Below are 82,528 nucleotides of genomic sequence, written 5' to 3'. Positions count from 1 at the left end.
AACCTTTTCCCAAACCCTATTCCGAGTTAAAAATGCACAAAGCGAGCAGTATTGAAATCTACTCTTCCTGTTTTCCTAGATATACTTCAATAACACGAGAGTCATTTTGAACTTCCTCAAAATTCCCTTCGCACAGCACCGAACCTTCATGTAAAACTGTTACTTTCTTGGCAATTTGCCGCACAAATTCCATATCATGTTCAATTACTAAAATTGAATGACTTTGTGCTAATGCTAAAAGTAGTTCGCCGATGTTATAGGTTTCTTCATCTGTTAAACCCGCAACTGGTTCATCAACGAGTAATAAGTCTGGTGACTGTGCCACTAACATCCCAATTTCTAAACGTTGTTTTTCCCCGTGGGAAAGTAAAGCTGCTCTAATATCAGCTTTAGGAGTTAAACCAATGGTTTCTAATAATCCTTTAATATTATTCTTTTCAACAGCATTAGAACGTTCAAACAAAGTAGAAAAGACATTTTTCTTCTTGTTAATGGTAATTTCTAGATTTTCACGGGGCGTTAAGTTCAGGTAAATTCGAGGTGTTTGAAACTTACGCCCAATTCCCAATCGCGCAATTCGATATTCAGGTAAAGAACGTAGGTTTCTTCCTTTGAATAAAACTCGCCCAACGGTTGGTTGCACTTTCCCTGTAATCACATCCAGAAACGTTGTCTTTCCCGCTCCATTGGGGCCAATTACTACCCGTAATTCACCCACATCCATGCTAAAGTTAAGCTGATTTAGCGCCCTAAATCCGTCAAAATTAACAGTTACGTTTTCAGTTTCCAATATTTTCGCGTTCATGTTGCACTTCGGGGTCTTCTTCCAAGGTGGGATATGTAACAATTTGTTGACGGCGGTGGAAAAGAGAAATATTCTGACTACGCAACCATCCCACGATACCGTCAGGAAGGACTGTAACGACTATCAAAAATAGTGCGCCTTGGAAAAATAGCCAGATTTCGGCAAATTGTTCGCTTAAAAAAGTGCGGGCATAATTTACTAACAAAGTTCCGACAATCGCCCCAATCAAAGTAGCGCGTCCGCCTACAGCTACCCAAATCACCATTTCAATCGAAAAGGCAATATCCATTGCTCTGGGTGAGACAGAACCACTCTGAATGGTGTAAAATGCTCCTGCTATGCCTGCGATCGCACCGGAAACTGCAAACACCAACACCTTAAAATCTGTAGGGTCGTAGCCAGAAAATCTTACCCGACTTTCATCATCACGAATCGCTATCAACAACCTCCCAAAGCGTCCGCTTGTCAACCAGCGACAAACGCCGTAGGTTGCTGCGAGAAACACTACCGTCAGCGTGTAGAAAATCAATTGCGTCTTGGCATCGCTGACCGTTGCCCCAAAGAAAGTTGTAAAATCTATCAGTCCGTTCGTACCGTTGAAAAATTGTTGTTGACCGTTAAAGAAGTTGAAAAATACAATAGTTCCAGCTTGGGTCAAGATAGAAAAATAAACTCCCTTGAGGCGATTCCGAAATACTAAATATCCTAATATTCCCGCCAATAAGCCTGGAATTAGTACCACAGCAGCTATTGTCAAAGGAAACGAATAAAAAGGTTGCCAAAAGGCGGGAAGTTCCGTAACCCCATAAAGTCCCATGAAATCAGGCAATTCTCCAGTCGGGACTTGGAGTTTTAGGTACATTGCGATCGCATATCCACCCAAACCAAAGAAAATACCATGTCCCAAACTTAGTAAACCAGTATAACCCCAAATCAAATCGATACCCAAAGCCACGATCGCCAGCGACAAAAATCGCCCCAACAAATTCAGGCGAAACTCCGAAAGCAGCAGTGGCATGATAATTATAAGGAAGAGTGCGATCGCAATCACCACCCCCACCTCAATTAAAATTAACCTTCCCCCCTTCTTTATCATTCTCTGTATCCTCTGCATCTCTGCGGTTTAAACATCAACAGTACGTCCCTTCTGCGGAAAAATCCCCCCAGGCTTCCACTGTAAAAACACAATAATCAGCGCAAATACCATTACCTTCGCCATACTCGTCGTGGCAAAAAAAGTAAAGAAATCAGCCAAAGGTTTAACAGGAGTCAACAACAAAGCCAGAGTCCCAGAACCAATTAAAAAATTAGCCGTACCAATACCTAAAGCAGCCAAAATAGTCCCAGCTAAATTGCCCACACCTCCAACGACAACAACCATAAAAGTATCAATAATATAGTTTTGTCCCGTATTTGGTCCTACAGAACCAAGCAAACTAATCGCACATCCCGCCACACCAGCTAAACCAGAACCCAGTGCAAAAGTAATCGCATCAACCTTTTGAGTTGGGATACCCAAACAAGCACTCATACTCCGGTTTTGCGTCACAGCCCGAATTCTTAAACCCCAGCTAGAACGTTGTAAAAATAAGTAAATTCCTGATACACAGATTATTGTTAAAGCAATAATAAATAATCTGGCAAAGGGTAATTGTACACCACCTAAAGACATCCCTGATTGTAACCAAGTAGGCGCAGTTACATCCACATTTTGAGCGCCAAACCAAGGTTGAGTTACTGCTAACTGATAAGTTTGACTCAATAAATTTGCTGTTGTGATTGTCACCCCCAGCGATAATAAAAATATCACCGCCACAATCCAGTTACGAACTCTTCCCAAATCTGTGCGGGAATTTAAAATCCATAAACCTCCAAAAAACAACAGAGAAAATAAGCCTATGCCAATTATCAATACCCAATTGACACTGCGGACAAACTGCTGAAAAATCAAACTTACTCCCCAAGTTGCCAATAGAGTTTCTAACGGGCGTCCATAGAGATAACGAATCACGCCTTTTTCTAGAATTAATCCCACAGCAGCCGTGAAAATAAAAGCAACAATCAAAGCCAAAAATATATAAACTTCAAACCACACTCCGCCCAATTGCTTACATACATTTTGTACAACATAAGTTGTATAAGCACCGAACATCATCAATTCACCATGCGCCATATTAATGACGCCCATCAATCCAAATATAATAGCTAGTCCCAACGCGGCAATCAATAATACAGCGCCAATACTAATGCCATTAAATACAGCTTCTAAAAATCCTGCTAACACTTATTTCTCCATAACAGCTATCAGCTTTTTTAGTCATTAGTCCTTTGTCCTTTGTCCTTTGTCCTTTGTTGCTTGTAACTATTAACCAATGACTAATGACTAATGACTAATGACTAATGACTAATGACTAATGAATTAAACTTTCTTGAACTTACCACCCTTCGCAGGGTCAGTCCAATCACAAGCAAATCCTTTAGTCTCTTTTACAAATTGATTCCAAGGAACTGGCTCAACTGGTGTTGGAGTAGCATAGACAATATTAAACAATCCATCTTGTCTAACTTGACCAATCCGCACAATTTTAGATATGTGATGATTGGCATCCATTGTCACTTTACCTTCAGGCGCATCTAAAGTTTGACCATAAGCCGCCGCCCGCACTTTCTCTAAATCAGTAGTCCCAGCTTTTTGTACTGCTTGCTTCCACAAATAAACTGCAATGTATGCTGCTTCCATTGGGTCATTTGTCACCCGGTTTTCACCGTATTCTTTCTTGAAAGCTGCCACAAACTTCTTATTAGCAGGTGTATCTACTGTTTGAAAATAATTCCAAGCTGCATAGTGACCTAGGAGATACTCTACACCAATTGCTTTAACTTCTTCTTCAGCAATACTTACAGACATGGAGGGATATTTATCTGGTGTCAATCCAGCCCCTTTCAATTGTTTGAAGAAAGCAACGTTGCTATCACCATTCAAAGTGTTATAAATCACGCCGCCATTGGGCAAATTTTGTTTGATTTTAGTGATAATTGGTGTAACTTCTGTGTTACCAAGAGGTAAATAATCTTCACCAACGGTTTTTCCGCCTAAAGCTTCTAATTGAGCTTTAATGATGGTATTAGCTGTACGGGGAAAAACGTAGTCAGAGCCAACTAAGAAGAATTCTTTCCCTTTATTTTTTAACAGCCAATCAACAGATGGTTCAATTTGTTGATTTGGCGCAGCGCCAGTGTAGAAAATGTTTTTAGAACACTCTTGACCTTCATATTGCACAGGATACCAGAGCATGTGATTTTTGCTCTCGAATACTGGCTTGACGTTCTTGCGGCTAGCAGAAGTCCAACAACCAAAAACTACACTTACTTTATCTTGATCGATTAGCTTAGTTGCCTTTTCTCTAAAAGTATCCCAGTTAGAAGCACCATCTTCAGTAATTGCTTCAATTTGTTTACCTAAGACACCACCAGCAGCGTTAATTTCTTTGATTGCTAATTTTTCAGCATCGACAACGCTTTTTTCACTAATAGACATGGTACCACTCAAAGAGTGCAAAATACCTACTTTGATGGTGTCACCCGCAGTAGCCGCCGCTGGTGAAGCAGCAGGAGGCGCGGCTGGACTCTCTGTTGCAGTTGGAGAATTATTCGCGCAAGCTTTCAAAAAAAAGCTGCTTCCAAAAGTTGCAGAACCGTAGATTAAAAACTTGCGTCGGTTAAATTGTCTTCTCATATCTTTTATGAATTTTCCTCTTGATGAATCAGCCAACTCATAGAAAGCTGACAATATCAATCTTTAAAGTGTGATATTAGTGCGATAGTTTACTAGTAAAAAGTGACGAGCGATACAAAAAAGTTTGTTTTTGTAATAAAAAACAAACTTTTTAAGATTAAGCTTTGTTAATTTTCTAAAGATTCCCATATCTATGCAATGCGTTATGGAGGAACAAAACCTTTCTTCTCCACGAATGTCTGAGATTCTAGACAGTTAAAAACTGCTAAGTATCTAGGCATAAATAAATTTAAAGTTTGTAGTAAGGACTTTAGTCCTGATAATCCCTGCTCTGAGCGATAAATCGCTCACTACAAACTAGGAGTTTATTTTATATTTAATACTGATTACGCGAACATGATATTATACCAGCTTTTTATAACTCCAAAGTTTGACTGTACCTCATGTATCAGCATCAATAATATTTATGTCTTTAACTGCGAGGCTTTTAGATTAGCATTTTTGTAATAATTTCATCTTCCTGTCCAGTTGCAAAATTAGCAAAGCGTTCTGCCAAAGGTGGTATAAGTACTAGGGGATTGCTAAACCCAGAAAAAACATGAACGCCTTCAAATCCTGGGATAGCACCAATTAAGGGTAGTTGATTGCTACTAAATGCCACTAGGCAATGATACCAAGTCCCTGGTAAATTCTCCAATGTTGGTAAAATTTGACCAACACTTCTTCGCAACCATTTTTCGCTTACCTCTGAGTTTACCTTGGCATGAGGATCTGCGATCGCACGGCTAATTTGACCAATGCGGATACTACCATCTTGGAACTGAATTGCACCCGCATCTAAAATTGGCGGTACTAAATCATTACCAAGTTCATCCCACGATTCATCAACTTGAGTAGATTCAGCTTCTAGTTGAAACCGTTGCAGATTAGCCGGCATAACTAAGGTGCGTAACCTGATATCAACAGGTGGGGTTTCAATGATTTCTGCATGGGTAAAATACAGCTTGATGGAAACACCAGCAGATTTTAGAAGCTGGCGGCTAAGTCCACCCGCACAAATGACAACATTCGCGCTGTGGAAAGTTGCAGTGGTGGTTTTGACACCATCTTGCAATACTTGCAAAACTTGGGTAATCTGCATTTCACCCCCAGCCCGCAAAAAGGCTTGGATGTAAGCTTGCGCTGTTTTTTCTGGGTGAATATGACCATGTTTGACAGTTAAAGCACCAGATATCGCCTCTCGATTTAGCTGCGGTTCCAACTCACAAGCTTCTTGGACACTGAGTAAACGAGGTGGAATGGCAAAATGATTATATGATACAGCAGTTGCGTCTGGGTCATTAGCGGCTGAAATCGTCAGTAATAAATCTAATTCCCGAAATTGGATATCAGCGTCTAACTCTTGAGATAGGATATGGTAACGTGCGATCGCTTCTTCGCACAATAGCCGAGTTAGTGGCGTATTACCAGACCAATAGGCAAGCCCACCATAACTATAGCGAGTTGCATTCTCTGGTGTGCTGTATTGCTCCAACAAAAGTACAGCAAAACCTGTTTTTACTAATTCGTAAGCGAGTGCAGCACCCGTAATTCCACCACCAACCACAATCCAGTCGTATATTTTCATATTAAATATCTTTCTTAACTACGAATTACGTTAGCGTAGCGGTAGCGAGTCCGCGAGCGTCATTACGAATTACGAATTACCATAACTTGCTTGTAAACGACTTAAAAGATATTCTCCCGCAAGGATAGGGGGATAAATAGGCGATTGTTCTTTCTGACAACTTTCCAGACAAGTAATTTCGGTATCATCATTAGGATGACAGAAAAAAGCGATAGAATAGCGGGACTGCTTCACCCTATCATCACTAGGAATCATCACTCGATGCTTGGTTGAGCAAAACACATGATTTGTCCAGCGTTGCATTAAATCGCCAGTATTGATTACTACAGTATCAGGAATTGCAGGTGCGGCAATCCAATCTCCAGATGTTGTTTGTACTTCCAACCCGCCAATGTCATCTTGGAAAAGTAAAGTAATACTGCCATAATCAGAATGTTCACCAGCACGTACTTGTCCGGGTTTGGATGGTGTTTGCAATGGGGGATAGTGTAATAGTCGCAAGGTATGATTTTGTTGATTATGTCTTGTTGTAAAATAATTTTCTGGCAATTCCAACGCCAATGCATAAGCTTGTAATATCGTGTTAGCTAGTTCTGTGCAACTATCATAAAAAGTGACAATAGAAGTATCTATCCCTACAGCCGCTTGTTTGTTGACATTCAACGCCTCTTTTAAGTCGCCTGGATTATTGGGGTTAAGACGTTCTCTCTCAATCCCAACGTAACCCATGTTACTAAATTCATCACTCCAAGCTTGCTTTTGCTTAACTTCTAAAGGTAAATTGAAGAAAGATTTGCTGTGAGTGAATACTTGATTTATGAGGTTTTTTGATATACCCGAATTTTGCAAGTACATGAAACCAATTTCATGACAAGCTTGATAAATTTGTTTCACAACAGCTTGCCGAGTTGCTGCATTGCCATTGCTGAAGGCAGTTAAATCAATTATTGGAATGATGACCATTGATTATTGAATATATTCTGTTAATAGTTAACAATTTAGTAGGGATTTGGAAAAAACAGGGATTCCGTTAGAATATCGAGAAACTGGATTTTTATGGAATTGATTTTAAAATCATGAATATTCGTTGTGAAACTTTGACAGACTACCTAGCAATAGCTGAGGTGAATACATTAGCCTTTGGACAAGAAAACGAAGCTAAACTTGTAGAAAAAATTCGCCATTCTGACCGCTATATTTCAGAACTTTCATTAGTTGCAGAGGTTGAAAATGTTGTAGTCGGTCATATTTTATTTAGCTATATTGACTTAGTGGATGAACAGACATTACAGGTACTTGGTTTAGCACCTTTGGCAGTTCGCCCACTGTTTCAAAGAAAAGGAATTGGTAGTGCATTAATCAAAGCCGGGTTAGAGATAGCAGAGACAAAGAAAGAAGCTGTAGTAATTGTACTAGGTCATCCCCAATTTTATACTCGTTTTGGCTTTAAAACTTCTGTTGTTTATGGAATCGAGTCTCCCTTTCCAATACCAGAGGAATTCTTCATGGTTAAACCACTGCAAAGTTATCAGGAAAGTTATAAAGGAAAGGTTGTTTATCCATCTACTTTTGATGGAGTCTAAGTCACGCACAGATTCAGAGATGAGAGGTTCTTTTAAAAGTCGTTTACTGTGGGTAAAGACGCGATGAATCGCGTCTCTACAAATGGTCTATTTGTCGCATTCTTTTTTCAGATTGGTATTAGATGAGATGACAACAAATCATCGATTATTCATTAATAATCACTGATGCTGAACTATACCTTTTGCTTCTAAGGCAGCCGCAACCCTTAAAATCAACGCTTCATTATATGGTGATGCTATCAATTGTACACCTAAAGGTAATGCATTTTGGCGATGAATTGGCACTGATAAAACGGGTAAACCAATGAAAGATAATGGTTGAGTAAATAACCCTAAATGAGGACGGACAAGAATTTCTTCGCCATCCAAAATCATCGTTTGTTGACCAATTAACGGTGCGGAAATTGGTGTAGTTGGGGCAAGAATTACATCAACATTTTGAAATACTTCCCGAAGGCGATCGCGATACCATTTTCTAAACCGTTGTGCTTGCAGATACCAGCTACTTGGAATTAACGCCCCAGCCAAAAAGCGATCGCGTGTAGCCGCATCAAAATCTTGAGGACGACATCGCAATTTATCCAAATGCAGATTTGCGCCCTCGCTAGCTGTAATCACAAAGGCTGCTGCACGGGCGCGGTGTGCTTCTGGTATGATTACGTACCCAGTGACTTCTATTGCATCAGCTACCTTTTGGACTGCTGCTAAAGCTTCCGGTTCTGCACCTTTGGTGAAATAATCACCAGCGATCGCAATTCTGATATCAGAAATATCTTGTTTGAGTTGTGGTAAAACCAATTCAGGCGGACGCTTTGTACAAATTGGATCGCGATCGTCTTCTCCCTGAAGCACATCAAACACCGTCGCGATATCCTGCACCGATCGCGCAAAAGGGCCAATGTGGTCAAAACTGCTAGAAAATAAAGCTACCCCAGCACGAGATAATCTCCCGTAAGTCGGCTTGAAACCAAAAACGCCGCACAACGCCGCCGGAACGCGAATAGAACCATTAGTATCAGAACCCAATGTCAGCGGTACTAATCCAGCAGCAACAGCCGCAGCCGAACCACCTGATGAACCACCAGCAACTCGCTGTAAATCATGGGGGTTATGAGTCGCGCCATAATGAGAATTTTCCGTTACGAAGCCATAAGCGTACTCATCCATATTCAAAGCGCCAACCAGCAAAGCACCCGCTTGTTTCAGCTTGGCTACTGCGGTTGCGTCTTGGGTAGCTGGTGGGTTTTCTGCATTGATTTTCGATCCCGCCAGAGTCGTTAAACCAGCGATATCGAAGAGATTTTTCACCGCAAAAGGCACACCAGCAAGCATTCCAGGATTATTCCCTTGGGCAATTTCCCTGTCAATGCGGGCTGCATCTGTTAAAGCTGTTTCAGCAGTGACAGCCGTAAAACAATTGAGTTGATCATCCCGCGTTGCTATTCGTGCTAATGCAGTTTTAGTAACTTCCACTGCGCTAACTTTACCTTCGCGGACAGCAGTTGATATTGTGATGGCATCGGCTGAATTAAAATTCATGCTGAAATATTAAGAGATAGCGCGTTTAGCTTTTTGAGTAATAGCAGTCCGCATAGTTTTTGTTAGTTGTAGCAAAGTAGCACTAAAACCTAAATCTAGAATACAAGATAATAAAAACCAAAAGGGCATAAATTTGTTTTCAGGATTTTTAAGACTTTCTGTAAGAGCCATACGAGTCACAAGGTTTGACCCGATCATAAAACCATATAGCGGCCCTATTAACAATCGCACTTGTTCACTTAAACGTGTTAAATCATCACCTTCCTCTTTAAATCGGTCGGCAAAAGTGGACAACGTGTTAGCTATTCCCCAAATGCTATATATGGGAATTAGAAATCGCGCGATCGCACCTCCTGGCGTAATCGGATATTCCTTAAATAGATTCTTTAAATCGGCATGGAGACGATATAGCCAAACCAAAAAAACAATGATTGAAATTAAGCTGATAAATAACGAAATGATTGATACAAGTGCATCAAGAGAAGCAAGTAGCTGGTAAAGTGGTTTTGCTATGACTTCCAACAAAGATAATAGCGTAGAAGCAATGCCAAATCCTAACAGCATCCAAAGCAACCGCACCAACAATCTACTGACACCCGCAGACTTCAATGAACTAGAAGCATTGAAATTATTCATCTGATTTTCCAAGATATAGTCGGCTAATATCTTAGTATCGTTAGTTATACTGCAAGCTCAGTAATTTTACTAAAACATCAACATAGCTATTGTTGAAGTCATTATGGTTCAAACACTGGTGCAACTTCAATTTCCTCTGGTAAAGGGAAAGAATTTACAAGACTAGCGATCGCACTAATTCTCTCAAAATTTGCCACCACACCATCACGATACTCATCTCTGATCTCTAAATTCAACAAAAACCCCATCTGATCAACATATTCACCCACATCAAATTCTTCTCTTCTCATCTTTCTTCCTTTGCGGTAGCCTACGGCAAGTCGAAGCGTCTACGTTATTCTAAACTTATAACTTCCTGACTTTTTACGGCATCTGGAAAACCTCTCTCTAAATCTCTCTCCTTTTAGGAGAGACTTTGAATTTTCCCCCTTCCCGCGTCGGGAAGGGGGTTAGGGGGTTAGGTTTTTGGTGGATTTTTCCTAACCTAAATTATGTTATTAAACGTAAATAGGCTTAAAATCTTTACCAATGACGAATGACAGGGGACAAATGACAGCCCCAGCCAGTTAGCTTTAATTGCGCCGACTTACTTAAGTTCTTACGCCAACTCAAATAAACAATGCGATTAATTTTATACAGTAAACCCGGCTGTCATTTATGTGAAGGCTTGCAAGAAAAGCTAGAACAAATCCAAAATCCCAGTTTCGAGTTGGAAATTAGGGATATTACGACTCGTGAAGATTGGTTTGCTGCGTATGAGTATGAAGTGCCGATACTTTATTTATCAAACCACAGAGGCGAGGAGGAAGAAGAGGAGAGTGAGAAACCATTGCCGCGTCCTTCACCTCGTGCTAGTGTGCAGCAGTTGGAGCAAATGTTGCGAAAGTATTTAGCCAATTAGAAAAAAATAATGCAGAATAAGCGCAAGATTAAGAATGTGACGAGGTTCACAAAATGAAATTGCGGGAATTACTAACAGCGGTAGACAGTGTTGAACAATTACCTAGCCATCCGACTTTGGAGGATGTGGAAGTTAGGGGTTTGAAGACAAATTCCCATGCTTGTCGTGTGGGAGATTTGTTTATTGGGATGCCAGGAACGCGGGTTGATGGTGGGGAATTTTGGCAAAGTGCGATCGCATCCGGGGCTGTAGCTGCGATCGTTTCTCCTGAAGCTGCACAAAAAAATCCTCCCACAAATCAGGCTGTGGTCATCAGTGCAAGCAACATCACTCAAGCTTGTGCCCAAATAGCCAGTGCTTTTTACGGTTATCCGGGGCGAAAACTCAAGCTGGTGGGTGTGACTGGTACAAATGGCAAAACTACAACTACTCATCTAATTGAATTTCTCCTCAACAAAGCTAATCTAGCTACAGCTTTGATGGGAACTCTCTACACTCGTTGGGCAGGTTTTGAGCAAACTGCTGCCCACACTACCCCCTTTGCTGTGGAACTGCAACAGCAGCTAGCTGAGGCGGTAAATGCTGGTAGTGAGTTCGGCGTGATGGAAGTAAGTTCTCACGCTTTGGCCCAAGGTAGAGTGTTGGGTTGTGAATTTGAGGTAGCGGTATTCAGTAATCTTACCCAAGACCATCTCGACTATCACAGCGACATGGAAGATTACTTTGCTGCCAAAGCGTTGTTATTTAGCCCTAATTATCTCAAGGGACGGGCAATAATTAATGCTGATGATTCCTACGGGAAGCGGTTAATTGCCTCCTTAGATTCCCAACGAGTTTGGAGTTACAGCGTCAACGACAACAGCGCTGATTTATGGATGAGTGATTTAAATTACCAGCCGAATGGTGTCAGTGGGACATTACATACACCAAAAGGTGACGTAGCTTTTCGATCGCCCCTAGTCGGACAATATAATTTAGAAAATCTTCTTGCAGCCGTAGGAGCAGTTTTACATTTAGGGCTAGATTTGCAATTAGTGGCATCTGTGATACCTGAGTTTCCAGGAGTTCCCGGACGCATGGAGCGGGTACAGATTAATCCTGACCAAGATATTAGCGTGATTGTGGATTATGCCCACACACCCGATAGTTTAGAAAATTTACTGAAAGCTGCACGTCCATTTATACCGGGTAAAGTGATTTGTGTATTTGGTTGTGGAGGCGATCGCGATCGCACTAAGCGCCCAAAAATGGGTAAAATCGCTGCTGAGTTAGCTGATGTGGCAGTAGTGACATCAGATAATCCCCGGACTGAAGATCCAGAAAAGATTTTGCAAGATATTTTGACGGGAATCGCTGACACAGTGCAGCCAACTGTAATTTGCGATCGTGCTACTGCTATTCGTACCGCTATTTTACAAGCACAACCCGGTGATGGAGTGTTACTTGCTGGTAAGGGTCACGAAGACTACCAAATTCTCGGCACCGAAAAAATCCATTTTGACGACCGAGAACACGCACGCAACGCCTTACACGAAAGACTGAAGACACAACATTAATTTGGGCATTGGGAATTGGGCATTGGGCATTGGGCATTGAAAAAAGGCAGAGGAGAAAACTCTTCCCCATTCCCCATTCCCCATTCCCCATTCCCCATTCCCCACTCCCCTCTAGTTGGAGTTTTTCATAGTTAATATTTCTTTCCGTGGGGATTTTGTAAAAAATGCACACATAAAGGTGAAAATCGAAGACAGAATTATTTCTTGCTTCATCCTTTTTGTGCTTGACTCATGAATGTTTCTCTGGCTAAGGATCTGTCTGTTTATCAACTGGTTATGGGAGTGCAAGTGCCTCCTAAACCATTGTCCCTCAGTCCTGCGACTCTGCTATCACTGGTGAGAGCACAAATTGACTTACTAATTGAGCAGCAAATTGCAGCCACTTTATGGGTAAAGCTACCACCAGAAAAAATTTGGCAATCAGAATTAGCGCGTTATCAATCCTCGGTAGGTGCGTCTAGTCTCATTTATACTTGCCAGATTGACGAAAATGGAAAAGGGGGAGATGAGGGAGCAGGGAGCAGGGAGCAGGGAGCAGGGGGAGATAAGGGAGAAGGAAAATTAAATACCTCCTCATCTCCCTCATTTTCCTCATCTTCCCATCATGTCCTCGTTCACCTACCACCAGATAGCCAACTGCGACGGGAAAACTTTCTGATGGTGTTATCGCCCCAGTTTTGCAGTTTAATTTTGGCTCATCGACCACTTAAAAAACGTAAAACTCAGACATCGGGGAAGGTAAATACTAATAAAAACCAGCCGTTGCTGATTATAACTACTGTTGAGGGGAGAGTAATTCAGCAAGTATTAGATGGTATCCAACAAGCGATGTCTAACGACAAGCCGCTAGGCGTCTACGCGCCAGAATCATCCCCAATTTTACCTGCTAATTTTATTTGTCCAGCTGTGCCCCAAGCCGGATTGATGAATCAATTATTGGCAAAACAACTCTTGCGACAAGATGAAATTAATCGTCAAATAATCACAGTACGCACCACCAAGTTTCAGCAGCAAAATCAAGAACTGCACAACAAAGAGCAACTCAAAGATGAATATCTAAAAAATGTATGTCAGGAATTGCGTATACCCCTAACGCACATGAAGACAGCACTTTCATTATTAAATTCCCCTAATCTTAAACCCCCCCAGCGACAACGTTATTTACAGATGTTAAATACCCAGTGCGATCATCAAAATTCCCTGATTACTGGCTTATTGGAACTGGTGCAACTGGAACGTAATTGGGAAGGAATGGCTTTGGAGTCAGTGCGGCTCTCAGATATTGTGCCTGGAGTGGTCAGTACTTACCAACCTGTAGCTCAAGAAAAAGGGATTATGCTAGCCTACACCATACCGACTGACCTCCCATCTGTTTGGTGCGTGAGTGGTGGTCTGAGGCAAATTGTGATTAATCTGCTGCACAACAGCATTAAGTTTACCTCTAATGGGGGTGAAGTATGGGTGCGTGCCCGTCTTCAAGGTGATCATGTCCAATTAGAATTCCGCGACACAGGTATCGGTATTGCCGAAAACGAAATTCCCAAAATCTTTGACCGTTTTTATCGTGTGCGTACAGCAGCAACAGAAGATTATGGTGGTGCTGGGTTGGGGTTAACAATCGTACAGCAATTGCTGCTACGCTGTGGTGGATCTATTTCTGTAAAAAGTAAATTATATGAAGGTTCTACTTTTACAGTGCAACTGGCAACTGTTGGCAATATTCCAAGAGCGATCGCTACAGAAAATGAGTTATAAACTATGAGTTATAAGTTATGAGTGATGAGTTATAAATTTATAATTCATAACTTATAACTCCTATTTATAAGGCGCTCAACTTGGACGGATACATCAGGAAAGGCTAGGGGTGAAATAGTACCTGTAGTTAGTGTCAGTTCAGTTTTGTATTCCATGATTAAGTTTTACAGTGCGTAAGTCCTAAAAAAATAAAATGTTTTCACCTTAAAACTCTATCCCTTTATGGGTAGAGTCTTCTAAATTCTGTATTCTGTATTCTGACTCCTGTTTTATTTCCCAATACAAAACCTGCTGAAAATTCTCTCTAAAACTGATTCAGTGACTTCTTCTCCAGTAATTTCTCCTAAAGCTTGAATTGCCCCCCTTAAGTCAATTGTCCAAAAATCGAGAGGGAACTGCTGGGCAATCGTTGCTTGTACTTGTTCCAAAGACATTTTAGCTTGAGTTAAGGCTGCTGCCTGCCTTTGGTTAATGGCTAAATCCATATCAGCAGCTTGCACTTTTCCTGTTTGAACTATTTCTAAAATTGCTGTTTCTAAATTATCAATACCTTGATTTTGGGCGGCGGCTGTGAAAATTTTAGATTTTGAGTCGCTACCTTGATGCGCTTTCAGCGCAACTGGAATTTTAGATTGAAGAGTTGTTCTCTCACTTTCTTCGACTAAATCGATTTTGTTAATCACTATAATCAACGGACGGTGTTGTACCTTTTCATAAATTTCTTGATCGCCTTCTGTCCAACCGGCTGAAGCATCAATGGTAAGCAAGACTAAATCAGCTGCATTGGCGGCACGACGCGATCGCTCGACGCCAATTTTTTCCACTTGGTCTGTTGTTTCCCGAATCCCCGCAGTATCTAGCACTTGTATAGGAATTCCCCCGACAACTAACTGGGATTCCACCACATCGCGGGTTGTACCGGGTAAATCAGTCACAATGGCGCGATCGCTCCGGCTCCAAGCGTTCAATAAACTCGACTTACCCACATTCGGACGCCCAACAATTGCCACTTTTAAACCAGTGCGTAGCAATTCACCTTGATCTTTAGTTTCCAATAACTTAGTTATTTCTGCGGCAATTTTATCGATTTCTGATATTATTGCTTTATCATCCAGCGGAGGAAGGTCTTCCTCAAAATCAATCCGAGCTTCAATTTCTGCCAAGATATCCAAACAGTTAGCGCGTAACTGCCGAATCGGATGAGCTAATTTTCCTTGTAAACCAGCTAAGGCACTTTGAGCCGCTTGGGGCGATTTAGCTCCCACTAAATCGGCAATACCTTCGGCTTGAGTTAAATCCAATCGTCCATTCAAAAAGGCGCGGAGAGTAAATTCTCCCGGTTGCGCTAGTCTAGCCCCATTTTCCAAACACAGTTGTAATACCTGTTGCACTGCCATAATTCCCCCGTGGCAATGGAATTCTACTACATCTTCACGGGTGTAAGAACGGGGTGCTTTCATAATCAACAACAAGGCTTCATCCACCAATTGTTGCGTTTGGGGATGGCGAATGTAACCGTAGAGAATCCGGTGACTTTCCCAAACTTGTCGCCCTGGTGCATGAAACAGACTTTGGGCGATTGCTATTGCTTGAGAACCAGACACCCGCACAATCCCAACACTACCCTGTTGGGGGACAACAGCAGTAGCGATCGCGGCTATAGTTCCAGTAGTAGCAAAGATTTCCGACATGAGCGCCCTTTATAAAAGTGAGGAGTTAGGAGTTAAGAGTTAGGAGTAAAAATCATAACTCATAACTCATAACTCATAACTTTCTCTAAATGGTAAGTATTTAGGTAGGGTCGAGGGGTAACTGGCAAGGTAAAATTTATCTGGAGGGTTATGCCTGATAGTAAAGAGTTAAGAGTGAAGAGTTAGGGGTGAAAATCATAACTCACAACTCATACCTCATAACTTTTAGAGAGAGGGATTTACTGTGGAGCAAAAGATTGACTGCGCCCAAGCCTGCGTTAACGGGTGTGTTTTAGGGGATAAATGTCCCAATATCGAGTTTAGAGAAGCAGCCGCAAAATTTATTGAAGAAACTCCTTTAGACAAAATGCTGGAGTTAGCACAAGAACGTCTGCGACAAAAAATGACGGAACCGCCAAAATGGGTTTTTCCTGAAGATCCATAGTATTTGGGGCAACAGGCACAAGCAAGACAGCGTGGAAGTTAAATAGTATCTGGATCTATATTTTATTCTCGCAGTTTTGCTGCCAAGCGATCGCAGTGTCCTTTCTCCTGTTGTGCCACTTCTTCCGGTGTTGGAAGCAGTTCTCCTTCAGGAGTGGTTAAGTATTTTACGATAGCTAATTCTTCATCACCGCATCCAAAAGAATATTGGCATCAAAGCGGACTACATCGGTGCAAGGTAGCCCCGTTTCTGCTATTGTTTGAGCGATGCTTTCCTGAGCCGCAGCTTCATCTAGATGGGCTGTGTTCAGTGCTATACCCACTACAGGAACACTTCCAAAAGCACCGCCGGCACTAGCAACAGTTTCATAAAGCCGAATCACCTCTGGTAAGGGTGGAATTATTACATGGGGATGATTACGTACATGAACTTGTCCTGCCCGATGTCCTAACACCAGTTGGGTTGGTTGAGAACCACGTATCAGGGGTAGGGTTGCCGTTGAACCAGGATGTAACAGTGAACCTTGTCCTTCAATGTGCAAGATGTCATAGTTTTTGCCATAGCGCATGACTATCTGTTCCACAGCACCAGCGGCAAAGTCTACCCGCACGGCATCTAAAGCTACGCCGTCCCCTTCTAACATCACCCCAGTTTGCCCTGTAGCGAGGAACTTAGAACGCCAACCCCGCAGTTTTGATGCCCAATGTAACTCTAGGCTAGTTGACATTTTACCAATGGCCATATCAGTTCCCACTGTCAACACCCGCCGACAAGGAAGAGTGCGTGCCATTCCACTCGCAACACTGATATTAGATGGCTCTTTCCGTACATCCCAAATTAGTTGCCCTGGTTTGAGCAGTGCATTTAATTCTGGGATACTTGCCATTGGTGTATGTAAACCATTCACCAGCGACATTCCCGCTTCTAAAGCGTTTTTAATTTCCAGCCAATAATCATCTGGTACAGCACCACCACCTGGGGCAATGCCAATTACCAAAACTTCTGGCTTGTACTCTAGGGCTGCGGCTACGGATGCCACAATTGGCACATCACGCTTGATACCTGTTAATTCTGGTAGGGATTTGCCAGCACAATCGCGATCAATTACGGCTACGATTGGGGATTCACTGTAACGTAAAATCGCTAGCCCTGTTTTGCCGTGAGTCCCAATAGTTCCCTCATGAAGTAAAATAGCTACTCGTTGATTAAGTGGTAGACGCACTGTGTTGTACTCCCAAACCTGGTAAATCGTTTGGCAAAACTCTTCCTTCTTTTAGCAATGCACCCGTAAAAGGGTCATCAATTAAATTCAGGTGACTATCTAAATCTAAATAATCAGCTAGTGGCGCTAGCTGTAATGCTGCTGTATTAGCTAGCGAACTGTCAGAATAGCAACCAAACATTACTTGCAACCGATATGCTCGTGCTGTATGTACCATTCGCATTGCTTCCGTTAGTCCCCCTGATTTCATCAGTTTGATATTAATACCATCCACGTAATTTGCCAAATCGGGAATATCAGCGCTGGTAAAACAACTTTCATCGACAAAGATGGGGAGGGGAGAATGTTCTTTGAGTTTTGCTAAACTTGGTTCCTGCCCCCGTGGCAATGGCTGCTCTACATACTTTATACCTAAATCTGCCAGCCATTTGCACATTGCGATCGCATCTTCTAAACTCCAACCCCCGTTGGCATCAACAAATAATTCTATTTCAGGCGCTTCTTCTCGCACCGCCAATAGCATTTTTTTATCTGCATTTATGCCATCAGGACTACCTAGCTTCACCTTGAAAAGGCGGATATCGGTAAATTTTAACCAGTCTCGCGCTCTTGCGATCGCACCTTCAGGCGAATTAATCCCAATTGTGACAGAAGTCGGGACTATTTGATTGCGATCGAGTCCCCAAATTTGCCACAAAGGTAATCCTACACGCTTACCCAACCAGTCGTGCATTGCCATATCCAAGGCAGCTTTTGCAGCAGAAGGAACTTGGTTTTGTATTAAAACTTGCTCAATTTGCTGCCGCTGTAAGGGGCTGAATGCTTGCAACAGAGGCACAACTCGCTGTAGCGCCTCTTTGATTGCATCAGTTGATTGCCGATGATTACCCACACCAAATGGTGATGCTTCTCCCCAGCCTTCGATTCCATCCGATGAGATCCTCACCCATACATTAGTTGTTTGTGCCGTTGTACCTCGACTAATGGTCAACGGAAATCTTTTGTTTACTGTAAATAAATTTACATTTATTTGCATATTTATTTTGCATATTATGTTATTGCAAAAGCCAGTGTAAGTTCAAAGTTTAGATTATCGAATACATCTGTTATACTTTTTTACATTCATTACTTAATTTATGAGTAACTTAAAAAAATGGAAGATTTTAAAATCAAAAATGGTTTTAGATCACGCTTGGTGTCGGGTGAGGCGAGATGAAATAGAATTGCCCAATGGTAAAATTATAGATGATTATTTTGTCAGTATTAAGCCTGACGTAGCGATGGTTTTACCTATCACTAGTAATAAAGAAATTATTTTTGTCCGGCAATATAGACACGCCGTAGGTGAATTTTTCTTAGAACTGCCGGCAGGGAATTTTGATCCTACAAAAGAGAGCGCGGAAGTAGCAGCAATTAGAGAACTGACAGAAGAAACTGGTTATATTCCTCAAGAATTTAGAAAACTCGTAACTCTATACGATAAGCCAAGTAAAGATACCAATCAAATACATTTATTTTTAGCAGAAAATGTGAGTAAAGTTGGGGAACAGCAACTAGATATTACAGAAGAGATTGAAGTTGTATTGATTCCTATAGAATCAGTTTTAGATAAAATTATTCAAGGAGAAATTTCTGTTTCCGGAACTGTTGCGGCTCTCTTCTTAGGTTTAAAGTTTATCTGTGATTGAAGGAGGCTTTTCAAACATCCTCTTAGAGGATGTTTGAAAAGTGGTTAGCTGTGACTTTCAGCACCTATTGATCCCCCCTAGCCCCCCTTAAAAAGGTGGGAAAACTTCTTAAAGTCCCCCTTTTTAAGAGGGATTTAGGGGGATCTAAAACTTTTCGCTACCAACAACAGAACTTTTCAAACATCCTCTTAAATGCATGTTTCTAAAGATGCTACTTTCAGACATTCTTGAAGAAACTGCTGGGGAATTTCTCTACTTTCTCCCCAATGCAGATGAACATAAGAAGCATGAACATTTGCAGGTAAACCCCATCCCTCGCATCCCATATTTTCTTCACAATCATAGCGAGAAGTTTCAAAGAGGGGCTGAGTGGGATTTAAGGTTAAATGGGAACGATGAAACTCATGTCCGTAAACAGTTGTATTTGCTTTAACTAACAGATTATCTTGCAAAGCTACTGCGCGACGATACCCTAAAGTTAAACGCCCACCCATCACAGCAGATGTCGGTAAAACTCCCGCCATTGGCCAAGGTTTACCCTCAAAATCGATAATTTGCTCACACAAATACATCAATCCTCCGCATTCGGCAATTGTAGGCATTCCTTTAAAGATTGCCGTTTTCACTGCATCACGAACCCTGGTATTTTCTGCTAATTGCTGGGCAAAAACTTCTGGGAAACCTCCGCCAAAATACATTCCCTGCACATCTTTGGGTATGCCAGCATCTTCTAAAGGACTCCAGAAAACCAGTTCTGCACCAAGCTGTTGCAGCAAATCGAGATTGTCTTGGTAATAGAAATTAAAAGCGCGATCGCGGGCAATAGCAATCCTGACTGGGGATGAGGGGGGATGAGGGGGATGAGGGGGATGAGAGAGAGGTTTTGATTTTAACAGGGGTAATAAGTGTTGCCAATTGAAGCAAGTATCTCCTAAATCGGCGAGGCGATCGATTAAAGCGTTGAGTTCGGGAAGTTCTGCTGTGGGTACTAAACCCAAGTGGCGATCAGGAATTGTGATGTTATCTTGACGACGCAGCACGCCGAGAATGGGTAATTGTAGGGGTTCTAGAGAATCTTTGAGGAGAGAGAGGTGGCGATCGCTCCCCACGCGATTTAATACTACCCCAGCTATTTTAATTCGGGGATCAAAAGATCGATAGCCGTGAGCGATCGCAGCGACAGAACCAGATAAACGACTGCAATCAATCACCAACACCACAGGTAAATCTAAAAGCCGCGCAATGTGTGCCGTACTCGCAAAATCAGTTTTTTGCTTTTCTTGCCCATGCCCCATGCCCCATTCCCCATGCCCAATTCCATCAAATAACCCCATAACTCCTTCTACTAGGGCATATTCACTTAACTGGCTATGACGGGCAAAACATTGCTGAACGTAAGCTTCAGAAGTCAGTACTGGGTCTAAATTCCGACAAGGACGACCAGTTACGTGTCGATGAAACATTGGATCAATGTAGTCTGGGCCTACCTTGAAAGATTGCACCAAGCGATCGCGACGACGTAAAGATGCTAAAAGGGTGAGCGTGACTGTTGTCTTACCCACCCCACTACGTTCTCCGGCAATGATTAAAGCCATAAATGAAACAAATGTGGTTTTTATACCAATTAAAAAGCAGAAAACTAGCCAATTAGGGGAGTTAATCTGAAAAAGTTTGTCTAATAATGACTAATAGCTAGAGATTATACCAATTTGAAAAAAGAATGCGACAAATAGACCATTTGTAGAGACGCGATTCATCGCGTTTTTACCCAAGGATGTGTTGTAATCGTTAATTAAATTGGTATTAGCTCAGATTGGATAGAAATCAGCCACCAGAAGAGGAACCTTTTTATGATAACTGTGCATCATCTTAACAACTCGCGATCGCAGCGGGTGCTGTGGCTGCTTGAAGAATTAGGTATTGAATATGAGATTAAATTCTATGAACGCGATCCAAAGACGATGATGGCGCCGGAGTCGCTGCGCCAAGTTCATCCCCTCGGTAAGTCACCAGTAATCACAGATGCAGACCTCACTATTGCTGAGTCTGGTGCTATCATCGAATACCTCGTTAATCGCTACGGCAATGGTCGCCTAGTTCCCGCATCCGATACACCGGAGCATCTGCGCTATACATATTGGCTGCATTACGCCGAAGGCTCTGCAATGCCACCGTTGGTAATGAAGCTGGTCTTAAACAATTTCGGGGAAGGAGACAGCAACGTAGTTAGAGGATTTGTGGCGCCCCAGATCAAACTTCACTTTGATTATATAGAAGGTGAACTTCGTAAAAGTACGTGGTTTACAGGAGAGGAATTCACCGCCGCCGATATCCAAATGAGTTTTCCCCTGGAAGTAGTCGCCATGCAAAAAGAAGAGGTTCAGAACCGGCCAAAGCTGAAAGAATTTGTTGATCGCATTCATGCGCGACCTGCTTACAAACGCGCCCTTGAGCGTGGAGGCGAGTATGACTATATCACAAAGACGCGATAAATCGCCGCCTCTACAATAATTCCTTTGTAGAAACGGCGATTTATCGCGTCTCTTGCTCTTGGTGTAGAGCGATCGCACATCTAAAATGTGTTAATTTTTGCATGCATCAAAGGTGCAGGGCAATGCAACAAAGCAATTTGTAGACTGGGCAAACAGGCGTTGCATATTTGCGGGATGATTTTGCTAGTACAGCACGGCGGAAATAAACCACCCATTCCAAATCAATGAAACGCTTACGTTGTATTCATTTTCAATTTTCAATTTTCAATTTTTAATTCCGCCTAGCGGTACTAGTTTTGTGGGATGGGCATCTTGCCCGTCCCTTGTATTTCAGGGCTCTCGTGTCGCCCACCCTACAAGAATCATCCCTTGATTCAGCAATGCCTTTTAATAAAGTATCGTGGATTTCCTGTGTTAAACCTTCTCTTATAAAACTCTCAATACGCTACAACAGAAAAAACTCTCTGTTAAACCTGTGAAAAAACGAGTAACACTCACCTTTCCGAAACGCGCCGTGCAAATGCCTGTCACTTATGTACTGGCTAAAGAGTTCAACGTCGCCGCCAATATTATCCGCGCCCAAGTTGCCCCAAATCAAATTGGCAAACTGGTAGTGGAACTAGCGGGAGATATCGATCAATTAGATGCGGCGATCGAGTGGATGCGATCGCGCCATGTTAATGTTTCTTATACTTTAGGCGAAATTGCGATCGACGAGGATACCTGTGTCCACTGTGGTTTGTGTACTGGGGTTTGTCCTACCGAAGCCCTTACCCTCCATCCAGAGACATACAAATTGACATTCACGCGATCGCGCTGTATTGTCTGCGAACAGTGTATCCCCAGCTGTCCCGTACAAGCAATCTCCACTAACCTTTAACAATCCAAAATCCAAAATTGATACTAGCCCAGCTTGAACACATCCGCAATTACACCATCATCACCCACTAGCCTAGTTTTTGCTGGAGAGTCATAAACTACCAATAGTGAAGGTATACCAGCAACATCTTGAAACAGCGTCATTCCCTCAGCATGGTCTTCCCGATTTCCGTATGGAATATCTTGAACAAAATCTGGATTTATGAAGGCATTTTCTCTCGAATTCACACCATTTACCCAACAATAAACTTGCACGGGGCCATCTAAATCCATCGTTGGCCCAGCTAAAATCAACAAATCTTTTCCATTTACATACAAATCCCGAATTCCCAAACCATTCAACCAGATAAAATGCTTTTTATATAACTCCTTCACTTCCCCAATTTGGCTCAGTTTCATCAGTCCAGCAGTAGAGTCTTCTAACTCTATTTCCAATACCACAGCCCAACCCCGCAATACAGGGCCGCGTAAACCCAAAAAAACGCGGTTTTGATAAATGCCTATTCCTTCAATATCAAAGCCATTATCTTTTCCGGGAATTGCTGCCTTAATGAACGAGCCTAAATGTGGGTCATCTACTAAAGCTGTCATTAGCAAATTACCTTCATTCGTCACCTCTAGTTTAGCGGCATTCAATTGCACATCTGGCTTTTGGGGATGTGGGCAAGATGAGAATAACTTACCATCTATCAAAGGAATCCGTCCTAAGACGTAACGGTTGGGTTCTGATTCAATTTTTGCTAGCCTTTTAAAGTTTTTGGCATCATCTTTATCAGGTTTGGGTTTTTTACGTTTGTAGCTGTGAGAACCAACAAACCATAAGTAATTATCAGTGTAAGCCAGTCCTTCTATATCAATTTCTTCCTCTTCTGGTGCAGGTAAATTGATAAATTCTGCTACTCTAAATTGTTGGTGATCTGTAAATTTATCAGTATCAACCAAAGAGAGGCGTTCAATAGTTGAAGTTTCATCTGACCCCAACCATAAATACTTCTGATGTGTAAGCAGTACTGCTGATAAGTCTTCTCTATGTTCTTTAAATTTATCTACAAAAGTCAAGGAAACTTGATTTAGTAAATTTAATTTTGGCATTTCAAATCGTCTTTACGCTTAAAAAATCTTAATCATAGTAGTATAATATAAATTTTAATTACTTCAAAATAATTATTAAGAAATCATCACTTATATAAATCGCTAGGTGGATTTGCTATCTAGACCTTTGATAGATATTGAATACTTATAAAAGAGTATGCAACTATCAATAGTCATAAGAAAAGTTTACAATAATCATTGCATAAAAAAATATCACAAGTAGATGCAAATATTTAACTAATGTTATTATGCAATAACCTCATGAGGTAGTCATTAAGAGCAGTTATGAAATTAGCCACACAACCCACGGTAAAAACTCTAGGGGACTACGCCTACCAAGCGATTCAAAAACACTTTAAGAAAACCTTGAAGTGGGAAAAATCAGTGAAGAAAGATGAAGATCCAGAAGCGCTGCACCAAATGCGAGTGGGAATGCGCCGCTTACGGACAGCGGTAACTCGGTTTGGACTAGCGGTGGATGTGTCGAAACCAGTCAGCGATAGAAATATTGGTAAAATAGCTCGTCGTCTTGGTAGTCTGCGAGACTTAGATGTGCTCAAAGAAAGTTTGGAAAACAATTACAAACCAAACTTACCCCGTAAAGAACAGGAATCTCTGCAAATAGCCTTCACAGCTTTGGCTAAACAACGTGAAGATGTACTATCAAGTGTACAGAAAACCTTAAAGAATGAATCTTACAAGTCTCTAAAAGATGCATTAGATAAGTGGTTAGAGAAACCCAGTTATCAACCTTTTGCATCTGTTACTATTCAGCAAGTGCTACCAGACTTACTTTTACCAGAAGTGAGTAACTTCTTATTGCATCCGGGTTGGCTAGTTGGCACTGAAATTGTGGACTCAGAACTGAAAATTCAGAAAAACTGGGAACCAGAAAAAATCGAAAAAAAATTGGCAACAGAAGGCGAAGTTCTTCATAGTTTGCGAAAAGAAGCTAAACGTGTACGCTACCAGATGGAGTTATTTAGTGACTTATATGGTGAGTCTTACGCAGCTTATATTACAGAAGTGAAAAGTATCCAAGAAATTTTGGGTACGATGCAAGATAGTGCGGTTTTAACTGAGTGGCTTGCAGATGTATTCAAGTCAGAACTTCAGACATTGCCCACTCTTGTTAGTTTGTTAACTGAAAATCGTTACCAGTCATGGCAGCAATGGCAACCTTTGCAAGAACGGTATCTGAAAACTGAAACTAGACATAGTTTTCATTTAACAATATTGCACCCGCTTTCAGGAGTAATAAATTAAAAGTTACTCTTGGTTGGGCAAGGATTGGACTAACGAACAGACAATTGAATAGGAGCCTCTAGAGACAAAACATAAACACTGCTCTGAGGAATTTGTACAATACGGGTATTTTCGGCGGAACGCAAGCCTGAAATTATTCCAACAGCGCTTCCTAGCATAGCTCCCCGGTCAAACTGTTCGGGATCACCTTGGCTAAAAAAGCCCAAGGTGCTTCCACCAATTCTGCCCCAAACAGAGCCATTCTCGACGGCTTTATCATTAGCTCGCATGTGGGTAATGGTAGTGCCGGGAATGATCTGACTTGATGCTTTAATTGAGATAATTCGACCGTTGACAACCAATGACTGCGCTATAATTTTAGCGCCTCCATCAATGGGTTTGATGGTAATAGTTACAGGGGTATTTTCTGGCGCTACAACATTACCTTGATTATCTTTAATAGCGCTAGCTAAAGGTAGTGTGAGAGGATAATCCTTTTTTTGTCCAACATCTACGGTAACGGATGCTGGAAATGAGACAATAATCGCTGTATCTTGAGGAATGTTAATCTCTTGATTGACTGCTTGAGTCGGCTGAGTTGGCTGAATCATTACTGGTTGAGCGTTCGCTGGCAGGATGATGGAACCCAATACAGATATAGAACAGGCGAGGCTCAACAACATTTGCATTTTCATGACCGTTTTTCCCTTTGATGTGAGTAGTTTTTTTAGGATTAAATCCCTTCACTCAATCAATAGGTTTGCAGTTATTGATTTATGCAAACGGTAGTAAAATCAGAACATCCTTGGGTAAAGACGCGATGAATCGCGTCTCTACAAATGGTCTATTTGTGGCATTCTTTTTTCAAAATGGACTCAATACGACTATTCCTCCCCCCTGCTCCCTGCCCTAAATTCGATAGGATATTTTTTTAGTTGGAAGTCCCTAACGCCAGTGTTGAGGTATTTTCAGATTTTCTGGTAGGATTGTTGTGCGATCGCCAATTGCCTGTTCAATCTGCTGTGATTCTAGATTTTCTGAGCCGCTTAAGTTGGCTCCACAGAGGTTCGCTTCTTGGAGATCAGTTTCTTGTAGGTTAGCTGTACTAAGTAATACACTGTCTAGATTAGCTCCAGCAAGTTTTGCCTTTTGCAAATTACTACCAATCAGGTTTGCGTCTTGGAGATTGCTACCCTCAAAGTTGACTTCTTCCAAATTGGCATCACAAAGGATTGCTCCTTCTAAGTTGGCATCACAAAGAACTGCCCTTGTCAGATTAGCATCACAAAGGATTGCCCCTTCCAAGTTGGCATCATAAAGAATTGCCTCAGAGAGGTTTGCTTTTCTGAGAACTACGCCTTGGAGATTGGCTTCTGGGAGGATTGCTTTTTGCAGGTTGGCTTCATAGAGGATTGACCCACAAAGATAAGTTACTGATAAGTCTGCCTCAGAGAGATTGGCTCGTGTAAAATTGACCCATTGCAAATTAGCTCCTACGAGAATTGCTCTAGAGAGGTTAGCTTCTGTTAAGTCTGCATTACTGAGGTCTGTATTGCGTAAATCCAGTTTTTGATTTACCGGATCTTTATATGAATCGCGTCGTCCGATAACAGTTAAGGCTGTTTGAATATCTGTAGGTAGTTTTGATGATTGCCGTAATTCGTCATCATATTCATGTTTCATCGGGGCATTCTCGCGGATAAAAGCAGCGAGGATTTCCATAATTGTCCAATGATCTTTTGGAGAATCTTTGGCAATTCTTTCTAAAGCATAAATTGCCGCAAATCGCGTTTCAATCTTTTCATTTCCCAGTTGTTCAATTGCTTTAGAAAAGCGTTCAGGAACAATTTCTTGGTGAGTTGGTTGTGTGTAATTGATACTAGTGCCGATATTATTATCCCAAGCTAGTGTCCCAGCCAGGAGTTGGGTTAATAGACTCTGATTTTCATCTAGAGAGAGTCTGGAAGTATAGTAAGCATTAATTATTAATGCCAATCCTCCAATGATTATGGCCAGAGTTGTTAATGCTTGGGTGATATATTCGATTTTTTCTTGAGTAGAAAACCCTTGAATATATTCAAAGAATGAAAAAATTAAAGTTAATGATAAAATAAATATAACTGAGATAAATGCCAGCAAAGTCGTGAGTCCATTTGTTTTTATTAAAGACATGTCATAAGTCTTCATATTTGACTCCTTACGGAAATAAATTTAGGTTGATTCTAAGAGCAACTGTAGAGTTATGATAGAGTACAAACACGGATATGCTTAACCGATTCTTAAAGGCACTGCGTGATAATCATTGATGAAATGCCTGCTAAATAAGAATGCTCTAATTCAGAATTGAGGATGCTATCAGGTGTAATTACAGATAACTTCCTGTTGCAGTCGAACTATACTGCCAAACTATAATGATTAAAATTCAATCCGCTTGGGTTAAGGGCTAATTGTACAAAATTGTGGGTTTTCGAGAAGCGATAAATCGCCGTCTCTACAAGTTTTTTGGTCTTATCTGAACTGTATTTGATTAAAATTGCAGATTACGAGTCGTGAAGCGTAAAGCCCTCGTCATTCATGCGGGGGATATAAGCGAATGGCTGAATTTATTCAGCGGTCAAGATTAATAAAGATTTTCAACACCTCTAATATCTTATACCAGTCGTGATAGTATAAGACAGGAGGTAAAGAGATGCTAGTTTTTGAGTTCAAAGCTTATGGAAAGTCAGCGCAACTAGTTGCAATAAATGATGCAATTCGGACTGCAAAGTTCATCCGTAATAGTTGTATTCGGCTATGGATGGACGTTAAAGGCACAGGTAAAAACGACTTGCAAAAATATTGTGCTGTACTTGCAGCTAATTTTCCCTTTGCTAATGAACTTAATTCAATGGCTAGACAGGCACATGCAGAAAGGGCATGGTCTTCTATCTCTCGGTTTTATGAAAACTGCAAGAAAGGTATTCCAGGTTTAAAGGGGTATCCCCAGTTCCAAAAAGATTGTCGCTCTGTTGAGTACAAATCATCAGGATGGAAGCTTGCAGATAATCGTAAATCAATAACTTTCACTGACAAAAAAGGTATTGGAAAGTTAAAACTCAAAGGTACTCGTGATTTGCACTTCTACCAAATTAACCAGATTAAACGGGTGAGATTGGTAAAGCGTGCGGATGGTGTGTATGTTCAGTTTTGCATTGATGTAGACCGATCTGAAAACATAAAACCAACTGGTAACACAATCGGTTTAGACGTTGGGCTTAAAGAATACTACACTGATTCTGACGGCATTATGATCGAGAACCCTAAGTTTTTGCGTATTGGCGAAAAGGTTCTTAAGCGTTCACAACGTCGAATTTCTAGAAAAGTAAAAGGTTCAAAGAATAGAGGCAAAGCTAGACAGATTTTAGGTAAACGCCACCTCAAAATAAGTAGGCAACGTAAAGACCATGTTGTGAAATTAGCACGGTGCGTAGTTCAGTCTAACGACTTGATAGCCTATGAAGACTTGAGGATTAAAAATATGGTGAAAAATCATTGTTTAGCCAAATCTATTAATGACGCATCTTGGTATCAGTTTCGTGTCTGGGTTGAGTACTTTAGTAAAGTATTTAAACGTGTCACGGTTGCAGTTAATCCGCAATACACAAGCGCTGTTTGCTCTAGCTGCGGGGAAGTTGTTAAGAAAACACTATCTACTCGAACCCACGTTTGTAGGTGCGGATGTGTGATGGATAGGGATGAAAATGCAGCTAGAAATATCCTTAGTCGAGGATTGGGTACGGTAGGGCATATCGGAACCTCTGCGCTAGACGTAGGCAACGCTTGGGGAGATGAAACCTCTACTCTTGTTGGTGAAAACCTGCAAGAGCAAGTTATGTCTTAGATTCAAGAATCCCCGTCGATTTATCGCGGGGAGTGTCAATTAATTCACTTTTCTCAGCACATCTGACTAAATTGGAAATCGCTACAAGCAATTCCTCTGGGGCTACAGGTTTAACAATGTGCTGTTGAAACCCGGCTTTTAGTGCTTTCTGCTGATTGATTTCACCTGCGTAAGCAGTCAGAGCGATCGCCGGAATCTGTTTTCTCCCTACTGCTGCTTCTTGAGTCCGTACCTGTTCCATCAACATATAGCCGTTCATCTCTGGCATCCCAATATCGCTGAGTAAGATATCTGGCTTGGATTGTGTTAGCGCTTGTAATGCTTCATATCCCGATGCTACTGCGATGACGATCGCGCCAAACTGTTCCAAGACAAAGCTGAAAAAGTCGCGGGTGTCTGCATTGTCATCCACAATCAGGACTTGTATTCCCATGAGAGGAGAAGAGGTAAAAACGGCAGTTGAGGAATCAGTATTCGTGTCATCCTTAACTGTTGCACTGTCCTTGAGCAGTGGGAATCTAACTGTGAAGCTCGCTCCCTGATCCTCGCCAAGACTTTCAACCCAAATCGTTCCACCATGCATCTCAATCAAGTGACGAGCGATCGCTAAACCTAACCCTAACCCACCAAACTTTCTAGTTGTTGTACTATCACCCTGACAGAAATAGTCAAACACATGAGGTAGAAAGTCAGGGTGAATCCCCTTCCCTGTATCGCTCACAGTAATTTGCGCTTGAGCGTCGATGCACTCCAATCGCACATTTACTTTTCCCCCAGTCCCAGTAAACTTAACGGCATTTGATAAAAGATTCCAGAAAACTTGCTGTAAGCGGGCTGAATCACCTAAAACTTTCCCCACACTTGGATCAAGCATTGTCTCAATTTGAATAGTTTTAGCCTCTGCTGCCAAACGCACCGTTTCCATTGCGGCTTCAATGGTGGATGCCAGATCGACTGGGATCATATTGAGGTTGAGTTTGCCTTGGAGGATGCGAGAAACATCCAGCAAGTCTTCAATTAGTTGAGCTTGTAATTTGGCATTGCGCTCAATAGTTTCCAATCCTTTCTGGAGCGATATCTCATCAAATTTTCGCATTTGCAACAGTTTTGCCCAACCGAGAATCGGATTCAGGGGCGATCGCAACTCATGGGAAAGCACCGCTAGAAACTCATCTTTTATTCGGTTAGCGGCCTCTGCTTCCGCCCTGGCTATTTGCTCAAGTTGCAAAAGGCGATCGCGTTCTGATTCGGTGCGTTTGCGATCGGTGATATCAGTTAGCATAGCGATCGCACCTAAGAACTCACTCTGTTCATTCAAAATCGCTCTCGCAGAAATCAGTGTCCAGATGTATGAACCATCCTTGCAGCGCAATCGACCTTCTTTAAGATCCCTCCCCTCTCCCTTAAGCCACTCCAATTTCTCTTCGACTGCCATATCATCAGCCTGATCCATAAAATCAAATATGGAACGACCAAGCATTTCTTCTGCCGCATAACCCAACATCTGAGACAACCGCTGATTCACATACTCTGTTTGGGTTTGAGAATCAATCATCCAGATTCCCTCATAAGAAGTATCAACAATTCGGCGATACCTGGCTTCACTCTTCTGTAAAGACTCCTCTACTTGCTTGCGCTCACGCCGCTCTTTAGCTTCCCGCAATGCCCGTTGTACCGAGGGAACTAACCGCCCTAGTCGTTGCTTCAACACATAATCAGTTGCACCGTTTTTTAAAGCTTCGATCGCTAATTCTTCACCCAGCACAGCAGAAACAAAGATAAAAGGAACCTCTGAACAGCGATTTCGGGCAATTTCCAAGGCAGAAATTCCATCAAAAGATGGCAGGGCATAATCAGCAAGAATTAAATCGAAAGCCTCTGTTTCCACAGCCGCTACGAAATCAGCACCGGTTTCGACTCGGATCAGTTCGCAATTAATTCCTCCTTCAGTTAATACCGCTTGGGCAAGCTCTGCATCTAACAGGCTGTCTTCCAAAAGGAGGAAACGCAGGAAATTCATCAGTTTCTCTCCTGTTGAGAATGAGGCGCTGGAGGTAAAGCACCAACGGGAGGTTGATTAATCACTGCCCAAAACAATCCCACACCCTTAATAGAATCGACAAAATCGTGATAATCAACTGGCTTCACAACATAAGCATTGACCCCTAATTCGTAGCAACGAACTAGGTCTGGCTCCTCACGAGAAGAGGTCAGTACCACAACTGGAATAACTCGCATTACTGGGTCAGATTTGAGTTGTGCCAATACTTCTAATCCATCGATTTTAGGTAATTTCAAATCGAGCAGCACAACAACAGGATACCCTTCCATTCGCAACCGAAACAACCCCCGGCGATAAAGATAATCCAGTGCTTCCTCTCCATCACGTACCACCACTACTTCGTTGGCGAGATGGTTTTCTGACAAGGCCGCTAGTATTAATTCTGCATCGTTAGCACTGTCCTCAATTAGCAAAATTCGCTTGAGTTCTTTCATTCACTCTCCTTCTTTGACAATTTAGGCAGCGAGAAATAAAAGGTGGCTCCACTATCAACTACGGCCTCTGCCCAAACTCGACCATTATGCCGATGAATAATGCGTTGCACGTTTGCCAATCCAACACCTGTTCCTTCAAATTGTGGGTCGCTATGCAGGCGTTGAAATACTCCGAATAGCTTGTGAACATATTGCATATTAAAACCAACGCCGTTATCTTGTACAAAAAAGACAACTTCGTTTTCATTGTCAGTACTTCCAACAGTGATTTCTGCTGGGTTTCGAGTCTGGGTATATTTTACGGCATTGCCTATCAGGTTGCGAAGCACGAGCCGCAGCATGGAGGGGTCGCCCTGCACTTCTGACAATGACTCGATGTGCCAATGGATGATCCGTCCTGGGGTTTCTGCGATCAAATCGCGTTTTACTTCTTGTACCAATTCCTCCATATTCAGGTTGATGTAGCGCATTTCGGTGCGCCCCATCCGAGAAAATGTCAGCAATTCATCGATCAATATTCCTGCCTGTTTTGCCGTTTCTGAAATTATTTTCAAATAGCGCTGACTCGTTTGATCTAAGCTTGTTGAGGTATGCCGCTTCTGAAGCAATTCGATAAATCCGCCAATGTGGCGCAGCGGCGCTCGCAAGTCGTGAGAGACTGAATAGGAGAAAGATTCGAGTTCCTTGTTGGCAGCTTCGAGTTGGACAGTGCGCTCTTGAATCCGTTGCTCTAGCATTTCGTTGAGTTGTTGCAGGGCGGCTTCGGCAACTTTGCGATCGTGAATATCGCTGGCAATGCCCACCCACTTGATAATTTGTCCGGTTACATCCCGAAATGGCAAACCCCGGACAATATGCCAACGATAGCTACCATCAGAAACTCGACGAAAGCGAATTTCTACTTCGTAGTTTGTAGCGTTAGCAACAGCCTCCATCGAAGTTTTAAAGACGCGATCGCGGTCATCGGGGTGAATGACATAAATCCAGCCATAACCAGTGGTCTGCTGCATTGTCAACCCGCTGAAATCTAACCAGTATTGATTGCAATAGGTAATACCACCATCGCTATTGCCCATCCAAATAGCCTGTGGCGACACTTCCGTTAAAATTCGATATCGCTCCTCACTGTCACGTAGCGCTTTTTCTGCCAAGTTGCGATCGTGGATATCAACACAGGAGCCGATATAGCCGAGAAACTCCCCTGTTGGTGCGAATCGAGGTACACCAGTATCAAAAACCCAACGGTATTCGCCATCAAAACGTCTAAGGCGATATTCCATTGTAAATTTTTGTCGGGCATGAAAAGCATTGGTGTATGTGTCTAAGCAACGCCGAAAATCATCGGGATGAACACCTTCAGTCCATCCATTGCCCATTTCTTGCTCTAGAGTTCGCCCGGTAAAATCTAGCCAGGGTTTATTAAAGTAGTTACAGAATGTGTCAGTGCCGGACATCCATATCAGTACGGGGGCGGTATCTGCCATTTGGCGAAAACGGGCTTCACTTTCGCGCAAAGCTGCTTCTGCCCGTTTGCGATCGCTGATGTCAGTAATCAACGCTGCATACCCTTCAACAGTTCCCTGTTGATTAAACTGGGGAACGTAAATAGCATTAATGTAGCGTGTACCACCATCTTTATAAGGAATTTGACTTTCAAAAGTGACCTGCTCTCCTGCTAGTACTTGTTCCACATAAGGACGAAGCACTTTATAAGCGGATTCACCCAAAACTTCCCAAAGTGTCTTCCCATAAACTTCTGCTGCCGGATGCCCAAACCACTCTTCATAAGCTAGGTTATTGAAGCGGTAGCGTTGTTCTGAATCTACAAAGGAAATCAGAACTGGTAGCGTATCTGTAATTAGGCGAAGTTCTGTTTCTCGTTGCCGCAGTGCTTCCTCATTGGACTCTGTTAAGCGACCAAACCGTACCTGGCTTTCGTGTAGTAACTTCAGATTTGCCTCAGCTTGCTGTTGGGCTGTGCGGCGTGATTCGTTGAGCCAACTGATTAACCCTGCTGTTAGCATGAACACAACTAGCGGGATTACAATATTCAGATTGGTAATTTTCTGCGGATAAAGTGGCTTAAAAAAGAAGTAATTGATTGCCAAAGTAGATAAAACGGTTGCAAGTAACCCTGGCCCTAAGCCACCGTAGCAGGCACTTACCATCACCGCAGCGAAAAACAGCACCGCAGGTGTTGGAGTGAGATATGGATTGAGTACCAGAGTTGCCCACAGTGCTAAGGCAACGGATAGGAAAGCAACACCATAGTGGAACAGTTGCTCTCGGATGAATGTGCCCTTGTCTCTACCGCCAGCAAAGAGGTTTTGGGGTTTAGATACCTTTGCCTTACGACTCATAACCCTAATCTGCTTCTGGGAAATATTGACTTAGCAAACTTTTGCCGGGTTCACCCATTTTCCGTAACATTTCTTCTATTAGTTTTAGCGCTATACGTGAAGGGACTGTATGCCCATCCTCCCAACGGTTGACTGTTTTGAACGGAAACTCCTACTTTAGCAGCAAACTGTTTCTGAGAGAGGTTAAGTTGCTGCCGAAGCTCCCGAATTAAATTTAAAATTTCCAACCGCTTTGTTACAGGCATCTCCCTTTTTTATTTTTACAGGATCATTGACAATAGGACACCTGTCTTATTATTTGTCTCTTGCTTAGGGAATATTTCTAAAGTAAGTTGGTTTTGCTGTCACTCTAAGCAACTTGATCTTTTAAAAGACTCACGTTTGAGGTTCAGAAGGTCAACGTCGAGCCTCAGAAGGTCAAAGTTGAGCCTCAGAAGGTCAAAGTTGAGCCTCAGAAGGTCAACGTCGAGGCTCAAAAGGTCAACGTCGAGGCTCAGAAGGTCAACGTCGAGGCTCAGAAGGTCAACGTTGAGCCTCAGAAGGTCAAACTTAAGCTTCCCAATGTTCGGGTGGTTGAAGATTTTCCGGTAAGATTGTTGTGCGATCGCCTTTTGCCGATTCAATCTGGTGTTGTTCTAGGTTTTTGGCTTCCTTAAGGTATGCGCCTTTAAGATCAGCAGTCTCAAAATTTGCGGATTGCAGATTAGCATCACTGAAGCTTGAGCTTTGTAAGTTGGCTCCCCAGAAGTTTGCCCCTTGCAAGTTGGCCCCACAGAGATATGCACCTTCTAAGTTAGCTACCTTGAGGTCTGCTTGTTGCAAGTTGGCTCTCCATAACTGTGATCGTTCCAAGTTGGCTGCTGTGAGGTCTGCATCTTGTAGATTGGCATCAGGGAAGTATGCCTGATACAGGTTAGCATCAGAGAGATTTGCCCCTTGCAGGTTGGCTTCCTTGAATTTTGCCTGTTGTAGATTGGCTCCTGTGAACTTTGCTCCTTGTAGGTTGACTTTATTAAGATTCACTTCACTTAAGTCAGTCTCACTTAAATCAATCATTGAATCTTCTGGGTCATTCTCACGATGGCGTCGTTCAATTACTGTAATAACTACTCGAATTGCTGTACGAAGTTTTAGTACTTCCCCCTTCTTAACTTCTTCTTGCGGCTTTAAAGGCGCATTCACTCGCACAAAAGCCGTGAGGACTTCCATGATTGTCCAGTGATCATCTTTAGAATCTTTGGCGATTCGTTCTAAAGTATAAATTGCCCCCAATCGCGTTTCAATCTTTTCATTTCCAAGCTGTTCAATCGCCTTCGCAAAGCGTTCTGTGATTTGCTTGTCTTGTGCAGCTTGGGCATTTTGGAGCGCAGCCTTAGCAGTCTTATTTGCAGCTTCGGCACTTTTATCCATAGCTTCCCAACGCTTGGCTGCATAGTAAGCATTGATAAACACTGCAATTCCACCGAAAATTGTCGCAGTAGTTTTTAGCGCTTCAGTTTCATTTTTTAGTCGTTCATCTGACGAGGATATATCCCAGACAAAGTAAGCGACTAGAAAGGATGAAATAATAAATAATCCAATAAATAAAATTAGAACTATAAACGAATTTCTGGGTGTGTCTGTTTTGTTATCAGACATAAATTATGTTTCTTCCTCATCTCCCAAATATTTACGGAGACTTTTGGTAAAAACTATAGCACTAAGTGAAACTGGTAGAATGCGCCCAAATAACGAATGATGCTGTGATAACTTAACCAGACTGCCGCCAATGTGTCGGTGCTTCGATATAATCAGGTAGACGAGTAGTGCGATCGCCAAGTGCTTTTCTAATCTGCTGTAACTCTAAGTTTTTAGCCCCTGTCAAAATTGTCCCTTCCAGTTTGACATCACTGAGGTTAGCTTCTGAAAAGTTAGCTCCCATCAAGTTAGCTTGAGTCAAGTTAGCTTGATAAAAGGTTGCCCTATATAAGTTTGCTCCGATGAGGTTGGCTTGATGTAGGTCAGCTTCCGTTAAGCTTGCTTCTGAGAGGTTGGCAAAATAAACTTCTGTTTGGTGGAGTTTGGCTGCATTCAAGTTAGCCCCTGAAAGGTTGGCTCCATTCAAGTTAGCCCCTGAAAGGTTGGCTCCAATCAAACCCGTCATTTGCAGGTTGGCTTTCCCCAATTTTGCTCCTTGCAAATTAGCTAGAAACAGCTTTGCTCCAGAGAGATTGGCGACTTTTAAGGTTGCTTGTTGTAAGTTAGCTTTATAAAGGTTTGCTCCCTGTAAATTTGCTGCACGCAGACTTGCTCCAGAGAGGTTAGCTGAACGCAGGTTTGCTCCAGAGAGGTTGGTACGATTGAGGTTAGCCCAACAAAGGTTGGCTCCACATAAGCTAGATTTTAGTAATTTGGTTTCATAGAGAATAGACCTAATGAGTTTAGCGCCACTCAGGTCTGCTTCGCTCAAGTCAGCCCCACGGAGGTCAGCACCACTCAAGTCAGCCCCACGGAGGTCAGCTTGTTGCAGGTTAGCTTTTAGCAGGTCTGCTAGTCTAATATCGGTGCTACGTAAATCAAGTTTCTGATCTTTTGGGTCTTCGAGTAAATTACGCCTGCCGATAACAGTCAGGGCTGCTTGAATATCGGTGCGGATTTTTGGCAATTCTTCATGGAGATTTTGCTCTAACGGCTGTGTCGGACGCGACCCGCCTCTACGCCGACTTGAGTACACTGCCCCTTGATATTCCGGTTTTTGTTGCTCCCCTTTTAGGTGCTTGATAGGTGCATTTTCTCGCACAAAGGCAGTGAGTATTTCCATGATTGTCCAGTGTTCTTTGGGAAAATCCTGAGCAACTCTTTCTAGTGCATAAATTGCGCCTGTCCGGGTTTCGACCTTTTCATGACCAAGCTGGGAAATTGCCCCCATAAAGCGTTCTGCAATCAATCTGTCTTGATTGATTTTTGCATTTTGAATGCCAATGTCCAGGTTTTTCTCAGCTGCGATCGCATTTTTCTGCATCGCTTGGGCACGCCTTGCTGCATAGTAAGTATTAAACATTGCTGCCGATGCGAGAAAAACTATTGCAGTAGTTGTTAATGCTTGGTTTCTATACTGAATTTTTTCCTGGATTGACAATTCTTTAATACTTGACAATACGAAGAAAATTACAGTCAATGAGAAGCCAAATATAACTGTTATAGTTATTAACCAATTCAACAGAGCATCTGTCTTTTTAGAAGACATGGTAAAGATTTTCCTTACAACCTAGAATTATTACTTAGATGTTGCGGAAAAATAGTATAGCATTTAGCAGAAAATTATAATAGGTGTCAAGATACTCATTGAACTAAGGAATAACATTGAATATACTTCTATATTACGGCAGAAACAAACCACCCATTCCAAATCAATGAAACGCTTGCGGTACAAGAATTATGAATTACGCTGTACATAGGAAATGGAGAGTAAGGAGTAGGAAGTCGGGAAAATTAATCAAGCGGGCATGATATTAGTATTTTACTGAGAGAATTGGCTTTCTCTAAGGTTTGCCCCATCGAGTATGGCATCATTGAGAATTGCCCCATGCAATCTAGCTAGATATAAACTTGCACAATGCAGGTTAGCTCCTTCTAGGTTAGCTCTTTTTAGGTTGGCTACACTGAGGATTGCTCCTTCTAAATTGGCTAGATATAAGTTAGCTCCTTCTAGGTTAGCTGCACTAAGTATTGCTCCCGCTAGATTAGCTTTTATAAGATTGGCACCAGCAAGATTAGCTTGATAGAGATTTGTTTGTTCTAAATTCGCCCCATTTAAGTTTGCTCCTCTCATGTCCGTAAAGCTCAAATCAAGTTGCTCATTTTCTGGGTCTTGATTTGCATCTCTTCTGGCGATAACAGTCAGGGCTGCTTGAATATCTACACGAACTTTTGTTGATAGATTGCTTGTTACTTCCTTTTGGGGCATATAAGGAGCATTCTTTCGTACAAAAGTAGTAAGAATGTCGATGATTAGCCAGTGGTACTGTGGATGATTATGGGCAATATACTCTAAATCATTAATTATAGCTAGGCTGGTTTCTATTGTGCTATTTCCTAGCTGTTCACTTGCTATTCTTAAGCGTTGTTTTGGTGACTTATACTGAGTTTTTTTGACTTTTTCCTGGAAAGCAGGTATCCACAGGAATATTTTTGCTAGATGGATGTTATTTTTTGATAAAATATCTTTCATGGCGTGAAAAGCATTAATAATTACTGAGAAAATCTTCAAGTGGTTACAGTATTTTTAACAATTTATTAGCCCATGCTATTGTTTCATACATGGTCAATATTTGAATATGATAATGCAACAAGCAAAATAGAGAATATAGCGATTTTAGTGTGGATGCATTACAGTCTAACCTCTCTCCTTTTAAGAGAAATACTTTGAGTTTTATTCCCCAATGCTAGCAGTGAAGGTCATGAGGGTTAGGTTTGTATTCCATGCAATTGAGAACCGCTATATAACTGTTGAGTAAGTAGACATGAACATACATTATGCTGACTGACCTCAGTTATCAATTGTACTCACTAGTCTTTATTCTTCATTGACAATTAACCCTTGTCATGATGATTTTAACAAGAAAGAATTCAGGAGTCAGGAGCTAGAATTAAATTATAAATTCTGTATGACTGGCGGATAGCGCAGCATTAGCGAGTATTTTCGAGTCGCATCTAAATAAACCGGTCTAAGTCCCCCACTCAATCTGAGATTGAGTAGTCTTGAATGAGTGGCGAGTCTAAATCCTCAACTCATTGATTTTGACTCGTGAATTCTTCTTCAATTTATTCATAATTCTTGATTAACTAAATCTGAGTATCGAAATGCAGCAAAAAATACAGCCAATAGTTAAAGACCTGGTGTTAATTGGTGGGGGTCATAGCCATGCTATTGTCATGAAAATGTTCGGAATGAAACCGTTACCCGGAGTTCGCTTAACGTTGATTACCGCAGCATCAGAGACAGCCTATTCTGGAATGTTACCAGGACACATTGCCGGATTTTACACCCATGACGAATGCCATATTGACTTGCGACCCCTGGCGAACTTTGCTCAGGCACAGTTGTATATTGACACGGTAGTTGCCCTAGACTTGGAAAATAACAAAGTTCTTTGTGCGAACGGGCTTGCGGTAGATTTTGATGTGCTGTCTGTTGATATTGGCAGCACTCCGGCCACAATATCTGTATCAGGTGCAGCAGAATATGCGATCGCAGCTAAACCAGTATCGCAGCTATTAGAGCATTGGTATGAACTAATTGAAGCTGTAGATAAAAATCCTCAAGAACCAATTAGCATTGCGATCGTCGGTGGAGGCGCTGGCGGTGTAGAATTAGCGCTAGCGATGCGATCGCACTTACATCAGATTTTGGATAAAACTCAACAACCTATTCAAAATCTAGAAATTCATTTATTTCAGCGCGGACAAGAACTGATGCCCAATTACCATCAATCAGTCCGGCATCAACTTCAGCAAATTTTAACTGAAGGGGGTATTAAGTTACATCTTGGGGAAACTGTGTGTAAAATTGCACCCATAACCCATAGGGAAACTAAAGAAGTATTTGAAATTAAATGTGAATCTGGGTTGAAAGTAGAGTGCAATAAAATTTTTTGGGTAACACAAGCCTCAGCACCCGAATGGTTAAAAACCGCTGGACTAGGAACTGATGAGCAAGGCTTTATTCTGGTAGAAGATACATTACAATCTCAAACGCACCCGCAGGTATTTGCATCTGGTGATATTGCCACAATGGTAAATCATCCGCGTCCGAAAGCTGGGGTATTTGCTGTTAGGCAAGGTAAGCCTTTGTTTGAGAATTTGCAGCGAATTTTATTAGGTAAGTCGCTTAAACCTTATAGACCACAAAAAGAATATTTGAGTTTAATTGGTACAGGAGATGAACGAGCCATAGCCACACGAGGTATCATCACCTTACCACCCCACAAATTATTGTGGCATTACAAAGATTGGATTGACCGCCGCTTCATGGAAGGACTGGGGGCTAGGGGAGATGAGGCAATACGGTTTGGTTAAGGTTTTTTGATGGAAATTGTAGAGCGCAAAGATCCGATAAATCATTATAAAGACGCGATAAATCGTTATGAAGACGCGATAAATCGCCGTCTCTACAAAAGATTGATTATTGTAGAGACGGCGATTCATCGCGTCTCTTGTGTTAACCGAACAGTATTAGGATATGAGGGAGATTAATGAAACAAGTGTTTTCCCAGTACCCAATCCCCAATCCGTTCTTCAAAGCTGTTCAATTAGCTCAATAATTTGTTGATAATATTGGATATTTCCTTCTTGGTAATATAAGTCTGCGGATTTCTGGAAATCGGCAATTGCTCCTTGAGAGTCTCCCAGATTGCGGTAGACATCTGCCCGAAGGATGTAAGCTGAAGCCCAATTAGGCTGACGCTGTAAGGCTTGGTTTAAGTCTGCAAGCGCTCCTTCTAAATCTCCCAACAGAGAACGGCTACGACCCCGATTGTACCAGTCTTCGGCAAAGCTGGGGTCGATCGCGATCGCTCGACTGTAATCTTCTATTGCTCGTTGATAATCTTCTAGGGCATAGCGAGCATTAGCCCGATCGCTGTAAAATGCAGCAGATTGGGGATTAAATTGTAATGCTTGGGTGTAATCTGCGATCGCACTTTCATAAGCTTCTAAAGCATAGTGGGTAGAACCCCGGTTGTAATATGCTTCAATTAAATCAGGATTAATTTTTAATGCTTGATTATAATCTGCGATCGCTCCTTGTTCATCTCCTAAAAGACGACGCGCATTTCCCCGATTGCAATAGGCTTGGGAAAAGTCAGGAACAAGTTCTATGGCTTGAGTATTATCATCAATTGCACCCTGTAAATCTTGCAGCGCTTCACGGGCAATACTCCGGCCATAATAAGCTGCGGCTAAATTATCATTAATCTGTAATGCTCGATCATAATCTTTAATTGCGCCTTTATGATCTCCTACAGAACGACGAGCCGCTGCGCGATCGCAATATCCTTCTGCTAAATTAGGATTGAGTTGTAATAGGCGATTGCTATCTTCAATTGCACCTTGATAGTCTCCCAATCGGCGACGAGCATTAGCGCGAAAGCCGTATACTAAAGCTAGAGTGGGATTTTCTTGTAACGCCTGGTCATAATCTGCGATCGCACCTTCGTAATCTTCAAGATTACTACGAACCAGACCACGCTCACAATAAGCTTGCACATCATCAGGATTCAGCTTTAATGCTTGGTTAAAGTCTTCGATTGCTTCATGATAGTTTTTGAGGTGAGCAAGCACCAAGCCCCGATTATAGTACGCTCCGGCAAAACTGGGATTGATTTCTAGGGCATGGTTGTAATCTGCGATCGCACTTTGATAATCTGCTAAGGCGTAGTGAGCATTACCTCGGTTATGATAAGCTTCCGCCAAGTTAGGATCTAATTGTAATGCTTGGTTGTGGTCAGCGATCGCTTCCTGATAATTTCCTAAGATATGGTGAATATTGCCGCGATTGCTGTAAGCTGCGGCAAAATGGGGATGCCATTGTAAAACTTGCTGAAAATCTGCGATCGCTCCTTGATGGTCGCCACGTTCAAAACGAGTTACGCCGCGATTATGATAAGCGTTGGCAATATCAATATTGATGTTATCAGCTAACTGGGTACTCATTTCGATAGTTTGGATATAATCTGCGATCGCTCGGTCGTAGTTTTCCAAAGCAAAGTAGGCATTCCCACGGCTGTGGTAAGATTGCGCTAAATTGGGATCTACTTGTAAAGCTTGGTTATGATCTGCGATCGCTTCTTGATAATCGGCTAAAAAGTAACGAGCATTAGCCCGGTTGTAATAGGCGATGGCAAAATTGGGATTGATTTCGATGGCGCGATTGAAGTTAGCGATCGCACTGCGATAATCTTTGAGTTGACCACTTAAAATCAGCCCTAGATTATGGTAAGCTTCGGCATAATCGGGATTTAGCTTGATTGCTTGGGTGTAAGCTGCGATCGCGGCTTGATAGTCCCCTTGCGAATTTTGGTTTAATCCTTGGTTAAAAAAATCTTCCGCATTCATATAATTTTTTTGGCTTTTGACATTCTCTAGCCTAAAGCATCAGGATTGTTAACGATATATTTTGAAAATTATTCCAATTAGGCAAAACCCAATTGTAGAGACGCGATTCATCGCGTCTTGAAAGACCAATCATCTACACTGTGCAATTTTGCTATATCTTTGATAACGGAAGAGTCGGCATAGACACCATCTGGTTAGCCTTTTCAGACTGTGGTTGCATAATTTCAAACTTCCAGTCTGAAGAATAATCAGGCAACTCATAACCAACACTCTTAACATGAGCCAACATCAACTCATCTCGTTGATGCCAAACAGCAAATATTTTCTCCCTGCCATCATCTAACGTTTCTAAATCAATTTGATAAACCTCATTTACTCGCTTTAGCTTCAAACCCAACAAATTTAATAGTCGGCTGAGTATTTTTATTGCTGAAACCTGCTCTTTCTCTCCAACTAAATTAATACCAAGCGCTCTTTTAATATGCTTACTATGCTGAAAAGCAATATTTTTCAACAATATCAAATCTGAATCATTCTCACATAATTCGCGTTTTTCTTCAAGAAACTGAAGCATTCCTAAAGCTCTCATCGCCTCAACTTTGAGCGTATAAGTTTTTAAATCTGGGAGAAAAACTTTTCCTTCACCCCAAGATAATTGCTGATGCCATTCTTGCTCGTCTCTAACGTGAAAATATTCGCTCTCATGAGTTAAATAATAGTGAATTAAAAGCTGACGATAATATCCTTGTTCATCCTGTAACTTCAGCCAAGGAGTAATTTCTACACCATATCTTTGTCTAAGAACATATTTGTTGATTTGATTGCGTTCTCCATCCGTTAGGGAATGCTTAACTAATAGCTGCTCATATTCTACATAATCGATATCTTTAGCATTGGCTACAGCAGATGCTACCGATAATTGATTTTGCTGCTTAATCTCTTTAATTTTGCGTTTAATTTCTTTAGCCTTTTGACGACTTTGTGCCCAATCTTTTTGAACCTTGACAATTTCTAAAATTAATCTTCTGCGAGTAGCTAAATCATCGGCGTCAGTTGCCAAAAAGGCTAGGCGTAAATCTCGAATAATATTATTGTGAACCGCATTACTCCGCACCTGAATTTGATGCCCATCAGCAACTAGACCATCTTGCATTGATTGCCGATAGAGGCGAATAGAAGCATTTACCCTTGCAGATAACTTCGCCCAAGTTCGCAAATGAATTGGGTCATAAACTAAGGGTAAATCCACATCTATTTTATGTAAAGGACTCAGCAAAGCTAAGTTTTCCTTTTGATTTTCCTGATACCAATCAGATAGCAAGCGATAATTTGTACTACCACTACCAATTAAACCAATACCTCGTTTAGCGCACCAGACAACACGCGGTACATCATCCCGAACTCTTGCTAGTGCTTGTCTTGCTTCCGAGTCAGGAATTACCCCTTGAAAAATGCCATAAACTCGATCAAAATGTTGGACATCAATACTAATTCCTGTACCCAGGCTAGGGGTAACAAAAACGCCGTCATATTCAGATATTTTTTGATTAATCGCTGCAATAAAATCAACTGCTGCGTGACCAGGTGTGTTTGTAGTGTGACTACTAACTACCAGAGTTTTAGGAAATTGTCGCCGTAATTTTTGTAGCCGTTCTTTCAGATAACGTTCAATTGTTTCACAACTATAACGTCCAGCCCGACTATCGGTAGTAACGTAACATTTACGTCCCGCAAGTAAATCCAATTCTAGTTGATGAATTAGCGGTGTTGGGTTTGGTGAATCATAAAAAGTTACATCCCAACCTTGCTGAGGTTTCCACTGGTTGAGAACTACCCAAGGTGTTAATTTAATTCCTGCCAATCCCTGCAAATATTCAAGTGAAACATCTGATAAATCAGCATCTTGGGCAATTACTAACCCCCCGCTAGTTAAAACTGTTGCAATAAGTTGCTGGAATAACTTTAATATTTTTACCCGCTTGTGCTTACAAGTATTACTATTTAACAGATGCCATAAAGATTGCTCTACTTCATCTAAAATTACTATTGCCCCGCGCCAATTTTCCGGGTTAAGTTTCCAAATCGAATCAACGCACAAGCCAAGAGATTGCTGAGGAAAGAGAGAGCGGAGGATGGGAGGAGCAGGAGTAAGTGTTTTATTAATCCTTTTCTCGCCATCTTCTTTATGTGTTCCCCATTGAATACCAATTTTTTCACATAAGAATCGCCCTAATAAAATTCGGTGAGTAATTAATAAAACGGGTTGATTTCTACTTTTTGCTTGCTGAACAACACCTTGCAATGCTGTAGTTTTACCCGTTCCTTTCGCTGATTTTACTCCTACTAATCCAGAGGTGGGGAAAGGTATTTCACCTATATAAGGACGGCTGAAAGTAAGTGCCGCAGGAATGCTTAACTCGGTGTGGGGTTTGCTTTGAGCAAGATAAATTTCTAAATCAACACTTTGACGATAAACTTTATCGAAACTACTTGCACCTTTAGCAATAATAAACTCATCAACCCCTTTTTCTATTCCTGGAAGTTCGATGACTTTCACAGGACAATTTTTTTGCTGGAATAAACAACCAAGTTGAGAAATGGCATTATTTACAGCAGCAATTGTCTTGGGTTGAGTTTCAAAATCAAAGCAAATGTAAAAGCTGCGCTTTGTAAGCGTAAATGCTGCTAAATCAGGAATTAGCTGACGACGGGTAACTTTGCCAAATTCATCTTTCACAACCCGATAACCACTGGTAATTCCGGGAATGGCAATAGCTACATACCCTTGCGTCAACAAGGTGGCTGCTTTCTTTACACCCTCGCAGATGATAAGGGGAATATTCTGTTGCATCACCCATTGCCAAAAGCCTCTAGCTTCACCATCAGCAGTAATGGTGATATTGTCGGGCATGACCAGATTGTAACGCCCAGCGACTTGCTGCCACACTTGCAACGTTACCCGCAAACAAAATACTCGCGTTGGCGTGCTGGGGGGATGCTCGTACTTGATGGATTTGCCATTGTGATTTTGTCGGGGTTGGTTTGGCTTAAAGCATCCCCATTCCATCATTTGCCAATTATTCAAAGGGTCTAGTCCCGAACACCACCAACCACCTTCGGTAACGTGAGCGTAACGCTGCAACCATCCGGCTTTCACCATTCCGGTATTGGTGCGGGGGAGTAGCTCAGAAATCAACAGGTACTCATAAGCTGTTACACCTTGGAGCGACCTAAAATTGAGATGCACTAAGTGTAAGTCTATACCACTACTCTTGACTAATTCTTCAAGGTGTTGGGGGTGTAAATAGTGCAGATGCATAGGGAAAGACGCTAAGGGAAGACAATGAGATTAAAACAGTAACATGCATCTGCTTTTTTTTAATACGCGAGATTGCGAGGCTTTTATGATGCTTTTTTTACTTCGTTGCAAGAAGCACATCGGTTAAGGCTCTAGTGGGTTATTCTGCCTATTAGATCCCCAAAGTAATAATTTTGTATTGTGATATTTGTTCGCTTTTAATTTTTATTTATCAGTAAATTTCTGCGTTCAGGAATGCGATCGCTGCATGACATCGCTATGAGGTAATATCTTCATCAAGTTCAGCAAAGGCTTTACACTGAGCATCCACCTGTACCACGCCTCATGTGTGAGATTGTCACCTCTCTGAATGAATAGAGACAAAACCCCTCACTCTACAGAATCCTTTAACCTCACTCCAAAGGTTTGCTAACAAAGGTTTGAGATAGCCTTAACTGTTAATTGTTCTTTGCGATCGCAGCTAATACAGATAACTTGACGTAACACTTTTACTCAAGTAGCACGGTAACTACTAAAGCTGATTGGAGGTAAAATAAACAACAGCTTTTCAAATAAGTTCAATCTGCTTTATAAATCCTTTGCTTTTAGTTACGAATGTAGTAAATATGGCTTTGTACCTTTTGATTATACCGTGTGCTTTTTTCATCATTGGCTATTTTTTATTAAAAAGAAATAATAATGAAATCTCACATTTAGTAGCTGTATTTGCAGCTATCAGTCTGATTTTGGGTTTAATGTTAGCTCCTTGGCAGATTTTACTTCTACTATTAATTCTTATTCTTATCAGTACAAGCTACGAATACTATACAAGCAAAATAGTCAGCAGGGAAACACAATATTCACAACAGCCTGTTCCCAAATCGGAACCAGATTATAACTTAATCTACCGTGGGGCTTGCTATCGTGCTGACCCCAATGCCAAATCAGATGGAGTCACCATAGCACCAGTAACCCATAAACTGAGCTTTCGAGGATGTACCTATTTTGTTTGTGCTGATCCTAATGCCAAATCAGATGGAGTCACCATAACTCCTGTAACCCATAAATTGAGCTTTCGGGGAAGTACCTATTCTATAAATAGAACTGCACACAGAGAAATTAAAGAGTAAGGTAGCTAGAAACTCTGTACAAGTCTATTAAAGTTGAAATTTTATCAGGAGAGGCAGAGGGTAGGAGGAAGAAAATATATTTTTGCCCTCTGTCAAGCGGGTTTAGAGCAAGTAAATTTATTTATGAAAAACAAAAAAATATCTATTTCGAGACGCACAGCGCAAGAAATACAGCGTTCTTATTAAATCCCCTAAATTTATTTATGGGGATTCCTTCTGCCCTCTGCCTCCCGCCTCCTGAAGAAATACCTGATACAGATACTTGGAGAAATGGTACTAATATATGGCTTTGTCAAGATTCCTAGACGCAGAAATAATGTTAAAAAATAAGAACATCTTCTGTAAATTGCTGTTGACAAAGTTTATTTTCTATAGTGAGTGGAGAGGAACTTCCTTGGGAAAAGAGGGATCTAGTTAGCTTGTTCCTTGACTATTCACTCCTTGGGGAGGCGCTTAGTCTCCGAAAAACTCTGCTTTATCTGATGTCTCCATTAAATTAGAAGCAACTCAGAAATCGTTAACATATTTTTAAACTATCAAATTATGTGGAAATCAAAGTTAATATTTAGATTTATACTATCGGTTGCGGCGATCGCAACTAGCGTGCAGCTAAGTTCAGGGAGTGACTATGCTATTGCTGAAAGTGCATCTTCCAATCCGACTGTTGAACCTGGACAACAAAATCCAGCTTTAGAAGATGCCAAGGTTGCGATGGTAGGAGTTGGCATCGGAGCGATCGCAGGCTTACTCATTTCTGGTTTATGGTATCAGAAACGTCGTTACCGCAAAATCCAGTCACGTGCCAAAATAAACCGCTTTCGTGAAGAGTTTCTCTGCGGCTCTTTAGCAGATTATTACTTATCTAATTCTAAAGCAAATGCATCACCGACAAATTCTCGGAAAACTTTAGCAACACCAACTAAAGAAGAAATATCCGATTCCCCTGCTTCTGAGGAAACTTTAGTAACGCCAAATAAAGAAGAAAAATCCGATTCCTCTACTTCGGAAACAAATAATCTAGCAGCAGAAACTACGCCAGCCGCAACATTTAATTTATTATCTGACTCATACCACAAGTTAATTGAGGAAATTGTTGATACCGCTCTCAAAGGTCAAATCAGTTCCAAAGAGTATATATATCGCCAATTAGTAGAAAATGTGAGTAGTGGTAATGGTGAAATCTTTGAACGCTGTTTGAGCGATCGCTTGCATTCCACCCAATCTGAACTAGATCAGGTGATAAATTCTCCGAGTTTGTTCCAAAAAGAGACTCCTGAATTAAAGAAAGCTCGTTTAAATCGTACCCTAAAGGCATTACAAAGTATTCAAGGAGAATGGGAACGAGTCCAAAAACAAAAACAGAATCAAGCCGCAATCACCGCAGCTGTGCAACAAATTCTCACAGCCTCAGAAGCTTCACGCTTTTCAGTCTTGTTACAAATTATTGACCCTAACCAAAACCAAGTTTTCAGCCAAAGTCAATTACAACAACTGGCGCAAGAGTTAAAGGAAGCGGCGTCTTCTCACGACGATCTGCACCGAAAACAAGAAATACAACAACTAGCGATCGGCATTGCTAATGGCGTAGAATCCTATCAGCAATTGGAAGGTTCTCTTGTCAGTTGGATTTACGAGCCAAAAGCAACTCCATTAGGATTGAAAGAGTCCAGAGCAAAACAAGATCCTTGGGCTTCATGGGCACTAAAAGTCAGCAGTCCCTTGCCAAAACTATTATTTTCTACATTGGCAGATGGCGGTTCTGTAACAGAGATAGTTGTTCACCAGTCAGATATAAATCTGAAAGATTGGGTGGAATTGACAGTAATTCTGCAAAGAATGCAGCAAGGTTTGGTGACTTGGTTTGAAAGACAACCTTATGATTCCAAATGGAGTACATCTGCGTCCATTGCCACTTTTCTCAGTTTCGCTGTAGTTTGGTGCGAGTTATCTAATGGTTTCCGCAGCAAAGGCGAAGAATTAGCGAAAGCCTGTTTTCAGATCGTCTTACAAATTCTCAGAACTTTTGCCCATCGAGAATACTTTCCCCTTTACGGTGGGGCGTTTGCCTTTTTCGGTAGAGATTCGCTGCAAGATGCGATCGCTTATTTGGATACACCACTCAAAGAAGTGGAAGGTACTCAAGAAAAAGCGCGGATATTAACGCTGTTGGGCTATTCCCAGTTTATTTTAGGTAAATATCCAGAGGCGAAATCATTTCACCAGGAAGCCTTAGAAATTGCCCGCCATGCCGGAGATCAACCCTGTGAAATTGCCAATCTCAACCACAGTAGCCGTGTTTGCGTTGCTCAAAAAGATTATTCTCAGGCGATTAACTACAGCCAGAGAGCATTAATTTTGGCTCGTCAAGCAGGCGAGCGCTTGGGAGAAGCTCACGCCTTGGCAACTTTAGGCTATAGCGAAGTATTTGCAGCACAGCAGATAGAATGCGTAGAACCAGATGTCTATGAACAAGCAATAGAATACTTGCGCCGAGGTTTGGAATTGTCAGAAAAATTGAGTGATTCACGATTTGGTATCACCTTGGCTGCTCGTCAAACTCAAGCCCTTTGTTACATCAGTCTTGGCATTGCTCACGTCGCCTTAGAAAAACCCCAAGCTGCTGTAGAATACCTAGAAAAAGGCACTGAGGCGGTACAGTTTTCTAGTGATAAATATCTGCAAGGGGTGAACTTTTTGTATTTGGCGGAAAGTTACTACAACCTGAATAATTATGAAAAAACTGTATACAATAGCTGTCTGGGGATGTATTTATTAGAGCAAATTACGGCGGTGGAATGGCGGCAAGCGGCTGGTTTACTAACAATTTTACAGAGTAAATTAGGAGATGAAGCTGTACAGCAATTAATAGTAAAGTCCCGAACGAACATCATTAAATTTATTGGTGTTGACGGTTATGACTACTTGCCGCAATTGCTAGAAAAATACAAGCGATCGCACTAATTTTTTGCAATAGATAGAAGTGCATAAGCACAGCCCTCCGCAGGTATTATTATTTTATCAATTGTAATAAAAACAACTGTAAAGTCATACCTAATTTCAAGATTGATAAATTCCTCATTTTGTACTAAAACTTATTGCTGTCTCATTAGGTCTAGTCATATAATGCTGAGGTAAATTTTCTATGTAAATCTATGTTCAAGTCTTGGGAGTCAAAACTGCGGAACTTACGGGTTGAAATGCTAGGACATGTTCCTGATATTTTGCTCAAGCCTTTTGCCAATTGTAGTAATGTATTTAAGAAAATCACACCCTATAACTTTTATATTCTTTTGAATATTCAAGACAAATATATTGGCCGCCCACTATTTATGAAAGGTAGCTATGAACAAAGCATATCAGAAACTTTTGTCAAATATCTCAAGCCAGACTCTTGTGTTATAGATATTGGAGCTAATATAGGTTATTATAGTTTACTAGCTGCCAGCCAATGTCCCCGTGGTAAAGTGTTTAGTTTTGAACCTGATAACAACAATTTTAAACTCTTGAAAACGAGTATTATCTATAACGCATTTGAGGAAATTATCCAAGCATATAATTTTGCTGTCAGTGACGCTAATAAAACTATTATTATTTCTGATCTTGGTAATACATCTAATTCTGGAGCAAGGGTTACTTCCGAAAATGAAGATTTATTAAAATCTCTAATTTCTGCTCCAGATGCATACTTCAAAAAGATAGAGGCTGTTCAACTTGATACTTTTTTAATAGAAAATAGAGTAGATATAGTCAAAATTGATATAGAAGGACATGAACCGTATGCCATCCGGGGTATGCTGAATATTCTTAAGCGAGATAAGCCTATTATCTTTGCAGAATTTGCACCTTTAAATCTAAAATTATTCGGCGGTATAGAACCATCTGATTTTTTAAAGCTAATTTTAGATATTGGTTATCATATTTCCTTAGTTGAAAGAAGTGGTAGATTACTTAAGTTTGGCAGAGATATTCCTGCAATTATGAATTACTTTGAGCAACAAAAAACTCATCATATCGATATTATTTTTACAGCCTGTAACTAGCAGATAATCAGGCTCTATTGTTTAATTATATTCGTTCAAGCCTAGAGTCTGAAAATGTAATTAGAGGATCTCTGCTCCTGATTTAAGGGTTTAAGCGCTACAAACTACTTTATGACACCTTGAAAGCGGTTAGTTGACAGAACACCATAGACATTTTTGCAGATTGTTCACAACTGTTACCGCAGCCACTAATTACAGTAATTACCAATTACAAGAAGCAACCAAACAAGCCACTATCTCAACTAGTTCTTCTGGAGCAATCGGTTTAGATACATGAGTGTCAAATCCAGCTTCCAAGGCACGAATTCGAGCTTCACTATCGGCATAGGCTGTTAAAGCAATAGCTGGGATGCGTCCACCATTCATTGGTTTGAGCGCACGGATTTTGTTGATGAAAGTGTAGCCATCTTCCCCAGGCAACCCAATATCACAAACTAAAACATCGGGTTGTAATTCAGACAATACTTCGCGTGCCGCCGCTGCTGATATCACTGCTATAACTTTTGCTCCATCCATTTCCAAGACAGTAGCGATAAAGAAGCGAGTATCATCATCATCTTCAACTACCAGGATATTTAAATCGGCAAGAGTTCCAGAAGGTTGCATAATAAATGATGTTTTATCCTTACTTGCTGTGACTTTTACCGAAGAAAGGCAGAGGGCAGGAGGCATACCGCTTCATCTATTTTCCTACTGCCAGAACATTTTGCACAAGTAGACCCCATATTTGGGTAGGAGGCAGGTTGATTTTGGAGCTGATTATTGATAAACAAAACTTATTATTCATTCAAGGCAATTAGTATTGACATGATTCAAACAATATGTTAATAATAATAGTTTGTGGAAACTTTACTTCTTAATATAAGCTCTTGGCTAACGTCATTGTCATAGGTGCCCAATGGGGCGATGAAGGAAAAGGTAAAATAACTGACTTACTCAGCCGTTCCGCAGATGTTGTGGTGCGTTACCAAGGGGGTGTCAATGCTGGACACACGATTGTAGTCAAAGGTCAGACCTTTAAGCTGCACTTGATTCCCTCTGGTATTTTGTATCCAAATACCGATTGCATTATCGGCTGTGGAACAGTGATCGATCCACAGATTTTGATCGCAGAACTCGACCAACTAAAAGAATTAAATATTTCCACTGACCACCTGCTGATATCTGAGACAGCCCACGTAACGATGCCTTATCATCGATTGATTGACCAGGCATCTGAAGAACGACGGGGAAGCTATAAGATCGGCACAACAGGTCGGGGCATTGGGCCGACTTATGCTGACAAATCTGAACGTACAGGCATTCGGGTTTTAGACTTGATGAACCCTGATGGACTACGTGAGCAGTTAGAGTGGACGATTAATTATAAAAACGTCATTTTAGAAAAGCTTTACAACTTGCCGCCTCTAGATGCACAAGAGGTAATTGAACAGTATTTGGGTTATGCAGAACGCTTGCGACCTTACGTGATTGATACATCGTTAAAGATATCCGATGCGATTCAACGACGGCGCAATATTTTGTTTGAAGGCGCACAAGGCACGCTCCTTGACCTAGATCACGGAACTTATCCTTATGTCACCTCCTCCAACCCTGTGGCGGGGGGGGCTTGCGTTGGTGCAGGGGTAGGGCCGACAATGATTGACCGGGTAATTGGGGTGTCGAAAGCCTATACAACCCGTGTGGGAGAAGGGCCATTTCCCACGGAATTGGATGGAGAGTTGGGAGAATTGTTGTGCGATCGCGGGGCCGAATTTGGCACAACTACCGGACGTAAACGGCGTTGTGGCTGGTTTGATGCTGTTATCGGTCGCTATGCCGTGCGAATTAACGGCATGGATTGTATGGCGCTCACCAAACTAGATGTCCTCGATGAATTAGAGGAAATTCAAGTTTGTGTCGCCTATGACATCGATGGTCAACGCAGCGAACACTTCCCCACCAGTTCTCGTCAATTTGCGAGATGTCGCCCCATTTACAAAACCTTACCAGGCTGGAAGGTGTCAACAACCCACTGCCGCACCCTGGAAGACTTGCCACAGCAAGCGCTAGACTATCTAAAATTCCTTGCTGAATTGATGGAAGTCCCGATTGCGATCGTCTCACTAGGAGCAAGCCGCGATCAAACCATAATCGTAGAAGACCCCATCCACGGGCCTAAACGCGCTTTATTGCACCCCGATGGCACACCTGCTACCTTACTAAGTGCGTAAATTGGTCATTAGTCATTAGTCATTGGTCATTAGCAAATGACAAATGACAACTGACAAATGACAAATGACAACTGACAAATGACAAAGGACAATTTATATGGCTATTACAGTCGAATCTCAAAAACGTCCAGAAGGCAGTAAGCCAAGAGCTTTGCGCCGTGCTGGACTGATACCTGCCAATTTGTATGGTCATAAGGGTACAGAATCCATTTCTTTGACCATTGAAGCCAAAACTGTTGAGCGTTTGCTCAAAAGAGCTTCCGTTAACAACACCTTGATTGAATTGAATATTGCTGATGCACCTTGGCGCGGCAAAACCTTGCTGCGGGAACTTCAGATCCATCCAGCCAAAGGCACACCTTACCACCTCAGCTTTTTTGCGGTTGCTGGCCACGGCGACACAACTGTAGAAGTTCGGCTGCGTTTTGTAGGTACTGCTATTGGTGTTAAACAAGATGGTGGTGTTTTAGACACCGTAATTTCTGAATTGCAAGTGAGTTGTGCGCCAGAAAATATCCCAGATGTAATCGAAATCGATGTCTCTAACCTGCAAATTGGAGACAGCTTGAGTCTTAGTGATATAGCCTTTCCTGAAGGTGTAACACCTCTAGCGGAATTAGAGCGACTTGTGGTCAGCGTTTTGCCACCACAAATTAGCGCTGCTGATGCTGGTACTGAAACTGAAACTGAACCAGCTTCTTAAGCTATGTAAACTGTGTAATAATTTTTGATGTCACCAGGGGGATAACTCCTGGTTTTTTTGTATTTGAACCGCAGAGGAATAGAAATGACAGAAGCAACTTTTCCAGTCCTAATTCAGCAAATGTTGCAGCCTGGATTTTATCCCCATACGGTAACAGAACCCATTGAACTAATTCAAACTCACGTTTCTTATGTGCTGTTAACTGGGGATTACGCTTATAAGCTGAAAAAACCTGTGAATTTTGGCTTTTTGGACTTTTCCACCTTAGATAAGCGGCAGCATTTTTGTCAGGAAGAGTTGCGGTTAAATCAGCGGGGTGCTGGTGAACTGTATTTAGAAGTTTTGCCCATAACTTTGGTAGGGGAGCAATACCAGTTAGGGGGAACAGCCGAAGCTCTAGAATACGTGCTGAAGATGCGCCAGTTTCCTCAAGAGTCACTATTGAGTACACTTTTTGAACAGGGTAAGTTAAATGAGACACACCTAGAAGAGTTGGGACGGGTGGTGGCTCAATACCATGCCGAAGCACAGACGAATGATTATATTCGCACTTTTGGTGAAGTAGCAAATGTCCGGGCTGCCTTTGATGAGAATTATCAGCAAACTGAGAATTATATTGGTGGCCCCCAGACTCAGGCGCAATTTACAGAAACAAAGCAATATACAGATAACTTTTTTGCAGAACGTCCAGAATTATTTGCTAGCAGAATTCACAACGATTACATTCGTGAATGTCACGGGGATTTACACCTGAGAAATATTGCCTTGTGGCACGATAAAATCTTGCTGTTCGATTGCATTGAGTTTAATGAGCCGTTTCGCTTTGTCGATGTAATGTACGATGTGGCGTTTACGGTGATGGATTTGGAAGCGCGGCAGCGCAAAGACTTGGGTAATGCGTTTTTGAATGCCTATATAGAGCAAACTGGAGACTGGGAAGGCTTACAGGTATTGCCTTTGTATTTAAGTCGTCAGGCTTATGTCCGGGCAAAGGTAACTTCATTTTTGCTAGATGATCCGAGTGTACCTGCGACAGTAAAGGAAGAAGCGACAAAAACTGCTGCTGAGTATTACAAACAGGCTTGGGATTACACTAAACCAAAGCTGGGACAACTGATTTTGATGTCGGGGTTGTCGGGTTCTGGTAAAAGTACTACAGCGAAGTATTTAGCTCGTGAGCTAGGAGCAATTCAGCTTCGTTCAGATGCAGTGCGGAAACACTTAGGGGGAATTCCTCTGTGGGAACGGGGTGGCGATGATTTGTATACACCAGAGATGACCGAAAAAACTTACACACGGCTGTTGGAATTGGGAATCATACTGGCTAAACAAGGTTTTTCGGTGATTTTGGATGCTAAGTATGATAAACAGCAGTTACGGCAAGAAGCGATCGCTCAAGCTACGAAACACCAACTTCCCATTCAGATTATCCAATGCACAGCACCCCTTGAAGTTTTAAAAGAGCGTTTGAACAATCGCACTGGTGATATCGCTGACGCTACCGCCGATTTATTAGCTTCACAAATCAAACAAGCTGAATCTTTCACGGAAGAAGAAAAACCTTACGTAAAGATTTTGGATACAACTCAATCACAACAGGCACAATTGAAAGCAGTAATTTCTCAATAGTTTTTTTGACTCTATGGCAGACAAAAAGAACGATTTTTTCGCTATTTCTCCCAGCTTCTTTTCTCAACTGTTATTTGGGGCATTTTTAACATTTATATTAATCATGACCGGCTCCGCACCAGCCCTGAGCATCTTCTTAGGTATCTTGGGCGGTTTCATCTTAAGCTGGATCACAAATGTAACTAGTAATAGCCCCCAAGCACCAGCTGTAGCCTCCTCTGATGGTGTGGATACAGGACTGAAATACTGGTTATTTTTCATGCTTGGTTTTGTGTATTTGGGGTATCCCGCACCCATGAGTATCTTGCTAGGTGGAATAGGCGCTTTAGCTGGAGGCTGGATTACTGCTTGGTGGGGAAGTAAGGAAGAAATTAGAACTCAGTTGCCAGTTGAAGAGTCAGAAGTGGTTGAAGTTGAACCAACAAACGAGAGGATCAACAAACGGCAAATAAGAAGAACCGGCCGCCGTTATCGTCGCCCTCCTGGAAGTAGTTTCAATTTCAGGTTTTGGGAAAGGTAGGGATTGGGGACTGGGGATTGGGGATTGGGGATTGGGGATTGGGGATTGGGGACTGGGGGAATTTTCAACAGGCCTTTCCCTTATCTCCCCCCTCTTCCTAATCCCCAAACCCTACTAACCAGTACCCCAATACTTGTCGGTTAAAGGGAAAAGGGGAAGGTGGGGCCCCCTCTGGGGATAAGGGGCGGGGGAAAGGGGAAAGAAAAAACCTTTAACCTTTACCCTTTAACCTTTTCCCCAAACCCAATGCCGAGTTAAAAATGGTTAACCGAGCAGTATTGCCCAGTACCCAATCCCCAGTACCCAATCCCCAATCCCCAATATGTTTTTATATCTCTCCAAATTATTGCCACTATTTTTTTATCCACTAGGACTTGCTTGCGTAAGTTTGGTAGTAGCATTAGTTACTTTGTGGAAACGACCCCGGACTGCGGCGATCGCAATTGCTTTTGCCCTAAGTTTATTGCTATTTTGCAGTAATGCTTGGATCGCTAAATCATTAGTGCGATCGCTAGAATGGCAAAATATTCCAAGTCAAATACCCAATGCAGAAGCAATTGTGGTTTTGGGTGGCGCAACTAAATCAGCTTTTCCTCCAAGACCTACTGTCGATTTGAGTGAATCTGGCGATCGCGTCATTTATGCTGCACAACTGTATCGCCAAAAAAAAGCGCCTATAATCATTCTGAGCGGAGGCCGCATTGATTGGCGGGGAAGCGGTTCATCAGAATCGGCAGATATGGCAACAATACTCACATCTATTGGCATTCCATCTGAGGCAATTGTTCAGGAACCCGACTCACTCAATACTTATCAAAATGCAGTGAATGTCCGCAAAATTTTGGAGTCTCGTGGCATCAGTCAGGTATTATTAGTTACTTCTGCAATGCACATGCCGCGATCGCTTCAGATTTTCCAGCGTCAAGGAATCAATGCTATTCCTGCACCCACTGACTTTCTGGTTAGTGAGGGTGAACTGCAAGAACTTGGTGGCACTCCCAAAGCCGCTATACTGAATTTATTACCTGATACCGACAACCTGCACCAATTTACCACCGCTTTAAAAGAGTACATTGGTTCTTTAGTTTATCGCCTACGCGGTTGGCTGTAATAAAATTATGAGTTGTTAGAAAGTTATGAGTTATGAGTTATGAGTTATTAATTATAAAGTGCGTTAATTGCCTGAATTTCAAACTCTTAATGACCAATGACAAATGACCAATGACCAATGACAAACTAAATTAACTTTATGTCTAAAAATTTACCTTATATTATGCCATCCCCTCAACCCCAAGTTGAGGAAGCTTTTGCCACTTATCAAACAACCCATCATTTCTACCACGAAGTTCGGTCACGGTCAGAGTTTCAGAGTTATTGTGAATGGTATTATACAACAGCAGAAGAGAACCGCCAAGAGCTTAAAAGAATGCGCGGCGAACTGAATATTTTTCAGTGGTTTCGCCGCCGATGAGTCATTTAGATGACTTCTAACTCATTTTCACGTAAATGGGCTTTAAACTTTTTACTAAACTGGACTACAACTGGGAAATTAGCGCTTACGGGTCTGCCTTGCCATTGGGTGGCAATACCTATTACTTCGCCTTCTGTACCTTTGATGTCAAAAGCCTGATTCCGATGTTCAGGATGATGATACACTACTACCGAATCTTTAACGCGGACGCGATCGCCAACTTTCATAACAACATTTACACCTAGCATTTTCTTTTCCACAAGTATCTGCTACAAAATATATGATTAAATCGCTTTAAATTTGATTTAATCAGCTATTTCTTGACGCTTCATCGGGGTGCGACGGTGCATTTAACCCTCTGCGTCCAGGCACGTATTAGCAATCCGTGCGTACTTTCTTTAGTTTTTTGCCGCGTTAATATCTATCGCCCTTACCCCCTATATTTACCCCAAAAGTAGGGAAATGAAAGAAAATAAGCCGATCTCAGATGTGCTTAGTACTGTGACAAGATATCTAACCCTTTTATCTTCACTCCAGGATGTTCCCCAGGTCAACTCTCTCAACAATTTTCGTGCATAGTCAACTTAGAACCAGGGCGACTGGAAGTAGCCAATCGAGAACTGGAGCGGGAAATCAGCGAACAGCAAGCTGCACTTTGTAAACGCAAACAGGCAACAGAAATTGTACTACAAGAGCGTGAAGCTATGTTGCGGCGAATTGGCGTTGAAGAAGGCAGAAGGCAGAAGGAACAATTAATTGTAAGCGCCGTGTAGACGGCGGGATTTTAGCAAAAAAATTGTAGGTTGAGTTTGGGTTAAAGGTTTTTTCTTTTCCCATTCCCCTTTTCCCCAAAACCCGAAAAGTATTGTGTCTTATCTAGGTTTGCTCTATGTAAATACTCGCTAAGAGAGGGAAAAATTGTAAAGTTTTTAAATATTTGTAATTAAATCGAACTTTTTATACATCTCAAACCTTTGTAAGACTAAAGAGTAAGCAGATATCTGTATGCTATATAAATTCAGATTGAGCGCTAATTGCAGCAGTTTGGTATAAGCACCGTTGATCAACGGTGCAAAACCGTTTGGAAGAAGAACATTCCTCTGCTACCACCAGCCTAAAGGAGTTAGCAGGATTCTAATATTATCAAGGAAGCTATGACTAAGCCTAACCGCGGAGTGCTTTTTGTGCAAGCTTTAGGACAAAGAAAACGGCTGCTGGAAGAAAAACATCCTCCTGTTGCCACTAGCCTCAACAATTTAGCAGAACTCTACTATTATCAAGGACGCCATGACCAAGCCAAAAAGTTATTAGTGGAAACTTTAGGACAGACAAAACGGCTGCTGGACGTAAAACATCTTTCTGTCGTCACCAGCTTGGACAATCTAGCAGCACTTTATTATGACCAAGCTGAAGAGTTTTTAGTGGAAGCTTTAAAACAAAAAAAATGGCTGCTGGGAGAAAAACATCCTTCTATCGCCACTAGTTTGAACAACCTAGCGTCACTTTATGATTTTCTAGGACGCCACGACGAAGCCGAGCCGCTGTATCTGCAAGCTTTAGTACTATTTAAAGACCTGCTAGAGACTTATCCGGAATGTTAATTTAGTCTGAAGTTCTCGAAATGGAAAGATAGAAAAAATTTCGGCGTTGCTGAATCAAGGGATGATTCTTGTAGGGTGGGCGTCTCGCCCGCCCTAAAATAAAAGGGACGGGCAAGATGCCCATCCCACAAAACTAACAAAATCATCCCGCAAATATGCAACGCCAAAATTTCTAATCTACGCAGGAGACTGTTCAAGCGGCATAGTCAGGTTCAGCCGGTTCAGCCCCAATACTTCTCGGTTAAGCATTTTTAATTCGGAATCGGGTTTTGGGAAAAGGTTACTGGGTTTGGGGTAAAAGTTTTTTCTTGCCCCTTTCTCCTTTCCCTTTTTCCCTTAACCGAGCAGTATTGGGTTCAGTCCTCTCTCTTCATACTTTTTTTTTGGCAAAGGTATTGGCTTATAAACATTGGCTAAGTGCTTGGATCAAAGCCATCACGGCTTTAGGAGCACTGTACACAGATTTTGTATTGAGAAAGTTGATACCAAAGGCACTTACTCTCCCCAGTTCTGCACAATTGTCGGCAACTAACCAAAAACTGGAGCGGGAAATCAGCGATGTCTATGATGAGCTTCGCTTAGTCAAGCAAGCAGAAATCACAATCAAACAAAGCGAGATTCGCTACCGTGCCATTGTCGAAGATCAGACTGAAATGATTGCTCGATATTTACCAGACGGCACACTCACGTTTTTCAACCAAGCTTTTGCGCTTTATTTTGGGCGATCGCTAGAGGAACTGCTTGTCAGCTGCGATCAACCCATGATCTTGGAGGCAGATCGGGAGCGAGTTACTGAATTCGTAGCTTTAATTAGTGCTGATAATCCTGTTGTCATCATTGAGAAGCGCCTGCTTCTGGAAGGTAAGGTGCATTGGACTAAGTGGCATAACCGAATGATATTTGATGAGCAAGGATGCTTTCTGGAATTTCAATCGGTGGGATACGATATCACAGAATTCAAGCAAATTGAAGAAACACTTTTTCAAGAAAAAGAATTAGCTCAGTTGACATTGCAATCGATAGGAGATGCAGTTATTACCACAGATGCATTTGGCAGGATTGAATACCTCAATCCTGTTGCAAAATTTCTGCTTGGATGTAGTGAAACATCCGCAAAAGGGTTGCTGTTAGAAGAAGTCTTTGAAATGGTGAATGAAATGACAAGGGAAAAAGTTCAGAACCCAATTGAGCAAGCGTTAAAAGAAAATCAAACTGTGAGTTTAGCAAACCATACCGTTTTAATTAATCAGAATAATCAAGAAATTGCAATTCAAGATTCAGCCTCGCCCATTCGCAATCGTGAGAGAAAAGTTATTGGCGCGGTTATGGTGTTTCGTGACGTGACTCAGAACCGCTTGCTTTCGCGTCAGCTATCTTGGCAAGCAAGTCATGATGCTTTAACCGGATTGGTGAATCGCCAGGAGTTTGAGCAGCAGATTGAACAAGCATTGTGCCTTGCTAAATTAGATTCGCAGGTTCATGCATTGTGCTATTTGGATCTTGATCACTTCAAAATTGTAAATGATACCTGTGGTCATCTGGCTGGAGACGAATTACTACGTCAAATTACTGTCCTATTGCAGGAGAAGATTCGGAAAACTGACACACTCGCACGCTTAGGGGGCGATGAATTTGGCGTATTGCTCAGTCAGTGTATACCGGAGCAAGCTTTACGAGTTGCCAATGATCTGCTTTCGTGTGTTCAAGAGTTCCGGTTTGTTTGGCAAGAGCAGGCATTCTCAATTGGAGCAAGTATCGGCTTGGTGGGTATTGACACAAATAGCGAGAGCCTTGCAGAGATTATCGGCAGGGCTGATGCAGCTTGCTATACCGCCAAGAACCGAGGGCGCAATCGCGTGTATGTTGCTCAAACTGACGACCAGGAGCAACTGCAACAGCGTGGGGAAATGCAGTGGGCCAGCCGCATTTCTCAAGCTTTGGAAAGTGATTGGTTTTGTCTCTATGTTCAACCCATTGCCGCTATCACCCCAACGGCTCAAAACGGCGACTATTATGAAGTGTTGCTGCGGCTCCGGGATAAGCAGGGAAATTTAGTGCTGCCGATGGTGTTTATTCCAGCAGCAGAACGCTATGACTTGATGTACCTGATTGATCGGTGGGTGATTCGGACTCTGTTCAGGAATTGGAAAAGGGTAGTTGGCAATAAACAAAGCATCTATGCAATTAATCTTTCTGGCTCTAGCATCAACGATGATCAGTTCATTAACTTTCTGTATGAGCAGTTTAGCTTATACTCCATCTCACCCCAATGCATTTGCTTTGAGATTACTGAGACTGTAGCGATCGCCAACTTGGGCAAAGCCAAGCAGTTCATTCAGTCACTTCAACGGATGGGCTGTCGCTTTGCATTGGACGATTTTGGGGTGGGGATGTCGTCCTTTGCTTATCTCAAGTCTCTGCCTGTGGATTACCTCAAAATTGACGGGAGCTTTATTTGTAATATTGTCGAGAATCCTGTGGATTATGCGATCGTGACAGCAATGACGCACATTAGCAGTGTGATGGGTATTAAGACAATTGCTGAGTTTGTGGAAAATGACGCGATTTTAGAGCGAATTACAGCACTAGGAATTGATTTCGCACAGGGATATGGCATTGGAATGCCTCGTCCACTGGGCTAGCTGCCAGTTGCAAGATGTGATGTAGAGTTATCTGTGGTGCGATCGCTAACTTATCTAGACTCGCTATAGCATTTCCTAATCACATGAGGTACATCATAGCCCCCTCCTCGCTTGCGGGGCTACGGTGTACACACATCTTTCTAAAAAACCAAAATCGTCCTAGATCCCCCTAAATCCCCCTTAAAAAGGGGGACTTTGAGAGGTTTTTGCCCCCCTTTTTAAGGGGGGTTGGGGGGATCAAAAGCTTATGGGGCAACTCTTAAAGACTTGTGTGTACACCGTAGCGCTTGCGGGGAGGGGGTTGGGGGTGGGGTTCTTGTACCTCACTTAACCGAGAACTGCTATAGCGATCGCAATTTTATTGTCCAGCATCCTGAAATAAAAGCCGTTCTGGCAAACATTGCAACGTTTCTTTCAAACATTACAATATTCATAAGCAATGTTTTAATGTTTATCATTAGCATTGCAATATTTCTTATCAATACTGCAATGTTTCTCTCAAACATTACAATATTCATAAGCAATGTTTTAATGTTTATCATCAAAATTACAATATTCCTTATCAATACTGTAATATTCCTCATCAACATTACAATATTTCGGTATAACCTACTCCCTAATCTCTATTTTTCAGTTGGACACACTTGCTGCAATCTTTGGGGAAATTGCCGACACATCTGCTGGAATCCTTGAGGATTGACTTGCCACCAAGTAAATAATCCCAGACTTGTACCCACTACAAGCAACGCCAAAACTCCCCCCAGCGTTACCAAACGTTTGCCTAGATTAGGTTTTGTAATTAAGGTTGGTGGAATTTCTGGGCTTAAAGGTGTTTCCTCTAAAAGATCCAACTCTAGATCCAAATCTAGCAACGTTTGCGAACTTTCTGTAAAGGAAATTAATTCTTCCTCTTCCTCTTCTTCCTCTACTTGCTCTGGTTCTTCTTGTATTTCTGCTTCTATAATCTCTTCTGGCAACGCCGGAGTCACAGGTACTAAATATTCTGGAGAGACACGGCAATAAGTGAGAACAACCGACGTATTATCACGCCCATTTTTTTCATTTGCCAAGTCAATCCAGTTGCGGACAGCATCTTCAACTGTCATTTGCCCTGCTAACACAGGTATTGCATAATCCTGCCAAGATTGTTCCACCCAGTTATTATCACTTAAACCATCAGAACACAGTAGCAATATGCCATCTTCTTCCACAATAAAACGCTGAACCTTGAGACGCAAAGATTCTGAATCTCTTGTCCCCAATGCTTGAGTTAAAGCACTAGCATCTTGTCTTAAAAGTGCCTTTCGATACAAGCTTTTAGCAAAGCGTACTTCCCGCGTTGCTACATCATCATCTACTGTGAGTAGCTGGCAATAATTGCGAGTAATCCAATAGGCACGGCTATCGCCAACATTAGCCAAGTAAAGTTCATGGGTGTTATTTGATTGCCACCCAGTACTTGTTTGCACTCGTTGGGGAACTTGCAACGCCATAACAATAGTTGTAGCCATGCGTTCTCTGCCTTGGCGTTTTTGCTCATTATTACGCGCACAAATCAGATTATTTACCACCCGCAAGCTTGCTTCTAATTGTTCTTGCAACAACTCAGGTGGAACAAGTGCAGTTTGTTCTGTAACCTCTTTTAGTAAAACGCGAATTTGCAACTTTACAGACTGCACTGCCAACTGACTAGCAACCTCGCCGCCTTCATGTCCACCAATGCCATCACAAACAATTGATAAGTGGTGCAATAAAGGTTCATCTAAATCAATCAAAGTATTGGGGTAGCAAGCGTCTTCATTTTGCGCCATAATTGGGCCAATATCTGTAGAGCCTGCCACCTTTAAAATTAATGGTAATTCTGCCGCAGATGCTAGTAATAAATTATTGAGTTGAATATTAATAGTCTCTACATCAACCTCAGTTTCACACATCTGCTGGACGATGTTTTGTAACCCCTTGGCTACTGATGTTTTTGCAGAAACTACCCAAAACTGCCAACACTCTCCCAGATTTTGTAAACTCAATTTCTCATTTGCTGGTGTTTGGTAAAGTTCTAACAGTCGCACACACCAACCTTGAACTCTCAAATTGTCTACTACCAGTAAACTGTGGCTAAGTCCCAACTCTGATAGAGGTGTCCAAAGTTGGAGAATTTGCCATAGCCAATAAACTTGTCGTACCGCCGTTGCTTGTTCCCATGCCTCAACAATAGTTGGATAAATATTTCCTGTCTTATCTATCGGCACATTTTCCAATAAGAGGATATCAGTTGTATCTTCCTCATAACAAGCAAACCCATAAACCTGGGGGAGATGCAACCGCTCCTGATATAACCGTAAATAAGGAATTACTTGCGTTGGCAATTCTTCAGGAACATCTGGCGGTAGTCCCGGTTGAGTATCCAGCCAAATCTGGGAACTAATTACCTCATATCTGTCTGCTACCTTTGTGCCTGGTGGGATTTGAGCAGACGATGAGCCAGTTGCCCAAAGATAACGGTGAACTAAAGGAGTTTGGCAACTGGCACAAACACTATCTCCCATCGGATTAATCGGACTCTTACAACGTGGATTTATACAAAAAATTATCAGTTGAGTAGAAATCATAAAAGTATAAATTTAAAAAAACAATCAACTCATTAACTTCGATTAATTTTAGCTGCCAATGACTTGAAGGCTAGAATAGACTGGATTTGTGTACCGCTAGCTACACCTTGTTACTGAAATTAATCAAAATTATTGGTATAAATACCAAGTTTTGCTTGCTGTAAATAACTTAGTCTGGCTGTATCTAATCGTAGAAATGCATTTACGTCAATGTAGACACTAGGATGGCGCTATGCCAAGTTTTACCTTAATCTGGCTTCTGGCAGGAGGAGTTCTGTGTTTGACAGAACTGTTTTTACCATCGGCGTTTGTCGCTTTCATGATGGGAATTAGCGCGTTGGTGGTGGCGCTGCTGTCTGGAGTGGGTTTGGGAAATGTATGGTTGCAAGTTTTAGTTTGGTTATTACTTTCCACATTATTAATCGTGCTTTCTCGTCGGTTTTTGCAACCACGACGACGCCAGTCGAAAATTCAGGATGCAGTTATAGCCGAAACCTTAACAGAAATCCCACCTGGGAAAACAGGGCGGGTGCTGTATGAGGGAAATTCCTGGCAAGCACGATGCGACGATGACAAATTTACCGTAGCACCCCATCAAAGAGTTTATGTGGTGAGGAGAGAAGGTACTACTTTGATTGTGATACCAGAAAATTTATTGAGTCATTAGTCATTGGTCATTTGTCATTAGTTTTTACCCCTCCCCCACTTCTTTTACTTTTGAGTTACATTTGATACTTAAAAAATCAGGAGATTTATAATGGAACAGTTTTTTTTACTAGTCTTTTTAGCCCTTGGTGGTTCTGCTGTAGCGGGGTCTGTAAAAGTCATCAATCAGGGTAATGAAGCTTTGGTAGAAAGATTGGGCAGCTATAACAAAAAGCTGGAACCTGGAATGAATTTTTTAATTCCTTTTTTGGATAAAATCGTTTACAGAGAAACCATCCGGGAAAAAGTCTTAGATATTCCTCCCCAAAAATGCATCACCCGTGACAACGTTGGTATTGAGGTAGATGCAGTGTTTTATTGGCGCATTGTGGATATGGAAAAAGCCTGGTATAAGGTAGAAAATCTCCAGTCGGCAATGGTAAATATGGTACTGACTCAAATTCGCTCCGAGATGGGACAACTAGAGTTGGATGAAACCTTTACTGCTCGTTCTCAAATCAATGAACTTCTGTTAAGAGATTTGGATATTGCCACAGATCCTTGGGGTGTGAAAGTGACGCGGGTAGAACTGCGAGATATTGTTCCATCTCAGGCGGTGCGAGAATCGATGGAATTGCAAATGTCGGCAGAACGACGCAAACGGGCAGCAATTTTAAATTCTGAGGGTGAACGCGAAGCTGCTGTCAATAGTGCTAGAGGTAAAGCAGAGGCGCAAATATTAGATGCCGAAGCTCGGCAAAAATCAACAGTTCTGCAAGCGGAAGCTGAACAAAAGGCGATCGTTTTGAAAGCTCAAGCGGAACGTCAGCAGCAAGTTTTAAAAGCACAAGCGATCGCAGAGTCATCAGAAATTATTGCACAAAAGCTCCAGACAAATCCCAATGCCAATAAAGCAGTAGAAGTTCTGTTTGCCTTGGGCTATCTGGATATGGGTGCAACAATTGGTAGAAGCGATAGCAGCAAGGTCTTATTTATAGATCCGCGTACTATCCCTGCTGCTTTTGAGGGTATGCGTTCTGTTATCTCAAATGGTCAAGTTGACTCTAACGAGTTATTTTCTAAACAAATTCCAGGATTAGAACATAACCGCCCTAGTTAAAAATGGAGAGTGGGGAGTAGGGAGTGGGGAGTTAAGAGCGGGAGAGATTAGGAAGTAGAGATTAATTTCTTCCCCATGCCCAATGCCCTATTCCCCATGCCCAATGTCCAATGCCCAATGAATAATGATTATTACCCCAGAACAGGTCATCAACGCTATTATTGCGATCGCAAATCCTTTAATTAAGGAAAAGATTCAACGCAATGAGACTGTAATTAAATTACTTCAGCAGTTTAACCTCGACCCAGAGCATCCACCAGCAGATTTTAGTGGGGTTTATGCATACACACTGGTAGAGTATGGTGTTGGAAAACCTAAGCCTTGTTTAGAACTTTTTCGCCAGGAAGCAATAAAACAGGCTTTCCGTAAAGCATTTGACCATAATAATCCCTCAATTTTGCTTTCTGAGGTTGATGCTTCGCTTGATGCATACTCGTTGGGTGATGACATTAGAAGTTTGGGAATTGACATTAGACGGGAAGTTGCTGCGTTTTATATTGTGTTTGCGGAAGTTGCTAAACGCACTCGCAACCCAGCAGATACACTAATGAGTCAACAAATTGGCTCTTTGCAAAAACGCATTGTAAATATTCAAGAAGTACTTGACAGATTACCGACTTTAGAAGGTATTCGGACAGAAATAGCACGGTTGGCACAAAATTCTCCTGCACTGCTTGAGGCTGAAACATCTACCGAAAATCAATGTAGAGCCATAGCTTTAGCCCAACAAATGCGCGGCTGGTTTGAAACCTTGGGCTACCGCTTTGAAAAGTATGAAATTTGGGGTGATTCATATTTTGAGTGGATTATCAATGTGCCAACCCGGCGTAACCGATATGACCGGATCTTAATCAGGGGAATTGAGGGAGAAGTTGGACTCAAGGATGTCGCTGTTTTGCGTTCTTCTGTGGAGCAGCAGAGAACTGATGAAGGTTGGTTAGTAACAGCCAGACGCATTGCACGAGCGGCGCGGAATGAGGTGGAAAAGGAGGAAAATCGCTACTTAGGTTGTTACACTTTTGACGAACTCATTGACCAAGATGCTGATTTTAGCGATTATCTCGATTGGTTAGAAGCGGAAGTTATCCGGCGGCAAATAGATACAAAATACGTTCCTTTAGCTTGCACAAAAGAGGAAATTGACCCCGATACTAAACAGCGTATCGGCATCAGTCACTATAGCGATCGCGATGGTTGGATTGATGGTTATATTGATATGTGGTTGGACGATCCCGCTAAAGAGCATATTTCTATACTAGGAGAATTTGGTACGGGGAAAACTTGGTTTGCCTTCCATTATGCTTGGGTGGCATTACAACGTTACCGAGATGCCCAAAAACGCGGTATTGAGCGTCCTCGTTTGCCTTTGGTAATTACGCTGCGAGATTTTGCCAAAGCAATAAATGTCGAGAATGTTTTAGCAGGGTTCTTTTTTACACAACATAATATTCGTTTAACTAGCGAAGTATTTGACCAGTTAAACGGTATGGGGAAATTGCTGCTAATTTTCGATGGTTTTGACGAAATGGCAGCAAAAGTTGACCGTCAGCAGATGATTAATAACTTTTGGGAACTGGCGAAAGTTGTGGTTCCCGGTGCCAAGGTTGTGCTGACTTGTCGCACCGAACATTTTCCTGAAGCTAAAGAAGGACGCGCTTTACTGAATGCCGAGTTGCAAGCTTCTACCAAGCAGTTGACGGGGGAAACACCCCAGTTTGAAGTGCTGGAACTGGAGAAATTTAACGACGAGCAAATTCGGCTGGTGTTGTCACATCAAACGGAAGCTGCAACGGTTGAACAAGTGATGGGAAATCCGCAATTATTGGATTTAGCCCGTCGTCCAGTGATGACAGAGTTAATTTTGGAAGCGTTACCAGATATTGAGGCGGGTAAACCTGTGGATATGTCGCGGGTTTACTTGTATGCAGTGCGGCGGAAAATGGAAAGGGATATTAAGAGCGATCGCACGTTTACTTCGTTAACAGAAAAGCTATACTTTTTGTGCGAACTTTCTTGGGAAATGCTGTCTACAGATCAAATGAGCCTCAATTATCGGCTTTTCCCTGACAGAATTCGGCGGTTATTTGGTTCGGTGGTACAGGAAGAGAAGGATTTAGACCACTGGCATTACGACATGATGGGGCAAACAATGCTCATCCGCAATGCTGATGGTGATTATACTCCAGCGCATCGGTCTTTGTTAGAGTTTTTTGTAGCGTATAAATTTGCAGCAGAATTGGGAGTATTGGCTAGTGATTTTACAGATTTAGCGCGGGTGCGATTCCAGATAAATCATGATGCTGCACCTGTTGATTATAGTTGGTCTGCTTATTTCAGTCGTCAAGTAGATGCAGCTGGAGAGATTTTGCCAACTCCAGCATTAAAGGGATTTAGAAGTGAATCGTTAGAAAAATTGAGGGTGACTTTTGGTAAAGCACCTTTAACGAAAGCCGTGATGGATTTGTTGATTGGGATGGTTGATGTTGACGCTAAGGAGTCAGTTATCAATATTATCGAAGAGACACGGGGGAAAACTGAGGATGAAGTTGCTTATGTCGGGGGTAATGCCGCAACAGTCTTAGTAAAAGTAGATAAGTTTGCTTTGAATGGAAGAGATTTAAGCGGTGCTGTGCTTAAAGGTGCTGATTTTAGTGAGGCTAGCTTGCATTATGTTAATTTTGCACAAGCAAATTTGGTTGATAGTATTTTTACTAAAGTATTTGGTGCGATTTTCTCAGTTGCGTATAGTTTTGATAGTCAATTTGTAGTTACTGGTGATGGTGAAGGTATTGTTCGTATATGGAAAGTTGCTACTGGCGAAGAAATTTTAACTTTTAATGGACATACTGGTGGAATAGTTTCAGTTGACTTTAGTCAAGATAGCAATAAAGTCGCTAGCAGTAGTCACGATGGGAATATAAGGTTATGGGATACCCGCACTGGTAAATGCTTAACAATTTTACAAGGACACAATAGGTTTGTAAATTCAGTTGCTTTCTGTCCTAAAGGTAAGATTCTTGCTAGTGCCAGTAATGACCAAACAGTGAGATTATGGGATATTCAAACTGGTAAATGCTTACAGATTTTGCTGGGGCATACTAATTTAGTACACTCAATTGTATTTAGTCCAGATGGTGAGATGCTTGCTAGTAGTAGTTCTGATTACACGATAAAATTATGGGATCTTAAAACTAGCCAATGTTTAAAAACTTTAGAAGGACATATAAATTCTGTAAAATCAGTTACTTTTAGTCCAGACGGTAAGATGCTTGCAAGTGGTAGTTATGATGAAACTGTAAGATTATGGAATGTGAATACAGGCGAATGTAAGTTAATCATACAAGGGCAGAATTTCTCATTGTTAGTAGTTGCTTTTAGCCCTGATAGTAAGATAGTTGCTAGTAGCGGCGACCAAAATATCAGATTTTGGGATGTAAAAACAGGTGAATGTTTAAAAACATTAAAGGGACACTTCAATTCAGTACGTTCAATTGCTTTTAGTCCAGATGGAGATACTCTTGTTAGCGGTAGCTATGACAAGACACTAAGATTTTGGAGTGTTGCTACAGGTGAATGCCAAAAAGTTTTACAGGGACACAGCACTTGGGTAAACTCTGTCGCTTTTAGCTTAAATGGTGAAATGATTGTTAGTGCAGATGATGAGACAACAGTAAAATTATGGAATGTTGGCACTGGTAAATCTGTAAAAATTCTACAAGGTCACACCAATTGGGTACAATCAGTTGCTCTTGATAGAGATGGTGAAATACTTGCTAGCGGTAGTGCTGATACAACAGTCAGATTATGGAATTTCCGCACAGGAGAATGCTTGAAAGTTTTGCATGGACACAGTGATTGGGTACAATCAATCGTTTTCTCCCCAAATGGTCAGATACTTGCTAGTGGTAGTGGTGACGGAAATGTAAGATTATGGGATGTAAAACTGGGAGAATGCTGGGAAAGTTTTGCAGACAATCACTCAATACGCTCAGTTGCATTCAGTCCCGATGCTGAAACATTAGCTATTAGTAATTGTGAGGGAGAAATAAAGCTATGGAATATCTATACAAGCCAATATCTTAAAACATTAGAAATTGGAAGAGGCCCTTGGACACGCTCAATTGCTTTCAGTTCGGATGGTAAACTTTTAGCTAGTGGTACTCTTAATGAAAGCATTGGGTTATGGTGTCCCTTCACAGGTGAATGCTGGAAAACTTTACAAGGTCACACCAAATCAGTATCAGCAGTTGCTTTTAGTCCAGATGGTAAAACTCTAGCGAGTGGTGCAGACGACAAAACTATAATACTTTGGGATATAAACAGTGGTAAATGCCTGAAAATTTTACAAGGTCATTCTCTTTGGATTCGTTCAGTTGCTTTTAGTCTGGATAGTACAATGCTTGCTAGTTGTAGTTGTGATGGCACAATAATGCTTTGGGACACTAGCACAGGTAATTGCATAAAAACCCTTAGACCAAAAAGACCTTACGAAGATATGAACATTACAGGCGTTACAGGTTTAACCGAATCTAAAAAGGCAACTCTCAAAGCATTAGGTGCTATGGAAGAAGAGGCTTAATAATTTTAGCCTATTGCACTTCTGGTAATTGTGGAGTCAATGCAATTGTGGGAGATTGGGAATCAATTTTAGGTGATACCTGATGGTAAGCTAGCGCGATGTCTACGATGGACTACGCCTACGCGCTTTTGTAGTAAATTTTCAAACCCCGTTAAAATATAGTTAATCTTAAATAGTTTTCAATGACAGCCCAATAGTTAGAAACACAGTTACTATCCCTAACACCGATTTCTACGGAATCAATATTAATAGAAAAAGTTATTCACGTTAATCGATTTTCTTCTACAACGCTATAAACTTTATGCGATCGCCTAATATTGAATCTGACCTATTTGATAAGCTTACAATAGCTAGTGAAAAAAATGTGATGTCTATGATGTGCTACGCCTATGCACTAATTGTTACATTCTTCCAAAGAGAAAATAATCAATTTTTGATACTTTGTAAATTATGACGTTATCTATTCAACCAACCACAGCACTAAGTGTAGAAAAATTCTTACAACTACCAGAGACAAAACCAGCAAGCGAATATTTTAACGGGCAAATATACCAAAAACCTATGCCACAAGGAAAGCATAGCACTTTACAAATTGAATTAGCTTCTGCCATAAATCAAGTTGCAAAACCCAAAAAGTTAGCTTATGCCCTTACTGAACTACGCTGCACGTTTAGCGGACTTTCTATAGTACCAGATATTGCTGTGTTTGAATGGGAAAGAATTCCACTGGATGCAAAAGGTAGTATTGCCAATAAATTTGAGATTCCCCCAGATTGGATAATCGAAATTCTCTCACCGGTTCGCGCTTCGCGTTCCCGAAGGGTACAATCAACCAACCGAGTTATCCGCAAAATTACATTTTCTATTCAAAATGGAGCAAAGCTAGGTTGGTTACTCGATGCTGATGATGAGTCCATTATGATTTTTGAACCCAATAAATTACCAGAATTAAAAGAACAGCAAGATATCTTACCCGTTTTGAGTGTTATTCAAAATTGGCAATTAACAGTCGCAGACGTATTTAGTTGGTTAAGTTTTGTTTGAACAAAACAACAGTAAGCTGACGCTATAGCGTTTCCTAGTCAGCAGAGGTACAAATCTCTGCGTACCTCTGCGCTTTACTTTGCGTCCCTTTGCGTTTCAAAATATTATCTGTGCCTCACATAACTGGGAATCGCTGTAATGCACTTCTGAATTATTTGTACGTGCATTTATGACAGTTGCACTCGATGACTCACCCTTAATCGCAAGGGAATCACGAAATTGCTTCATACTTGCTAATTCTTCTTCCTTTTGTAGCGGAGGAACTAAACGAGCTACAGTTTTATCTTTCTCTAGCAAAATTACTTCTTCTCCCCTAGCTACTCGTTCCAAGAGAGATTTTAAATTCATCGCTGCTTCTTCAACGCTAATTCTCAACACTCCATTACTCCTGTAATTAGGTTTGAAGATCAAATAAAATACACCATTTATTTCTGAAAATTCACATCATGAGCCTGCCTAAGCAGGCTTTTTCTGATGGTCACTGGCTCTAGTCTGTGAGAAAATTAAGTGCAACCTCACATAAAATCGGTATGACTATTGACTAATCTCAGTAGCTTGGTTTACTTGGCATTGGCTGCACAACCCAAAAAACTCCAGGGTGTGGTAAAAAACTTTAAACTTATGACTGGATTCTAATTGGTTTTCTAAGTCATGAACGGGGCATTGATTAATTGGAATTGAGACACCGCATTGCAAACAAGTAAGGTGGTGTTTGTCTTGCTGCGCTAGGCTGTAGAGGGCTTCACCGTTAGCCAAATTCCGCACTTGTACCATGCCTTCGAGTTTTAAGGCTTCTAGGGAACGGTAAACTGTCGCTAAACCCATGCTCTGATTAGTGTTGCGTAATTCTACGTAAATATCCTGGGCGGAAATGCCTTTTTTGATAGTTTTCAGTAGATTGAAAATACGCTCTTGACTGCGGGTGCGTATGGCTCTCATAGACAATTATTTAAATATGCCACTGTAGTTGAAGCTGTTAGATGGGCTAATTAATCAATTAACTTTAACCGCTTCGTAATCTTATTTTCACTCAGTTGGAGCAGAAAGTTATAGTATAGCGATCGCAGCATTCAGAAAAAGCCCGTGCAAACCAAGTATCTAGCCAAAATTTTCGTGACCCTTCGTCCTTCAGTCTTAGACCCCGCTGGTGTGGCTGTACAATCCGGTCTTAAGCAACTGGGATACGAGAACGTTGACCAGGTGCGGATTGGCAAGTACATTGAACTCACCATCACCTCAAGTGATGAGAAGAAAGCACGTCAAGACCTTGATAGCATTTGTGACCAAATGTTATCAAATCCTGTAATTGAAAATTACCGCTTTGATTTGATTGAGGTGGAAACTCAAACTGGGGTCTTTTAGAGATTGGGCATGGGGCATGGGGGATTGGGGATTGGTTATATGCTCCTCGTCTTCCCCTGTTCCCCTACCCCTAATCCCTGCTCCCATTGACAAATGACAAATGACAAATGACAAATGACTAAATTCGGTGTTATTGTTTTTCCCGGTTCTAATTGCGATCGCGATGTTGCTTATGTAACTAGAGATTTGCTTTTACAACCCACTCGCATGGTTTGGCATCAAGAGACAGATATTGCTGATTTGGATGTCGTGATTATCCCTGGTGGCTTTAGTTACGGAGATTATTTGCGTTGTGGTGCGATCGCGCGTTTTTCGCCCGTGATGCAGCAGGTTGTTGAACACGCCCAAAAGGGTAAGTTTGTCCTCGGTATTTGCAATGGTTTTCAGGTATTAACTGAAGCCGGACTTTTGCCAGGGGTGTTAACCAGAAATCGTGATTTGCATTTTATCTGCGATCGCGTCCCTTTGAAAGTTGAGCGTACTAATCTCTCATGGACACAAGCTTATAGCACTGGTGAAGTTATTACTTTGCCCATTGCCCACGGAGAGGGGCGATTCTACGCCGATGAAGCCACTCTCGCAGAAATTGAAGATAACGGGCAAGTTTTGTTTCGTTATGAAGGGGAGAATCCCAACGGTTCACTGAACAATATTGCCGGGATTTGCGATCGTCGGGGTAATGTGTTGGGGATGATGCCGCACCCAGAAAGGGCCTCAGACGCAACGCTAGGGGGAAGTGATGGCTTGAGGTTGTTTCAAGGCTTGCTAGAGAAGGTGGCGGCGTTGGTTTAAAGTTGATGTTCGCGCCTCTGATAGCAAACAAAGGGCGTTGCATATTTGCAGAATGATTTTGATAATTTTGTGGGATGGGCGTTTTGCCTGTCCCTTAAATTTATAATTTAGATTTTTATACTAATACTTTTCTACATCTGGTATTTCAAAACTTAGTAAAGTATCTACAATTACTATACTATCCAAACTGACTTGATAAATTGCTAGTTACACGAACAAAATAAGGCATAGCAAATTTATACAAGCAGGTGGATTATCTGATGATTATTCCAGAGTCAATTAAACAATTCATTACATGGATACAAGGTTTTGACCGTCATATTTTACAAAACGAAGATGATATAAAAGAAAAGTTTATTTTTCCAATGTTTAAGCATCTCTGTTATCCAGACAAATGTCATCGTGAATACCCTTTGGCAAAAAATAAATCAGGAAACTATGATAGAAATTATGAGAATGCTGAGATTTATTTTACAACAGATAATATTAAGGAGCAAAATACAGATACATCACTTATTTTTATTCAAGCAATAGAACTAGATAAAACTAAATTAAATAATGCTATTGAAAAAGCTAGATTTTATAGTAATGATTGCAACCCACTATTTTTTATTGTCACTAATGGATATATAATGAAGGTTTTTAAACGTCTACATTACTATAGGGAAGAATTAGTATTTGATATAAATATAGATACACTTAAAAATAATGATATCGCCTCAAGCTTTTATAACAAACTAAATTTTGATGTGGTTAAAAATATTGAGAAAAATACAGCAGATTTTCTAATAAATACTAAACATAACTTAATAGAAAAGTTTATCAGATGCCATCCAGATTTACACGATGTTTTAGAAAAATGTGATTTTGAGCCTTGCATAATGCGAGAAGGCTATCGCTTAGTTGTTGTGAAACCAAAAGTTGCGATCGCATGTAATTTACCCAAAGCTTTTGCAGAAGGCAATTGTGAAATACAATTCAGCAGTATTCTTTTTAGAGGTTTAAAAATTAACTTAAATCATCAAGAGATTTTGGGTCAATTAATGACTGGATTGTACACCCAGGTAGATTGGGAATGTCGTCGGTTTTTGAAACGATTAGATAAAAATAATTTTAAAGTAATTTTAGGTCAAACAACAGTTATTTTGTCGAAATTAGAAGTAGCAGACTTGTGTTTATGTGTTGATGAAGTTTGCCAAGAATATAAAAATTCAATAATAAAATTTGAAAATGCTTTAGAAACATGGAATTTTGAATTCGTAAAGTTTTCAGAAAGTCGAGGTTTTATCCTTTTTTCTATAAGACAAGAATTATGGAAGTTAATGCAGCAGTTTGCTAATGAATTTGATTATACAAAAGGCAAGTCAGAATGGCATTTATTCCATAGAGAAGGTATATCAATTCGAGTGAGTCGAGGAATTCGCGACCATACATTTATCTTCCCAAAATTAGATAAAGACTTATCTTTATTGTCTAATAATCAAATTAATATAATCTACGAGCTAAATAATCTTAATTTTCAATCTATTGAAACAGGTAAATTAACTTTATGGCAGCAAGATATAGGGGTACGGGGAACCTGGACAGCTAGATATACCAAACAGTGGTTATTAGAGAAATATATTCCAAAAGTTATTAATTATTACTCAGATAAATCTCAACTATCTGAAGCTGAATTGCTAGCAAAAATAACAAATTACACAAGCGATCGTATGCTGATTCAAGAAATTGATAATATCATAAATTTAGCACCTTATCTTCGCGACATACAATCTTGGCTACATATATATGTGGAAAATATTGCTGCTTCGCTCTTGAAACCATATTACCAAGCCTATACAAATTTGGTGCGTAATACGGATTCTTCCATAACAGGCATAGACTATATTATAGGAAACTTGCGTAAAGTTGAGTGGAAAAATACGCAAAAAGAAAATTCTAGCAATTTCAAAGACTGGAAAAACTTGACTTTTAAATATGCTATAGATTGCTTAGATGAACAAGTAGCAAGAATAAATAATAGTGAATACGAGAACAGTTTCAATGCAGATTTAATAACTCGGACATTTATTTGGATTATAGAAAATGGGAAAATCTCTTTTTCACAAGCTCAATTAAATGCTGCAAAAGAAGCTCTGTTACCACTTTGGGAACAAAGTCGCTTTGAAATGCGCTATGTGTATCCTAACCGATAAAGCTACATAATCTGCTGTAAATTTAACACAAAACCAGGTAGTACATTCTCTCCTGATAAACTAACAGGATTGTCTAATATCTCTACATCTTTACCTGAACGATAAATTTCTACTCGCTTGTTTTTCCGATCAATTAACCAGCCTAATTGAGCGCCATTTTCGATATATTCTTGCATTTTCTCTTGCAATTCTTTCAAAGAATCAGTGCGAGAACGCAACTCTACTACAAAATCAGGACAAATCGGGGCAAATTTTTCTTGTTGTTCTGGGGTTAAAGCATTCCACCGCTCAATTTTCACCCAAGAAGCATCAGGAGAACGTTCTGCACCATTAGGTAGGGTGAAACCTGTTGAAGAGTCAAAACCTTTGCCTAATTTAGTCTGTTTATTCCAGATTCCTAATTCAACAACCATATCAAAATTACGGTTGCCAGTATCACTACCTGTAGGTGGCATAATTAATATTTCCCCTGATGCTGTACGCTCAAATCGATAATCGCGGTTTTTCTGACACATTTGGAAAAATTGCTCATCAGTCAAGTCAATTTTCAACTTGAGTGTAGAAGGGAAAGTGGTTGTCGTAGCGTTCATAGGCTATTTTGAGCATCTTACTTTCTAGTTTAGTGCTGTGTGGGGTGCGTAGGCGTAGCCCGTCGTAGACATCGCTGGCAGGAGATAATGGAGTGCGATCACACTTTACCTATTAAATAAATTTGTCTGCCCATTCGGTGCAGCTTTACCCAGATAGATTTGCTTAGATCCCTTAGGAATGTTAATCCAGTCGAGGTCTTCTAGGCGATTTATCAAATTAGAAATTGTGACACCAAGTTGGTCTTTCATTGCATAAAGATGTTTCCAGTTAGTTAAATCACGTCCTTTTCGTGTAGCCTCTAGAATGTGTATAGGCATTAACAGACAACTAGCAAAAAACTGAGCTTGCCATTCAATATTTCCTAACTGGCTATTCATATTTATCTGGCTAATTTTATCGTCTACAGTGCGGCATAAAAAATATCTCGTGACATCTTCTAGTCCTAGATTTAATTCTAACTGTTCTGTAAACCCGTCAGCTTCATCTTGATTGACATGGAGTATCCAGTGTCCAATTTCATGAGCTATTGTCGATTGTTCAAATCCTCCATTTAGATTAGGAATTAATTCATTGAGTACAATCTTTCTCTCCAATGGGAGAATTTTAGCCACTATTGACCCTTGAGTATCAGGAGGTATGCTTTGCCTGTCAATCATTATTCCCAAAGCATCAGCAGCACGACTAGCCTCAAAAGGCCACTTTGGAGGAAAATTCTCAACCTCCATAATTCTTAAAACTTCATTAGCTTTCAACTCAATTTGTTCTTTGCTATAAAATTGATATTTTTTGAAGATGTTCATTTTTTACTCCTCACATTCTTGACTCATAACCAATACTTTATTCGTTGAGATTCTGATTCCATACTTCCAGGGAATATTTGCTTAGAACCTTTAGGAATATAAATCCATCCAATATCTTGCAGCCTATTTATGAGATTAGATATTGTTACACCAAGCTCATCTTTAATTATATAAAGATGTTTCCAATTAGTTAGATCACGCCCTTTGCTTATTTTTTGCAATATATGGCGAGGCATTAACAGACAGCTTGCAAAATACTGGGCTTGCCATTCAATCTTATCAAGCTGACTACTAGCAATATATTTATCAAGTGGCTCACTAGCACTACGACAGAAGAATGGATTATTAGTTTCTTTAATGTCATTATTTATATCTGTTTGTTCCCATAAAGCTTCATTTTCATTCTTGTTAACATGAAGTAACCAATGTCCTATTTCGTGAGCAATTGTTGATTCTGTAAAAGCTCCTAGAACTTCTGGAATATCATTATTTATCAAAATTGTACGTTCTAAAGGTAAAATCATAGCTATGATCAATCCCCGCTCATCAGGAGATATTTGTGCATGACAAATACTCAAATTTAAAAAGTCACATACCCTAGTAGTATCGATAGATAATTTCGGGGCATATTGAGATGAAATTTGTATACGACTTAGAAGATCATTCGCTATGTTTTCAATCTCATATTTAGAATAGAAGCGATTTTGAAGCTTTGCTACCTTATCTCTGAGTTCAGCATTTTCTTTTTGTAGTCTTGCAATTTGCTCATCTCTTGCGTTAACTAAAGAATCAATACCCGGGCTTTCTCTCATTCGACGAAATAAAGCAGGCATTTCTTTGTAGTTCGCCTTAACCAATTCTTCAAAAGCATCCGAGTCACGTTGAGTCATACGTCCAGCTAGGTAGATCAGCTCCTCTGCATTCAAACTGAGATGTTCTGCTAACGAGCGGATCACCTTCTCGCTTGGTTCAACGTGGTCGTTTTCTAGTTTGGACAAATAGGTGTAATCCACCCCTACTTTTACGGCTAGCTCACGCTGACTCAATCCCTTTTTTCTACGAGCTTGCCAAATACACCTGCCAAAACTCTGACTCTCTTGTTTATCCATAATTACATTCAACTGCCTAACGCATTTCCTGAAGCATAAATAATAATAAGCCTTCTATCGGTTTGAGTGATAGTAGGCTAAAAGCCTTATTTGACAAAGCTTTTCAGGAGTTGCTGGGCTATAAGTTACCCAAAATTTTTAGCCTTTGAATCACTCATAGATAGATAATACCAGTGTTGAAAATAAAATTCAACATTTATTTTGAATGAATTAAATAGTTGACAATAATTGTTCAGGTTGCATAATATGGTTCAATACTGAACAACTTATATCTTGCCTTGTTGAAATTGTATGGCAATTCAGGCGGTTGTACTGATGTTCATTGAGTTATATTTCGTTACACAAGAGCAAAAGCATGAATAAACAATCGTTGAACCCTGAACAACTGAGTTTTTCTATTGGTAGACCTCTACCAGTTCTGCTTGAAGAAATTCAAAAATCAAGCCGCAATCCACAACTCATAAAGGCTGCCGAACAGATGCTAGAAGGCTTACATACCTTGGAAATGGCAACCGAGGTTGGTGTATATACAGCAATCTACGAAATCCTAACCAAGTAAAACTTTTTTCTCTGCTAAATTCTGGGGTTTGACATCAATGAGCCAAAATTGGCTACCATTTGCCAGTTACAACTTATGGTTGCAGTACTCTCCACCCATAGGGAAAGAACACTTACACTGTGACATGAAACGAGGTTTTACAAAAGCGCGATCGCGAGAACCTGCGGTTGCAGCAATCTTGGCAAGTGATAGCACTCCTGTGCGAATTGGACTACTAGCACAAAAGGGAGTTTATGAGTTTCATGAAAACTCCCCGATGTTACATCAAGAAGACGCTGTAGAACAAATGATAGAGATTCTGGAATTGCGGAAAGAGTCAGATTTGGTTCAGCAGCGAGTACTTCAAATACTGACAAACTACCAGCAAAATCCAATTCTTGCTGAGAAGAAAATTATTCAACTTAGCCGAGGTGATGAGGGTTTTCCAGAACCAATTCTGATTAAGCAGGGTAATCAATCTTTTAACTTCTTTGCTGCGATTGACTGCATTTTTGCCGAAGAAGATGATACTTTGCACATTTTAGATTTCAAAACTGGCCACTCTGATTTTGATCGGCGACAAGGGTATATTTATTTACTAGCTGCTAGTTACCGATACCCCCAGCAAAAAGCAGTAGCGTCTTTTTATAACTTAGAAAATGGTAACTGGTCAGAACCTATCAGCGCAACACCTAACACTCTTAAGGCTTTTCAGATAGAACTCGCTTTAATAGCTCAACGACATCAAGAGGAATTGAGACGCTACCGTAAAAATTCTGCTGATTTCAGTCAAATATTTCCCCAAAATCCGGGTGTAAGTTGTCGCTACTGTTCGTTTAACTCAATTTGTGAATTTACTATATCAGAGGTTTCTACATGACTGCTGGTGTGCTTCAATCCCCCTTAAAAACTAATATATCCCCAATATTTTTGGCAGAGATATTTTTACTAAATATTCCTCAACCTAACTTAATCTGCTTTCGACTGACTCCCAGAATAGATACTGAAATAGGAAATCGCTTAGGTTGGCGGTTTAGTCAGAAATTTCCTGATATTATGGCCATCTTTGCAGATGGTAATTTCTGGGTTTTAGCTAAACCTGATCAAGCAATGCCAAGTTTAGATGAATGGCGAAAAGCTTTAACAGAAATTCAAGAGGAATTGAAAAAAGATATTGGCGATCGCTATTATTCAATTCAATGGGTAAGCCAACCACAGATATCTGCTGATATCCTTTCTGAACTAGCTATAAGAATATTAAAAATTAGACGGACATTTTCATATTTTAGTATTCCATTTAACAAAATTGAAGTTAGACGAGAAGCCAAATTTTGGGCGGAAGCAATTGAAATTAAAAACATTTCACACCCAGCTATTGCTATAACCATTCGCAGTTCTTTTGTATTCAAAGGGAAATTATCTGATTTTTACGAAAATCATCCTTATAGACAAAATCCAAAAGATTTATTAATTGGTTTAAATGTTCGAGATATTGAAAAAAACAGTTCAGCTACTATTGTAGATATTGAAGGAACTATTGGTGAGCGTGAAGAAGAATTACTCAACTATAAGCCTGCATCAACCAGTGAAATCGCTATTCGTGAAGCACCGAGAGATCAACCTGTTGTACTTGTGCAATTTGGTAAGAATAAAAAACGGTATCCTTATGCAATGGCCGCTCTTATTCCCTGTATCACAGAGGATACTGCCAAACAATTTGATGTAAACTATGGGGATTTACTCAAAGAAGCTAAGATTCCTTATCAAGAGCGGCAAAATAGTTTGGCTTCATACAAAAAAGAAGCTGCACTAGCTTTAAGTATTTATGGATTTGTGTTATCGGAAACCTGTATTAATAGCAGAAAGAGCGGTAATTGCTCTGAATTATTCCTGCCACTAAAATTTAAGCTTGAAGATACTCAACTTCTATTTGGAAAAGATAAATATGGTCAAAATTTTATAAGTAGGAGAGGAGATGTCCTTAAAGGACTATCACAAGGAGGTGTTTATCGTCGTCAAGCTCAATATGAAGATAAAGCAACACCGATTCGCATTACAGCTTTGAAGCTTTGTGATTTGAAGGTAGATCCTTTTATCAGGGAAGTTCAGAAACGTCTCAAGTACTATGGGTTTGAAACCATAATTGTTCATCGAGTTGGTGTATCAGTAAGTAGTTCAAGCATCTCTGATGATAGAGAAAAAGTTGAGCAAGCTATTAATGAATTAATGGTGATTCCTACTGACATTGTTTTGACATTTCTCCCTCAGAGCGATCGCCATGCTGATAATAGTGATGATGGTAGCTTTTATTCATTTATTTCTTCACGCTTACTCCGGCGTGAAATTGCTAGTCAAGTAATTTATGAAGATACATTAAAAAATACTAGTAATTATGGTAATATCCTTCATCAGGTAATTCCAGGAATTCTCGCAAAATTAGGAAACTTACCCTTTATTTTAGCTGAACCTTTAGAAATTGCTGATTATTTTATCGGATTTGATGTTTCCCGAATTTCTAAAAAGAAAGGATTTGGAAGTATAAATGTCTGTGCGAGTGTGCGTCTATATGATAAGCGAGGGGAGTTTATTCGTTTCCGACTAGAAGATGCTTTAACAGAGGGTGAAACAATTGATAAACGAACGCTAGAGAGGTTTTTACCATCTGCTGAATTAAGACAAAAAACTGTACTAATTTACCGTGATGGACGTTTTTGTGGTGATGAAATAAAGAATTTAAGAGAAAGAGCAAAAGTTATTGGTTCAAAGTTTATTTTGGTAGAGTGTGTAAAATCTCAGATTCCACGACTATATAAATTTCAGCAGTCTGTAGTGACAGCACCAACTAAAGGGTTAGCTCTTCGATTATCCCCCTATGAAGTAATTTTAGTCACTACTGAAGTTAAGTCTGAGAAAATGGGTTTACCTTATCCTCTGCGTTTAAAGGTTATTCCCGATCCTGAACATGAACAGCAAGTATCAATTGAAAGTTTAATAGAAGCTACACTTAAACTGACATTGCTACATCACGGGGCGTTGAAAGAACCTCGCTTACCCGTCCCATTATACGGTTCTGACAAAATAGCTTATCGGCGGTTACAAGGAATTGCTCCAGGTACAGTGGAAGGCGATCGCCAGTTTTGGCTCTAGAACTAAATATTACAGGTATTTGGCGATCGCTATTCTCATACTAAAAATACGATCATCGCCAATCTTAGCTGACACCAGCGAAGACTTGAAATAGATTTGAGGTTGTAGATGTGGTAAAACTTGGCACAAATCTTGCAATAAAGAATTCGAGACATTCATTAGTAGAGAGATTTGAAACTGCCTTGAAAAAGACTGATTTTAAAATTTTGGATTTTTAATGAGACAACAGCGATGCTCAACCCACTTCGACTAAGCTTCCTTCAGTTAGGGTAACTCCGTTAAATAAGCAGTGGTGCAAATCGACTTCGGTCAGGTCTACTTCTGTGAAATCAACGTTTCTTAGATCAGTTTTGTACAAAATAGCTTTGGCAAGACTGCTATGACTCAGGTCTGTATTGCTCAAATTTGCCCCAGTTAGGTTTGCACCACTGAGATTTGCCCCAGCCAAGTTTGCCCCACTGAGGTTGGTATAACGCAAGTCTGCTCCAGCTAAGTTTGCACCACTGAGATCCGCATCATGCAAATCTGCTAAACGCAGGTCTGCTTTTACAAGGCTTCCCTTATGCAAATCTACCCGACTGAGAGTTGCCCGTATCAAGTTAGCAGCCTTGAGGTTTGCCAAAATCAGATTTGCTCCACTGAAATCGGTTCTCCAGAGAGCCGCCGCAGTCAAATTTGCTTCGATCAGGTTTGCTCCGCGCAGGTTGGTGTGCGATAAAGTTGCGTTAGCCAAGTTAGCTCGATCCAAATTGATTCCAGCTAAACACACCTCACTGAGGTTAACTAAGTGCAAGCTTACTTGAGTGAAATTTCTCTCTCCTGCACAATAGCGTTTGAGAAGTTCATCAGCATCCATACAGCCCGCCTCCCAAATCTCCATTTCTCACCGGAAAATTACAGTATCCAATTGATTCTGAATTGTGAATTCTGTATTCTTCTTCAACAACGATCGCAGGACGAATATGCTAAAGAAAGTTATGAGTGGTTAGCGGTGGTCAGATCCCCGACTTCTTTAAGAAGTCGGGGAT

At 41.1% G+C, this 82,528-nt stretch carries 67 protein-coding genes and 2 pseudogenes; 33 read left to right on the top strand and 36 right to left on the bottom strand.

Annotated features, from left to right (window positions below):
- Positions 1–58 precede the first annotated feature (58 nt).
- The 6 genes from urtD to ABF638_RS06810 all read right to left on the bottom strand — a co-directional run bounded on the left by urtD (position 59) and on the right by ABF638_RS06810 (position 7,131).
- Entirely contained in the window at positions 59–805 is a 747-nt protein-coding gene (gene urtD, locus ABF638_RS06835) for an urea ABC transporter ATP-binding protein UrtD (protein WP_435021365.1), read from the bottom strand.
- The gene (gene urtC / locus ABF638_RS06830) at positions 780–1,901 is read right to left on the bottom strand and encodes an urea ABC transporter permease subunit UrtC (RefSeq protein WP_435021363.1); all 1,122 of its coding nucleotides are present in this window, start codon (positions 1,899–1,901) and stop codon (positions 780–782) included. Before urtC ends, urtD begins: the two co-directional genes overlap by 26 nt.
- A gap of 27 nt (positions 1,902–1,928) precedes the next feature.
- Positions 1,929–3,089: an ABC transporter permease subunit gene (locus tag ABF638_RS06825; RefSeq protein ID WP_435021361.1), complete on the bottom strand. Its 1,161-nt coding sequence runs from the start codon at positions 3,087–3,089 to the stop codon at positions 1,929–1,931.
- A 135-nt stretch (positions 3,090–3,224) separates the two neighbouring features.
- Positions 3,225–4,541, bottom strand: coding sequence for an urea ABC transporter substrate-binding protein (urtA, locus tag ABF638_RS06820; protein WP_435021359.1), 1,317 nt, complete (start codon positions 4,539–4,541; stop codon positions 3,225–3,227).
- Positions 4,542–5,028: 487 nt separating this feature from the next.
- Complete coding sequence (locus ABF638_RS06815) at positions 5,029–6,168, bottom strand: NAD(P)/FAD-dependent oxidoreductase (RefSeq protein ID WP_435021357.1); 1,140 nt, start codon at positions 6,166–6,168, stop codon at positions 5,029–5,031.
- A gap of 69 nt (positions 6,169–6,237) precedes the next feature.
- The gene (locus ABF638_RS06810) at positions 6,238–7,131 is read right to left on the bottom strand and encodes an isopenicillin N synthase family dioxygenase (RefSeq protein WP_435021355.1); all 894 of its coding nucleotides are present in this window, start codon (positions 7,129–7,131) and stop codon (positions 6,238–6,240) included.
- 113 nt (positions 7,132–7,244) lie between these two features.
- Between ABF638_RS06810 and ABF638_RS06805 the strand changes: the two genes are divergently transcribed.
- Positions 7,245–7,751 (top strand): GNAT family N-acetyltransferase, encoded by a 507-nt coding sequence (locus tag ABF638_RS06805; protein WP_435021353.1) that lies wholly within the window; start codon positions 7,245–7,247, stop codon positions 7,749–7,751.
- 159 nt (positions 7,752–7,910) lie between these two features.
- Here the strand turns inward: ABF638_RS06805 and ABF638_RS06800 are convergent, their stop codons facing one another.
- The 3 genes from ABF638_RS06800 to ABF638_RS06790 all read right to left on the bottom strand — a co-directional run bounded on the left by ABF638_RS06800 (position 7,911) and on the right by ABF638_RS06790 (position 10,216).
- Positions 7,911–9,290 (bottom strand): AtzE family amidohydrolase, encoded by a 1,380-nt coding sequence (locus ABF638_RS06800; protein WP_435021351.1) that lies wholly within the window; start codon positions 9,288–9,290, stop codon positions 7,911–7,913.
- 9 nt (positions 9,291–9,299) lie between these two features.
- On the bottom strand, positions 9,300–9,926 hold the full coding sequence (locus ABF638_RS06795; RefSeq protein WP_435021349.1) for a hypothetical protein: 627 nt from the start codon (positions 9,924–9,926) through the stop codon (positions 9,300–9,302).
- Between the two features lie 101 nt (positions 9,927–10,027).
- The gene (locus ABF638_RS06790) at positions 10,028–10,216 is read right to left on the bottom strand and encodes a DUF4089 domain-containing protein (protein ID WP_435021347.1); all 189 of its coding nucleotides are present in this window, start codon (positions 10,214–10,216) and stop codon (positions 10,028–10,030) included.
- A 329-nt stretch (positions 10,217–10,545) separates the two neighbouring features.
- Between ABF638_RS06790 and ABF638_RS06785 the strand changes: the two genes are divergently transcribed.
- The 3 genes from ABF638_RS06785 to ABF638_RS06775 all read left to right on the top strand — a co-directional run bounded on the left by ABF638_RS06785 (position 10,546) and on the right by ABF638_RS06775 (position 14,138).
- Entirely contained in the window at positions 10,546–10,827 is a 282-nt protein-coding gene (locus tag ABF638_RS06785; RefSeq protein WP_435021345.1) for a glutaredoxin family protein, read from the top strand.
- Positions 10,828–10,880: 53 nt separating this feature from the next.
- Positions 10,881–12,383 (top strand): UDP-N-acetylmuramoyl-L-alanyl-D-glutamate--2,6-diaminopimelate ligase, encoded by a 1,503-nt coding sequence (locus ABF638_RS06780; protein ID WP_435021343.1) that lies wholly within the window; start codon positions 10,881–10,883, stop codon positions 12,381–12,383.
- 231 nt (positions 12,384–12,614) lie between these two features.
- On the top strand, positions 12,615–14,138 hold the full coding sequence (locus tag ABF638_RS06775; RefSeq protein ID WP_435021341.1) for a DICT sensory domain-containing protein: 1,524 nt from the start codon (positions 12,615–12,617) through the stop codon (positions 14,136–14,138).
- A 44-nt stretch (positions 14,139–14,182) separates the two neighbouring features.
- Here ABF638_RS06775 and ABF638_RS06770 read toward each other — a convergent pair.
- Both ABF638_RS06770 and mnmE read right to left on the bottom strand, forming a co-directional pair.
- Positions 14,183–14,290 (bottom strand): annotated as a pseudogene (locus ABF638_RS06770) (Uma2 family endonuclease); the annotation flags it as partial.
- Positions 14,291–14,407: 117 nt separating this feature from the next.
- Positions 14,408–15,829 carry a tRNA uridine-5-carboxymethylaminomethyl(34) synthesis GTPase MnmE gene (mnmE, locus tag ABF638_RS06765; RefSeq protein ID WP_435021339.1) on the bottom strand — a complete coding sequence of 474 codons (1,422 nt, stop codon included), beginning with the start codon at positions 15,827–15,829 and terminating at the stop codon, positions 14,408–14,410.
- 244 nt (positions 15,830–16,073) lie between these two features.
- Between mnmE and ABF638_RS06760 the strand changes: the two genes are divergently transcribed.
- On the top strand, positions 16,074–16,274 hold the full coding sequence (locus ABF638_RS06760) for a hypothetical protein (RefSeq protein WP_435021337.1): 201 nt from the start codon (positions 16,074–16,076) through the stop codon (positions 16,272–16,274).
- Positions 16,275–16,336: 62 nt separating this feature from the next.
- Here the strand turns inward: ABF638_RS06760 and ABF638_RS06755 are convergent.
- The 3 genes and pseudogenes from ABF638_RS06755 to ABF638_RS06745 form a co-directional block, all read right to left on the bottom strand.
- Positions 16,337–16,429 (bottom strand): annotated as a pseudogene (locus ABF638_RS06755) (Uma2 family endonuclease); the annotation flags it as partial.
- Between the two features lie 20 nt (positions 16,430–16,449).
- Positions 16,450–17,496: a DUF1611 domain-containing protein gene (locus tag ABF638_RS06750; protein ID WP_435021335.1), complete on the bottom strand. Its 1,047-nt coding sequence runs from the start codon at positions 17,494–17,496 to the stop codon at positions 16,450–16,452.
- Entirely contained in the window at positions 17,480–18,532 is a 1,053-nt protein-coding gene (locus tag ABF638_RS06745; protein ID WP_435021333.1) for a dipeptide epimerase, read from the bottom strand. Before ABF638_RS06745 ends, ABF638_RS06750 begins: the two co-directional genes overlap by 17 nt.
- A gap of 100 nt (positions 18,533–18,632) precedes the next feature.
- Here ABF638_RS06745 and ABF638_RS06740 point away from each other — a divergent pair, with 100 nt between their 5' ends.
- Complete coding sequence (locus tag ABF638_RS06740; RefSeq protein WP_435021331.1) at positions 18,633–19,184, top strand: NUDIX hydrolase; 552 nt, start codon at positions 18,633–18,635, stop codon at positions 19,182–19,184.
- Positions 19,185–19,372: 188 nt separating this feature from the next.
- Here ABF638_RS06740 and ABF638_RS06735 read toward each other — a convergent pair whose 3' ends face one another.
- Positions 19,373–20,779, bottom strand: coding sequence for a cobyrinate a,c-diamide synthase (locus ABF638_RS06735; RefSeq protein ID WP_435021329.1), 1,407 nt, complete (start codon positions 20,777–20,779; stop codon positions 19,373–19,375).
- 255 nt (positions 20,780–21,034) lie between these two features.
- Here ABF638_RS06735 and ABF638_RS06730 point away from each other — a divergent pair, with 255 nt between their 5' ends.
- Both ABF638_RS06730 and ABF638_RS06725 read left to right on the top strand, forming a co-directional pair.
- Positions 21,035–21,676 (top strand): glutathione S-transferase family protein, encoded by a 642-nt coding sequence (locus ABF638_RS06730; RefSeq protein ID WP_435021327.1) that lies wholly within the window; start codon positions 21,035–21,037, stop codon positions 21,674–21,676.
- A 475-nt stretch (positions 21,677–22,151) separates the two neighbouring features.
- Entirely contained in the window at positions 22,152–22,556 is a 405-nt protein-coding gene (locus tag ABF638_RS06725) for an NIL domain-containing protein (protein ID WP_435021325.1), read from the top strand.
- 23 nt (positions 22,557–22,579) lie between these two features.
- Here ABF638_RS06725 and ABF638_RS06720 read toward each other — a convergent pair whose 3' ends face one another.
- Positions 22,580–23,647 carry a DUF3616 domain-containing protein gene (locus tag ABF638_RS06720; protein ID WP_435021323.1) on the bottom strand — a complete coding sequence of 356 codons (1,068 nt, stop codon included), beginning with the start codon at positions 23,645–23,647 and terminating at the stop codon, positions 22,580–22,582.
- Positions 23,648–23,932: 285 nt separating this feature from the next.
- Between ABF638_RS06720 and ABF638_RS06715 the strand changes: the two genes are divergently transcribed.
- Positions 23,933–24,913 carry a CHAD domain-containing protein gene (locus tag ABF638_RS06715; RefSeq protein WP_435021322.1) on the top strand — a complete coding sequence of 327 codons (981 nt, stop codon included), beginning with the start codon at positions 23,933–23,935 and terminating at the stop codon, positions 24,911–24,913.
- A 29-nt stretch (positions 24,914–24,942) separates the two neighbouring features.
- Here the strand turns inward: ABF638_RS06715 and ABF638_RS06710 are convergent, their stop codons facing one another.
- Positions 24,943–25,587, bottom strand: coding sequence for a hypothetical protein (locus tag ABF638_RS06710; RefSeq protein ID WP_435021320.1), 645 nt, complete (start codon positions 25,585–25,587; stop codon positions 24,943–24,945).
- Between the two features lie 250 nt (positions 25,588–25,837).
- Positions 25,838–27,064, bottom strand: a complete 1,227-nt coding sequence (locus ABF638_RS06705) for a pentapeptide repeat-containing protein (RefSeq protein WP_435021318.1) — start codon at positions 27,062–27,064, stop codon at positions 25,838–25,840.
- Positions 27,065–27,581: 517 nt separating this feature from the next.
- Between ABF638_RS06705 and ABF638_RS06700 the strand changes: the two genes are divergently transcribed.
- Positions 27,582–28,772, top strand: coding sequence for an RNA-guided endonuclease InsQ/TnpB family protein (locus ABF638_RS06700; RefSeq protein WP_435021316.1), 1,191 nt, complete (start codon positions 27,582–27,584; stop codon positions 28,770–28,772).
- Here the strand turns inward: ABF638_RS06700 and ABF638_RS06695 are convergent.
- From ABF638_RS06695 to ABF638_RS06665, 7 genes are all read right to left on the bottom strand, one after another.
- Positions 28,762–30,792, bottom strand: coding sequence for a response regulator (locus tag ABF638_RS06695; RefSeq protein WP_435021314.1), 2,031 nt, complete (start codon positions 30,790–30,792; stop codon positions 28,762–28,764). The two genes, ABF638_RS06700 and ABF638_RS06695, sit on opposite strands and share 11 nt — an antisense overlap.
- The gene (locus ABF638_RS06690) at positions 30,792–31,268 is read right to left on the bottom strand and encodes a response regulator (RefSeq protein WP_069068535.1); all 477 of its coding nucleotides are present in this window, start codon (positions 31,266–31,268) and stop codon (positions 30,792–30,794) included. The genes ABF638_RS06695 and ABF638_RS06690 overlap by 1 nt, the downstream gene beginning before the upstream one ends.
- Positions 31,265–33,628 (bottom strand): PAS domain S-box protein, encoded by a 2,364-nt coding sequence (locus tag ABF638_RS06685; protein WP_435021311.1) that lies wholly within the window; start codon positions 33,626–33,628, stop codon positions 31,265–31,267. The genes ABF638_RS06690 and ABF638_RS06685 overlap by 4 nt, the downstream gene beginning before the upstream one ends.
- Before the next feature lie 50 nt (positions 33,629–33,678).
- Positions 33,679–33,873, bottom strand: coding sequence for a helix-turn-helix domain-containing protein (locus ABF638_RS06680; RefSeq protein ID WP_435021309.1), 195 nt, complete (start codon positions 33,871–33,873; stop codon positions 33,679–33,681).
- 304 nt (positions 33,874–34,177) lie between these two features.
- Positions 34,178–35,266, bottom strand: a complete 1,089-nt coding sequence (locus ABF638_RS06675; RefSeq protein WP_435021307.1) for a pentapeptide repeat-containing protein — start codon at positions 35,264–35,266, stop codon at positions 34,178–34,180.
- A 112-nt stretch (positions 35,267–35,378) separates the two neighbouring features.
- The gene (locus ABF638_RS06670; RefSeq protein WP_435021305.1) at positions 35,379–36,854 is read right to left on the bottom strand and encodes a pentapeptide repeat-containing protein; all 1,476 of its coding nucleotides are present in this window, start codon (positions 36,852–36,854) and stop codon (positions 35,379–35,381) included.
- 273 nt (positions 36,855–37,127) lie between these two features.
- Positions 37,128–37,838, bottom strand: a complete 711-nt coding sequence (locus ABF638_RS06665; RefSeq protein WP_435021303.1) for a pentapeptide repeat-containing protein — start codon at positions 37,836–37,838, stop codon at positions 37,128–37,130.
- A 632-nt stretch (positions 37,839–38,470) separates the two neighbouring features.
- Here ABF638_RS06665 and ABF638_RS06660 point away from each other — a divergent pair.
- Both ABF638_RS06660 and ABF638_RS06655 read left to right on the top strand, forming a co-directional pair.
- Positions 38,471–39,685 (top strand): FAD-dependent oxidoreductase, encoded by a 1,215-nt coding sequence (locus tag ABF638_RS06660; RefSeq protein ID WP_435021301.1) that lies wholly within the window; start codon positions 38,471–38,473, stop codon positions 39,683–39,685.
- 9 nt (positions 39,686–39,694) lie between these two features.
- Positions 39,695–39,862, top strand: coding sequence for a hypothetical protein (locus ABF638_RS06655; RefSeq protein ID WP_435021299.1), 168 nt, complete (start codon positions 39,695–39,697; stop codon positions 39,860–39,862).
- A 42-nt stretch (positions 39,863–39,904) separates the two neighbouring features.
- Here ABF638_RS06655 and ABF638_RS06650 read toward each other — a convergent pair whose 3' ends face one another.
- On the bottom strand, positions 39,905–41,722 hold the full coding sequence (locus tag ABF638_RS06650; RefSeq protein ID WP_435021297.1) for a tetratricopeptide repeat protein: 1,818 nt from the start codon (positions 41,720–41,722) through the stop codon (positions 39,905–39,907).
- Between the two features lie 151 nt (positions 41,723–41,873).
- The gene (locus tag ABF638_RS06645) at positions 41,874–45,041 is read right to left on the bottom strand and encodes a plasmid replication protein, CyRepA1 family (RefSeq protein ID WP_435021295.1); all 3,168 of its coding nucleotides are present in this window, start codon (positions 45,039–45,041) and stop codon (positions 41,874–41,876) included.
- A gap of 605 nt (positions 45,042–45,646) precedes the next feature.
- Here ABF638_RS06645 and ABF638_RS06640 point away from each other — a divergent pair.
- The 3 genes from ABF638_RS06640 (at position 45,647) to ABF638_RS06630 (ending at position 50,190) form a co-directional block, all read left to right on the top strand.
- Complete coding sequence (locus ABF638_RS06640) at positions 45,647–46,150, top strand: hypothetical protein (RefSeq protein WP_435021293.1); 504 nt, start codon at positions 45,647–45,649, stop codon at positions 46,148–46,150.
- A 543-nt stretch (positions 46,151–46,693) separates the two neighbouring features.
- Positions 46,694–49,111, top strand: coding sequence for a tetratricopeptide repeat protein (locus tag ABF638_RS06635; RefSeq protein WP_435021291.1), 2,418 nt, complete (start codon positions 46,694–46,696; stop codon positions 49,109–49,111).
- 236 nt (positions 49,112–49,347) lie between these two features.
- Positions 49,348–50,190: an FkbM family methyltransferase gene (locus ABF638_RS06630; RefSeq protein WP_435021289.1), complete on the top strand. Its 843-nt coding sequence runs from the start codon at positions 49,348–49,350 to the stop codon at positions 50,188–50,190.
- Positions 50,191–50,391: 201 nt separating this feature from the next.
- Here the strand turns inward: ABF638_RS06630 and ABF638_RS06625 are convergent, their stop codons facing one another.
- A complete protein-coding gene (locus ABF638_RS06625; protein WP_181932628.1) occupies positions 50,392–50,796 on the bottom strand; it encodes a response regulator in 405 nt (134 codons plus the stop codon).
- A 263-nt stretch (positions 50,797–51,059) separates the two neighbouring features.
- Between ABF638_RS06625 and ABF638_RS06620 the strand changes: the two genes are divergently transcribed.
- The 6 genes from ABF638_RS06620 to ABF638_RS06595 all read left to right on the top strand — a co-directional run bounded on the left by ABF638_RS06620 (position 51,060) and on the right by ABF638_RS06595 (position 56,726).
- Entirely contained in the window at positions 51,060–52,403 is a 1,344-nt protein-coding gene (locus tag ABF638_RS06620; RefSeq protein WP_181931085.1) for an adenylosuccinate synthase, read from the top strand.
- Between the two features lie 97 nt (positions 52,404–52,500).
- On the top strand, positions 52,501–53,106 hold the full coding sequence (locus tag ABF638_RS06615) for a 50S ribosomal protein L25/general stress protein Ctc (RefSeq protein WP_435021287.1): 606 nt from the start codon (positions 52,501–52,503) through the stop codon (positions 53,104–53,106).
- 84 nt (positions 53,107–53,190) lie between these two features.
- A complete protein-coding gene (locus tag ABF638_RS06610; RefSeq protein ID WP_435021285.1) occupies positions 53,191–54,735 on the top strand; it encodes an AAA family ATPase in 1,545 nt (514 codons plus the stop codon).
- A 13-nt stretch (positions 54,736–54,748) separates the two neighbouring features.
- Positions 54,749–55,255, top strand: a complete 507-nt coding sequence (locus tag ABF638_RS06605; protein ID WP_435021283.1) for a hypothetical protein — start codon at positions 54,749–54,751, stop codon at positions 55,253–55,255.
- 322 nt (positions 55,256–55,577) lie between these two features.
- Positions 55,578–56,366: a YdcF family protein gene (locus ABF638_RS06600; RefSeq protein ID WP_435021281.1), complete on the top strand. Its 789-nt coding sequence runs from the start codon at positions 55,578–55,580 to the stop codon at positions 56,364–56,366.
- Positions 56,367–56,504: 138 nt separating this feature from the next.
- On the top strand, positions 56,505–56,726 hold the full coding sequence (locus ABF638_RS06595; protein ID WP_435021279.1) for a hypothetical protein: 222 nt from the start codon (positions 56,505–56,507) through the stop codon (positions 56,724–56,726).
- Between the two features lie 5 nt (positions 56,727–56,731).
- On the opposite strand, the gene ABF638_RS06590 is transcribed toward ABF638_RS06595, so the two are convergent.
- Positions 56,732–56,953: a ferredoxin-thioredoxin reductase variable chain gene (locus tag ABF638_RS06590; RefSeq protein WP_069068195.1), complete on the bottom strand. Its 222-nt coding sequence runs from the start codon at positions 56,951–56,953 to the stop codon at positions 56,732–56,734.
- 927 nt (positions 56,954–57,880) lie between these two features.
- Here ABF638_RS06590 and ABF638_RS06585 point away from each other — a divergent pair.
- Positions 57,881–58,327 carry a tetratricopeptide repeat protein gene (locus ABF638_RS06585; protein WP_435021277.1) on the top strand — a complete coding sequence of 149 codons (447 nt, stop codon included), beginning with the start codon at positions 57,881–57,883 and terminating at the stop codon, positions 58,325–58,327.
- Positions 58,328–58,722: 395 nt separating this feature from the next.
- Positions 58,723–60,969 carry an EAL domain-containing protein gene (locus ABF638_RS06580; RefSeq protein ID WP_435021275.1) on the top strand — a complete coding sequence of 749 codons (2,247 nt, stop codon included), beginning with the start codon at positions 58,723–58,725 and terminating at the stop codon, positions 60,967–60,969.
- A gap of 623 nt (positions 60,970–61,592) precedes the next feature.
- On the opposite strand, the gene ABF638_RS06575 is transcribed toward ABF638_RS06580, so the two are convergent.
- Positions 61,593–63,578, bottom strand: coding sequence for a protein phosphatase 2C domain-containing protein (locus ABF638_RS06575; protein WP_435021273.1), 1,986 nt, complete (start codon positions 63,576–63,578; stop codon positions 61,593–61,595).
- Positions 63,579–63,810: 232 nt separating this feature from the next.
- Between ABF638_RS06575 and ABF638_RS06570 the strand changes: the two genes are divergently transcribed.
- From ABF638_RS06570 to ABF638_RS06555, 4 genes are all read left to right on the top strand, one after another.
- Positions 63,811–64,245, top strand: a complete 435-nt coding sequence (locus tag ABF638_RS06570) for an NfeD family protein (RefSeq protein WP_181931077.1) — start codon at positions 63,811–63,813, stop codon at positions 64,243–64,245.
- A 90-nt stretch (positions 64,246–64,335) separates the two neighbouring features.
- Positions 64,336–65,343, top strand: a complete 1,008-nt coding sequence (locus tag ABF638_RS06565; RefSeq protein WP_069068181.1) for an SPFH domain-containing protein — start codon at positions 64,336–64,338, stop codon at positions 65,341–65,343.
- Positions 65,344–65,467: 124 nt separating this feature from the next.
- A complete protein-coding gene (locus ABF638_RS06560) occupies positions 65,468–69,922 on the top strand; it encodes a pentapeptide repeat-containing protein (protein ID WP_435021270.1) in 4,455 nt (1,484 codons plus the stop codon).
- 450 nt (positions 69,923–70,372) lie between these two features.
- On the top strand, positions 70,373–70,966 hold the full coding sequence (locus tag ABF638_RS06555; protein WP_435021268.1) for a Uma2 family endonuclease: 594 nt from the start codon (positions 70,373–70,375) through the stop codon (positions 70,964–70,966).
- A 96-nt stretch (positions 70,967–71,062) separates the two neighbouring features.
- On the opposite strand, the gene ABF638_RS06550 is transcribed toward ABF638_RS06555, so the two are convergent.
- Both ABF638_RS06550 and ABF638_RS06545 read right to left on the bottom strand, forming a co-directional pair.
- Positions 71,063–71,344, bottom strand: a complete 282-nt coding sequence (locus ABF638_RS06550; RefSeq protein WP_435021266.1) for a type II toxin-antitoxin system Phd/YefM family antitoxin — start codon at positions 71,342–71,344, stop codon at positions 71,063–71,065.
- Positions 71,345–71,500: 156 nt separating this feature from the next.
- Complete coding sequence (locus tag ABF638_RS06545; RefSeq protein ID WP_069068179.1) at positions 71,501–71,905, bottom strand: Fur family transcriptional regulator; 405 nt, start codon at positions 71,903–71,905, stop codon at positions 71,501–71,503.
- Between the two features lie 144 nt (positions 71,906–72,049).
- On the opposite strand from ABF638_RS06545, the gene purS reads away from it, so the two are divergent.
- The 3 genes from purS (at position 72,050) to ABF638_RS06530 (ending at position 75,315) form a co-directional block, all read left to right on the top strand.
- Complete coding sequence (gene purS / locus ABF638_RS06540) at positions 72,050–72,328, top strand: phosphoribosylformylglycinamidine synthase subunit PurS (RefSeq protein ID WP_069068178.1); 279 nt, start codon at positions 72,050–72,052, stop codon at positions 72,326–72,328.
- A gap of 114 nt (positions 72,329–72,442) precedes the next feature.
- Complete coding sequence (purQ, locus tag ABF638_RS06535; protein ID WP_435021263.1) at positions 72,443–73,120, top strand: phosphoribosylformylglycinamidine synthase subunit PurQ; 678 nt, start codon at positions 72,443–72,445, stop codon at positions 73,118–73,120.
- A gap of 260 nt (positions 73,121–73,380) precedes the next feature.
- Positions 73,381–75,315 carry a hypothetical protein gene (locus ABF638_RS06530; protein WP_435021261.1) on the top strand — a complete coding sequence of 645 codons (1,935 nt, stop codon included), beginning with the start codon at positions 73,381–73,383 and terminating at the stop codon, positions 75,313–75,315.
- 2 nt (positions 75,316–75,317) lie between these two features.
- On the opposite strand, the gene ABF638_RS06525 is transcribed toward ABF638_RS06530, so the two are convergent.
- The 3 genes from ABF638_RS06525 to ABF638_RS06515 all read right to left on the bottom strand — a co-directional run bounded on the left by ABF638_RS06525 (position 75,318) and on the right by ABF638_RS06515 (position 77,815).
- On the bottom strand, positions 75,318–75,905 hold the full coding sequence (locus ABF638_RS06525; RefSeq protein ID WP_435021259.1) for a Uma2 family endonuclease: 588 nt from the start codon (positions 75,903–75,905) through the stop codon (positions 75,318–75,320).
- A gap of 105 nt (positions 75,906–76,010) precedes the next feature.
- Entirely contained in the window at positions 76,011–76,706 is a 696-nt protein-coding gene (locus ABF638_RS06520; protein WP_435021257.1) for an ImmA/IrrE family metallo-endopeptidase, read from the bottom strand.
- A gap of 23 nt (positions 76,707–76,729) precedes the next feature.
- Complete coding sequence (locus ABF638_RS06515) at positions 76,730–77,815, bottom strand: helix-turn-helix domain-containing protein (RefSeq protein ID WP_435021255.1); 1,086 nt, start codon at positions 77,813–77,815, stop codon at positions 76,730–76,732.
- A gap of 355 nt (positions 77,816–78,170) precedes the next feature.
- Between ABF638_RS06515 and ABF638_RS06510 the strand changes: the two genes are divergently transcribed.
- Genes ABF638_RS06510 through ABF638_RS06500 form a run of 3 tightly spaced genes read left to right on the top strand, consistent with a single transcriptional unit; the run spans position 78,171 to position 81,500 of the window.
- A complete protein-coding gene (locus tag ABF638_RS06510; RefSeq protein ID WP_420759954.1) occupies positions 78,171–78,374 on the top strand; it encodes a hypothetical protein in 204 nt (67 codons plus the stop codon).
- Between the two features lie 37 nt (positions 78,375–78,411).
- The gene (locus ABF638_RS06505) at positions 78,412–79,233 is read left to right on the top strand and encodes a PD-(D/E)XK nuclease family protein (RefSeq protein ID WP_435021253.1); all 822 of its coding nucleotides are present in this window, start codon (positions 78,412–78,414) and stop codon (positions 79,231–79,233) included.
- Positions 79,230–81,500, top strand: a complete 2,271-nt coding sequence (locus ABF638_RS06500; protein WP_435021251.1) for a Piwi domain-containing protein — start codon at positions 79,230–79,232, stop codon at positions 81,498–81,500. Before ABF638_RS06505 ends, ABF638_RS06500 begins: the two co-directional genes overlap by 4 nt.
- A gap of 235 nt (positions 81,501–81,735) precedes the next feature.
- On the opposite strand, the gene ABF638_RS06495 is transcribed toward ABF638_RS06500, so the two are convergent.
- Complete coding sequence (locus tag ABF638_RS06495; protein ID WP_435021249.1) at positions 81,736–82,356, bottom strand: pentapeptide repeat-containing protein; 621 nt, start codon at positions 82,354–82,356, stop codon at positions 81,736–81,738.
- Positions 82,357–82,528: the final 172 nt, after the last annotated feature.

Source organism: Nostoc sp. CALU 1950, from assembly GCF_051172895.1.
Classification (GTDB): Bacteria; Cyanobacteriota; Cyanobacteriia; order Cyanobacteriales; family Nostocaceae; genus Nostoc; species Nostoc edaphicum_A.
The sequence above is the reverse complement of the archived record's forward strand: the minus strand, read 5'-3'. Positions and strand labels throughout refer to the sequence as shown.

Coding starts and splice junctions, on each gene's coding strand:
- urtD (WP_435021365.1), bottom strand. CDS start 805: ATGAACGCGAAAATATTGGAAACTGAAAACGTAACTGTTAATTTTGAC.
- urtC (WP_435021363.1), bottom strand. CDS start 1,901: ATGATAAAGAAGGGGGGAAGGTTAATTTTAATTGAGGTGGGGGTGGTG.
- urtA (WP_435021359.1), bottom strand. CDS start 4,541: ATGAGAAGACAATTTAACCGACGCAAGTTTTTAATCTACGGTTCTGCA.
- ABF638_RS06815 (WP_435021357.1), bottom strand. CDS start 6,168: ATGAAAATATACGACTGGATTGTGGTTGGTGGTGGAATTACGGGTGCT.
- ABF638_RS06810 (WP_435021355.1), bottom strand. CDS start 7,131: ATGGTCATCATTCCAATAATTGATTTAACTGCCTTCAGCAATGGCAAT.
- ABF638_RS06805 (WP_435021353.1), top strand. CDS start 7,245: ATGAATATTCGTTGTGAAACTTTGACAGACTACCTAGCAATAGCTGAG.
- ABF638_RS06800 (WP_435021351.1), bottom strand. CDS start 9,290: ATGAATTTTAATTCAGCCGATGCCATCACAATATCAACTGCTGTCCGC.
- ABF638_RS06795 (WP_435021349.1), bottom strand. CDS start 9,926: ATGAATAATTTCAATGCTTCTAGTTCATTGAAGTCTGCGGGTGTCAGT.
- ABF638_RS06790 (WP_435021347.1), bottom strand. CDS start 10,216: ATGAGAAGAGAAGAATTTGATGTGGGTGAATATGTTGATCAGATGGGG.
- ABF638_RS06785 (WP_435021345.1), top strand. CDS start 10,546: ATGCGATTAATTTTATACAGTAAACCCGGCTGTCATTTATGTGAAGGC.
- ABF638_RS06780 (WP_435021343.1), top strand. CDS start 10,881: ATGAAATTGCGGGAATTACTAACAGCGGTAGACAGTGTTGAACAATTA.
- ABF638_RS06775 (WP_435021341.1), top strand. CDS start 12,615: ATGAATGTTTCTCTGGCTAAGGATCTGTCTGTTTATCAACTGGTTATG.
- mnmE (WP_435021339.1), bottom strand. CDS start 15,829: ATGTCGGAAATCTTTGCTACTACTGGAACTATAGCCGCGATCGCTACT.
- ABF638_RS06745 (WP_435021333.1), bottom strand. CDS start 18,532: ATGCAAATAAATGTAAATTTATTTACAGTAAACAAAAGATTTCCGTTG.
- ABF638_RS06740 (WP_435021331.1), top strand. CDS start 18,633: ATGAGTAACTTAAAAAAATGGAAGATTTTAAAATCAAAAATGGTTTTA.
- ABF638_RS06735 (WP_435021329.1), bottom strand. CDS start 20,779: ATGGCTTTAATCATTGCCGGAGAACGTAGTGGGGTGGGTAAGACAACA.
- ABF638_RS06730 (WP_435021327.1), top strand. CDS start 21,035: ATGATAACTGTGCATCATCTTAACAACTCGCGATCGCAGCGGGTGCTG.
- ABF638_RS06720 (WP_435021323.1), bottom strand. CDS start 23,647: ATGCCAAAATTAAATTTACTAAATCAAGTTTCCTTGACTTTTGTAGAT.
- ABF638_RS06715 (WP_435021322.1), top strand. CDS start 23,933: ATGAAATTAGCCACACAACCCACGGTAAAAACTCTAGGGGACTACGCC.
- ABF638_RS06710 (WP_435021320.1), bottom strand. CDS start 25,587: ATGAAAATGCAAATGTTGTTGAGCCTCGCCTGTTCTATATCTGTATTG.
- ABF638_RS06705 (WP_435021318.1), bottom strand. CDS start 27,064: ATGTCTTTAATAAAAACAAATGGACTCACGACTTTGCTGGCATTTATC.
- ABF638_RS06700 (WP_435021316.1), top strand. CDS start 27,582: ATGCTAGTTTTTGAGTTCAAAGCTTATGGAAAGTCAGCGCAACTAGTT.
- ABF638_RS06695 (WP_435021314.1), bottom strand. CDS start 30,792: ATGAATTTCCTGCGTTTCCTCCTTTTGGAAGACAGCCTGTTAGATGCA.
- ABF638_RS06690 (WP_069068535.1), bottom strand. CDS start 31,268: ATGAAAGAACTCAAGCGAATTTTGCTAATTGAGGACAGTGCTAACGAT.
- ABF638_RS06685 (WP_435021311.1), bottom strand. CDS start 33,628: ATGAGTCGTAAGGCAAAGGTATCTAAACCCCAAAACCTCTTTGCTGGC.
- ABF638_RS06680 (WP_435021309.1), bottom strand. CDS start 33,873: ATGCCTGTAACAAAGCGGTTGGAAATTTTAAATTTAATTCGGGAGCTT.
- ABF638_RS06675 (WP_435021307.1), bottom strand. CDS start 35,266: ATGTCTGATAACAAAACAGACACACCCAGAAATTCGTTTATAGTTCTA.
- ABF638_RS06670 (WP_435021305.1), bottom strand. CDS start 36,854: ATGTCTTCTAAAAAGACAGATGCTCTGTTGAATTGGTTAATAACTATA.
- ABF638_RS06665 (WP_435021303.1), bottom strand. CDS start 37,838: ATGAAAGATATTTTATCAAAAAATAACATCCATCTAGCAAAAATATTC.
- ABF638_RS06660 (WP_435021301.1), top strand. CDS start 38,471: ATGCAGCAAAAAATACAGCCAATAGTTAAAGACCTGGTGTTAATTGGT.
- ABF638_RS06655 (WP_435021299.1), top strand. CDS start 39,695: ATGGAAATTGTAGAGCGCAAAGATCCGATAAATCATTATAAAGACGCG.
- ABF638_RS06650 (WP_435021297.1), bottom strand. CDS start 41,722: ATGAATGCGGAAGATTTTTTTAACCAAGGATTAAACCAAAATTCGCAA.
- ABF638_RS06645 (WP_435021295.1), bottom strand. CDS start 45,041: ATGCATCTGCACTATTTACACCCCCAACACCTTGAAGAATTAGTCAAG.
- ABF638_RS06640 (WP_435021293.1), top strand. CDS start 45,647: ATGGCTTTGTACCTTTTGATTATACCGTGTGCTTTTTTCATCATTGGC.
- ABF638_RS06635 (WP_435021291.1), top strand. CDS start 46,694: ATGTGGAAATCAAAGTTAATATTTAGATTTATACTATCGGTTGCGGCG.
- ABF638_RS06630 (WP_435021289.1), top strand. CDS start 49,348: ATGCTAGGACATGTTCCTGATATTTTGCTCAAGCCTTTTGCCAATTGT.
- ABF638_RS06625 (WP_181932628.1), bottom strand. CDS start 50,796: ATGCAACCTTCTGGAACTCTTGCCGATTTAAATATCCTGGTAGTTGAA.
- ABF638_RS06615 (WP_435021287.1), top strand. CDS start 52,501: ATGGCTATTACAGTCGAATCTCAAAAACGTCCAGAAGGCAGTAAGCCA.
- ABF638_RS06610 (WP_435021285.1), top strand. CDS start 53,191: ATGACAGAAGCAACTTTTCCAGTCCTAATTCAGCAAATGTTGCAGCCT.
- ABF638_RS06605 (WP_435021283.1), top strand. CDS start 54,749: ATGGCAGACAAAAAGAACGATTTTTTCGCTATTTCTCCCAGCTTCTTT.
- ABF638_RS06600 (WP_435021281.1), top strand. CDS start 55,578: ATGTTTTTATATCTCTCCAAATTATTGCCACTATTTTTTTATCCACTA.
- ABF638_RS06595 (WP_435021279.1), top strand. CDS start 56,505: ATGTCTAAAAATTTACCTTATATTATGCCATCCCCTCAACCCCAAGTT.
- ABF638_RS06590 (WP_069068195.1), bottom strand. CDS start 56,953: ATGAAAGTTGGCGATCGCGTCCGCGTTAAAGATTCGGTAGTAGTGTAT.
- ABF638_RS06585 (WP_435021277.1), top strand. CDS start 57,881: ATGACTAAGCCTAACCGCGGAGTGCTTTTTGTGCAAGCTTTAGGACAA.
- ABF638_RS06575 (WP_435021273.1), bottom strand. CDS start 63,578: ATGATTTCTACTCAACTGATAATTTTTTGTATAAATCCACGTTGTAAG.
- ABF638_RS06570 (WP_181931077.1), top strand. CDS start 63,811: ATGCCAAGTTTTACCTTAATCTGGCTTCTGGCAGGAGGAGTTCTGTGT.
- ABF638_RS06565 (WP_069068181.1), top strand. CDS start 64,336: ATGGAACAGTTTTTTTTACTAGTCTTTTTAGCCCTTGGTGGTTCTGCT.
- ABF638_RS06560 (WP_435021270.1), top strand. CDS start 65,468: ATGATTATTACCCCAGAACAGGTCATCAACGCTATTATTGCGATCGCA.
- ABF638_RS06555 (WP_435021268.1), top strand. CDS start 70,373: ATGACGTTATCTATTCAACCAACCACAGCACTAAGTGTAGAAAAATTC.
- ABF638_RS06545 (WP_069068179.1), bottom strand. CDS start 71,905: ATGAGAGCCATACGCACCCGCAGTCAAGAGCGTATTTTCAATCTACTG.
- purQ (WP_435021263.1), top strand. CDS start 72,443: ATGACTAAATTCGGTGTTATTGTTTTTCCCGGTTCTAATTGCGATCGC.
- ABF638_RS06530 (WP_435021261.1), top strand. CDS start 73,381: ATGATTATTCCAGAGTCAATTAAACAATTCATTACATGGATACAAGGT.
- ABF638_RS06525 (WP_435021259.1), bottom strand. CDS start 75,905: ATGAACGCTACGACAACCACTTTCCCTTCTACACTCAAGTTGAAAATT.
- ABF638_RS06520 (WP_435021257.1), bottom strand. CDS start 76,706: ATGAACATCTTCAAAAAATATCAATTTTATAGCAAAGAACAAATTGAG.
- ABF638_RS06515 (WP_435021255.1), bottom strand. CDS start 77,815: ATGGATAAACAAGAGAGTCAGAGTTTTGGCAGGTGTATTTGGCAAGCT.
- ABF638_RS06510 (WP_420759954.1), top strand. CDS start 78,171: ATGAATAAACAATCGTTGAACCCTGAACAACTGAGTTTTTCTATTGGT.
- ABF638_RS06505 (WP_435021253.1), top strand. CDS start 78,412: ATGAGCCAAAATTGGCTACCATTTGCCAGTTACAACTTATGGTTGCAG.
- ABF638_RS06500 (WP_435021251.1), top strand. CDS start 79,230: ATGACTGCTGGTGTGCTTCAATCCCCCTTAAAAACTAATATATCCCCA.
- ABF638_RS06495 (WP_435021249.1), bottom strand. CDS start 82,356: ATGGATGCTGATGAACTTCTCAAACGCTATTGTGCAGGAGAGAGAAAT.